Source organism: Streptomyces sp. TLI_185 (assembly GCF_003814765.1).
Taxonomy (GTDB): domain Bacteria; phylum Actinomycetota; class Actinomycetes; order Streptomycetales; family Streptomycetaceae; genus Streptomyces.
In genome coordinates this window covers 7,015,548-7,130,122 of sequence record NZ_RKRB01000001.1, presented here as the reverse complement: position 1 = coordinate 7,130,122, position 114,575 = coordinate 7,015,548, and the positions used below count along the sequence as shown (strand labels likewise).

Genomic DNA, 114,575 nt, shown 5'->3' with positions numbered 1-114,575 from the left:
TGGCCGAGGCCGGGCTCGTCGCCATCCACCAGCCTGGTGGCGACGAGACGACCGGTGCGCCGGACGTGACCCTGCTCGAAAGGGTGCTCAGTGGACTTCGCAAGCTCTGAACCGAGTCGTGCCACCACCTCCGCCAAGATCGTGGTGGCGGGCGGCTTCGGCGTGGGCAAGACCACGTTCGTCGGCGCCGTCTCGGAGATCAACCCGCTGCGCACCGAGGCCGTCATGACGTCCGCGTCCGCGGGCATCGACGACCTCACGCACACCGGGGACAAGACCACCACCACGGTGGCCATGGACTTCGGCCGTATCACCCTGGACCAGGACCTGATCCTGTACCTGTTCGGTACACCGGGCCAGGACCGGTTCTGGTTCATGTGGGACGATCTGGTACGCGGTGCGATCGGCGCGGTGGTGCTCGTGGACACCCGGCGCCTGGCGGACTGCTTCCCCGCGGTCGACTACTTCGAGAACAGCGGCCTGCCCTTCGTCGTCGCGCTGAACGGCTTCGACGGGCACCAGCCGTACGCTCCCGAGGAGGTGCGCGAGGCGCTGCAGATCGGGCCGGACACCCCGATCATCACGACGGACGCCCGGCACCGAGGTGATGCGAAGAGCGCGCTGATCACGCTGGTCGAGCACGCTCTCATGGCACGGCTGAGGTAACAACCAAATCATCCATGTCGTACGGCAGTTGTCGTAGACGCATCGGAGCCGGCTGTGTGCTTTGACACGGTCGGCCCCGGTGTTCATAACGTTTCGGCAGAGGAATCGGGTGTCACGGCCACGCGTCGTTGCCAATCGGTCTCGCTGCGCTCACATCAGCCCCGTCTTTTGACGGGGCTCGCTCTTTATGACCGATTTATCTAGGGCTTACATCACACGGAATCCTCGCTTTCCACTGTTTGGAAGAGCGCAGGTCGTCGTGCTGGAATGCCTGAACTGCCCAATAGTCAAAGACGTACTCAGTAGTACTGCGTACTCAGTGGCGTACTGGGCTCTGAGACACTGCGGCACAACGTTGGTGCCCGCCGCCGAGAGGTTGTTGGTCGAGTGAGGCGAAGCAAGAACGGTCCCGAGCCGTCGGCCCGGGGCAACTTCACCCCGCCGCCGCGCGGAGCGGCGCCCGCCCCTGTGCCCGGTTCGGAACCGACGGCCGTACCCGCTCCGAGCGGCGGCCGTTTCTCCCCCCGCAACTGGCGGGTGCCGACCCGGCTGAACGCGATCCTGCTCATACCCGTGACGGTCGGGCTCGTCATGGGCGGCTTCCAGGTGAAGAGCTCGATCGACACCTGGCAGGAGGCGCAGGACGCGGAGAACACCGCACGGCTGGTGCGGGCCTCCCTGACCTATGCCAACGCGGTGAACAACGAGCGCGACATCACCGCGGCACCGCTGCTCAAGGGCAAGAGCGCGACCGCCAAGGACAAGGCGACCATCGCCGCGGCCCGCAAGGCCACGGACGAGGCGGCAGACGGCTTCGACGCGGCGGCGCAGAACATGCCGCAGAAGAGCGGCCTGCTGCGCCGCCTCAAGCTGTTCCGCCAGGCCGAGCCGCAGCTGGCCACCCTGCGCGCGATCGCGTACTCCTCCAAGGTCCACGGAGTACAGACCGAGGAGGGCTACGTCGCCGTCGCCCACCCCCTGATGGAGTTCGCCAACGAGCTGGGCCTGGGCACGGGCAACATCACCAGCTACGGCCGGACCGTCTACGCCATCTCGCTCACCCAGGCCGCCCTGTCCCTGGAGCGGTCGATCGGCATGCACCTGCTGATCGCCCCCGGCCCCAAGAAGGACGACCTCGCCAAGCAGCGCGTCGCCCTCTCCTCCTACGCCTACCTCGAAGGCATCGCCATCGAGGAGTACAAGGCGGGCGGCACCGAGGCGGACGCGCAGAAGCTCGTCGACCTCGAGGCGAAGGCCAAGGCCGAGGGCGTGGCCCAGGCCAAGCAGGCCGCCGCGCAGGCAGCGGCCAACAACCAGACCTACGTGCCGCCGCCGTCCAACCCGACGGCCATGGTCACGGCCCTCTCGGCACTGCAGTCCACCGACACCAGCGCCCGCGCCGCGCTCGCCACGCAGGGCATCACCGCGGAGAACTGGTGGGGGGTCACCACCCTCCGGGCCGACGTCTACCGGCAGATCCAGTCGGACATGGCCGACAAGGCCGTGAACGAGGCCTCGGACATCGCCGACAACGCCAAGCGTGACGCCCTCATCACCGGTGCCGCCGTCGTCGTCGCCCTGCTCCTGGCGTTCATCCTGGCCGGTGCCGTGGCCCGCCAGATGTCCCGCTCGATGCGCCAGCTGCGCAACGCCGCCTTCGGCATCGCCGAGCAGCGTCTGCCGATGCTGGTCGACCAGCTCTCGCGCACCGACCCGGGCCGCGTGGACACCCGCGTCCAGCCCATCCCGATCAACACCCGCGACGAGATCGGCGAAGTCGCCCGCGCCTTCGACCAGGTCCACCGCGAGGCGGTCCGGCTCGCCGCCGAGCAGGCCCTGCTCCGTGGCAACATCAACGCGATCTTCACCAACCTCTCGCGCCGCAACCAGTCGCTGATCGAGGGCCAGCTGACCCTGATCACCGACCTGGAGAACAACGAGGCCGACCCGGACCAGCTGGAGAACCTCTTCCGCCTGGACCACCTGGCGACCCGTATGCGCCGCAACGGCGAGAACCTCCTCGTCCTCGCCGGCGAGGAGCCCGGCCGCCGCTGGGACCAGCCGGTCCCGCTGGTCGACGTGCTGCGCGCCGCCTCCTCCGAGGTGGAGCAGTACGAGCGCATCGAGCTCTCCGGCGTCCCGGAGGCCGAGATCCACGGCCGCGCGGTCACCGACCTCGTGCACCTGCTGGCCGAGCTGCTGGAGAACGCGACCACGTTCTCCTCCCCGCAGACCAAGGTCCGCGTCACCGCGACCCGGCTGCCCGACGGCCGCATCATGATCGAGATCCACGACAAGGGCATCGGCCTGACCGCCGAGGACTTCGCGGACATCAACCACAAGCTCGCGAACCCGCCCACCGTCGACGCCGCGATATCCCAGCGCATGGGCCTGTTCGTGGTCGGCCGGCTGTCCGACCGGCACGGCATCCGCGTCCAGCTGCGCCCCTCCGGCGAGCAGGCCGGTACGACCTCCCTGGTCATGCTGCCCGACGCGATCACGCACGGCGGTGGCGGCGAGCAGCAGCCGCGCGACGAGTTCACGGTCTCGCAGATCATCCCGGAGCAGGCGTACCAGGGTGAGGACTTCAACAACGGCCTGCCGATGCGCACGGCCGCGGAGCTCGGCTTCGACGACAGCCGCTACTCCGAGATCCCGGACGACATACGCGAGCTGGACCCCGTCGGCCGCTCACTGATGCGCGAGGAGCGCCGTGCGGCCCTGGAGGCCCAGGCGCAGGACCAGCCGGGTCAGGAGTCGTCCGAGACCCGGTACGCCGACGCGTTCGACCAGCCGTCCTACGACAACGGCCGCGGCGGCTTCCCCGAGCAGCAGCCCGGCGGCTACGACCCGCGCCCGGCCTACGACGAGCCGCAGCAGACTCCGTACGAGGAGCAGCAGCGCCCCGCGTATGAGGAGCCGGCTCCGCGCCCGTCGTACGACGAGCCGTACTACGCGCCGAACGGCGGGCTGCCGCAGAACGACACGTTCTCGTCGAACGGCGGCTACCCCGAGCCCACGTATGCGGAACCGGTCCGCGAGGAGCCCCCGGCCGCCCGTCCCTCCGCCCCGGAGTCCTTCCCGGCCTTCCAGGAGCGGCGCCAGCAGGACGACTGGCCGCAGCAGGACGGCTACCAGAACGGGTACTCGTCCGAGTACGCTCCGGAAACGGAATCTGCGCAGGCCGCTGACGTGAGCGAGAGTGACCGCGTAGGCTTCGACCGTCCGGGACCGGCCTCTTCCGCCGCCCACGCGCTGACCGACGCCGGACTGCCCCGCCGCGGATCCTTCGCGGGAGGTGCGAACGGCACGAGCGGTTCGAACGGCACGAGCGGTTCGAACGGCGCGCGGCACGTGAGCCAGGAGGCGCCGGCCCCCAAGCCGGAGAGCAACGGCAATGGCACCGGCGACTGGCGTTCGGCGAACGACGACCGCTGGCAGCAGGCCGCACAGCTCCGGAAGCCCAAGGCGGGCGGGGTCACCTCCTCCGGCCTGCCGCGGCGGGTGCCCAAGGCCAACCTGGTCGAGGGAGCCGCCGAGACCACCCCCCAGGGCGGCCCACAGGTCTCCCGCGCCCCGGAGGACGTCCGGGGCAGGCTGAGCAACCTGCGCCGAGGCGTCCAGCGCGGACGCAGTGCCACCGGCACAGGCAGTGAAACGAACGGTCAGGGCTTCGGTTCTGACAGCACCTACAACCAGGAGCGTTAGTGTGAGCCCGATGAGCCAGGCGGCACAGAACCTGAACTGGTTGATCACCAACTTCGTGGACAACACCCCGGGGGTGTCCCACACCGTGGTGGTCTCCGCCGACGGACTCCTTCTGGCGATGTCCGAAGGTTTTCCCCGCGACCGCGCCGATCAGCTTGCGGCCGTCGCCTCCGGTCTGACCTCGCTGACCGCCGGTGCCTCGCGCATCTTCGAGGGCGGCAGCGTGAACCAGACGGTTGTGGAGATGGAGCGGGGATTCCTGTTCATCATGTCCATCTCCGACGGTTCCTCCCTCGCGGTGCTGGCCCACCCCGAGGCGGACATCGGTCTCATTGGGTACGAGATGGCTCTTCTGGTCGACCGTGCCGGTACGGTCCTGACACCGGATCTCCGTGCGGAGCTCCAGGGCAGCCTGCTCAACTGACAGACAGACGGTGCGTTTTGGCGTCCCGGGGCCGTAAGGTTTCGGGACGCGGCTCCACAGGGATTGGGTGCCCGGCACGGTCGGAGGAGGAGAAGAGAGTGGCAACACCCCCAGGCGGTTCGAATTCGGGCAACTGGTCGTACGGCCCTGCCCAGGGCCAGGGCGGCGGTTCCCAGAACCCGAACCGCTACAACTTCCCCTCCACCCCGAGCCAGCGGCGTCAGCACCCGTATGCGCCCCAGGGTCCGCAGGGCCCCGGTCCGTCGCCGTACGACCAGCCGCCGGCGCCGCGCATCCAGCCCGTGCAGCCGCAGCGACGTGCTCCCGAGCCGGCGCCCGCAGGGTCGTCGAACAACCCCCTGGTGCGTCCGTACGCCATGACCGGCGGCCGGACCCGCCCGCGCTACCAGCTCGCCATCGAGGCGCTGGTGCACACCACCGCGCAGCCGCACCAGATGCAGGGCCAGCTGCCCGAGCATCAGCGGATCTGCAACCTCTGCCGCGAGATCAAGTCGGTGGCGGAAATCTCCGCCCTCCTGACGATCCCTCTCGGCGTGGCCAGGATCCTCGTCGCCGACTTGGCGGAGGCGGGACTGGTCGCCATCCATCAGCCCGGCGGCGACGAGAACGCCGGCGGCCAGCCAGACGTGACACTGCTCGAAAGGGTGCTCAGTGGACTTCGCAAGCTCTAGCGGCGGTCCTTCCCGCTCCACCACCTCGGCGAAGATCGTGGTGGCGGGTGGCTTCGGCGTGGGCAAGACCACGTTCGTCGGGGCCGTCTCGGAGATCAACCCGCTGCGTACCGAGGCCGTCATGACGTCTGCTTCGGCAGGCATCGACGACCTCACCCACACCGGGGACAAGACCACCACCACGGTGGCCATGGACTTCGGCCGTATCACCCTGGACCAGGACCTGATCCTGTACCTGTTCGGCACCCCCGGTCAGGACCGCTTCTGGTTCATGTGGGACGACCTGGTGCGCGGTGCGATCGGGGCGATCGTCCTGGTTGACACCAGGCGCCTCGCCGACTGCTTCCCGGCGGTCGACTACTTCGAGAACTCGGGGCTGCCGTTCGTCATCGCCCTGAACGGGTTCGACGGCAACCAGCCGTACAACCCGGACGAGGTCCGGGAAGCTCTGCAGATTGGGCCTGACACCCCGATCATCACGACGGATGCGCGGCATCGGGCCGATGCGAAGTCTGCTCTGATCACGCTCGTGGAGCATGCTCTGATGGCTCGCCTGCGGTAAGTGGTTTCTGCGGCTACTGGGCTGCCTCGGACGGTTTGATGCCGTCTGCGGCAGCCCAGTGGCTTGTCGCGCCCACGCGGCGGAGCCGCAAATCGATACAGCCCCGCGCCCCTGAAGACCGAAAGCCGAAGGGCCCCCTCTCTCGCGAGAGGGGGCCCTTCGGCTTCGTACGCGCTCAGTGCCAGCTGTGCGGGGCCCTGAAGCCGGGCTCGCGCTCCAGGCGGCGCCAGCCGGCCTTGGGGCGGCCTCGGTGGGTCTGGACGTCCTCCGACGGGGCGGCTGCCGCGCGGGCCAGGAGGACGGCCGTGATGGCGGCGACTTCCTCGGGCTCGGCGTGGCCCTTCTCGACACGAATGTCAGGGGTGTTCATAGGTCTCAGTCTCCGTGAGAGAGGTTTCCGCGAGGGTGTCGCGGAGGGTCCGCTGGGTTACTGCGGGGGGTTGCCGTGCTTGCGGGACGGCAGATCGGCGTGCTTGGTCTGCAGCATCGCCAGGGAGCGGATGAGGATCTCGCGGGTTTCGGTCGGGTCGATGACGTCGTCGACCAAGCCGCGCTCGGCCGCGTAGTACGGGTGCATCAGCTCGGACTTGTACTCCTTGACCATGCGGGCCCGCATGGCCTCGGGGTCCTCGGCCTCTGCGATCTGTCGCCGGAAGATGACGTTGGCGGCCCCTTCGGCGCCCATCACGGCGATCTCGTTCGTCGGCCAGGCATAGGTGAGGTCGGCACCGATGGACTGGCTGTCCATGACGATGTAGGCACCTCCGTACGCCTTGCGCAGGATCAGCGAAATCCTCGGCACGGTCGCGTTGCAGTAGGCGTAGAGGAGCTTCGCGCCGTGACGGATGATTCCGCCGTGCTCCTGGTCGACACCGGGGAGGAACCCCGGGACGTCCAGGAAGGTGACGATCGGGATGTTAAAAGCGTCACACATCTGGACAAAGCGCGCAGCTTTTTCCGATGCCTCGATGTCCAGGACCCCGGCGAGGGTCTGCGGCTGGTTGGCGACGATGCCCACCACCTGGCCGTCCAGGCGGCCCAGCGCGCAGATGATGTTGCGGGCCCAGCGCTCGTGGACCTCCAGGTACTCGCCGTCGTCGACGATCTCCTCGATCACCTTGGCCATGTCGTACGGCCGGTTGCCGTCCGCCGGGACCAGGTCGAGCAGCACGTCGCTGCGGCGGTCCGCCGCGTCCGTGGACTCCACCCGCGGCGGGTTCTCCCGGTTGTTCTGCGGGAGCAGCGAGAGGAGGTAGCGGACCTCGGCGATGCAGGTCTCCTCGTCGTCGTAGGCGAAGTGGCAGACGCCGCTGGTCTCCGCGTGGACGTCCGCTCCGCCCAGGCCGTTCTGGGTGATCTCCTCGCCCGTCACCGCCTTGACCACGTCCGGGCCGGTGATGAACATCTGCGAGGTCTCGCGGACCATGAAGACGAAGTCCGTCAGGGCGGGACTGTAGGCCGCGCCGCCCGCGCACGGGCCGAGCATCACCGAGATCTGCGGGATGACGCCGGACGCCTTGGTGTTGCGCTGGAAGATGCCGCCGTAGCCCGCCAGGGCCGAGACGCCTTCCTGGATGCGGGCGCCCGCGCCGTCGTTGAGGGACACCAGGGGCGCACCGGCCGCGATGGCCATGTCCATGATCTTGTGGATCTTGGTGGCGTGGGCCTCGCCCAGCGCGCCGCCGAAGATGCGGAAGTCATGGGCGTACACGAAGACCGTACGGCCTTCCACCGTGCCCCAGCCGGTGATCACACCGTCCGTGTACGGCTTCTTCGCCTCCAGGCCGAAGCCGACCGCGCGGTGCCGGCGCAGCTGTTCGACCTCCTGGAAGGAGCCCGGGTCAAGGAGCAGCTCGATGCGCTCCCGGCCGGTCAGCTTGCCCTTGGCGTGCTGCGCCTCGGTCGCCTTCTCGCTCGGGCCGGCCAGCGCCTGCGCACGGATCTCGTGCAGCTCGGCCACTCGCCCGCGCGCGTCCGTCGGCTCACCCGGCGCCTCATCCAAAACGGTCATGTAGTGACCTTACGAAGCCCACCCAAGAAAGCGAGCCGTCGACTCCGTACAGTCTCCGGCCCGTTTTCCTGGTGCCACTGAACAGAACCCCGGCGGCATGCAGGCTTTCCGACTGCTCAGAGGGCGTCCGGCTTGTAGGGGTCGCACAAAGCCGTCAGGTGAGAGTCAGCTCACAACGATGAGTCGCGCATGACACGCCTGGGGTAATCCGGAGCGTCGTACGGCGGCCGGTGCAGAGGACTTCGACGGTGTCGTCGGCCCGCACCACCCCGCGTACCGGGTGGTTCCAGGTGATCTCGAACGGCTCGCCCGTTCGGGGTGGCTCGCTCACGCAGAGGGTAGCGGTGCGGGCGTGGTGGCGTACGAGGACGCTCGCGGCCGCGGAGGCGGTCAGCGGGCCCGCCGTGCCGGGGCCCCAGAAGTTGGCTGCCGTCAGGCCGAGGGAGGGGACGCGGACTCCCTGGCAGGTGCTGTCGTTGGCGAGGAGCGACAGCCAGTGGCGGTCGGCGGCGCGGGAGGTGACGGCACGGCGGGAGGCGCCGGGCATGAGGACGTAGACGTAGGTGGCGTCGGCCGGGTCCGTGCCGTGGTCGAGCCAGAGGGTCTGCCAGCGGCGAGTGGCCCGCTGGGTGGTGCTGGTGGTGTTGATGTCGGACCAGGCGCCGGTGCGGTCCTCGCGGAGGGTGTGCAGCTCGCCACGGGGGACGACCCAGCCGCCGTGGCCCTCCAGATGGGCCCAGCCCCTCCCCCGTACGAACTGCTGCGTCCCGCTCTCCCCCAGGTTGCGGTTGTCCACGACGGTCTCGACCGGGACGCCGTCGGTGCAGGTGATGCCCGCGCCCAGGCAGATCACCGCGTCCGCGACGCAGAACCACGACTTGCGGGCCTGGAGCGTGGAGCCGAGGCCCTTGAGGTGCTGGCCGACGGCCGCGTACTCGCCGTCCGTCGTGCCGCCGACCCAGCGCACGTCCGGCTTGGGTGCGCCCCACTCGCCGCCCGCCCTGTCGGCCAGCGGAAGGGTGGAGACGGTGGTGCCCGGGAGGCGGTACCAGTCGACGGTCGGCCAGAACCAGTCCGTGTACTGGTCACTCCGCCCCTTCGGCCACCAGTAGAGCATTCCGGCGCCCGTGTGCCAGCCGCGCGGGTTCTCACCGTTGCCGCACTCGTAGTACGTGATGCGGTCGCTGCACATGGCGATGCTCGCCGTGAAGTCCGGGCCGCGATGGACGGCGCGGTCCATGGCCGGGAGGAGACGGTGGCCGAGGGGTTCGGGGGCGGCCGGGACCGGCGCGTCGGCGACCGCGTGCAGCCGGGCCAGGTCTGCGACGTCGAACTGACGCGCCGTCAGGATCGGTGTCACGGTGTCCCGTTCGATCCAGCCCTTGATGTACGAGTGCCAGCGCTCGCGTTCCGCCGCGCTCGCCCCGCCGGCCAGCAGGGCGACGGCCGCGATGATCCCCTGCCCGTGGAAGTGGTCGCTGCGCATGACCTGGCGGTCATCGCTCTTGAGATAACCCCGGCTGATCGCACGGCCGTTGACGGCGTCCATCACCAACCCGTCGTGAATCAGGGGTGCGTAGGCGTGCTCGACGCTGTCGAGGATGATCCGGCGGTTCGGGTCGGTGATGTCCCAGTCGGATCCTGCGAGGAGTGTGAAGAGGCGGCCGAGGCCGTCGAGCATGACCTGTCCGTACGTCCCCGAGTACGCCACCCAGGTGTGCTGGACGAACGAGCCGTCCGCGTACAGCCCGTCCCCCTTCGTGACGTACGGGAAGACCGGGGAGAGGGCGTCGCGGGCGAGGGCGAGCTTGGCGTCCGCGCGGCCCAGGATGCCGCGCAGGGCGACCGAGCGGCACAGGTCGACGCGGTTGGCGCCGGTGGAGGTGCCGGAGTAGTCGGTGAGCATCGCGTCGGGGATGAAGTGGTCCACGGCGGCGCAGGCCGCTGCCCGCCGGGCGTCGGTGAGGTCGTCGTACAGGGCGGCGGTGATGTCCATCAGCAGACGGGGGCTGCCGATCTGCCATTCCCACCAGTTGCCGTAGCGGGTGGTGGAGGGGTTGTAGACCGTCGCGGAGAGGTGGTCGAGGCCGCGCAGGACGTCCGCGAGGAGGGCGGGGTCGCCGGTCGAGCCGGTGCCCTGCTGGACGTAGGCCTGGGTCATCGTCCACAGGCGGCCGTAGCTCTGGGTGATGCCGGAGGGCGGGTCGTAGGGGTAGCCGGGCCAGAGGGAGGTGGCGGTGGGGGCCATGGTGGCCTGGGCGGCGCGGGCAAGTTCGCCGGTTTCGGCGAGCCGGGAGGCGTACGGCTCCGCGGTGGGGTCGTAGCCGGTGCCGAGGGCGAGGTCGAGCCAGCGGCGGCGGAGGGCGTCGTAGGGGTCGGGGGCGGCGGCGCGGGCGGGGGGTGCGGCCGTGGCCAGGAGGGCCGCTGCGAGTAAGACGGCTCTGCGGGTGGGTCTCATGGAACCCCTGCGGTGTGTGGTCATGCCATGGGCGTCTACCACCTCAGCGTAACCACGCCAACACTTTGCGGATGATGTTGAAACCCGAAGGGAATAGGTCTACGGTCGTTCCCGTTGAGTAGTTCAACGTTCAACATTCTCACCCAGGGAGCACTGTCATGGCGAACCCCGACCTGACCGCACTGACCGGCGACTACACGATCGACACGGCCCACTCCACCATCGGCTTCACCGTCCGCCACGCCATGGTCACCAACGTCAAGGGCAAGTTCCTCGACTTCAGCGGGTCGCTGCACCTGGACGGCGGCGACCCGTCCGCGTCGACGGCCTCCATCGACGTCAAGATGGACAGCATCGACACGGGGTCCGCCGACCGCGACGGTCACCTGAAGAGCGCGGACTTCTTCAAGATCGACGAGTTCCCGACCATGACCTTCCGCTCGACCTCGGCGGAGGCGCTCGGCGGTGAGGACTACCGCATCACCGGTGATCTGACGATCCTCGGCACCACCAAGCCGCTCACCATCGACCTCGAGTTCAACGGCGCCGCGAAGGACCCCTTCGGCAACGAGCGCGTCGGCTTCGAGGGCAAGGCGGAGATCAAGCGCTCCGAGTGGGGCCTGACCTGGAACGCGGCGCTGGAGACGGGCGGCGTGCTGATCTCCGACAAGATCAAGCTGAACTTCGACATCTCGGCGATCAAGAACGCCTGATCCAGCGCCTGAAGCCGCACGACTGAGCCTTCACGGCATCTGCACCCGAGAGCGCCCGTCCCGCTGTATCAGAGGGGCGGGCGCTCGGTCATGCCCATGGAAACATCAGCCCCAGGGGGACACATGACCAAGAAGTCAGGACCACAGCACTATCCGCGAGCCGACCGCACCCATTGGTACCAGCACCGCTGGCCCGGCGACGCCATGGAGGTCAACGTCGTCGTCCTGCACACCACCGAGGGCCGCACCTTGCCCGACTACGAGGGCGGCCGCATGGCACCGAACCTCACGGCGGTACCGGACCTCAAGGCCCAGAAGCTGACCTGGTACCAGCACTTCGACATCGACGTCTCCTCGCGTGCCCTCGTGAACCTGCCGGGCGGCGTCGAGACGAACACACTCAACGTCTGCCAGGCCGAACTGGTCGGCACCTGCAACCCCGTCACCCACCAGAAGTGGAGGGACGCCGGCAAAGGGCACCTCTACTGGCCCGAGGCCCCGCAGTGGGCGCTGCGCGAGCTCGCCCGGTTCCTGGCCTGGATGCACGAGGAGCACGATGTGCCGCTCAGCGGGCCGAAGCTGTGGCCGCCGTACCCGAAGTCGTTCGGGAGCCGGGCCGGGCAGCGGATGAGCGGGCACGAGTGGAACGCGTTCAACGGGGTGTGTGGTCATACGCATGTGCCCGAGAACCAACACGGTGATCCGGGGGCGATCGACTTCGACGGGCTGATCAGGTTCGCGAAGGCGGCGTTGGACGACTGAGCCTTTCCAGGGCGGCCGCCAGTCTGACTGCTCGCCCTCTGGGCGTACGGGCCGTGAGCAGGGCGAAGATCACCTGGTAGCGATCCGTACGACCGAGGGCGTCGAAGGCCGCCCGGGCCTCGGAGTTCCGGCTCAGGGCCGCCGCCAGGTCCCCGGGGACGGCGGCCTCGCTCTGCGGCTCGTACGCGGCCGCCCACCGCCCGTCCGCCTGCGCGGCGGCGACCTCCGCGAGGCCCGCCGGATGCATCCGGCCGTCGGCTGTCAGCTCGGCGACGCGGCGCACGTTGACCATCGACCAGAGACTGCCCGGTCTGCGCGGGGTGATCTTCTGGAGGAAGTACGAGCCGTCGAGCGCCTTGCGCTGACCGGTGATCCAGCCATGGCAGAGGGCGATGTCATTGGCCTCGGCCCAGTCGACCGAGACCAGCCCCGAGCCCTTCTTGGCGATCTTGACCCAGAGGCCGACGTGGGGGACGGGGTGGGCGATGAGCCAGGCGTCCAGGTCGGCGGCGGAGGCGAAGGCCCGGGGTTCTTGCGGGGCGGGGACGGTCATGACGACACCGTAGGGAGCAAGTAGGCCGGAACCTGGCCTACTCGGGCGGGTACTCGATGCTGGGGTACCAGTCGCCGCGGCCCCGTGGGGTGAGGTCCAGGAGGTGCCAGACCGGGGCCAGCAGGTCGATGCCCCGCTCCTTGATGTCGGTGGCCATGCGGGGGTGGGTGGAGTAGAAGTGGCGGACCGTGCCGTCGTCGTCGCGGGTGAACACCGAGACGGTGGAGTCCTGTTCACCGTCCTCGTCCTCGCTGCCGGTGTCGTACTTGAACGTGCTGTCGCCGCAGCTGAGCAGGCGCAGCCCGTGCCAGCCGCGGTTGCGGGCGTGCCGCCGGAGGGTGGGCGGGTCTGCGGCGGCTGCGATGACGAAATCGGCGTTGCGGGTGACGTGGTGGGCGATGCCGTTGAAGCCGTCGATCCACAGGGTGCACATCGGGCAGGGGTCGGTCTGCTTCTTGCCGTACATGAACTGGTAGACGATCAGCGGGCGTTCGGGGGCGGCGAACAGCTCGCTCAGCCTGGTCCCGCGCACCGGAGTGTCGCCGGCGTCGAGGTCGGCGGGGCCCTCGAGGAACGTGTAGTCGTCGACGGTCGGACCCGGCGGGAGCGCGCGGCGCTGAGCCGCGACCTTCTCCCGGTGGCGCATGAGCTCGATCTCGGCCAGGCGCAGCTGTTCGCGGGCGGCGAGGTACTCCGCGGTTTCCCCGGCCAGTCGTGTGTGCCGCAACATCGCGTCCTCCTGGGGTGGCGCCCCCCGTGCCGGTTCTTCCACTGTAGGGCCGTCGCCATCGATTCCTCATGCGTCCCGTTTCCGGAGGAGCGCTCCCCCGGCCGCCAGCAACATCGCCGCGTAGGCCGCCAGCACTCCCAGCCCCGGCCACGGCCCGATCGGCAGGCGGTCGAGGTTGCGGGTCGCCTGGATCGAGAGGGCCGCCGGCATGGGGGTCCAGCGCTGGAGGCGGTGTTGCCAGGTGGGTGAGTGGAGCAGGTCTGACAGCAGGGGGGCGATGTAGAGGAGGCCCAGGCCCAGGGTGATGCCTCCCGCCGTGTCCCTGAGGAGAGTGGTCAGGGCCAGGCCCAGCAGTGCTACGAGGGTGAGGATGAGTACCGAGCCCGTCGTCGCCCGCAGGGTGGGGCCCTCGACCGGGAGGATCAGGTTCGCCGTCCACAGGGACAGCAGGGCCGCCACCGCTCCGGTCGCCGCCGTCAGCAGTGACAGTGCCGCCGCCTTCGCCGCCAGCAGGCGCAGGCGCAGCGGCATCGCCGTGAGTGTCGTACGGATCGTGCCCGTGCCGTACTCCGCGCCCATCGACAGGGCGCCGAGGACCAGGCAGGTCGACTGGCCCAGCCAGATCCCCGTCAGGCTCAGCTTCACCGTGTCCTCGTGACAGGCTCCGGGGGTCCGGCAGACCTGGGTGGTGAGGGAGGAGGCCGCCGCCGCGCCGACGGCCACCGTGAGGACGACCGTCGCGGCCAGGAGCCACCAAGTGCTGGGCAGGGTACGGAGTTTCGTCCATTCCGCGTGCAGCCACCTCATGCGTCCCTCCGGCGCAGGCTCCAGGCAGCAAGAACGAGGGCGGCGGCCGTGTAGGCGGCCAGGACGCCGAGGCCGTTCCAGGGGGACAGCGGGTAACAGCCGGTCTCCGGAAGGCAGTTGTACTTCACCTGGGGGTAGTGCGTGACCCCCTGCTGGATCGCGAACGCCGCCGCAGGCGTCACCCGCAGCAGCCACTGCGCGGCCGGGAGCGGGAAGGCGAAGGACAGGATCTGCGGGAGGATCACGAGGACGACGACCGTCGCGATCGTGCCGGCGCTGTTGCGGAGGATCACGCCCACGGCCAGGGCCAGGACCGCCACCAGGGAGAGCAGGGCCGCGCTGCCGGCCACCGCCCGCAGTGCCGGGTTCTGGAAGAGGGAGACGTCGGGGAACTCCGGGGGCTTGAAGCCGTTGGTGCGCAGGGCGTGCTGGGCGAGGTCGAAGCCGACGGCGACGGCCACCAGGCCGGTGGTGAAGGTGACGGCGGTGATCACCGTCGTCTTCGCCGCCAGGACCTTCAGCCGGGCCGGGGTCGCCGTGAACGTCGTACGGATCAGGCCCCGTTTGTATTCGGCGGTCACGAAGAGGGTGCCGAGGGCGACCATGAACAGGACGGCGAAGAAGACGCCCTGGAAGCTCATCTGGACCGTGTCGGGGCCGCCCTGGGCGGGTGCTATGTCGCCGTGGCCGGTGAGGGTGTAGGTGCCGGACGCGGAGACGGCGGTGGTGCCGGGGGGCGGGGCGTTCTGGGCCAACGGGCCGTCGGGGGCGGCCGGGCCCATGTCCGTGCTGGTCCAGGACCCGGAGGCGGAGGTGCCCCGGAGGGCGGGGTGGTCGAAGGTGCCGGTGGCCTGGCCGCCGTCGTACGTCTCGCTCGTGCCGCCGAAGGCGCGCCGCACGTCCTCATGGGCGGGGGTGCCCACGAACAGGCCGGCCTGGACGGTGTGCGGGAGACCGGGCAGCCGGACGTCCCTGATCTTCGTCCAGGTGTGTCCGTCGGCCGACTCGTGGCCGGTGAGGTGGTCGCCGGTCCTGGTCAGGCGGAGCCAGCGGGGCGTGGTGGTGACGTTCGTGCTCGAACCCGCCGTGTCGTGGGTGTAGTTCCACTGCATACGGACGCCGTGGGCGGGGGTGGCCAGGATGGCCGCGTACGCGGAGCCGGGGGTGAGGTTCTCCTTCACCAGCAGCCCGGCCTTCGCCCACGGCTCGACGGTCTTGCCGTCGGCGCTCTTCAGGCCGGTGACGCGGACCGTGACGGTGCCGTCGCCGGTCAGCGGGCGGTGGGTGTAGTGGAAGACGTCGACGACCTCCCTGCCGTCGGGGCCGAGGGTGTCGTGGCCGCCGCCGCTGATGCTGGAGCCGTTCGCGCCGAGCAGGCAGACCAGGACGGTGACCACGGCGCCGATGCCCAGGACGAGCGTCCAGGCACGGACCGTACGGAACTTGGTCCACTCGGCGAGAAGCAGGCGGCCGAACCCGGCGTGGGCAGGATGGAGCCGGGAGCGGTAGGGGGTGCTGCGGGTCGGCGTCGTCGTCACCGGGTCACCTCGCCGCTGTCCGCGTCGGACGTGAACTCGACGGCGTCCCTGGTGAGTTCCATGTACGCCTCCTCCAGGGTCGCCCGGTGTGCGCCCACTTCGGTGAAGGGCACGTCGGCCGCGGTCAGCAGCTCCACGATCCGGCGGGCGGGCAGGCCGTTGACGGTGAGGGTGTCGCGGTCCAGGACGGCGACGGTGGCGCCCTCACGGGCGAGGAGTTCCATCGCCTCCGTACGGGCGTCGGTGCGCAGCCGGACGCGGTCGCCGGAGGCGGCGGCGAGGAGGTCGGCGACGGCCGTGTCGGCGATGAGGCGGCCCCTGCCGATGACCACCAGGTGGTCGGCGGTGTCCTCGAGTTCGCTCATCAGGTGGCTGGATACGAGGATGGCGCGGCCCTCGGCGGCGAGCTGGCGCAGCAGGCCGCGGATCCACTGGATGCCTTCGGGGTCGAGGCCGTTGACGGGCTCGTCGAGGAGCAGGACCGGGGGGTCGCCGAGGAGGGCGGCCGCTATTCCGAGGCGCTGGCGCATACCGAGGGAGTAGCCGCCGGCCCTGCGGCGCGCGGCGGTTTCCATGCCGACCTGTTCGAGGACCTCGTCCACGCGGTGGGTGGGCAGGCCGTGGGAGTGGGCCAGCCAGCGGAGGTGGTCGCGGCCGCGGCGGGCGGGGTGCAGGGCGGCGGCGTCCAGGAGGGCGCCGACTTCCAGCAGCGGGGTACGCAGGGCGTGGTAGGGGCGGCCGCCGACCAGTGCCTGACCCTCGTCGGGGGCGTCCAGGCCGAGGAGGGCCCGCATGGTGGTGGACTTGCCCGCGCCGTTGGGACCGACGAAGCCGGTGACCGTGCCGGACTCGACCCTGAACGAGAGGCCGTCGACCGCGAGGGTCCGGCCGAACCGCTTGCGCAGGCCGAGGACTTCGATGGTTGCGTCGCTCATGGAGAGGGAGGCTAGGGGCGGGGGGTGCGAGGTGTCGTCACACCGGGGAGGTCCCTCACGCGGGGGATGCGCCGGGGAGGCGGGCCGGGACAATGGCGGACGTGGGGGAAAAGGACGTACGGCAAGAGACGTCGGCCTGGACAGGGCGGCGCGGTGCCGTGGGGGCACAGGCTGCCGGCGCGGAGCCAGGGCCTGCTGTGGAGGGCCCGTCGGCTGATGTCGCTGTCGGGGCGTGCTCTCGGCGTGCCGGGTGCACGCCCTCGTACTGGAAGCACCTCGGCTTGTGCCGGGTGCGGCGAGTGGGGGCACAGCCGGCGCTGGGTCTGCCCGCCGTGCTGGCGGCGCTCTCGGTGGGCGAGGGCCTCGTCCGAAGCGGCGATCCGCACAGCAGCCTTGCCGTCGTGCTGCTGCTCGCGCTCGCCACGACCGCGCCCCTCGTCTTCGTCCTGGCGGCCGGGCGGGGCAGCCGGGTCGGGGCTGCGCTCGCCGTGAGCGCCGCCTGTGTGCTGGCGCTGGTGCCGTTCCAGGCGCTCACCGTGGGGGCCGCGGTCGCCCAGTTGATCTGTGTGTACGTCCTGGCGCGGGCGGGGTGGCCGCTGATGGGCGGGCTGCTCGTGGTCCCGTACGTCGTCGTCGCCGTGTTCGGTCACGAGGACGCCACCCGGATCGTGGCCGTTCTGCTCGCCACGCTCGGGTCCGCCGCGGCGGCGACCGGTGTCACGCATCATGTGCGCAGCACCGCCCTGGCGCACAGCGCGACCGAGCAGGCGTTCGCGGACACGCTGCTGGAGCATGCCGCCCGCGGTGAACGGGCCCGGATCGCACGGGAGTTGCACGACGTGGTCGCCCACCACATCTCGATGATCGCCGTGCAGGCGGAGAACGCGCGGCTGACCACACCCGGTCTGCCGCCCGAGGGCGCCACCCGGTTCCTGGCCATCGGGGACACCGCCCGCACTGCCCTCACGGAGATGCGCCGGCTGCTGGGAGTCCTGCGGGAGGACGCGCAGGACCCGACCCCGGGTGTGCAGCGCAGGCCGCAGCCGGGGCTCGGCCAGCTGCTGGAGCTGCTCGACGAGTCGCGGGACGCGGCCGGGTCGAAGACACGTCTGATCGTCAGCGGGCCGGTCGCCGCGCTCGACTCCGGCATCGAGGTCACCGCGTACCGGATCGTGCAGGAGGCACTGACCAATGCCCGTCGGCATGCGCCGGGTGCGGCCGTGGACGTGGAACTCCGGTACGGGGAGGACGACTTGACCGTCCGTGTCCGCGACAACGGGCCCGGCCCTGCGGCCTCCGGTCCGCCCGGTCACGGTCTCCTCGGCATGCGGGAGCGTGCGTCGGCCGTCGGCGGCACGCTGAGCACCGGTCCGGCGCCCGGCGGCGGCTTCCTGGTCGAGGCCCGGCTGCCGGTCCGGGCGGAGGCCCTCGCATGAGCACGAGCAGCACAGGCGCAGGCATCCGTGTCGTCGTCGCCGACGACCACGAGGTGGTCCGCGCCGGTTATGCCGGACTCCTCGCCACCCAGCCGGACTTCACGGTCGTCGGCACCGCCCGCGACGGCGCGGAGGCAGTGCGCGTGTGCCGGGAGCAGCTGCCCGACGTCGTCCTCATGGACGTACGCATGCCGGTCATGGACGGTATCCAGGCGACCGCGCGGCTGCAGGGGCCGGACGCGCCCCGGGTGCTCGTGCTCACCACCTTCGACCTCGACGAGCATGTGTACGACGCCCTGGCCGCCGGGGCCAGCGGGTTCCTGCTCAAGGACGTGACGGCGGAGCGGCTCTTCGAGGCGGTGCGGGTGGTCGCCGCCGGTGAGGCGCTGCTCGCGCCCGCGATCACCCGGCGGCTGATCGCCGAGTTCGCCCGGATCCGCCCCAAGGCCCCCACGCAGGCCACCCTTGCAGCCCTCACCCCGCGCGAGACCGACGTCCTGCGGCTGCTCGCGGAGGGACTGTCCAACCCGGAGCTCGCCGCGCGGCTGCATGTCGGCGAGGAGACCGTGAAGACGCATGTCAGCCGGATCCTGTCCAAGCTGGGCCTGCGCGACCGTACCCAGGCGGTCGTGATGGCGTACGAGAGCGGGCTGGTGGTGCCGCGGACGGGCTGACGCCGGTCAACTCACGCAGGACCGGGGGAGGATACGGTCACCGCCGGCAGATCTGCTGCACGGCACGGTCGATGCCGGCGAGTTGCGCCGCGGTGGGCACGACCGGTGCCCGGCCCTCGCGGCGGGCGTTGCGCACGGTCACGAACAGCAGGGGCGTTCCCTGCCGCGGCAGCGGCAACTGGCAGTAGACGTTCAGGCGGGTGTGCAGGATGCGGACCTGACCGGGCAGGAGCGCTGCGCCGGGTACGGGCAGGGTCTGCAGGAAGCTGTCGTAGCCCTGCCTCGTTCCCGTGAGGGTGATGGGAGAGGCGGAGGTGACGCGGAGGGTGATGCCGAGGTCCAGGGTGTAGCGCTGCGGTATCTCCACAGCGGTGATCCGGACGGTGGTGGCGGCGACCGGGTCGGGCGGCGGGCGCGTGGCGAGGAGGTATCCGAGAAGCACGCCCAGCAGGACCGCGCAGACCGACCCGACGACCGTCCCTCGGACCCGGCGCGACAACGCCCGCCACCGCTCACCGAGCAGCGGCCGATCGTCGCCGAAGCCCTCGACGACGTCCCGTTCGTCCCCATCGGGCGGGGTCACCATTCCCCAAGGGTAGGAGCGCGTGCGGCCGATGGACATCGGTCGGAGCAATCTGTGCCGCCGTCGCCCGCCTGCGCGGCACCGGCAGCAGCCACCACGCCGACGCCACCGAGAGCACCGCGCCGACGGCGATGCCCTCCAGCCGCGTCGGCAGCAGATGCTGGGCGTCCTGGCCGAAGTAGCCGAGGAGGAGGGAGAGGGCGCAGGTCATGCCCGCCGCCCAGTAGGCGTAGTTGAGCGGGCGCAGCCACAGCGCGACCGCCAGGACGGCGAACATCAGCGCCACCGCGGCGTGGCCGGTGACACCGGCCGTTGCCACGCCCGCCGCCAGCAGCGTGCCGACGCAGGCCCCGGCGAGGCGCTGGACTCCCTTGCGCAGCACGTCGTTCCGGCCGCGGTTGCCGCTCGCGGCGACGTACGCGGTGAGGACCACCCAGGGCCAGTGGTCGTCGAAGAGCAGGCGGCCGAGGGTGAAGGCGATGGCGATGCCGGCCGCCATCTGCAGGGCCATGCGGGTGCTCGGGCGGGGGTGGAGACGGGAGCGGCGCGGCGGCTGCTCGGGGACCGGCTCCGCGCGCCAGGGCCCGTACCGGTCCCCCAGCCCCTGCACCAGCCAGACCGAGCAGCACGCCAGCACCCCGACCAGCGCCGACCAGAACCAGGTCACGAGCCCGCTCTGCGCCTCCGGCGGCAGCGCGGGGCCCGGGACGACGAGGAGGGCGACGAGCGGGATCGTCAGCAGGGTGCCGGTCTTCGCGGCGGCCGGGCCGTAGCGGCGGATCCAGATGGCCAGCGAGATGCCCGCGGTGAAGACGGCGGCACCGATCGCGTAGTGGGCGGCGATCAGCCGGCCGAGGAAGATCGACGCACCGGCCGTCATGGGCAGCACCACGAGCGCGGTGAGCCGACGGCGGGTGTCCGCGGTGCGCTGGGTCGAGGCCAGGGTGAGCGTCAGGGCGACTGCGAGGACGAGCACGTCGGTGTGCAGCCCGGCGGCGCCCTCCAGCACGAGGGCAGCGGCCCAGCAGAGCAGCATGGCGGTCATCGTCAGAACCGCTTCGTACGCGTTGCGTATCAGTTTGACGGTCACTCGCGTGATGATACGGGCATTGTAGGTACCTAGATAGTAAGTAGTCGCGTATCATTGTGGTTCATGGAACTTCTCCCCGAAGCCGCCCGCATCCGTCGTGGCGTCGTCCGGCTCAACCGTCGGCTGCGGCAGGAGCGCGGCGACGGGAGTCTCAGTGCCAATCAGCTGTACGTGCTCGGCCATCTGCACCGGCACGGTTCGGCCACGCCCGGCGAGGTCGCGGCGGCCGAGCGGCAGCGGCCGCAGTCGTTGACCCGGGTCTTCGCGGAGCTGGAGGCGGAAGGACTGATCGCGCGGGAGCCGGGCACGGTCGACCGGCGGCAGTCCGTGCTGTCGCTGACGGAGGCGGGTCGGCGGGCGCTGGAGCGGGACATGGCCGAGCGGGACGCCTGGCTGTCCGGGGCGCTGACGTCGCTGAGCCCGACGGAGCGGGGCGTGCTGGAGCTGGCGGCGGCGCTGATGGAACGGCTGGCGGACGCCGAGGTGTGACGCCTCAGAACCCTCCGCCGAAGTCCCCGCCGCCCCCGAAGTCCCCTCCCCCGCCGTCGCCGAACCCACCCCCGAAGTCACCCGGGTCGAAGTCCGCACCCGAGGTGTCTCCGCCCTCGTATCCGCCGCCGAAGTCCCCGTATCCGCTGCCGTAGTTCGCCGCGTACGACGGGGTCGCCATCATGCTGCCCAGCATCGTGCCGACCAGGAGGCCGGGCAGCAGGCCGCCGCCGAAGTAGCCGCCCGCCCAGGGGCCGTAGGCCGGGCCCGCGTCCCAGTACGGGCGGCGGCCCTGGTCGGTGTCGACCTCGCGGACGACGGGGTCGCGGCCGTCGGCGAGGCGGGTGGCGTCGGCCGCGCAGACGGGGACCTCGCGCGGGGCGCCGCCCGGTGGCGTCCAGCCGGCGTCGGCGACGGACGGGCCGTGGCGCGGGTCGAAGAAGCAGGGCGGCCGGCGTTCGGGCAGGGGGCGGCCCTCGCGGCGGGCGGCGAGCAGCGCCAGCGAGAAGCGGCCGTCCTCCAGGGCCTCGGTGACGGCGCGCACGTCCTCGGGCTTACGGGCCTCGGCCATGGCCGACTTCGCCCGCTCGTAGGCGTCCAGCGCACGTTCGTAGTCGGCACGCATGGCGTCGTCGGCGCCCGCCTCCGCCGGGTGGAAGTCGAGGCGGTCCAGCTCCTCACCGAAGGCCGTGATGTCCTCGTCGACCACGACCCGCAGCCGGTCCAGCGCCGCCTGCTGCTCCGCGGCCCTGCGGCGCCGACCCCTGCGTACCAGCATGAAGGCGCCCGCGCCGCCCGCCACCAGCACCGCGCCCGCGGTGATCAGCGCGGTGTACGACACCCCGCCGCCACCGGAGGAGGAGCCCCAGCTCGACGGGGCGGAGCCGCCCATGTGGGTGAGGGCGCTGTTGGTGAAATCGGTCAGCTGGGTCTTGGCGTCCTTCTCTCCCTGCACGCTGGTGACGAGGTTCTGTACGGCGGTGCGAGGCAGGACGGAGGAATCGGCCCTCGCGTCGAAGCGGTCGCCGAGGCGGATCGCGTACAGGCCCGTGATGCCGGTGGCGGTGCGGAGGTTCCGGAAGAGGTCCGTCGTGGGGTAGTCGGCCGGGAGGACCGCGACGAAGAGCGGCTTGTCGGCGTCCTTGATCCGTTCGGCGAGGGCGTGCGCGTCGGCGGACGACAGCTGGGCCCTCGCCGCCGGGTCGACATAGACCGGGCTCTTGCGCAGGGCCTCGGCGATCGTCGAGACGCTCGTGGCCGCGGAGGCCGGCGGGGAGCCCGCCGACAGTACGGTCAGGGCGGCGAGCAGCAGGGCCAGGAGCAGCCCCGGGAGGCTTCGGGTCCGTACGACGGCCTTCATGCTTCGAAGCTACCCGAAGCCGCCCAAAACTGGTCATCCGTGCTTGTCATGCTTGCAGGTGCTGTCCTCCTCAGGCGGCCCGGTAGGCCGTGATCAACTTCTCCACGGCCGCCCCGTACCGCCCGGTGAGCGAGAGGTGGTCGGCGTCGGCGAAGGGCTTGGCGACCGCCTCCGCGATGGCCGTGCCCGCTTTCTGCTGGACGATCATCCGGGCCCTGGTGACGAGCGCGCGGCCGGCCTCGTCCGCGCCCGCCTTCTCGGCGACGGCGGCGGCCACCGCGAGCGCCTTCAGGGTCACGCCACCGCCCTCCGGCACCTTGGTCAGGGTCGTCAGGCCCCAGCCGTACGGGAACTGCGGGTCGTACGCCGTGTCGCCGACGTTGATCGGCAGCTGCGCCTCGGACTTGGGCCAGGTGACCGGAAGTTGACCGGTGAAGGGGCGTTTGCCGTACAGCACGTCGGCCACCCCGTCGCCCTCCGTGCCCGGCAGCCAGGAGGCGACCAGGCCGTCGATCTCGCCGAGCCGGTCGCCGATCAGCTGGGGGCGCCCGGAGACGATCAGCACCGCGCACCTCATGGCCGCGCACACCTTGTCCACGGCGGCCCTGTCGGCGGCGGACAGTTGCAGATCGTGTCCGTTGCCGACGTCGCCGACACCTTCGGCGTACGGGGTCTCGCCGACGACGACCACACCGACGTCGTAGCCGGCCGTGGGCGCGGAGGCGTCCTTGGAGTAGGTGACGTCTCCGTCCTTGCGCATCCCCGCCAGGATCGTCGTGCCCTGGGTGTGGGTGCCGGACGCCCCCTGCCAGGTGACGGTCCAGCCCCCGGTCTGGTTGCCGAGGTCGTCGGCGTCGGACCCGGCGACGTAGACCTTCTGGTTCTTCTTCAGGGGCAGCACGCCGTTCGCGTTCTTCAGCAGGACCTGCGACTCGGCGGCCGCCTGCCTTGCGACGGCCCGGTGGGCGGCGGAACCGATCGCCGAGGCCCCGCTCGTGTCGGCGTAAGGCTTCTCGAAGAGCCCCAGCCGGAACTTCTGCGTGAGGATGCGCGAGACGGCGTCGTCGACCCGTCGCTCGCTGACGCGACCGGCCTGCACCTCGGCGATGAGCTGCGCGGTGAAGTCCTTGTACGAGTACGGCACCATCATCATGTCGACGCCCGCGTCGACGGACGTGCGGACGTGGGAGGAATAGTCGCCGGGGAGCTGGTCGATGGCGTTCCAGTCGCTGATCACGAAGCCGTCGAAGCCCATACGGCCCTTGAGCACACCGTTGATCATGTCGGCGCGGGCGTGCATCTTCACCGGGCCCCGGCCGTCGCCGAGGATGTCGAGGGAGGAGTACGAGGGCATGACCGTACCGATGCCCCGGTCGACGGCGGTCCGGTACGGCGCCAGGTGGACGGCCTCCAGCTGCTGCCGGGTGACCTTGGTGACGCCCTGGTCGATGGTGTACGTGCCGGTGGTGGACGAGCCGTACTCGGTACCGCCGTCGCCGACGAAGTGCTTGGCGGTGGCGAGGACCTTGTCGTTCCTCTTCAAGTCCCGCCCGTCAGCGCGGCCTTGGAGCCCCTGAATGATCGTCTCCATGGACTCGACGAGAGCCGGGTCCTCGCCGAAGGACTCGTAGGAGCGGCCCCAGCGTTCGTCGCGGGAGACGCAGAGGCAGGGGGCGAAGTCCCAGGGGACGCCGGTGGCGCGAACCTCGGACGCGGTCACCGCGCCTGTTCTCTGGGCGAGTTGGGGGTCCCGGGTGGCGCCGATGCCGATGTTGTGCGGCATGATCGTGGCGCCGACCAGGTTGTTGTGGCCGTGCACCGCGTCGACGCCGTAGATCAGCGGGATCTGGAACCGCGTTGCCTGCGCCCGCAGCTGGAAGCCGTCGATCATCTTCGCCCAGGCCTCGGGGGTGTTGGGCGTGGGCGTGGAACCGCCGCCGGACAGGAGTGAGCCGAGGTCGTAGGCGGCGACGTCCGAGCCGTTCCCCACGGCTCCGCGCTCGGCCTGGGTCATCTGGCCGGCCTTCTCCGCCAAGGACATACGGGAGACGAGGTCGGCAACGCGCTTCCCGACCGGCAACTTGGTGTCCAGATACGGCAGTCCGTGGGCGTCGATCACCACCTGCGGGGTCTCGGCCGGGGGCTTGGCGCCGGTGACCGTGAGCCTCAGCGGGATCATCTCGGCGGACTCGGCGGACCGGTCGCGCAGGGTCGGCACATGGATGGTCCGCGTCGCGCCGGAGGCCGTACCGGCGGGGAAGGTGAGGGTTCCGGTGACCGGTGTGTAGTCCTTGCCGGGGTCGGCGGTGCCGGCCGTGGTCTCGTACGTGACGGTCACCGGGTCGTCGACGGGGGCGGAGCCGGTGGTGCCGAGGGTGACCTCGACGGTGGCCGTACCGCCCTCCTTCACCGGGTACACGGCGGCGTCCGTGGTGACGGAGGCGCGCAGGGACTGGTCGGCCCTGCCGTACAACTCCACGTCGTCCATGGCGAATCGGCCCTTGACGCCGACCGGGAGGGTGACGGCATAGCCCCACATCTGGGTGAGCCCGAGGACGTGGTCGATGCCGCCGACCGGCTGGTAGTCGGTCCGGTAGACGAAGTCGGTGAAGGGGATCTCGACCTGTTTCCAGCCGGTGAAGTCGTCGGTGAAGGAGGTCGTCCAGAGCTCGGAGGCCTCGCCGTTCGCGCCGCCGTCCTTGATCTCGAAGGCGATCTTCTCGTTGTTGTCCTGGCCGTCCCACCAGAAGCGGATGCCCTTGTGGGCGGACCAGTCGTGGGCGGGTTCGTTCGCGGCGAAGTCGTGGGTGAAGCCGCCGTAGCCGCTGATGTCGTAGGCGCCGGTGAGTACCTTTTCGCCCTCGGGGGCGTCGGGTCTTGCCGTCAGCTGCAGCGCGGGCGGGTCGTCGTTGTCGCCGCCCCAGGTGAAGATGCCCTCCGCGGGCTGGGAGGCGAAGGGAACCTCGCCCTCGAAGCGGTCGACGGGTGCCGGGGCCGGATCGCCGGCCGCGTGGGCCGACGACAGCGGCAGCGCGGCGGCGAGGAGGGCCGCGGAGACGAGCAGAGCGGTTCTTCGCGAGACGAGCAGAGCCGTTCTTGGCATGGACCATCCCTCGACTCTCGTGGTTCACTCATGACTTAGATCACGACGTGAGTTAACTAACGACCCACAGGACCGTCAAGACGTCACGTCAGACATTTCAGGAAGGGCGAGGCAACATGAGGAGAACCCCCCGCACGGTCCGGCTGCTGCTGGCCGGACTCCTCTCCACGGCCGGCATCACCGCGGCCACGACCCCCGCACACGCCGCCGGTGAGCAGGTCACGGCCTGGCTCACCACCACCGACGACTCCGCCGGACGCCATGTGACGCGCGGCCTCCAGCCGCAGACACCGTTCGCCTTCCAGTCCGGCACCGGGGGCGGCGGCGAGAACATCACCGTCGACGAGAACACCCGGTACCAGACCTTCACCGGCGGCGGTGCCTCCTTCACGGACACCGCGGCCTGGCTGATGAACTCCAGCGGAGCCCTCTCGCAGGCCACGCGGGACGCGACCATGCGGAAGCTGTTCTCGCCGACGGACGGGATCGGGCTGTCATTCCTGCGCAATCCGATGGGCGCCTCCGACCTGGCGCGATACGGCTACACGTACGACGACGTGCCGGCCGGTCAGACCGACCCGAACCTGAACAGCTTCTCCATCGCGCACGACCTCGCGGACGTCGTGCCGCTGACGAAGCAGGCCCTCCAGCTGAACCCCTCTCTGACTGTCATGACCTCGCCATGGACGGCTCCGGCCTGGATGAAGGACAGCGGCTCGCTCAACGGCGGCTGGCTGAAGGCGGAGGACTACGGGGCGTACGCCTCCTACTTCGTGAAGTACCTCCAGGCGTACAGGGACCAGGGCGTCAACGTCTCGTACGTGACCCCGCAGAACGAGCCCACCTGCTGCTCCGGCTACCCGTCGATGAGCTGGAACGCGAGCGGGCTCGCCTACTTCCTGAAGAACGAGCTGCTGCCGAGGCTCCAGTCGGCCGGTCTGCCGACGAAGGTGCTGGCGCACGACTGGAACTGGGACGTGTACGACTCCTACGCGGCCGCGAGCGTCGACGACTCCGCGATCCGCGACCACCCCAACTTCGGCGGGATCGCCTGGCACGGTTACGGCGGTGACGTCGGCAAACAGACCTCGGTGCACAACCAGTACCCCTCGCTGGACGCCTTCGGCACCGAGCACTCGGGCGGCACCTGGATCGCCGACCAGCAGCGCGAGGACATGCTCAACATCGTGGACTACACGCGGAACTGGGCGAAGTCCGTGACCAAGTGGTCGCTGGCGGTGGACCAGAACATGGGCCCGCACAACGGCGGGTGCGGGACCTGTACCGGACTGATCACCGTGCACAACGGGGACGGGGCGAGCGGGAGCGTCGACTACACGGTCGAGTACTACACGATGGGTCACCTGACGAAGTTCGTCCGCCCGGGCGCCCAGCGGATCGCCTCGACGGCGTCCACGGCCGTGCCGAACGTGGCCTGGCGCAATCCGGACGGTTCGAAGGCGCTGATCGCCTACAACGACGCGTCGGCGGCCAGGACGGTGACCATCGACTGGGGCTCACAGCACGCGACTTACTCGCTGCCGGGCAGGACGTCGGTGACGTTCACGTGGTCCGGGAACCAGGCCGGGGGCGACAGCCGGGCCGGGGCATTCGTCGGCCTCGCGGGCAAGTGCCTTGATGTGGCGGGCGGTTCGAGTGCGAACGGTACGGCGGTGCAGCTCTACGACTGCAACGGGTCGGCCGCGCAGCAGTGGACGGTCCAAGCGGACGGTTCGGTCCGGGCGCTCGGCAAGTGCCTTGATGTGACCTCGGGTTCGACTGCCGATGGGGCGAAGGTGCAGTTGTACGACTGCAATGGGAGTGGGGCTCAGCGGTGGGCGTACAACGCCTCGACGGGGGATGTCGTGAATGTCGCGGCGAACAAGTGCCTCGATGTCACGGACAACTCGTCGGCGAACGGGGCGCGGGTGCAGATCTGGTCGTGTACGGGGGCCGCCAATCAGAAGTGGCACTTGCAGTAGGAGCGGCTGGGGGATTTCGCCCCCGCCGCCCCTACCCGTCCCGTACCGGGGGCCAGCCCCCGGACCCCCGCTCCTCAAACTCCCCCACTGCCTTAAAGCCGTGGGGGGACCCCCAAGGGGCTGGATTCGCGTTCGACTACTCCGCCGGCTCCACACCCGCCCGCAGCAGGCCGTACGTGTACGCGTCCTCCAGGGCCTGCCACGACGCCGCGATGACGTTCTCCGCCACGCCCACCGTGGACCATTCGCCGCCGCCGTCGGAGGTGGAGATCAGGACGCGGGTGGTGGACTGTGTGCCGTGGACGCCCTCCAGGATGCGGACCTTGTAGTCGACGAGGTCGAGCTTGGCGAGCTGGGGGTAGATCTTCTCCAGGGCCACGCGCAGGGCGCGGTCCAGGGCGTTGACCGGGCCGTTGCCCTCCGCGGTGGCGACGATGCGCTCGCCCTTGGCGTAGAGCTTGACCGTGGCCTCGTTGGCGTGGATGCCGTCGGGGCGGTCCTCGACGATGGCACGCCACGACTCGACCTCGAAGTAGCGCAGGGGCTTGCCCTGGACCTCGGCGCGCAGGAGCAGTTCGAAGCTCGCGTCCGCCGCCTCGTAGGTGTAGCCCTTGAGCTCGCGCTCCTTGACCCGCTCGACGACCCGGCCGACCAGTTCGCGGTCGCCGCCCAGGTCGACGCCGAGCTCCTTGCCCTTGAGCTCGATGGAGGCGCGGCCCGCCATGTCGGACACGAGCATCCGCATGGTGTTGCCGACCAGCTCCGGGTCGATGTGCTGGTAGAGGTCGGGGTCGACCTTGATGGCGGAGGCGTGCAGGCCGGCCTTGTGGGCGAAGGCCGAGACGCCCACGTAGGGCTGGTGGGTGGAGGGCGTGAGGTTCACGACCTCGGCGATGGCGTGCGAGATCCGGGTCATCTCGCGCAGCGCACCCTCGGGCAGGACCTTCTTGCCGTACTTGAGCTCCAGGGCCGCGACGACCGGGAAGAGGTTGGCGTTGCCGACGCGCTCGCCGTAGCCGTTCGCCGTGCACTGGACATGGGTCGCGCCCGCGTCCACGGCGGCGAGGGTGTTGGCGACCGCGCAGCCGGTGTCGTCCTGGGCGTGGATGCCGAGCCGGGCGCCGGTGTCGGCGAGGACGGTCGAGACGACGGCCTGGACCTGGGCGGGGAGCATGCCGCCGTTGGTGTCGCAGAGGATCACCACGGACGCCCCGGCCTCGGCGGCGGCCCGTACGACGGCCTTGGCGTACTCCGGGTTGGCGCGGTAGCCGTCGAAGAAGTGCTCGCAGTCGACGAACACCCGGCGGCCCTGCTCACGGAGGTACGAGACCGTGTCGCGGACCATCTCCAGGTTCTCGTCCAGCGTCGTCCGCAGCGCCAGCTCCACATGGCGGTCGTGGGACTTCGCGACCAGGGTGATGACCTCGGCGCCCGAGTCCAGGAGCGCCTTGACCTGCGGGTCCTCGCTCGCCTTGGCACCGGCCCGGCGGGTGGCGCCGAAGGCGACGAGCTCAGCGTGCTTGAAGTCGATCTCCTGCCGGGCGCGGGCGAAGAACTCGGTGTCGCGTGGATTGGCGCCGGGCCAGCCGCCCTCGATGAAGCCCACGCCGAAGTCGTCCAGGTGCCGTGCGATGGCCAGCTTGTCCGCCACGGTGAGGTTGATGCCCTCACGCTGCGCGCCGTCGCGCAGCGTCGTGTCGAAGACGTGGAACGAATCGTCGAGCTCGCTGGTTGCGGTCATGGTGTCAAGGCTCCTGCTGTTGGATCCCGCTGGATCTCGGTCAGTACCGGAATGACCGGCTCCACCGTCCCCAATGATCCCTCGCGCTTTGCTCCCGGCTGAAGGTGGGCCAGAAAAGCGAAAAACCCCTCGCGGGTGCGAGAGGTCTGCGCGCGGGTCGAGGACGACGGTGTCCACCCGTACCTGGTCGTACGTGGCGGTCACTGCGGACCGGCGCGCCTGCTGCCAATAATCATGGCGAACGAGAGCACGGAGGAAGTCTGGCACAACCCGCCCCCGCGCTCACCCTCCGTCTCAGAATGCGAGCACTGTGCTGATCACCGCAGGTGGCGTACGAAGACGTCGGCGACCGAGTTGGTATCGCCGGGGACCAGGTTCGTCGCCGCCGAGGAGAAGGCGGCCCGGCCGGTGGTGCTCAGGGAGACCGCGTCGGAGGGGCCGTCGGCCTGGCCTCCGTCCGCGGTCAGGCTCACGCGCTCCACGGCGCCGGTCCTCAGGTCCTTGAGGAAGATGTCGGCGACGCCGTTGGTGTCGCCGGGGACGAGGTTGTCGGCGGCCGACGTGAACGCCGCGTAGCGGCCGTTCGCGCTCAGGCTCACGCTGTCGCTGGGGCCGTCGGCCTGGGTGCCGTCGGCGGCGGTGCTGACGCGGACGGTGGTCCGGGCAGCCCGGTCGTACACGAAGACGTCGGCAGCCTTGTTGGTGTCGTCGGGCACCAGCGAGTACAGGCCGGACTCGAAGGCCACCAGCCGCCCGCTCCCGCTGATCGACGACGCGTCCGCGTAGTTCTTGTAGGCGTAGCCGGTCGGCCGGCTGATCAGCTCCGTGGTCTGGGTGCGCAGGTCACGCAGGTAGACGAGCCTCGTCTTGGAGACGTCCGCGTGGTCGGGGTCGAGCAGGGCCGGCGTGTCGAAGGTGACGTAGCGGCCGTCCGCGCTGAGGGAGGGGAACAGGGCGTCGGCGTCGGCCAGGACACCGGCGGTCGTGTACTGGACGAGCTGGTTCTTCCCCGTCCTGCGGTCGTGGACGATCACGTCGGCCCGCTCGTTGGTGTCGCCCGGGGCGGCGTCGGGGGCCGAGGTGACGTAGGCGACGGTCCGGCCGTCCGCGCTGATCGCGGGCATCGAGTTGGGCATCCAGCTGGTCGGACGGCCGGTGCTGATGCGTTCGGTGCGGTGGGTGCGACGGTCGAGGAGGTAGACGTCGTCGACACCGTTGTCGTCGTCCTTCACGAGCGCGGCCGCCGTGGCGAAGACGACGTAGCGGCCGTCCCCGCTGAGCGCGGGGTCGCTCGCCGGACCGTCGGCGACCCGCTGGGTACGGCCGGTGCGCACGTCCTTGACGAAGACGTCGGCCGTGCCGTTCCGGTCGCCCGGGACCAGGTCGTCGGCGGCCGAGACGAACGCGACGTACCGTCCGTCGGCGCTGATCGCCGGCGCGGAGGAGGCACCGTCGGCCTGGTGTCCGTCGGTGGCGGTGCTCACCCGGGAGGTCCGGGGTGAGGAGGCGGCCGAGGCCGGGAAAGTGGTCACGGCGAGCGAGGCGACCAGGGCGGCGGTGCCCAGGACCGTGCTGCGTCGTACGAAGTGCATGGAAGTCCCCCTGAGTTCCTTGCGGTCGGGTTCAGCGCATACGGCGGACGAAGCCGTCGTAGAAGCCGTTGGTGTCGCCCGCGACGAGCTGGCTGGAGTGGCTGCCGAGGCCGATGCGGCGGGCGCCCGCGCTCACTGCGTAGACGGCAACGGCCTCGTCCGTGACGGGGCCGCCGGTGACGGACTCGCTGACCAGGCGGGTGGAGCCGGTGCGCAGGTCGCGGAGGTAGACGTTGTCGGGCCCGAGGTGCCCGTCCGCCAACCTCGGCTGTGCCTCGTAGGTCACGTACCGGCCGTCGGGGCTGAGCACGGGCCCGCTGATCCCGTCCTCGCCCGCGGGGCCGGCCTTGACTCGCCGGGTGACGTCTCCCCGCAGGTCGCGCACGTAGACGGTGGACCCGGTGCCGGGGTTCTCGCCCGGGACCAGTTCCTCGTCGCCCCAGTAGTCGAAGGCGATGGTGCGGCCGTCCGCGGAGAGCGAGGCGGGCAGCGCGTACCGCTGGGCCGGGGTGCCGTCCGGCTTGACGTTGACCTGTTCCTCGGTGCCGGTGCGGCGGTCGTGCACCCAGGTGCGGCCGTAGGAGCTGCGCGGCACCAGCTGGGTGTACGCCACATAGCGGCCGTTGTCGCTGAGTCCCTGCAGCAGGGAAGGGTTGTCCGGGCGGTCCCGGTTGCTGATCCGCTCCACTGTGCCGGTGCGGCGGTCGAGGAGGTACACGATCCCGAAGAGGTCGCGGGGGTTCGTCTCCATCCGGTCGGCCTTGGCGTTGAAGGCGATGTAGCGGGCGTTCGGCGACATGGCGGCGGCGGCCGTGAAGGCGGAGCCCCCGTCGAGGGCGACGCTGATCCGCTCCGTGCGGCCGGTGCGCCGGTCGTGCAGGTAGATGTCCTGTGCTGCCTCGTTCGTGGGCGGGTTGTCCCACTGGACCAGGTTCCTGGCGTTGGAGCTGAACAGCACGTACCGGCCGTCGGCGCTGATGGCCCGCGCCTGCGACTCGCCGCCGACCGCCTGGGCGCCGTCCGAGGCGACATCGACCCGCTCGACCGTCCCCTTGCGCAGGTCGCGCACGAAGACATCCGAGCTGCGGTTGGTGTCGCCAGGCACCAGATTGGACGCGTACGCCGTGAAGAGAGCGAACCGGCCGTCCGCGCTGAACTGCGGCCCGTACGCGTTCTCGTCGGCCTGCTCCCCCGTCGCCGTCAGCGTGACCCGCTCGGTCCGCGGCCCGGGCGCCGCCGCGGACGACGGCGTCGCCGTCAACGCGACCATGGCTCCCGCGACCACCGCGACGGACATCCCACGCATGGCTCTGAGCACGATTCCCCCTGTGTTCCCCGTGTGACGCTTGTCCCCCGGCCCTGCGCCAAGGGCTCCTTTCGAGGCAAACGCACCACGCAGGACGGCGTCAATCCGCCGAATTGAGTACAACCGGGGCAGGGGCTCAGGCGTCCGCGAGCAGGCTCTCGTCCAGGAACTCCCGTACATGGCCGAGAACTTGCGCCCGGTCCGTCCCGCGCAGCCCGATCGCCACATGGATGGAGAAGCCGTCCAGCAGGGCCCGCAGCCGGGTCGCGAAGCGGTCGGGGTCGACCCGGCGGAACTCCCCCCGCGACACCCCCTCCGCGAGCAGTGCCACCAGGTCGCGGTGCCAGACGCCCTCGATTGCGGCCTGCCGGTCGCGGGCGTCCTCGTCGGCGTTCTGCGAGCGGTTCCAGACCTCCAGCCAGAGGGTCCAGTGCGGGTCGCGGTGACCGTCGGGGACATACAGGTCGACGTAGGCGTCGAGCCGCTCGCGGGCCGTGCGGTCGCGCGCCAGCAGCCGTCCGCGCTCGGCGCCCAGCCGGCCCTCGCTCCACTCCAGGGCCTGCAGCAGCAGCTCGTCCTTGGAGCGGAAGTAGTAGAGGAGATGCCCGCTGCTCATGCCGACCTCGCGGCCGAGGGCGGCCATGGTGAGCTTCTCCAGACCGCGCTCGGCGATCATGTCCATGGCTGCGGCGAGGAGTTGTTCGCGAGGCGGGGCGGGAGTGCGGCGCCGGGCGGTCACGTGGCCGCCTCCACGCGCACGGCATCCGGGACGAGCCGCGTCTCGTAGCCGCTGCAGCAGTCTGCGGCCACGATGGCGACCTCGGCCCCGCACCCGCAGACGTGGTTGACCCCGTCGTCCCCGGTCGGACCGCAGCAGCCGATGAGGCGCCGGTGGTCGGAGTGGGGGGTGATGCCCACGACGTCGTCCGGGTGCAGCACGTATGTGCCGCGCGGCCCGGCGGAGACCAGCGCGCCCCGCTCGTCGAACTTCCACTTGCCGCCGGGCACGACCCCGTCGTACTCCTCGCCGGGATCGACCGGCTCGAACGGCGCCCCGAAGGGCAGCGGGTCGACGACGTATGCCCCGCGGGGGACGCTCGGCGGGCCGTGCCGCCTGCCGTCCGGACCCGGGAGCCCGTCCCAGCCCGGGTACTCGGGCATCTCGTCCAGTTGCCGGACGGGCTCGGTCAGCCGGCCTCCGCAGGCGGCGCAGATCAGCACGTTCACCCGTATGTTCTACCTGACGCTGCTGCCCGCCGCGGTCCGTCAGCGCACCTTCGGCTGCTGCTGCGTGATGCAGTGGATGCCGCCGCCGCCCGCGAAGATCGTCCGGGCGTCCACGAGGGTCACCGTCCGCTCCGGGAAGAGCCGGCGGAAGATCCCGGCGGCGTTCTCGTCGCGCGGGTCGTCGAAGCCGCAGAGCACGACACCGCCGTTGCAGAGGTAGTGGTTGATGTAGGAGTAGTCGGCCCAGTGGCCGTCGGCCTCCAGCACGGTGGGCGCCGGGACCTCGACGACCTCCAGGCTGCGGCCCCGCGCGTCCGTCTGCGCCTTCAGGAGCCCGATGACCTCCTTCGTCACCTCGTGGTCCGGGTGCGCCGGATCTGGCTGCGAGTGGGCGACCACGACTCCCGGGCGCGCGAACGCGGCGACGATGTCGACATGGCCGAGGGTGCCGAAGCCGTGCGGAGGGTAGTCGCCGGTGAGGCCGCGGGGCAGCCAGATCGCCTTGCGGGTGCCGAGGTGGGCGTGGATCTCCGCCTCGACCTGTTCCTTCGTCCAGCCCGGGTTGCGCTCGGGGCCGAGTTGCACGGTCTCCGTGAGCAGGACCGTCCCCTCTCCGTCGACGTGGATCGCACCGCCCTCGTTGACGAGCTTCGAGGCGTACGTCTTCGCGCCCGCGAGGTCCGAGACATACGCGGCGACCTTCGCGTCGTGCTCCCAGCGGGCCCAGCCCTGGGCGCCCCAGCCGTTGAACGTCCAGTCGACGGCGGCGAGTTCACGCCCGTTCGTGAGGAACGTGGGGCCGATGTCACGCATCCACGCGTCGTCCAGCTCGCGCTCGACGGTGTCGACACCCGGCCCGAGGAGCGCCCGTGCGTCCGCCGACCGGCCGGGGCCGCACACCACCGTCACCGGCTCGAAGCGGCGGATCGTGCGGGCGACCGCGGCCCAGGCGGCACGCGAGGCGGCGAGGTCGTCCGGGTCGTCGAAGGTCGTGTTGGGGCCGGGCCACGCCATCCAGGTGCGCTCGTGCGGGGTCCATTCGGCGGGCATCCGGAAGCCGTCGGCGGCAGCAGACATGGAAGGTCCTTGTCAGAGGAAGTAGAGGCGGTTGAGGGAGACGGAGTCGGCCGGCTGCGAGCGGACCGGCTCTCCGTCGAGGGTGACCAGACCGGTCCGCTGGTCGACATCCACCGCTCCGGTACGGGAGTTGAGCCGCAGGTCGGCCGGTCCGATGCCGCGGGTGCCGCGCACGGCGACCCTTCTGCGCCGGGTCGGCATGGTGTCGTTGCCCTGGTCGAGGGCCGCCTGGGCGACGAAGGCGACGGAGATCTCGGCGGGCGTCGCGCCGTGCGCCCCGAACTGCGGCCCGAGGACCAGCGGTTCGCAGGTGTCCGTCGCCGCATTGGGGTCGCCGACCACGCCGTACGCCGGGAAGCCCGACTTGAGGACGAGCTGCGGCTTCGCTCCGAAGTACTCCGGCCGCCACAGCACGATGTCGGCGAGCTTGCCGACCTCGATCGACCCGACCTCGTGCGAGAGCCCGTGCGCGATGGCCGGGTTGATGGTCAGCTTGGCCATGTAGCGCAGGACGCGCTCGTTGTCGTGCTCGTCCGGGGCGCCGAACTCGGCCTTCATCTTCCCGGCCATGGCGAAGGTACGGCGGACGGTCTCGCCGGCCCGCCCCATGCCCTGCGCGTCGGACGAGGTGATGCCGATCGCGCCCAGGTCGTGCAGCACGTCCTCGGCGCCCATGGTGCCGGCCCGGATACGGTCGCGGGCCATGGCGGCGTCGCCCGGCAGGTCCGTCTTCAGGTCGTGGACGGAGACGATCATGCCGTAGTGCTCGGCGACGGCGTCCCGCCCGAAGGGCAGGGTGGGATTGGTGGAGGAGCCGATGACGTTCGGGACACCCGCCATCTTCAGGACGTTGGGGACGTGCCCGCCGCCGCACCCCTCGATGTGGAAGGCGTGGATGGTCCGCCCCTCCAGCACCCGCAGGGTGTCCTCCACCGACAGGCACTCGTTCAACCCGTCGCTGTGCAGGGCGACTTGGACGTCGTGCTCCTCGGCGACGCGCAATGCCGTGTCCAGGGCACGCGTGTGGGCGCCCATGTCCTCGTGCACCTTGAAGCCGCTCGCGCCACCCTCGGCCAACGCCTCCACCAGAGGCGCGGAGTGCGAGGACGAACCGCGCCCCAGGAAGCCGATGTTGACCGGCCAGGCGTCGAAGGCGTTGAAGGCGTGCCGCAGCGCCCACGGCGAGTTGACGCCGACCCCCCACACGGGCCCGAACTCCTGCCCGATGATCGTGGTCACGCCGGACGCCAGCGAAGCCTCCATGATCCGCGGCGAGAGCAGATGGACGTGCGTGTCGACGGCACCGGCGGTGGCGATGAGCCCCTCGCCGGACACGATCGAGGTCCCCGTACCGACGACGACGTCGACCCCGTCGAGGGTGTCGGGGTTCCCGGCGCGCCCGATCGAGCAGATCCGCCCCTCCCGGATGCCGATCGACACCTTCCGGATCCCCTGCACGGCATCGATCACCACCACATTGCTGATGACGACGTCACAGGTCTCCCGGACGGCCGCCGCCTTGAGGTGCAGCCCGTCGCGGGCGGTCTTGCCGAAGCCGGCGAGGAACTCGTCGCCGTACTGCTGGGAGTCGGACTCGACGCGGACGGTCAGCCCGGAGTCACCGAGCCGGACCCGGTCGCCGGCGCGGGGCCCGTGGGTGGCGGCATAGGCACGAGGATCGATGCTCGCGTTGAAATCGTTGCTCATCGGTCTGCTCCCAGATATCCGCAGGCGGCGGCCCTGCGCAGGGCCTCTTCCTTCGCCCCCGGCGCGTCCAGCGCCCCGTCGACGAGCCCCGCGAACCCGATCGCGACCCGCTCGCCCCCGATCGGCACCAAGCCGACCTCGACGCTCTCCCCCGGCCCGAACCGCACCGACGACCCGGCGGGCACGGCGAGCCGCATCCCGTAGGCCTGTTCTCGTACGAAGTCGAGGCGCGGGTTGGCCTCGAAGAAGTGGAAGTGGGAGGTGACGGAGACGGGCACGGTGGCGGTGTTGGTCACCGTCAGCCGCACGGCCGCCTCGGGCTCGGCATGCTCCGGCCCGGGCAGCAACGCGCCGGGCGCCTGCTCCCCCAGCCCGCCCCCGCCGATCGGATCGCTCACCACCGCGAGCCGCGAGCCGTCGTCGAAGACGGCCTCGACATGCACCTCGGTGACGACGTCCGCGACGCCGGGCAGCACATCGTCCGGGCCGAGGACGGACCGGGCGCGCCCGATGGCCTCGGCGAGCCGGGCGCCGTCGCGGGCGGCCTCGCAGACGGTGTCCGCTATCAGCGCGGTGGCCTCGGGCACGTTGAGCCGAAGACCCCGGGCCCGTCGCGCCCGGGCCAGCTCGGCGGCCCCGAAGAGCAGCAGCCGGTCGCGTTCGGTCGGTGTCAGCCGCATGTCCATCCCTCCATTTAGAGCAACACTCTAAACAGGGAATCGCTTAGGAGGAAGGCCTTGACGACCAGAGCGTCAGGAGTCACATTGAGTGCCGCTCTAACGAACCGAAAGGGGCCGCCATGCCGATCTCGATAGAACAGCGCGGAGTCGACACCATCCCCGACGAGGAACGCACCAGCGGGCCCAGCGATCTCGTCTCGATCCTCCTGGGCTCCAACCTCTGTCTGGGCGTGATCATCTTCGGCTGGCTGCCACCGTCGTTCGGCCTGGACTGGTGGTCGTCGCTGAGCTCGATCGTGGTCGGCACGCTGGCGGGCACGGCCCTGACGGCGCCCCTGGCCCTGATCTCCCTGCGCACCGCGACGAACCTCTCCACCTCCTCCGGCGCCCAGTTCGGCGTGCGCGGCCGGCTGGTCGGCTCGGTGGTCGGTCTGCTCCTCGCCCTCGGCTACACGGCGCTGACCGTCTGGATCGGCGGGGACGTGATGGTGAGCGTGCTGCGGCGGCTGTTCGGTCTGCCGGTGGACGGAGTGGCGTACGCCCTGGTCTACGCGCTCCTCGCCGCGGCCACGGTCGCCGGCGCGGTGTACGGGTACCGGGTGCTGCTGGCCATGTCCCGGGTCCTGGCGATCGGCATGACGGCCCTGCTGGCGCTGGGCGTCATCGCCTACGCCCCGCACTTCACCACCTCGGCGATCCCGGAGACCGGCGGCTATCTGCTGGGCGGCTACTGGCCGACCTGGTTCCTCGCGACGGTGGCCGCGGGCCTGTCCGGCCCGATCGCCTTCATCACCCTCCTCGGCGACTACACCCGCTACATCTCCCCGGCCCGCCACTCCTCCCGCCGGGTTCTGCACGCGACCTGGCTCGGCCTGATCCTGGGCCTGCTGGTCCCCCAGCTCTTCGGCACCTTCACGGCGTACGCGGCCCGCGCGGCGACGGACTACGCGGGCCCGCTGGTGACGGCGTCCCCCGCCTGGTACCTGATCCCCCTCCTGCTCTCCGCCACCGCGGGCTCGGTCGGCAACGCCGGTCTGATGCTGTACTCCATGGGCCTCGACCTGGACGCGATCCTGCCGCGCGCGTCCCGGGCCCGAGCCACGTACACGGTCGCCGCGGTCGCGACGGCCTGCGTCTTCGTCGGCCACTACTACTCGAGCGCGCAGGACGCCATGACGTCCTTCGTCCTCCTGCTCACCGCGATCGGTACGCCGTGGGCAGTGATCACTCTGATCGGCTTCGTCCGCTGCCGGGGGGTGTACGACGCGGACGCACTGCAGGTGTTCAACAGGCGGTCGCGAGGCGGGATCTACTGGTACCGGGGTGGCTGGAACGTGGCGGCGACGGTGTCCTGGGCGGTGGGGGCGGCGGTCGGACTGCTGGCGGTGTCGCTGCCTTCGTACGAGGGGCCGCTGCTGTCGCTGACGGGCGGGGTGGACTGCAGTTTCGTGGCGTCGGGGCTGGTGGGCGGCGTGGCGTACGCGCTGCTGCAGTGCCGGTCTCGTACCGGGCAGGCCTCAGCAATCTCAGCCCGTCCGGCGTTTGAGGACGAGGCCGTTCAGGCCGAAGCAGGGGGCCTGGGGGGCGCAGCCCCCCAATAGGGCCACCCCCGACGCCGGGCGCAGCTCACCCGGCCTGCAGCCCCGGCAGAAACTCGGCGGAGCCGAACGCGGGCTTCAGGTCCGTGAACCACGTCGCCCCCTCGTCGTATGCCGCAAAGAACGGGCGGTCCACGAGTTCGGGATCGCGGGCCTGGATCAGATGCAGGACGAAGACCTTCTCGCCGGCCACCTCCGCAACCCCGTCCACGCAGACCTTGCCGGGCATCGCCGACATGACCGGGCCGCGGACTGTGCGGGCGAGGCCGGAGACCCGGGCGTAGGCGTCTCGGAAGATCTCGTGCCCGCGGACCAGTGGGACACCGAAGTAGCCCTGGGGACCGGTGTCCCGCTCCACGAACTGGTAGTACGGCACCGCCCCCAGCGTCGTCGTCACATCCCACAGCTCGGCCCAGGCCTCGGCGCTGTCGTTGATGCCGGCCACCAGCGGGCCCTGGCAGCGGATCACCGCGCCGGTGTCGCGGACGCGGCGCATCGCTTCCCGTACGACCGGCGGCCGCAGCTCCTGCGGGTGGGTGAAGTGGGCCATCAGGGCGAGGTGGCGGCCGGACGCCACGACCTGCTCGAAGAGACGGAGGAGGTCGTCCGCGTCGCGGTCGGTGGTGAAACGGTACGGCCAGAAGGCGAGCGACTTGGTGCCGATCCGGATCGACCGCACGGTGTCGATCTGCAGCAGCGGCTCCACATAACGCCGTAGCACCTCCGTGCTCATCACCAGCGGGTCACCGCCGGTGATGAGGGCGCTGGTGACCTCGGGGTGGGCGCGCAGATAGGCGGACGTGGCCGCGATGTCGTCCGTCGCGATACGCAGATCGGCCTCGCCGACGAACTGCGGCCAGCGGAAGCAGTACGTGCAGTAGGCGTGGCAGGTCTGGCCCTGGCGTGGGAAGATCAGCACCGTCTCCGGGTACTTGTGCTGCAGTCCGGCCAGCCGCTGCCCCTCGTGCACCGGGACGTTGGCGTCGAGCTGGCCCGAGGGGTGCGGGTTGAGTCTCATCCGGATCTCGTGCGCCGCGCGCTGGATCTCGGCCCGGGACGCGTCCTTGGACAGCAGGTCGGCCATCCTGCGGACGTCGGGCGCGGGCAGCATGCCGGTCTGCGGGAAGGTCAGCCGGAAGATCGGGTCGTCGGGCACCGCCGACCAGTCGATCAGCTCGTCGACGACATACGTGTTCGTACGGAACGGCAGGACCGAGGAGACGGCCCGCAGGGCGAGCCGCTGATCGTCCGTCAGGGACACACGCTGCAGCAGACCGTCCAGGTCACGGGGCGTGAAGGCGCGGAATCGGGAGCTGCTCGGGTGTGGAGCAAGGTGGAGCGCTGAACTCATGTGTGCCAGGGCCTCTATTCCGTGACCAGGACCGACGGCCGAAGTTCCACGAAGGCGGCCGTCGACGCATCGTACTTCTCCGCGAAGTGCTGTTTCAGGACCTGGTGCAGGTCGCTTTCGTCGTCGACGACGATCAGCTCGTGGGCGCCCGGTACGTTCAAGGCCTCGCTGTACGCGGAGAGTTGGTCGAGGCGGTGGCGTGCCATGTACGAGACAAGGTCGTGGCCGGCGACGTACAGACCGTCGTCGACATACACGAAGCGGCAGCTGAACTCCCGGCGGCCGTCGGTCGCGTCGACCAGGGTGACCGGCAGATGGGTGAACCGTTCCATCGGCTTGCTCTGCTGCCACAGCTCGTCGAAGCGCTGCTCGACGAAGGCGCCGAGCGGGGAGCGTACGGCGACCTCCAACTGGACGCCCTCGCCGGACAGCCGTCCGACAGTGAGGAAGGAGACGAGGGAGCGCTCGTCCCAGCGGTAGAGCGTCACGCCGGGGGACGTGGAACACAGGCGTACTTCGAGGAACTGCCGGGGGCCGTCGTCGAGGCGGCGCACGAACTGGCTCAGCGTGCGCAGGTTGCGCAGGATGTCGCGGCGGATGTCGTCACTCTGCTCGCCGAGTTCACGGCCACGCAGGATGACGGCGAGGGAGTCGGGGTCGAGGAGCAGGATCTGCACCCGGGCGCCGTGCGCGGTGGCGGACTTGACGCCGCGGAAGAGGCGTTCGGAGTACTGCGGGCCGAACAGGTTGGAGAAGGTGTCCAGCACCTTCACGTTCGAGGTCGAGCCGTAGACCTGGGCGCTGAACCATTCGTAGTCGAGCCGGGTGTGTTCGCGGACCCGTCCCTCCTGGGCGCGGGAGATGAGCGGGCCGATCACGAAGACGGTGATGACGACGCCGACGAGGTCGGTGCCGAGGTTGAGGGCGAGGTTCTCGCTGTATTGGGCCATGTGCCTGGCGAACCACAGCAGCACGCCCGCGCAGCCGGCGAGCAGGGCCAGCACCGTGAGGCTCTGGGGGCGGCGCGGCGTGCGTAACGCGCGCAGCAGCCAGCGCGGCCTCGACATCGGCGTCCGCCCGCTCACCCGTGTTCCCTCTCCCCCGGCCGAATCCGCGCACGGGAGAGCACGCTCCCCCCGCGGAATCAGTGGATACCCGCGCGGGGGAGGCGCTACGCGTCGAACGAACTACCGGCCGCAGTACGCAGATTGGACTCAGCCGAGGAGGTGCATCCAGCCGTGCTTGTCCTCCGCCGTGCCGCGCTGGATGTTCAGCAGGGCCTCGCGGAGCCTGAGCGTGACCTCGCCCGGCTCGCCGCCCGCCTGCTGCCACTCGGTGCTCTCGCGCTTGACGGTGCCGACCGGGGTGATCACGGCGGCGGTACCGCACGCGAAGACCTCCGTCAGCGTGCCGTTCTCGGCGTCGCGCTGCCACTGGTCGATGGAGACGCGGCCCTCCTCGGACTCGTAGCCGAGATCGCGGGCGACGGTCAGGAGCGAGTCACGGGTGACGCCCTCGAGGATGGAGCCCGTCAGCGACGGCGTGATGATCTTGTCCCCGTACACGAAGTACAGGTTCATGCCGCCGAGCTCCTCGACCCACTTGTGCTCGACCGCGTCGAGGTAGCAGACCTGGTCGCAGCCCTTGGCGGCGGCCTCGGCCTGGGCGAGCAGGGAGGCCGCGTAGTTGCCGCCGGTCTTGGCGTCGCCGGTGCCGCCGGGGACGGCGCGGACACGGTTCTCGGAGAGCCAGATGGTGACCGGCTTCACGCCGCCGGGGAAGTAGGCGCCGGCCGGGGACGCGATGACCAGGAAGAGGTACTCGTTGGCGGGCTTCACGCCCAGACCGACCTCGGTCGCGATCATGAACGGGCGCAGGTAGAGGGACTCCTCGCCGCCGTGCGCGGGGACCCATGCCTTGTCCTGCTGGACCAGGGCGTCGCAGGCCTCGATGAACGTCTCGACCGGCAGCTCGGGCATCCCGAGGCGGTGTGCGGAGCGCTGGAAGCGCTCGGCGTTCTTCCCGGGGCGGAAGGTGGCGACGGAGCCGTCGGGCTGACGGTAGGCCTTGAGGCCCTCGAAGATCTCCTGCGCATAGTGCAGGACCATCGTGGCCGGGTCGAGGGAGAGCGGGGCGTACGGGACGAGCTGACCGTCGTGCCAGCCGCGGCCCTCGGTCCACTTGATCGTCACCATGTGGTCGGTGAAGTGGCGGCCGAACCCGGGGTTCGCCAGGATCGCCTCGCGCTCCGCGTCGGAGAGCGGCGAGGCCGAGGGCTTGAGCTCGATCGTGGGCGTCGTCATGAGTGGTTGTCCTTCACCGGTTGTGTGTGACGGGCCGCGCTCACGTCCGTACGGCCGGTGGCCAGTGCTAGGACGTCCGAGCATTCCCTCAATCCGCGGCTCCGCGTTCGATTATCGCAAGGCGGGGACCGTGGCAGAAAACGGCGTGAAATGCAGCCCAGGGGATGATGGTGGCACCCGGCGGGGACATAGCGAAAGCCGCCGGGTGCGGATGCGACCCGGCGGCTTCGAAGTGTTTCGAGTGGCCTGGGGGTCCCCCCAGGCCCTTAAGGCTCTGGGGGAGGGTCAGCCGGCTACTCGTACGGCCAGCGCGTCGCCGATCTCCGACGTGGAGCGGGCGGGCTTGCCGGTGCGCTCGGCGAGGTCGGCGGAGACCGCCTCGTCGATGCGGGCGGCCTCGGCCTCGTAGCCGAGGTGACGCAGGAGCAGCGCGACGGACAGGACCGTGGCGGAGGGGTCGGCCTTGCCCTGGCCTGCGATGTCGGGCGCCGAGCCGTGCACGGGCTCGAACATCGAGGGGAACTCGCCGGACGGGTTGATGTTCCCGCTCGCGGCGACGCCGATGCCGCCGGAGACGGCCGCGGCGAGGTCGGTGATGATGTCGCCGAAGAGGTTGTCGGTGACGATCACGTCGAAGCGCTCGGGCTGGGTGACCAGGTAGATGGTCGCCGCGTCGACGTGCATGTACTCGGTGGTGACCTCGGGGAACTCCGCGGCCACCTTGTTGAAGATGTTGGTCCACAGGTGACCCGCGAAGGTCAGCACGTTGTTCTTGTGGATCAGTGCGAGCTTCTTGCGCGGGCGGGCCTGCGCACGGGCGAAGGCGTCGCGGACGACGCGCTCCACACCGAAGGCCGTGTTGACGGAGACCTCGGTGGCGACCTCGTGCTCGGTGCCCTTGCGGATGGTGCCACCGTTGCCCGTGTACGGGCCCTCGGTGCCCTCACGGACCACGACGAAGTCGATGCTCGGCTCGCCGGCCAGCGGGGTCGCCACACCGGGGAGCAGCTTGCTCGGCCGCAGGTTGACGTGGTGGTCGAAGGCGAAACGGAGCTTGAGCAGGAAGCCGCGCTCCAGGACGCCGGAGGGGACGCTCGGGTCACCGATCGCGCCCAGCAGAATGGCGTCGTGCTTCTTCAGCGCGTCGAGGTCGGCGTCGGTGAGGGTCTCACCGGTGTCGTGGTAGCGCTTGGCGCCGAAGTCGTACTCCTTGGTCTCCAGCTTCACATCCTGCGGAAGGACGGCGGAGAGGACCTTCAGACCTTCGGCCACGACCTCCTGGCCGATGCCGTCACCGGGAATCACTGCGAGATTGATGCTGCGAGACATGCGGGAACCCTACTCCTCGTCCCATGGGATGACATGCCGCGTCCGCCATACGGACACACCGATGACGCAGGGCGTCAACTGGTCGCCACCCGTTCACCCGCATGTCTGGCGGGCGTTGGCCATCGCTGGGAAGTTCCCTTCCATGACTGTGCCCTCCAGGGGACGGCCCCCATCAGCGGCTCCGCCGCGGGCCCCCGGACCCCCCGTGCCCGACGTCGGCATCCCGCCGCAGCTCGCAAGCCGGATGAGCATGGCCGAGCAGCACGAGTACCTGCGCACCAAGCTGATCCGGCGCCGCACGCTGGTGACGGCCGGCGCGGTGGCGGCGGGCGCGGCGCTGACCGGCTGCGGCGGCGGATCGGGAGCACAGGGCACGAGGACCTCGGCGCCCGCGACCCCGACGGTGCACGGCTCGGTCGTCTCCCCCTTCGGCCGCCATCTCGCCTTCGGAGCCGACCCGAAGTCGCAGATGCGGATCTCCTGGCAGGTCCCGCTGGCCGTGCGGAAGCCGTATGTCCGCATCGGCCCGACCCCCGACGACCTGAGCCGGAAGATCGAGGCCGAGGTCCGCGATCTGCACACGCCGGGCGTGACGGGCGTGCGTCCGGCGCTGGAGCAGTACTACCTCCACGTGGCCCTGGACGGCCTGCGCCCCGGCACGACGTACTACTACGGCGTGGGCCACGAGGGCTTCGATCCGGCCTCCCCGAAGCACCGCTCGACGATCGGCACCTTCCGCACGGCGCCGGCGTCCCCGGAGAAGTTCGTGTTCACGGCCTTCGGCGACCAGGGCGTCAGCCGGGCCGCGGCCGCCAACGACCACGTCATCCTGCGCCAGAAGCCCGCCTTCCATCTGCACGCCGGTGACATCTGCTACGCCGACACCAATGGCCGGGGCGAGAAGTCGGACGGCTACGACCCCGCGTTCTGGGACCTGTTCCTCAAGCAGAACGAGCCGGTGGCGAGGTCGGTGCCCTGGATGGTGACGACCGGCAACCACGACATGGAGGCCTGGTACTCGCCGGAGGGCTACGGCGGCCAGCTGGCCCGCTTCTCCCTCCCGGACAGCGGCTTCGACGCCCGCACGGCGCCCGGGGTGTACGCGTTCACCTACGGCAACGTCGGCTTCGTGGCGCTGGACGCGAACGACGTCTCGTACGAGATCCCCGCCAACTTCGGCTACACGGACGGCAGGCAGACGAAGTGGCTGGACCGGAAGCTGGCCGAGCTGCGGGCGGCGACGGACGTCGACTTCGTCGTCGTCTTCTTCCACCACTGCGCCTACTCGACCTCCGCGCACGCCTCCGACGGCGGCGTGCGCGCGGAGTGGCTGCCGCTGTTCGCCAAGCACCAGGTGGACCTGGTGATCAACGGCCACAACCACGTGTACGAGCGGACGGACGCCATCAGGAACGGCGAGGTCGGCAGGCCGGTCCCCATCGGTGCGTCGACCGACCCGGCACGGGACGGGATCGTGTACGTCACGGCGGGCGGCGGCGGCCGTGATCTGTACGGCTTCCCGGCGGGTGTGAAGGAGAGCTACGAGGGACACCTCACGCACCACGACTCCGTCGACACCTTCCGGTGGACGAGGTCGAAGGCCTCCGCGGCGGAGACCGTGGAGTGGTCGCGGGTGCGCTACCGGGGCTTCTCCCTCCTCACGGTGGAGGCGGCAAGCGGCGCGAAGCCCACCCTGAAGGTGTCGGCGCTCACGGACAGCGGCGAGCGCATCGATCACTTCGAGGTGCGGCGCGGAGTGTGAGTCCGCGCCGCACCTCATGCGGGTGCGGCTCCCGGCTCAGTGGTGATGCCCGGCTCAGTGGCCGGTCGAACCGCCGTTGTCCCTGCGGTCGAGGGCGCGCTGGAGGGCGGCTGCGGCGTTCTTGCGGTCGGACTCGCTCGTGCGGGAGGTGTGACGGACTCGGCGGCGTGCGGTCGTCTCGGCCATGGGAAATCGACTCCTTCGAAATCCGGGAGTGCGGAAAGGGGTTACGAGACGCCGGATGGGGCGGGGAGCGGTGCCGCAGGGATTGCCTGCACGGGGCGCGCTCACGACCGCCATTCGCTTGGTCGAGCGAGACGTTCGGCTCCTACAAAAGTAAGCGAGCGGGCCCGGTCTGTCTCCACAATTACTCGGACTTCCTACTATCTGAGACGGTGGATTGGGTCACACCGCTCTGAGCTGGGCAGATCCAGCCACTCCGGCGTTTGAGGAGCGGGGGTCCGGGGGCTGGCCGCCGGCGACGGGACGGGTAGGGGCGGCGGGGGCGAGACCTCTGGCGGATCACACCCAGACGGCTGATCCTCCGCCGCGGCATGCGACAACGGCCACCGGTGAAGGGAACGGTGAGGTCATGAACGACAAGGCCAAGGCACTTCTCGAGGGCGGCCCGCAGGATCTGCCGGAGCGGATCGTGCCGATCGCGACGCCCGGAGCAGACCTGAAGATCGAGCTGCGCAACGGCTACGAGCACTTCAGGCAGACCGCACGCCACGCGGACACACCGGAGGGCACACTCCCGGTGTACGAGTGGTGGGAGCGCACGGAACTGCCCGGCTAGCCCCGGGGCCGCAGCGCCGCCGCCACCGCCTCCCGGAACCCCTTCGGGTCCTCCACCCACGGCGCATGCCCGGCCTCCGGCAGCGTCGCGCGGCGTACGCGCGGCAGGGCCCGCTCCAGGGAGTCGACCGCCGAGCGCGGCCGCGGATCCCGCTCGCCGTCGACGATCAGTACGGGCACGTCGAGGGACGTGCAGGCGTCGTAGAGCCCGGGAGTGCCCCAGTTCCGCCTGCGCTCGTCGTTGAGGGCCCTGCTGCACTCGGTGTTGATCCCGAGCCAGGGGTCGGCGAGCCGCCCGGCATGCTCCAGCGCCCGTTCCCGGTCCGGGTAGTCGGCGGACCACTGGAGCACCGCCCGCTCCCGCTCCTCGCCCTCGCTCAGATGCGGCCGGCCCGTCAACTCCCGCCAGCGTGCCAGCCGTTCGGGCCGCTCACCGAGCCGCGCGAGGAGGTTCTCCCGGAAGGTGCCGAACCAGTCGGAGTCCGGTCCGATGCCCGTGCCGCTCACGTACACCAGTGAACTCACCCGCTCGGGATGCGCGAGCGCATGGCTCAACGCCAGCTGCGCACCCCACGAGTGACCGAGCAGCGCCATCCGATCCAGCCCGAAGTGCCGCCGTACGGCGTCGAGATCGGCGACGAACCGCTCGCTGGTCCACGGCCCGGCGCACCGCTCCGAACGGCCGCACCCGCGCTGGTCCCAGCGGACGACCGTGGCCAGGTCGCCCAGCATTCCGGCCACGTCCTCGAAGTAGTCCCAGAGCCCGGGGCCACCGTGGCAGAGCACCAGCGGGTCGCCGCTGCCCGACCGTGCGGCCCACAGACGTACGCCGTCGTCGGCCACCACGGTCGGGCTCTCGTGCTGCGTCACCGTCATGAGGGGCAGTCTGCCCCTGCGACGGGTCAGCCCATGTGCGGGTACGTGTAGTCCGTCGGCGGGACCAGCGTCTCCTTGATCGCTCGGGTCAGGGTCCAGCGCATCAGGTTCTGCGGGGCGCCGGCCTTGTCGTTGGTGCCGGAGGCGCGGCCGCCGCCGAAGGGCTGCTGGCCGACGACGGCGCCGGTCGACTTGTCGTTGATGTAGAAGTTGCCGGCCGCGTAGCGGAGCTTGTCCATCGTGTACGCGGCCGCCGCGCGGTCGTTGGAGATGACCGAGCCCGTCAGTGCGTAGTCGGACACCGACTCCATCTGGGTCAGCATCTCCTCGTACTTGTCGTCCTCGTAGACGTGCACGGCGAGGAACGGGCCGAAGTACTCGGTGCGGAAGACCTCGTTCTCCGGGTCGCTGCACTCGACGACGGTCGGGCGGACGAAGTAGCCGACCGAGTCGTCGTAGGTGCCGCCCGCAACGATCGTGCAGGCCGGGTCGGACTTCGCGCGGTCGATGGCGGCCTTGTTCTTGGCGAAGGAGCGCTCGTCGATGACGGCGCCGATGAAGTTGGAGAGGTCGGTGACGTCGCCCATGGTCAGGTAGTCGACCTCGGCGGCGAACTCCTCCTTGAAGCCGGAGTTCCAGATGGACGCCGGGATGTAGGCGCGGGAGGTCGCGCTGCACTTCTGGCCCTGGTACTCGAAGGCACCGCGGGTGAGCGCCGTCTTCAGGACCGCGGGGTCGGCGCTCGGGTGGGCGACCAGGAAGTCCTTGCCGCCGGTCTCGCCGACCAGGCGCGGGTAGGAGCGGTACTTCTCGATGTTGTTGCCGACCGTCTTCCACAGGTACTGGAAGGTCTTGGTCGAGCCGGTGAAGTGGATGCCCGCGAGGTCTCGGTGCTCGAGGGCCACCTTGGAGACCTCGATGCCGTCGCCGGTGACGAGGTTGATGACGCCCTTGGGCAGACCCGCCTCCTCCAGCAGCTGCATCAGCAGGACGGCCGCGTGGGTCTGGGTCGGCGACGGCTTCCAGACGACGACGTTGCCCATCAGCGCGGGGGCGGTGGGCAGGTTGCCCGCGATCGCGCTGAAGTTGAACGGCGTGATCGCGTAGACGAAGCCCTCCAGCGGGCGGTGGTCGAGGCGGTTCCAGACGCCCGTGGAGTTGGCCGGGGGCTGCTCGGCCAGGATCTGGCGGGCGTAGGCGACGTTGAAGCGCCAGAAGTCGATCAGCTCGCAGGGACAGTCGATCTCGGCCTGCTGGGCGGTCTTCGACTGGCCGAGCATGGTGGAGGCCGCAAGGGTCTCGCGCCACGGGCCGGACAGCAGCTCGGCCGCGCGCAGGATGATCGCGGCGCGGTCGTCGAAGGACATCGCACGCCAGGCGGGCGCGGCGGCGAGGGCCGCGTCGATGGCGTCCTGCGCGTCCTGCTGGGTGGCGTTGGCGTACGTGCCCAGGCGGGCCTTGTGGTTGTGCGGCTGCACGACGTCGAACCGCTCGCCGCCGCCCATCCGCTTCTCGCCGCCGATCGTCATCGGCAGGTCGACCGGGTTCTCGGCCAGCTCCTTGAGCTTGGCCTCCAGCCGGGCGCGCTCGGGCGAGCCGGGGGCGTAGCCGTGCACCGGCTCGTTGACGGGGGTGGGGACCTGGGTCACAGCGTCCATGGGATCCGTAACTCCTTGATGTTGAGCGGGTGTTGCGAGCGGGGTGCGGGCTCAGCCCTTGCTGACCATCGACCGGAGGCTGTGCTTGCCCGGGGGCCAACCCCCGGACCCCAGGCCGACGCCGCGGCAGGGCCTCGTTGTCTCAGCCACGTGTGATCATGCTCCTCAGGAAGAAGCGCAGGTTCGCCGGCTTTTCAGCCAGGCGTCGCATGCTGCGCCTTCCCGGGGGCCAACCCCCGGACCCCCGGCCGACGCCGCGGCACAGCCTCGTTGTCTCAGCCACGTGTGATCATGCTCCTCAGGAAGAAGCGCAGGTTCGCCGGTTTTTCAGCCAGGCGTCGCATGAAGTAGCCGTACCAGTCGGTGCCGTAGGCGGTGTAGACGCGCATGCGGTGGCCCTCGGCGGCCAGCCGCAGGTGCTCGTCGCTGCGGATGCCGTACAGCATCTGGAACTCGTACTCGTCGAGCTTGCGCCCGGCCCTGCGGGCGAGTTCCTGCGCGATGGAGATCAGGCGCGGGTCGTGGGACCCGATCATCGGATACCCCTCGCCCTCCATCAGAGTCCTCAGGACCCGGACGTACGCCTTGTCGATCTCCTGCTTCTGCTGGTACGCGACCTCGGCGGGCTCCTTGTACGCGCCCTTGACCAGCCGCACCCGGCTGCCGGCCGCGGCGAGGCGGCGGGCGTCGGCCTCGGTGCGGAACAGGTAGGCCTGGATGACGCAGCCGGTCTGCGGGAAGTCCTTCCGCAGCTCCTCGTGGATGGCGAACATCGAGTCGAGGGTGGTGTGGTCCTCGGCGTCGAGCGTGACCGTCGTACCGATGGCGGCGGCGGCCTCGACGACGGGCCGGACGTTGGCGAGGGCCAGCTCATGGCCGCCGTCCAGCGCCTGGCCGAACATCGACAGCTTCACGGACATCTCGACCCGCTCGCCCAGCTGCAGCTTCTCCAGCCGGCCGACCAGCGCCAGATAGGCGTCCCGGGCCGCGGCGGCCTGCTCGGGGGTGGTGATGTCCTCGCCGACGACGTCCATCGTCAGCTCCAGGCCGCGACCGGTGAGGTCCTTGATGATCGGCACGATGTCGTCGACGGTCTCACCGGGGATGAAGCGGTCGACGACCTGCTTGGTCACCGGGGCCGCCGAGATCAGGCGTCGCATCCGGTCGCTGCGCGACGCGGCAAGAATCACGGGACCCAGCACGGGGCACCTCCACAAACCAGCAGATAGAACCACCGTGAAACCTAAGGATCCCTCCGATCCTCAGCCATCGACAGCTGTCACGCATCCGTGCCGCAGATCTCAGACAGATGTATGAAGCGGGCCCGGAAATGCGGGAGAATGCCCGAGTGACGTCCGAAGCCTTCAGCCACGCGGGTGACTACCAGGAACTGGTCGACGAGATCTCCGAGCTCCTCGGCGTCCCCGCGACCCTGGAGAACCGGGACTTCGAGCTGATCGCCTTCGGTGCGTACGACAGTGAGGGCGACCTCGACACCTCAGCCCTGGACCCCGTGCGCACCCGCTCGATCCTGACGCGGCGCTCCACGTCCGCCGTCCGTTCGTGGTTCGAGGGCTTCGGCATCACCCGGGCGACGGGCCCGGTCCGTATCCCGCCGACGCCCGAGGCCGGCGTGTACCGGGGACGTATCTGCCTGCCGGTACGCCATCGGGGCGTCGTCCTGGGGTATGTGTGGCTGCTGGACTCCGACCCGGGCCCGACCGAGCGGCAGCTGACCGCGGCCATGGACGTGGCGGCCCGCATCGGCGCACTGCTGGCGGACGAGGCGCAGCACGGCGCCGACCTCACCCGGGAGCTGCGGGCCGTGCTCACCGCCGAGCGCGGCTGGCCGCAGGACATGGCGGTGGCCGAACTGCGCACCGCGCTGGGCTCGCGCGCGGACGGCCTGCACACGGTGGTCTGCGTGACGCCCTGGCCGTCCGCCGACCCGGACGACGCCCCTTCGGTCCGTACGGTGCCGGGGGCGACGGCGCTCTGCACGGTCCCGTGGGGCGCGGCGTCGCAGTCCCTCGCCCTGCTGGTACGGCTGCGTTCGGCGGACGTCCTGACGCCGGCCACCTCGGCGGCGGGGCGGCTGCTGGAGCGGGCGCGGCAGCTGGAGGGGGGCGGCACGGCGGCGTGCGGGGTCGCGGCCGCGCGCACCGGGCTCGCGGAGGTGGCGACGGCCTGGCGCGAGGCCTTGGCGGCGGCGCGGGCCGCGCTGGCGGAGCCCCGGCTGGGCCCCGTCGCGGAGTGGGCGCACATCGGCCCGTTCCGCCTGCTGACCTCGCTGCCGCCGGAGGTAGCCCACGACCCTGCCGTACAGACCCTGTTGTCCCCCACCTACCGCGAACTCGCCCGCACCGCCGAGATCTACCTCGACTGCGCGGGCCAGGCCGCCCGCACGGCTGCCGAGCTGGGCGTCCACCGCCAGACCCTGTACTACCGCCTGTCTCGCGTGGAGAAGCTGACGGGCCTCGACCTGGACGACGGCGAGGACCGGCTGCTGCTGCACATGGCGCTGAAGGGGGCAAGGCTGTAGCCGCGCCGCCGCCGCGTCACCAAGCAGGAGACGAAGATCCGCAGCACCGGCCTCGGCGCCCTGAACGTCGCCGCAGACAGCGTGCGGGTAGCGGCAGGCCGCCCCTGGACGCGACCAGCTGCCGCCGCCGATCGGCCTGCCGCTATGGCTGCGGGCTGCTGTGTGATCGCCGCCACAATGATTACTGAAAATGATTGTCATCATGCTAACGTCGCCGCACTCACCCTTGACCACCCCTTTACCCGGAGGGTTCCGTGCGCCTGCCCGCTCGCCGTCTGCTCCCCGCCACCGCTCTCACCGCGGCCTCGGCCCTGCTCACCGGCTGCTTCTCGGGGACCCCCGCCGAGGGGGACGGTGACGGCAGGCGCATCCGCGTCGCGATGATGCAGCCGCCGCGCTCGGGGCTCTCCCCGCTCTCCGACGACGCGTTCAAGCTGTCGCGCTGGTCGACCGCCGAGACTCTGGTGAAACTGGACGCGGACGGTGACGCCGAACCCGCCCTTGCCACCAAGTGGACGCAGTCCGGCCGGAGCTGGACCTTCGAGATACGCGACGGCGTCACCTTCCACGACGGCACGAAGCTCGACGCCAAGGCGGTCGTCCGCTCCCTCACCAGGGCCGCGACCGCCTCTCCCAAGCCCCGCATCCTCGACGGCGTCGACCTCACGGCCGAGGCACACGGGGACGCCGTCACCGTCACCACCGCCGACGAGGACCCACTCGTCCCCCAGCGGCTCAGCTCACCGCAGCTGTCGGTCCTCGCGGCGAAGGCGTACCGCGGGAAGACGGTGAACCCGGTCGGCGCGGGCACCGGCCCCTTCGAGCTCGTGTCCGTCGACGGCACCTCCGCCGCCACCCTCGACCGCTACGACGCCTACTGGGGCGGCAGGGCCAAGTCCCCCGGAATCGACGTGAAGTTCGTGCCCGACGGCACCGCCCGCGCGGCTGCGCTCCGCAGCGGTGAGGCCGACATCGTCGAGGCGGTGCCCGTCTCGCAGGCCGCGCTGCTCGACGAGGACCTGATCACCGAAGTCCCGATGCCGCGCACCAACACGCTGTACCTCAACACGTCCGACGGCCCCTTCAAGGACGCCTCCCTGCGAGCCGCCGCCCGCGAGGCCGTGGACGCCGAGTCGATCGTGAAGGGCGTGTACGAGGGCCGCGCCGACGTCGCCGAGGGACTGCTCGGGCCTGCACTGCCGTGGGCGGCCGAACTGCGGGGGCCGGTGTCCCACGCCAAGGCGGTCCGGCCCGCGGGCCGGACCGTCACCATCGGCACCTTCACCGACCGAGCCGAACTCCCCGAGGTCGCCGCCGCACTGCAACAGCAGCTCCAGAAGGCCGGGTTCAAGGTGAAGCTGGTGGTCCGCGAGTACGCGAACATCGAGTCGGACGCGCTGGCCGGCAGGTTCGACGCGTTCATCCTCTCCCGTGCCACCGTCCTCGACTCCGGCGACCCGGCCGCCTACCTGTACAGCGACTTCGCCTCCGACGGCTCCTTCAACATCTCCCAGCTGGCGGACCCGGCCGTGGACAAGGCGCTGAAGAAGGCCGGCGAGACGGAGAGCGGCGAGGCCAGGCGGAAGGCGGTCGTCGCCGCGGAGGCCGCCGTGCTCGCCACCGACGCCGCCGTGCCCATGCTCCACGAGCGCGTGATCCAGGGCGACGCGGCAGCGGTCAGGGGTGCCGCCCACGACCCCCGCGAGCGGGAACTGGTCACGGCGGACACGTACGTCAAGTGAGGCACCGCACAAGGGGGTTGCCGACCGCTGCCGGGGTGACCCGCACCCTCGGTCTCGTCTCCGTCCTGGCCGCGGTGGGGCTCCTCCCCTGGCTCTCCGGCAAGGACCCCGCCCTCACGGTCCTGCGCGCCCGCTCCGCCGAGCAGGAACCCACCAAGGAGGCCCTGGACGCGGTACGCCGTGACCTCGGTCTGGACGCGGGTGCGATGTCCCTGCTGGGGAGTTGGGCCGACAACCTGCTCCACGGCGACCTCGGCACCTCCTGGGTGTCCGGCACCGACGTGCTGCCGTCCGTCGTCGCCGGACTCCAGGTGTCGCTGGCACTGATGGGCGCGGCGTTCGGGGTGGCGGTGCTGCTGGCGTGCGCCCTGGTGGCGCCGGTGCTGGTGCGGCAGCGGGCCTCGGCCGGGGCATGGCCCGCCATGCTGGCCGCCGTACCTGAATTCCTCCTGGCCACCGTGGCGCTGCTGGTGTGCGGGGTGTGGCTCGGATGGCTGCCGACGTCCGGCTGGCAGGGGCCCGCGTACCTGGTGCTGCCCGCCCTCGCCCTCGGTGTCCCGGCGGGCGGGCTGCTCGGCCGGCTGGTCGCGGACGCGCTGCCGGCGGTGCTCGACGAGCGGTGGGTGGAGCTGTGGCGGGGTTCCGGGGTGAGCAGGGCCCGGGTGTCGGCCGCCGCCCTTCGGCGCGTGCTGCCGCCGCTGGTCCCGCAGTTCGGGATGGTCGCCGTCGGGCTGACCGGGGGCGCAGTCGCGGTGGAGACCGTGTTCGCCGTGCCCGGCCTCGGGCGTACGGCACTGGGCGCGGCGAAGTCGCAGGACCTGCCGCTGCTGCAGGGTGCGGTGCTCGCGCTGCTGCTGCTCGGCCTGGTCACGGGCGCGGCGGTGGCGTTCACACGGCGCCGGCTGCTGGGGCCGGCGCTGTGTGACGCCTCGCTCAACCTGCCGTCGGCCCGTCCGGTCCGAACACACCCGGCGATCCCGTTGACCCTGTTCACAGCGCTTTCCGCGGCCATCGGCTGGGGCCTGTTGCGCGACCCGTACGCCGTACACACCACGGACCGACTGGCCGCCCCCTCCTGGTCGCACCCCCTCGGCACGGACGCCCTCGGCCGGGACGTCCTCGCCCGGCTCGGTCACGGTGCCGGCCCGACCGTCGGCACGGCCGCCGCCGTCTGCCTGCTGAGCCTGCTGCTCGCCCTGGCGCTCGGCTTCCTGCCCGGCGTCGCGGCAGGCGCGGCCGACATCGCCAACGCACTGCCCCCGGTGATCGTCGGCATCCTGGTGGCAGCAGCTGCCGGGCCCGGCACGGGCGGCGCGGCCCTCGCGGTCGCCCTGATCTCCTGGCCCCCGCTGGCCGCGCACGCGGCGGCACTGGTGCAGGAGGTCCGCGCCTCCACCTTCCTGACCGCTCAACGGGCCATCGGCGCCGCCCCGTTGTGGATCCTCACCCGTCACGTCCTGCCGTCCGTGGCCGGCCCCGTCGCCCGCCACGCCCTGCTCCGGCTGCCCGGCATCGCCCTCGCGCTCGCCTCCCTCGGCTTCCTCGGCCTGGGCTCCCAGCCGCCCACCCCCGAGTGGGGCCTGCTGCTCGACGAGTCCCGCGCCTATGTGGAACGGGCCCCGTGGGCCGCCCTCGCCCCAGCCGTGGCACTGGCCCTGCTGGCGGGCATGGCGGTGTCGGGAGCGGCGTACGCGCAGGGCCGGAAAGCCGTCAAGGAGACCCCAGTTGGAAGCTGAAGCACTGCTCTCGGTACGTGACCTGCGCATCGCATTCGGCTGTGTCGAAGCCGTCCGCGGCCTGTCCTTCGACGTCCGCCCGCGCGAAGTCCTCGCGATCGTCGGGGAGTCGGGCGCGGGCAAGTCGCTCACCGCGCGGGCCCTGCTGGGGATGCTCCCGCGGGGCGCGACCAGGAGCGGGAGCATCGAGCTGCTCGGCGCGACCGACCTCGCCGCCGCCCGTGGCCGCCGTATCGCCCTCGTCCCGCAGGACGCGCTGTCGGCCCTCTCCCCCGTCCACCCCGTGGGCGACCAACTCGCCGCCGCCGTACGCTCGGTGGCACGCGTCTCCCGCAGGCAGGCCCGTGCCCGCGCCGTCGCCGCGCTGGAACGCGTCGGCATCCCCGACGCCGCACGCCGGGCGCGCTCCTACCCGCACGAGTACTCCGGCGGTATGCGCCAGCGGGCGGTCGTCGCGATGGCCACCATCAACGAACCGGACGTCCTGGTCGCCGACGAGCCCACCACCGCACTGGACGAGGAGCGCCGGGACCGGGTCCTGCGGGTCCTGGCCGAGCAGCGGGAGGCGGTGGGCGCGGCGCTCGTCCTGGTCACGCACGATCTGGACGCCGTACGTGAGCACGCGGACCGTGCGCTGGTCATGTACGCCGGCCGCCTGACCGAACTCGGCCCGGCACAACGGGTGTTGACCCGTCCCCTCGCCCCCTACACCGCGGGCCTGCTGGCCTCCCTCCCCCAGAACGCCCCGGCCCGCCGCCGTCTCCCCACCCTCCCCGGCACGCCACCCGCCCCGGGCGCGCTCCCGCCGGGCTGCGCCTTCGCCCCGCGCTGCGGACGCGCGACGGACAGCTGCCGACGCGAGGAGCCCGAACCACAGCAGGCCGATGGACGACTGGTTGCCTGCCACCACTGGGAGGCAGCGTGAACGTGCCCCTGCTGGACGTCCGCGACCTCGTGGTCCGCTACGGCGCCGTCACCGCCGTGGACCATGTGTCCTTCGCCCTGGCCCCCGGCGAGACCCTCGCCCTGAACGGCCCGAGCGGCTGCGGCAAGTCGTCCACCGCGCTGGCGGTGCTCCAGCTGCGCCGCCCGGATGGAGGCGAAGTCCACTTCGAGGGACGGGAGTTGACACGTCTCCCCGAACGCGAACTCCGCCCCCTCCGACCGCGTATGCAGCCCGTCTTCCAGGACCCGTACGGCTCGCTCAGCCCCCGTCACCGCATCCGCGACGCGGTGGCGGAACCGCTGAAGGTCCAGGGCCGCTGGACCTCCACGGGCGGCCCGGCCCGCGTCGCCGAACTCCTCGACCGGGTCGGCCTGGACCCCTCGTACGGCGACCGCCGGCCGCACGAACTCTCCGGCGGCCAGTGCCAACGCGCAGGCATCGCCCGGGCGTTGGCCTCCGACCCGCGCCTGCTGGTGCTCGACGAACCCGTCTCCGCCCTGGACCCGTCCATCCGCGCAGGCGTGCTGAACCTGCTCGCCGACCTCCAGGACGAACTCGGCCTCGGCTACCTGTTCATCTGCCACGACCGCGCGGTGGTACGGCACTTCGCGGACCGGGTGGTGGAGATGCGGGACGGGCGGGTCAGCTCCTCGTGGCCCCGGCGATCACCTGGCGCAGCCCCTCGGTGAGCTGCTCCGCGGTGGGTGCGGTCTTCGGGTCGAAGGTCCACTGGGCGATGAGGCCCGTCATGAGGGTCACGTAGAACATGCCGAGGGTGTCGGTGGTCTCGTCCGAGACGTCCTCCTCGCGCCCGCCCATGAGCATCGGCACGAACCCGCGTCCGGCCTCGCGCTGGGCCCGCGCCAAGTGGTCGCGCACCTCGGGCAGTTGGTCACCCATGACCACGATCTCCATGCTGAGATGCCAGATCGAGCCCGGGGCGCGCATGGTGCCGATGACGTTCGACCACACCTCCTGGAACCGTTCGAGGGAACCGGGCTCGGCGCTCGTCGCGGCCCCGTCCCCCTCGAAGGCATCCCCCATCCCCTCGACCAGCGACACATACGCCTGCGCCAACAGCGCGTCCTTCGAACCGTAGTGGTAGCCGATTGAGGCCAGATTGGTCCCCGATGCCTTGACGATGTCACGCGCCGTCGTGCGCGCGAACCCCTTCTCCAGCAGGCAGCGCTTGGCGCCTTCGAGCAGATCCTCACGGTGTCCCATGCCCCCACCCTACTCCGATCCATACAACCGTCCTATACGCATGACTTATACATTCGTTCTAGACAAGCGTTTAAGACGCCCGTACAGTCCCTGTCATGACGAACCCGACGGGCACCACCACAACCCCGGCCGGCCACCTGGCCGGCCGCCGCGAATGGACCGCACTGGGCGTGCTGATGCTCCCGCTGCTGCTGGTCTCGATGGATGTCTCGGTCCTGTACTTCGCGATCCCGGCGATCAGCGCCGACCTGGAGCCGAGCGGCACCCAGCAGCTGTGGATCTTCGACATCTACGCCTTCGTCCTGGCCGGCCTGCTGATGACGATGGGCTCCCTGGGCGACCGCATCGGCCGCCGCAAGCTCCTCCTGATCGGCGCGGCGGCCTTCGGCATCGCGTCGCTCACCGCGGCCTACGCGAACAGTGCCGAGACCCTGATCGCGGCCCGCGCGGTCCTCGGCATCGGCGGCGCGACCCTGATGCCGTCGACGATGGCGCTGATCCGCACGATGTTCACCGACCCCGGACAACGCGCGAAGGCGATCGGCATGTGGTCCGGCGTGATGACGGCCGGGATCGCGCTCGGCTCGGTGATGAGCGGTGTCCTCGTCCAGTACTTCTGGTGGGGCTCGGTCTTCCTGGTCAACCTGCCCGCGATGGCCCTGCTGCTCATCATCGGCCCGTTCCTGCTGCCCGAGTCGCGCGACCCGGCCCCCGGCCGCTTCGACTGGCTGAGCGTGCCCCTGTCGATGGCCGCGGTGCTCCCCGTCATCTACGGCCTGAAGGAGATCCCGTCGGAGGGCTGGCACACCCAGTACGTCGTCTCGATCACCATCGGCCTGCTCTTCGCGACCGCCTTCGTCCACCGCCAGCGCACCGCGGCCTCCCCGATGATCTCCCCGGCCCTGTTCCGCGGCCGCGGCTTCGCCCCCTCGGTCGTCCTCAACCTGATCGGCTCGTTCGCGATGATGGGCTCGGCGTACTTCACCACGCAGTACCTGCAGTCGGTGCTCGACAAGAGCGCGATGGAAGCGGCCCTGTGGGCGCTGCTCCCCTCGGTGCCGATCGGCATGGCGGCACCGCTGGCGACCTCCCTGGTCCAGAAGGGTGTCGACCGGGCCTACGTGGTCACCGCGGGCTTCGCGATCGGCGCAGTCGGCTATGCACTCCTGGCCTTCGCCGACACGGACTCCCTCTGGCTGGTCCTGATCGCGTGCGGCGTCCTCGCCTCGGGAATCGTCATGGTCATCTCCCAGATCACGGACCTGGCACTGAGCAGCGCCCCGATGGAACGGGCGGGCTCTGCGTCCTCTCTGATGGAGACCGGCGGCGAGTTCGGCGGCGCGCTCGGCATGGCGATCCTCGGCTCCATCGGTACGGCGGTCTACCGCCACGACATTCCGGCCTCGGCGCCGGCTGCGGCTCACGAAACACTGGGCGGCGCGCTTGCGGTCGCCGCTCAGCTCCCGGGGCGCGCGGGAGACGCCCTGGCGGCGACGGCCCGCGAGGCGTTCACCAGCGGAATGCAGGGCGCGGCGATCGCCGGGACGGTCGTCCTGGTGGGGGCGGCGGCGCTGGCGGCAAGGGCGCTGCGGGGAATTCACGTCGCCGACGATTAAGGGCACATGCAAAACGCCGGACGGGCATTCTCAGCCCGTCCGGCGTTTTGAGGACGAGGCCCCTCAAGGGCCGAAAGCACCCGTCCCAAAGACAGCAGCCCCCAGAAACGGGGGCAACGTCAGACCAGGTTCACCGAGCGGGCGAACGTCGCCCCGATCTCCGCCTCGACCTCGACCAGCACCGCGGGGGGCACCGTGTCGTCGACGGTCAGCACGGCCAGCGCCTCGCCACCGGCAACGGCCCGCGAGACCTGCATACCGGCGATGTTGATCCCCGCCTCGCCGAAGATACGACCGACCGTGCCCACGACACCGGGACGGTCCTCGTACCGCAGCACGACCATGTGCTCGGCGAGGGCGAGGTCGACGTCGTACTCGCCGACGGCCACGATCTTCTGCAGGTGCTTCGGGCCGGCCAGCGTGCCGGAGACCGACACCTCTTCGCCGGTCCCGAGCGTGCCGCGCACGGTGACGACGTTGCGGTGGTCGGCCGACTCCGAGCTGGTGGTCAGCCGCACCTCGACGCCGCGCTCCTGCGCGAACAGCGGGGCGTTGACGTAGGAGACCGTCTCGGCGACGACGTCCTCGAAGACACCCTTGAGGGCGGACAGTTCCAGCACCTTCACGTCGTGCTGGGTGATCTCGCCGTACACCTCGACGTCGAGGCGGACCGCGACCTCGCCCGCGAGCGCGGTGAAGATACGGCCCAGGCGCTCGGCGAGCGGCAGGCCCGGCTTGACGTCCTCGGCGATGACACCGCCCTGGACGTTCACCGCGTCCGGCACGAGCTCACCGGCGAGGGCGAGGCGCACCGAGCGGGCGACGGCGATACCGGCCTTCTCCTGCGCCTCGTCGGTGGAGGCACCGAGGTGCGGGGTGGCGACGACCTGGTCGAACTCGAACAGCGGAGAGTCCGTGCAGGGCTCCTTGGCGTACACGTCGAGACCGGCACCGGCGACCCGGCCCTCCTTGAGGGCGGAGTACAGCGCCTCCTCGTCGACGATCCCGCCGCGCGCGGCGTTGACGATCCGCACGCTCGGCTTGACCTTGCGCAGCGCCTCGTCTCCGATCAGGCCCACGGTCTCGGGGGTCTTGGGCAGGTGGACGGTGATGAAGTCGGAGACCTCGAGCAGCTCGTCCAGCGAGAGCACCTTGACGCCCATCTGCGCGGCGCGCGCGGGCTGGATGTACGGGTCGTAGGCGACGACCTTCATGCCGAACCCGGACATGCGCTGGGCGACCAGCGCACCGATCCGGCCGAGACCGACGACACCGAGGGTCTTCTCGGCGAGCTCGACGCCCGTGTACTTGCTGCGCTTCCACTCGCCGTTCTTCAGCGCGGCGTTGGCCTGCGGAATGTGGCGGGCGGTGGCGACGATGAGACCGCAGGCCAGCTCGGCCGCGGTCACGATGTTCGAGGTGGGGGCGTTGACGACCATCACGCCGGCCTTGGTGGCGGCGGAGACGTCCACGTTGTCCAGGCCGACGCCGGCTCGTGCGACGACCTTCAGCTTGTTCGCGGCGGCGATGGCCTCGGCGTCCACCTTGGTGGCGGAGCGGATCAGGATCGCGTCGACGTCGGCGATGGCGGGGAGCAGTTCGGCTCGGTCCGCTCCGTTGCAGTGCCGGATCTCGAAGTCCGGGCCAAGCGCGTCCACAGTCGCGGGCGACAGCTCTTCAGCGATGAGTACGACGGGTTTCGAGCTCACGTGAGTCCTCACAAGTCCAATGCGGACGGCCGTCCCGACGGCCGCAGGCGGTGGAGGTTTGCTAGCCGCGTGGAAGACGCACGACGCTGTGGGCCTGACGCGTATGTAGTACGGCAGTGTAGTGGCGCCGCGACGATCGTCCTGCGCCTGTGCGGAAGGATCACCCGTCCGTGATTCGACGGGTTGGACAACGGGGCCGAAGCGGACTGCTCCGGCCCCGCCGCCTGAGGCTTACGCCTCCTCGTCGACCCAGCTCATCAGCTTGCGCAGCTGCTTGCCGGTGGTCTCCAGCAGGTGCTCGGAGTCGGCCGTCTTGTACTCGTTGTACTTCTTCAGACCGCCGTGGTACTCGGCCATCCACTCACGGGCGAAGGTGCCGTCCTGGATCTCGGCGAGGACCTTCTTCATCTCGGCCTTGGTGGCGTCGGTGATGATCCGCGGGCCGGTGACGTAGTCGCCCCACTCGGCGGTCTCGGAGATCGACCAGCGCATCTTCTCCAGGCCGCCCTCGTACATGAGGTCCACGATCAGCTTCAGCTCGTGCAGGCACTCGAAGTACGCGATCTCCGGCTGGTAGCCGGCCTCGGTCAGCGTCTCGAAACCGGCCTTGACCAGCGCGGCCGTGCCACCGCAGAGGACGGCCTGCTCGCCGAAGAGGTCGGTCTCGGTCTCCTCGGTGAAGGTCGTCTTGATGACGCCGGCGCGGGTGCCGCCGATGCCCTTGGCGTACGACAGCGCGAGCGCGAAGGCATTGCCGGTCGCGTCCTGCTCGACGGCCGCGATACACGGAACGCCGCGGCCCTCCTCGTACTGGCGGCGCACGAGGTGGCCCGGGCCCTTGGGGGCGACCATGCAGACGTCGACGTTCGCCGGGGGCTTGATGAAGTCGAAGCGGATGTTCAGGCCGTGGCCGAAGAACAGCGCGTCGCCGTCCTTGAGGTTGTCCTTGATGGACTCCTCGTAGACCTGGGCCTGGATCGGGTCCGGCACCAGGATCATGATGACGTCGGCCTCGGCGGCGGCCTCCGACGGCGTCACCACGCGCAGGCCCTGCTCCTCGGCCTTGGCCTTGGACTTGGAGCCCTCGTGCAGACCGACACGGACGTCGACACCCGAGTCACGGAGCGACAGCGCGTGGGCGTGGCCCTGGCTGCCGTAACCGATGACCGCGACCTTGCGGCCCTGGATGATGGACAGGTCGGCGTCGGCGTCGTAGAACAGCTCGGCCACTTTGGGTTCTCTCCTTGAGTGCAGGTGTTGCGTCCCACCGTATGACGGCGGGCGGAAACGAAGTCTCGGGGTCTCGGAATACGGGCGGCCGGTGTCACCCGGCCGCCTCAATGCGTCGTTACGCCGACCGGTCGAGGGCGCGCAGCGACCGGTCCGTGATGGAACGGGCACCCCGGCCGATGGCGATCGTGCCGGACTGCACTAGTTCCTTGATGCCGTACGGCTCGAGCATCTTCAGCATGGCGGACAGCTTCTCGCTGCTGCCGGTGGCCTCGATCGTGACGGCCTCCGGGGAGACGTCGACGGTCTTGGCGCGGAACAGCTGGACGATCTCGACGATCTGGGAGCGCGTCTCGTTGTCGGCGCGCACCTTCACGAGGACGAGTTCGCGCTGAACGGCCTGCGACGGCTCCAGCTCGACGATCTTCAGCACGTTGACGAGCTTGTTGAGCTGCTTGGTCACCTGCTCGAGCGGCAGGTCCTCGACGCCCACGACGATGGTGATGCGGGAGATGTCGGGGTGCTCGGTGACACCGACCGCGAGCGAGTCGATGTTGAAGCCGCGGCGGGAGAACAGGGCGGCGATCCGGGCCAGGATGCCCGGGGTGTTCTCCACCAGGACGGAGAGCGTGTGCTTGGACATGGTCTGGTTGTGTCTCTCTCGCTCAGTCGTCTTCGTTGTCGCCGAAGTCGGGGCGGACGTCCCGGGCGGCCATGATCGTGTCGTTCGAGGTGCCTGCGGCGACCATCGGCCACACCATCGCGTCCTCGTGGACGATGAAGTCGATGACGACGGGGCGGTCGTTGATGGAGTTCGCCTCTTCGATGACCTTGTCGAGGTCGGCGGGGTCCTCGCAGCGGATCGCGTAGCAGCCCATGGCCTCCGACAGCTTCACGAAGTCGGGGACGCGGGTGCCGGCGCTCGGCTGCTTGCCGTCGGCCTCGGGGCCGGAGTGCAGCACGGTGTTGGAGTAGCGCTGGTTGTAGAAGAGGGTCTGCCACTGGCGGACCATCCCGAGGGCGCCGTTGTTGATGATGGCGACCTTGATCGGGATGTTGTTCAGGGCGCAGGTGGTGAGTTCCTGGTTGGTCATCTGGAAGCAGCCGTCGCCGTCGATCGCCCAGACCGTCTGGTCCGGCGCTCCGGCCTTGGCGCCCATCGCAGCCGGGACCGCGTAGCCCATCGTTCCGGCGCCGCCCGAGTTCAGCCAGGTCGCGGGCTTCTCGTACTCGATGTAGTGCGCGGCCCACATCTGGTGCTGGCCCACGCCCGCGGCGAAGATCGTGCCCTGAGGTGCGAGCTGTCCGATGCGCTGGATGACCTGCTGCGGCGACAGCTGGCCGTTCTCCGGGTGCTCGTAGCCCAGCGGGTAGGTCTCACGCCAGCGGTTCAGGTCCTTCCACCAGGCGGTGTAGTCGCCCTGGTGGCCCTCGCTGTGCTCCTTCTGGACGGCCTGGATCAGGTCGGCGAGGACCTCGCGCGCGTCCCCGACGATCGGCACGTCCGCGGCGCGGTTCTTGCCGATCTCGGCCGGGTCGATGTCGGCGTGGACGATCTTGGCATACGGGGCGAAGCTGTCCAGCTTGCCGGTGACGCGGTCGTCGAAGCGGGCTCCGAGGGCGACGATCAGGTCGGCCTTCTGCAGCGCGGTGACGGCGGTGACCGCACCGTGCATGCCCGGCATTCCCACGTGCAGCGGGTGGCTGTCGGGGAATGCGCCGAGCGCCATCAGGGTGGTGGTGACGGGCGCTCCGGTGAGCTCGGCGAGAACCTTGAGCTCGGCGGTGGCGTGTGCCTTGATGACACCGCCGCCGACGTAGAGGACGGGCCGCTTCGCGGAGGTGATCAGCTTGGCGGCCTCGCGGATCTGCTTGGCGTGCGGCTTGGTCACCGGGCGGTAGCCGGGCAGGTCCATGACCGGCGGCCAGGAGAAGGTCGTCTGCGCCTGCAGCGCGTCCTTCGCGATGTCGACCAGGACCGGGCCCGGGCGGCCGGTGGAGGCGATGTGGAAGGCCTGCGCGATGACCCGCGGGATGTCCTCGGCCTTGGTGACCAGGAAGTTGTGCTTGGTGATCGGCATGGTGATGCCGACGATGTCCGCCTCCTGGAAGGCGTCCGTGCCGATCGCCTTGGACGCGACCTGGCCGGTGATCGCCACGAGCGGCACCGAGTCCATGTGCGCGTCGGCGATCGGGGTCACCAGGTTGGTGGCGCCGGGGCCGGAGGTGGCCATGCAGACACCGACCTTGCCGGTGGCCTGCGCGTAACCCGTCGCCGCGTGACCGGCCCCCTGCTCGTGGCGGACCAGGACGTGGCGCACCCGGGTGGAGTCCATCATCGGGTCGTACGCGGGAAGGATCGCACCGCCGGGAATGCCGAATACCGTGTCGGCCCCGACCTCCTCGAGAGAGCGGATGAGGGACTTCGCACCCGTGACGTGCTCGGGTGCGGACTGCTGTCCTCCGGATCGGGGCCGCGGCTGCGGATGGGCCCCGGTGGCCTGCTCGGTCATCGTCAGTCTCTTCTCGATGCTGAGGGTTTTTGCGAGGTTTGTGCGGTGTTCAAGCGCTGCACGCCAGGTGCCTGTGCAACAAAAAACCCCTCGTGCCGTAAGGCAAGCGAGGGGAGCGCGCCGGGTGTGGTCGCTGGGAGTTCCGGGTCGGTCCGGACATCACCAGCTCAGCCGACGCGCTTTCCAAGTACGAGAATTCGGGTGCGCATGGCACAGACCCTCCCCCCGGCACGCACCACGTGTCAAGTGGGTGGGACGGGAGTCTCATTATGTGAGCGGAGGGCACTTCCGCCTCCCAGAACAGCGGGCACACCACTTGTGTACACCCCTGAACCACCTCCCGCGAACGCAGGCTCGATCGGCCCGTGCGGCACCGGATAGTGGCCGGAAGCCAGCGCCCTGCGCACCCGGTACTCGTCCAGCGGACCGGAGAACGCCATGCCCTGCCCGTGCGTGCACCCCATCGCGCGCAGCGCCACGACCTGTTCGGGCAGGTCCACGCCGTCGGCCACGGACTGCAGCCCGAGGTCGTTCGCGATCCGCAGCAGCCCACTGGTGATCTTGTGCAGCCGTGCGGACTCGACGACGCCCTCGACCAGGCTGCGGTCGAGCTTCAGCACGTCGACGGGGAGTCTGCGCAGCGCCGTGATCGCCGCGTAGCCGCTGCCGAAGCCGTCCAGGGCGATCCGGACGCCGAGTCTGCGCAGGGCGCCCAGGCGACGCTCCAGTTCGTCCAGGGAGACCCGGGGGTCCGTGTCGGACAGCTCGATCACCAGGGATCCGGACGGCAGTCCGTGCCGGGTCAGCAGGGCCTCGATCGAGCCGAGCGGCATCGAACGGTCGAGCAGTCGCCGGGCGCTCATCGGGACCGCCACGGGCACGGACAGCCCCGTGCCGGTGCGCTCGGCGGCCTGCTCCACGGCCTCCTCCAGCATCCAGCGGCCGAGCTCGGCGGTCTTGTCACTGTCCTCGGCGACCCGCAGGAACTCGGCAGGGGTGAACAGCACCCCCTGCGAGGACCGCCAGCGCGCCTGCGCCTCCACCGATGCGATCCGGCCGTCCTCCAGACAGACCACGGGCTGGTGCAGCAGCGCGAACTCGCCGTCGTGCAGTGCGGCACGCAGCCGCGTGGCCAGTTCCGCCTTGCGTACGACGTCCTGCTGCATCTGCGGGGCGTACAGCTCGACGCGGCCCTTGCCGGCCGCCTTGGCGCGGTACATGGCGAGGTCGGCGTTGCGCAGCAGCTCGCCCGCGCCGAGGCCGGGCTCGGCGAAGGCGACGCCGATGGAGGCCGCCACCCGGACATCGTTGCCGTCGATGAGGTACGGCTGCGAGAGCGTGATCCTGAGGCGGTCGGCGAGCTCCAGGATGTGCCGTTCGCGCGCGGAGCGGTCCCGGGTGCCGTCCCCCGCGATCAGGGCCGCGAACTCGTCGCCGCCGAGCCGGGAGGCGGTGTCCCCGTGCCGTACCGCGTCCTGGAGTCTGCGGGCGGCCTGGACGAGCAGTTCGTCCCCGGCCTGGTGCCCGATCGTGTCGTTGACGGCCTTGAAGCCGTCGAGGTCGATGAAGAGGACGGCCGTCCCGCGCAGGGACACCCGGTCGGCTGCCCGGCGGCCGGACAGGGCCTGCTGGACGCGCTTGGTGAACAGGGCGCGGTTGGGCAGGTCGGTGAGCGGGTCGTGCTCGGCGTTGTGCTGCAGCTGGGCCTGCAGGCGCACCCTTTCGGTCACGTCCCGGCTGTTGAAGATGAGGCCGCCGTGGTGGCGGTTGACGGTGGACTCGACGTTGAGCCAGCCTCCCCCACCGCCGGACCTGAAGCGGCATTCGATGCGCGTAGTGGGTTCCTCGAGCGGGCTGGCGGCGAGGAAGCGGCGCACCTCGTGCACCACGCAGCCCAGGTCCTCCGGGTGGATGAGACTGGCCAGTTCCGTGCCCACCAGGTCCTCGGCGGGCCGGCCGTAGACCCCGGCGGCGGCCGGGGAGACGTAGCGGAGGATGCCGTTGGGTGCGGCGATCATGATGACGTCGCTGGAGCCCTGCACCAGGGAGCGGAAGTGGTTCTCCTTCTGTGCCAGTTCCTGGGTGAGGGTGATGTTGTCGAGCAGCATGATGCCCTGGCGCACCACGAGGGCGAGCACGACCGTGCCGCCGGTGAGGAGCACCACGCGGTCGACCCGGTGGCCGTTCAGGACGGTGTAGAGGATCCCGAGGGTGCACACGGCTGCGGCGAGATAGGGCGTGAGGGCGGCCAGGGAGCCGGCGATGGGCCGGGCGGCCGGATACCGGCTGTGATCACCTCCCTGTGGTGCCGGGTGATGCTGGTGCGCGCCGCCCCGCTGGCCCGGCACGTGTTCGTGCACCACGCGCGTGTGCCCGTCGAGGTCGCACCGGTCGGCCTCGGGCTGCTGCCCCTGCCGGGGCGCGACCCAGGGGGCGTACGCGAGGAGCAGGGAGCCGGCGAACCAGCCCGCGTCGAGCAACTGGCCCGAGTGGTAGCTGTTGTGCAGCAGCGGCGAGGTGAACAGGGCGTCGCACATCACCGTCAGCGCCAGCGCGCCGATGGCGGTGTTGACCGCGGTGCGGTTCACCGCGGAGCGCCTGAAGTGCAGTGCGAGCACCATGCTGACCAGGGCGATGTCCAGCAGGGGGTAGGCGAGGGACAGCGCGGTGTGCGCGACGCTCGGCCCGTCGAACTTGGCCGCCTGGGCGAGCGCGAGGCTCCACGACAGCGTGAGCAGCGAGCCGCCGATCAGCCAGGCGTCGAGCGCGAGGCACACCCAGCCGGCCTTTGTCACCGGCCGCTTGGCGAGCACCAGGAGCCCCACGATCGCGGGCGGCGCGAAGCACAGGAAGAACAGGTCGGCATAGCTGGGAGTGGGCACCTGCTCCCCCAGGACGACCTCGTACCACCCCCAGACCGCGTTGCCCAGGGCGGCCATGGCCGAGGAGAGGGCGAACAGCAGCCAGGCGGGTCGAAAGCGGACACGGCGGCTACGGGCGTACAGGAACAGCGACACGGCGGCGGTGCCGGCCGCGGCGCTCAGCCCGAAGTCACCCATGATCAACGAGAGTTCGTCCGAGCCCCAGCCGAACGCGGAACCGACGGCGTATCCCGCGCAGACCAGGGCCAGAACGAGTTGGCGGACCAGGCCGGGTCCGCGGCCGGCGGCCGGCGGACGGGGCAGCAGCGTCCCAGGCGAAGGCTGTACCCGCAGCGCTCCGTCGAGGGTGGTCGCGGGAGGCATGGGCGAGCTCACCGGGCCCACCCGGTCCGCGTCGCTCCCGGATTCCGCGACTCCTGGTTCGCTGGGTGCGCATGCCCCCGGCGGCTGTGCCTGCGGTGGTGATGGCTGTGACGGCAGCCGTGACTGCCGTGGTGACCGCGTCTGCGCGCGGCCGTACGCCAGGGTCGCCTCCGGCGGCCCCGTCGCGTCGGATCGCTCGCCCATAGGCCGTGCATCGCCCGTCGCCCCCCTCACAGTCTGAATTTCCATCCCCGGCGCCGAACGGTGCGGCGCAGCCCCTGCTCGGGACGATACACCAGTCTCGTCACTCAGGGACATAGTTCCTCTACGCTCCGTGACGACCAGCGGGAATGTGAGCACGGACCGCGTCCACAAGGTTGCGGAGGGTACCGGAATCGGACTACACGCCCGTTACGCCCGTCGCGCGGGGCGCGCACGGGACGCTCAAGTCGTCGGGGTCACGCGCCGGTTGCGCCTGTCGTAAGGATCACGTTGCGCAGCGGCTCCCGGTTCACGAACCGGGTCAACTGGTCCACCAGCAGTCGCTTGGCGCGGGGCAGGAACGCGGACGTGGGGCCGCCGACATGGGGGCTGATGAGGACGCCGGGCGCACGCCACAGGGGGTGTTCGCGGGGCAGCGGCTCCGGGTCCGTGACGTCGAGGGCTGCGGTGATGCGGCCGGTCTCCACCTCGGCGAGCAGGGCCTTCGAGTCGACGACGGGGCCGCGGGAGACGTTCACGAGGAGTGCGCCGTCCTTCATGCGCGCGAGGAATTCGGCGCCGGCCAGGCCGCGGGTGGCCTCGGTGAGGGGCGTGACGAGGACGACGACGTCCGCTTCGGGGAGCAGGGCGGGCAGATCGGTGAGCGGATGCACCGGACCGCGCGCCGTGGTGCGCTCAGAGCGCGCGACGCGCGCCACCCGCGCCACCTCGAACGGCACGAGCCGGTCCTCGATGGCGGATCCGATCGACCCGTAACCGATGATGAGGACGTTCTTGTCGGCCAGCGCGGGCCGGAAACCGCCGAGCCACTCCCCTCGGCCCTGGGCGCGCACGAAGTCGGGGACGCCGCGCAGCGAAGCGAGGATCAGCGTGAGCGCGAGCTCGGCGGTGCTCGCCTCGTGCACCCCGCGCGCGTTGCACACCTGCACGCCGGGACGCAGGTGCTTCAGCCCCGGCTCCAGGCTGTCGATGCCGGCCGACAGGGTCTGTACGACCTGCACGCCGCTCAACACGGGCAGGGGACGTACGCCCACCTCACCGGGCTTCATATAGGGAACGACGTAGTAGACGCAGTCGGCAGGGTCCGCGGGGAAGTCGTCGGCGCCGTCCCAGAAACGGTAGTTGGGGCCTTCGGGAAGCCCCTCGATGGTGTCTGGCGGGATGGAAAGCCACACGTCAGCAGTCATGTCAGGAGGCTATGTCAGGGACATGGGAGTGCAGAGGTTAGGTTGGGGGGCCAGGAGAGGGAGGGTCACGAGCAGGTGGAGCGCAGGACGATCGGCGCGGGGGCACTCGCGGTGGGGGCCGTCGGACTCGGGTGCATGCCGATGAGCTGGGCGTACAGCGGGTCGCGGCAGCGGGGCGACGCGTCGCTCAGGGCGGTGCACCGGGCGCTGGACGCGGGCTCGAACCTCCTCGACACGGCCGACATGTATGGCCCGTTCACCAACGAGCTGCTGGTGGGGCGGGCGTTGAAGGAGCGCCGGCAGGACGCCTTCGTGTCGACGAAGGTCGGCCTGCTGGTGGGCGAGCAGCACATCGTGGCCAACGGCCGCCCCGGCTATGTGAAGCGTGCCTGCGACGCGTCGCTGAGGCGCCTGCAGACGGACGTCATCGATCTCTACCAGCTGCACCGCGAGGATCCCGAGGTCCCGGTCGAGGAGACCTGGGGCGCGATGGCTGAGCTCGTCCAGGCCGGAAAGGTACGGGCGTTGGGGCTGTGCGCGATGGGCGCCCGCGGCGGTCGGCGCTCCGGCGGCCGACTGCACGACGCGACGATCAAGCAACTCCAGCGGGTGCAGCAGGTGTTCCCGGTGAGCGCGGTGGAGGCCGAGCTGTCGGTGTGGTCGCCGGAGGCACTGGAGTCGCTGCTGCCATGGTGCGAGGCGCGTGACGTCGGCTTCCTGGCCGCGATGCCGCTCGGGAACGGCTACCTGACCGGAACGCTCACCCCGGGCCAGGGCTTCGAACCGGACGACGTGCGCGCCCGCCACCCCCGTTTCACCGCGGAGATGATGGCCGCGAACCAGCCGATCGTGGCCGGCCTGCGCCGGATCGCGGCCCGGCACGGCGACGAGGTCACGCCCGCCCAGATCGCCCTGGCCTGGGTGCTGGCACAGGGACGGCACGTGATCCCGGTCCCGGGCACCAAGCAGGAGCGCTGGGCAAGGGAGAACGCCGCCTCCGCAGCACTCCGGCTGACCCCGGAGGACCTCGCCGAAGTGGCGGGACTGCCGGGTGCGCGGGGATCCTGGGACTGAAGCCGGCGGTTCCCGCGGAGACGACAGCCGGAACCAGACGACAACTGGACCCAGCCCGTCGCACGGGATCCAGCAAGACATCACGCCCCACCACGACAACCAAGTCACCCCCGCCCAGGCCACACTGGCCTGGGGGCCGGCGCAAGCGCAGCACACTGCCGGCCGCGCGGGGATCCTGGGACTGAGGCTGGCGGTCATGGGACCGAAAGCGGGCGGCTGGTCGCGGCGGCGGAGATTCGGGATCCGTCGACCGGGAACCTGCGAGACGCGAGCGGTGTAAGACAAGTAGAACCTGCTGCTGGACCGCCGCCGAAGGGACCAAGATCGTGCTACGACGAGCTGTGCCGGCCATGCTGGCCTCGACCGCGCTCCTGCTGACGGCCGGCTGTTCCTCCAGCGGTGGGGGCGGAGGGGGCGGTGACAGTACGGGGCCGGGGAGCACTGCCTCGCATGCGTCCCCGTCCCAGCAGGCGGCAGAAAAGGCCCCGCCCGCCAAGGGTTCCGTCAAGGTGCTGCGCACGGTCACCACGGGCCTGAACACTCCGTGGGGCCTCGCCCGGCTGCCCGGCGGAGGCCTGCTCGTCTCCTCCCGGGACGAGGGGACGATCACGAAGGTCGACGAGAAGACGGGCAGGAAGACCGAGCTGGGCAAGGTGTCCGGGGTCTCCCCCGCCGGAGAGGGCGGCCTCCTCGGCATCGCGCTCTCCCCGGACTATGCCGCGGACCACATGATCTACGCGTACTTCACCTCGGCCTCGGACAACCGCATCGTCCGTCTGCTGTACGACGCGAAGAAGCCGGCCGGCGAACAGCTGGGCGCGCCGGACACGATCTTCAAGGGCATCCCCAAGGGCTATATCCACAACGGCGGCCGGATCGCCTTCGGCCCGGACAGGATGCTGTACGCGGGCACGGGCGAGAGCGGAAACCGGGGCCTGGCCCAGGACGAGAAGTCCCTGGGCGGCAAGATCCTCCGTCTCACCCCGGAGGGCGACCCGGCTCCCGGCAACCCCTTTCCGGACTCCCCCGTCTACACCTACGGTCACCGCAACGTTCAGGGCCTGGCCTGGGACCCCGAACAGCGCCTGTTCGCCTCGGAGTTCGGCCAGGACACCTGGGACGAACTGAACGCGATCAAGCCGGGCGACAGCTACGGCTGGCCGGACGCCGAGGGCAGGTCGTCCGACCCCAAGTACCACAACCCGATAGCCCAGTGGCACACGGACGACGCCTCCCCCAGCGGCATCGCCTACGCCGAGGGTTCGATCTGGATGGCGGGCCTGAAGGGCCGGCGCCTGTGGCGCATACCCCTGAACGGCACGGCGACCTCGGCAGATCCACAGCCCTTCCTGCAGGGCGAGTACGGCCGCCTGCGCACCGTTGTCTCGGCCGGCGGCGACAAGCTGTGGCTGACGACGAGCAACACGGACGGGCGAGGAGACCCGAAGTCCGGCGATGACCGAATACTCGAGCTGCAGGTCGGCTGAGGAATCACTCCTCGGCAGCGTCTGTTTCGTCCTCGTGCCGAGGCGGCCGTACGACGACCTTCCCGGACTCGAGGTCTATCGGCCCGCGTCCGGGGTCGTTGTCGCCGACGTCCTCGCGGGTCAGCTCCAGCCTCTTCTTCTCGTCGCGGGTGTGTTTGCGGCCGGGTGCGAAGAGTTCCTCGAAGACGTTGAACATCGCTTTCCCTTCAGCTGCTCCGTCATCCGGCGATCAGCCGGTCGCCGTCCCCCGGCGGGAAGAGTCCCCGTCGATGCGCCACCGCCGCCGCCTCTCCTCTTCCTGAGACGCCGAGCTTGCCCAGAATGTTCGACACATGGACGCTGGCGGTCTTCGGGGAGATGAAGAGTTCCTCGGCGATCTGGCGGTTGGTGCGACCGGCGGCGACCAGGCGCAGGACGTCGCGTTCCCGCCCGGTGAGCCCGAGCGCCTCCGCAGGGTCGGCGGGCCGCCGGTCCGGGACGCGCTTCAGGGCGAGACGGGCCCGCTGGGCGAGCAGGGCGACGGCGTCGGCGAGGGGTCGCGCGCCGAGGTGGTCGGCCACGGCGTGGGCCAGGCGCAGCAGTTCGGTGGCGCGGTCGCGCTCGTCGTCGCCGCCCGAGGCGAGCAGAGCCGCGGCCAGCCGGTGGCGGACACGGGCCAGGTCGTAGGGGCGGTCAAGGGCTTCGAAGGCGGTGACCACGTCCGACCAGGTGTCGGTGGTGTCGCAGCCCTCGGCGCGGGCGAGTTCGGCGCGGACCCACTGCTCGTGGGCGAGCCAGATGGGGGTGTCGGTGGTGGTCTTCTTGACGGCCGCGCGGAGCCGTTCGAGGGCGTCGGCGCGGCCCGGTGCCGCCGCGGGCAGGGTCTGCGCGTCGGCCTCGGCGGTGGCGGCGGCGAGCAGCAGGGGCCAGCCGTAGCGCTGGGTGCCGGGCGGTATGTCGGAGACCAGGGCGCGGGCGAGTTCGGCCCGGGCGTCGAGGAGGCGGCCCTCGCCGGCGGCCACGCCGATCTCGATGCGGGAGAGGAGCAGGGTGTGCTGAGGCATGGGATCGTGCGTGCCCAAGTAGCCGCGGGCGGCTGCGAGTTGACGCGCGGCCTCGGGCAGGTCGCCGCGGCCGAGGGCGACGTGCGCGAGGCAGCTGGCGCCGCCGCCCCGGGGCTTGGCGCCGTGTCCCACGCGCAGGGCGCCGGTCGCCGCGTCGGCGGCCTCGTCCCAGCGGCCCAGGGAGTAGAGCGCCTCGGAGAGGTTGGCCCACACCCAGGCCTCGGAGTCCAGCTGGCCGAACTTCCTGGTGTGGACGAGGCCTTCCTGGAGGAGGGGAACGGCTTCCCGGGTGCGGCCGACCGCGTCCAGTTCGGAGGCGAGATTGATGTAGGCGCGACCGGCGACGTACGCGACGCCCTCCTCCAGGGCCCGGTCCTTGACCTCGTGCATCTCGGCGAGGCCCGCCTCGACGGAGCCCGCGTCGACCATGAGGCCGCCGTAGGTGAGGCGGGCGTTGAGCTCGATCTCGCGGGCGCCGACCATGCGCGCGTACTCGACGGCGCGCTCGGCGGACGAGAGGGCGTCGGGGCCGGGTTCGTGGAGCATCGACCAGTTGGCGGCGGTGGAGAGCACCTCGGCGTGGACCTCGGAGGGCGGCAGGCCGCGGACAAGCTCCTGGGCGGTGCCGAGTTCCTGCCAGCCGTCGCCCCGGGCCAGGGCCTGCACGAGACGGGAGCGCTGGACCCAGAACCAGGCGGCGCGCAGCGGGTCGCCCTCGTCCTCCAGCAGATGCAGGGCGCGCTTGGTGATCTTCAGGGCGCGTTCGCGTTCACCGGACAGCCGGCCGGCGACCGCGGCCTCGGCCATCAGGTCCATATAGCGCAGGGGTGTGGTGGCCGGGTCGCAGCCGCAGGGCGGGTAGACCTCGGTGTAGTCGATGGGGCGCAGCCGGCCCCGTACGTCCTCGGGGGCGGTGTCCCACAGCTCCATCGCCCGTTCCAGGAGCCGCAGTTGCTCGCTGTAGGCGTGGCGGCAGCGGGCCTCGACGGAGGCGTCCAGGACGGCGGGGAGGGCCTTGGCCGCACTGTGGGCGTGGTACCAGTAGCTGGCCAGGCGCATGACGCGCTGGTCGGCGGGGACGAGCGCCGGGTCGGCCTCCAGGGCCTCGGCATAGCGGCGGTTGAGGCGGGAGCGCTCGCCGGGCAGCAGGTCGTCGCTGACGGCCTCGCGGACCAGGGAGTGGCGGAAGCGGTAGCCGTCACCGTCAGGCGTGGCCAGCAGGATGTTGGCGTTCACGGCGGCCCGCAGCGCCTCGATGAGATCGTCCTCGGAGAGCCCGGCGACGGCGGCGAGCAGCCGGTACTCGACGGTGGAGCCGCCCTCGGCGACGATCCGGGCGACCCGCTGGGCCATCTCGGGCAGGCCCTCGACACGGACCAGAAGCAGGTCGCGGAGGGAGTCGGTGAGGCCGGTACCGCAGCCCTCGCTGGCGCAGACGGCGAGTTCCTCGACGAAGAAGGCGTTGCCGTCGGAGCGTTCGAAGATGTCGTCGACCTGGGTGGAGTCCGGTTCGGCGGCGAGGATGCCGGCGATCTGGCGGCCGACCTCCTCCCGGTTGAAGCGGCCGAGTTCGACACGGCGGACGGTGCGCAGCCGGTCGAGTTCCGCGAGCAGGGGGCGCAGCGGGTGACGGCGGTGGATGTCGTCGGCGCGGTAGGTGGCGAGGACGACCAGGCGGCCGGTGCGCAGGGTGCGGAAGAGATAGGCGAGGAGGTGGCGGGTGGAGGCGTCGGCCCAGTGGAGGTCTTCAAGGGCGACGACGACGGTCCGGTCGGCGGCGACGCGCTCCAGGACGCGGGCGGTGAGTTCGAAGAGGCGGGCCATGCCCTCCTCGTCGTGCCGTCCTCCGGAGGCTTCGCCCAGTTCGGGCAGGAGCCGGGTGAGCTCCTCCTCCTGGCCGGCGGCCGCGGCGGCGAGCTGCTCGGGCAGTTCGCGGCGCAGGGCGCGCAGCGCGGTGGAGAAGGGGGCGAAGGGCAGCCCGTCGGCGCCGATCTCGACACAGCCGCCGAGCGCGACGACGGCGCCCTCACGACAGGCCGCGGTGGCGAACTCCTCGACCAGCCGGGTCTTGCCGACCCCGGCCTCCCCGCCGATCAGCAGGGCCTGCGGCTCGCCCGCGGCGGCACGGGCGAGCGCATCCTTCAATATCTCCAGCTCTTCGGCGCGACCTACGAACACGGGACTGACGGACCTGGTCTCCACGAGCCCGAGCATCGCACGGGTGTCCGGCGACGCGGCACCGGTTTTCACCGAGCCGGTGTGGTGCACGTTGTCCGGCTTCGGTGTTGCCGTCTGCTGGGGGCTGCCGCCCCCAGACTCCCGCTTCGGCCCCGAAGGGGTCTCGTCCTCGAACGCCGGCCGGGCTGAGATTTCGCGGCCGCCCTCCCGGACGAGTCCCGCGCTCACGCCGCGCGGGCGGAGCGGAGCCGGCGAAGACGCGGACTATGGCTTTCGTCCTCGGCGGCATGGCGGGCGGCCTCGTGGCGGGCGGCGCGGCGGCTGCGGACGACCTCGCGGGCCAGCCGCTCCTGCTCGGCCTGGCGGATCCGTTCGGCGGAGCGGAGCTGGGAGATCTCGTACTCGTACATGGTGTGTCCCTTGTGAGAGGCGGTTTTCGGCTTCGCTTGCTGCGATGCCTCAACCTTCGTCTCCAAGGGGGGTACGCCACATCGGGAGAGTTCCGCATCTTCGGGCCCGCCGGGGGCCTTAGATGTGCGTGAGGGGCCTCAGGAGCTCCGTAAGGTGCTTACGGATGCCCTAAGACCCCTCAGGACCTGCGGTGACTCAGCTCGCGGAGGGCAGCCCGAGCAGTACGTCGGTGTACTTGAGGACGGCCAGGAGCAGGCCGATGACGCCGAGCGTCACACCGCCCCAGGCGACCGACTTGATCCAGACCGCCTGCGGCCTGCCGGGGGCGCCGAACGCGGGCCGGGCGAGCACCACGACGCCGACGACCAGCGCGAGCAGCGCGAAGATGCCGCCCCACAGCGCGGTGGCCTGCCAGGCGTCGCCGTAGCCCTCCTTGAGGAGCTTGGCGACGCCGGAGGCCGACGAGGTCTGTGCGTGCATCTGGCCGATGAGCGACTGGCGCGCGGACGCCACGGTCCCGACCCAGCTACCGGACAGCGAGACGAAGCCGAGCGCGGCGGAGACGACGGCACCCGCGCCCTGCCCGACGCCGGAGGGCTCCTCGCCCTCGGCCTCGACAAGGTCGGCCTCGGCGGTCGCCTCCTCAGGGGTCTCCTCGGCTGCGGTGGCGTCCACCGTCTCCTCGTCGGGCTTCACTTCGGTGGCCTCGGTCGTGCCGGCCTGGTCATCAGTCTTGGTGGTTCCCATACCTCGCACCGTACGGACGCTGTCTGAGAGGTCTCTTAATGATCGCCAGGCGATCGTGGAGGCCTCTTCTTACGGATCGTTACTGATCGTTGTGTGCGGCACCCGCGCGTGCTGCGCGCCACTCCGGGGCGAGGATCGACCACACCTCGAGGTCGTGCCGCACCCCACCATAGGGGTGCGCCTGGCGTCGTACCCCATCGCGGGTCATTCCGAGGCGCCGGGCGACGTTCAGGCTGGGGACGTTCCCCGAGGCGGCGACCCATTCGATGCGGTGGATGCCGCGCTCCTCGACCACCCAGTCGATGAGCACCCGCATCGCCCGGGTGATCAGTCCGCGGCCCGTCGCCGCGGGCTCCAGCCAGCAGCCGACCTCGGCGTTGCCGGTCTCCGCGTCGAAGTTCAGCGTGAGCACGCCGCCCACGAGTTTTCCGTCCAGCCAGATGCCGTGGTACGAGCCGGTGTCGGCGGCGCGCATGTCGGCGTACCGCTGGAGCGTCTCGCGCGCGGAGGGCACGTCGACGGCCCTGGAGCCGAAGGCGATGAACTGTCCGATGAAGTCCCGTCCGCGCTCCAGATGCGCCAGGAACTCCTCGGCGTGCCAGGGCTCCAGGGGACGAAGTTCGGCGTCGTCACCCAGAGGTATCGCGTACATCCTCGTCCTGCCCCTTCGCCAGTACGTCCGCCACCTCGGCGTCCGTCGCCGCGGCCAGCCTCTCATGGGCCGCGCGGGCCTCCGGCGGTTCGATGCTGATGCGGGGCAGGCGCTGGTCGAGCCAGCGGGGCAGCCACCAGTTGGCGCCGCCCAGCATGTGCATGAGAGCCGGTACCAGCAGGGTGCGGAGCACGAAGGCGTCGAGGGCAACGGCGGAGGCGAGCGCGATGCCGAACATGGCGATCACACGGTCGCCGCTGAGGACGAAGGCGAGGAAGACCGAGATCATGATGACCGCGGCGGAGTTGATCACCCGGCTGGTCTCGGCGAGCCCCACGCGGACGGCACGCCGGTTGTCGCCGGTCTCCAGCCACTCCTCGTACATCCGGCTGACCAGGAAGACCTGGTAGTCCATGGAGAGCCCGAAGAGGACGGACACCATGATCACGGGGAGGAAGGGCTCGATGGGACCCGCGCGGCCGAGGCCCAGCAGCTCGCTCCCCCAGCCCCACTGGAAGATCGCGACGACGACGCCGAAGGCGGCGGCGACGGCCGCGACGTTCATCGCGGCGGCCTTCACCGGGATGCCGATGGACCGGAACGCGAGCAGCAGGAGCAGACAGCCGAGGCCGATGACGACGCCCACGAACAGGGGCAGCTTGCCGACGATGACGTCGGCGAAGTCGTCGTAACTCGCCGTCACGCCGCCGACGTGCAGGTCGAGCGAGGTGCCGGTCTCGGCGCGCGGCAGCACCTCGGTGCGCAGCCGGTCGACCAGGTCGCTGGTCTTCTGCGACTGGGGCGCCGACTCGGGGACGATCGTGAAGTACGCGGTGTCGCCGCCGGTGTTGTAGGTCACCGGAGTCACCGACGCGACACCCTCGGTGGTGCGGATGGTGGCGTCGAGGTTGTCGAGGGCAAGCTTGTCCTCGGCTCCGTCGACGCGCGTCACCACGGTCAGCGGGCCGTTCACGCCGGGCCCGAAACCGTCGGCGAGCAGGTCGTAGGCCTGCCTGGTGGTGGACGTCCTGGGGTCGTTGCCCTGGTCGGAGGTGCCCAGGTGGAGAGAGAGGGTGGGCAGCGCCAGGACGGTCATGACGACCAGTGCGACGATGCCCAGCACCTTGGGATGGCGTTCCACGAACGCCGACCAGCGGTGGGCGAACCCGGTCGGCAGTTCCGGTTGCGGACCGTGCTCCTCCAGATGGCGCCGCTCGCGCCGGCTCAGGGCACGCGGGCCGATGAAGGACAGCAGGGCGGGCAGCAGGGTGATGGAGGCCGCGACCGTCAGGACGACGGTCAAGGAGGCGGCGATCGCGACGCCGTTGAGGAAGCTCAGTCTGAGGATCAGCATCCCCAGCAGGGCGATGCAAACCGTGGCACCCGCGAAGACCACGGCGCGTCCCGTGGTCGCCACGGCGCCCGTGACCGCCTCGGTGACGGACAGCCCGCGTTTGAGTCCGCGCCGGTGTCTGGTGACGATGAACAGCGCGTAGTCGATGCCGACGCCGAGTCCGATCAGCATGCCGAGCATGGGCGCGAAGTCGGCGACGGTCATGGCGTGCCCGAGCAGCACGATCGCGCCGTACGCGGTGCCGACGCTGACCAGTGCGGTCGCGATGGGCAGCATCGAGGCGGCGAGCGAGCCGAAGGCGAGGAACAGGACGGCGGCGGCGACGACCACGCCGACCACCTCGGCCAGATGCCCGCCCGCGGACTCGGTGAGCCCGATGGCGCTGCCGCCGAGCTCCACCTGGAGACCGTCGGCCCGGGCCGCCTCGGCCGTGCGTACGACGGCTTCGGCCTCGGGCTTCTTGATGTCCTCGGCCCGGTCGTCGAAGGTGACCGTGGCGTACGCGGTGTGCCCGTCGGCGCTGATCCGGCCCGTGCCCTGGCCGTCGTAGGGACCGGCGACGGACGCGATGCCGGGCAGGTCCGCGATCTTGTCCAGGGTCTCGGTCATCGTCTGTTCGACGTCGGCGGCGCGGACGGTGCCTGAGGTGGTGTGCCAGACAACGGTGTCGCTGTCGCCGCCGAACCCCGGGAAGCCGTCCTGCAGCAGCTGCATGGCCCGGCCGGACTGGGTGCCGGGAGCCTCGTAGTCGTTCGAGTACGCCGAGCCGGTGACGGCGGCGGCCGCGCTCACCCCGCCGAAGGCGAGGAGCCACAGCAGTACCGCGACGAGGCGGTGCCGAACACACCAGCGTGCAAGGGCTGCCACGAACGTGCTCCCAGGTGGATTTGTGGATCTTTGACCGGGAACAGTCGTTCACAAGATGAACAGCCCGCAAAGAACGCATGAGCAATGCGAAGACCACTCTTACAGGCAGAAATGATCGTTTATGCCATTCGTGGACTTATTCACACGAGTGGGAGCCAGATCACAGGACAGTAACGACAACTCTGTCACCTCAGTCGAACTGGTCCCCCAGCGCCATCACCATCGCCCCGATGATCAGCAGCCACAGCGCCCGCCGGGTGCGCCCCCGGGAGCCCAGCACCGCGGCCAGCCCGCACACGAAGGCGCCGAGGGCGTACGCGGCCGGCACCAGCGCCGGAGCGGAACCGATGACCCGGAGCACCGACGCGGCCAGCCCCGCGAGGGCCAGCAGCGCCCCGGTCCCGGCCGCCGTCCAACGGGCCCGCCGCGCGACCTCGGCGGGGTCCACGACGTCCGGTATCTCGGAATCACCGCGTCCACTCATGGCGGGCGAGCCTAGCGCGTCCCGCCGAGAAACCAGGTGCGGGGCGTCCACGACAGCTGCTAGCTTCCGCCCGTCGACAGTCCCCGGCTCCTCGCCGACGACCGAAGCGGGTGCATTGTTTGAAGGTCCGACCGAGCTCCTACGCATCGACTTCCACTACGAAGATCACAAGGAGCCCGTTCACCGATGTCCGACACCAGGACCACGAACGACGACCTGACTGACCGCCTCACCCACCCCCGCTGGTCCCGCAGCAGCCGCTACGACGCCCGCTGGACCGTCGAGAACCAGATGGGCCCGCACGCCCTGTGGCTGCTGGAGTGGCTGGCCCCCGCACTCGGCCTCGAGGAGCTGCGCCCCGGCGCCCGCGTCCTCGACCTGGGCTGCGGCCGCGCGATGACGTCCGTCTTCCTCGCCAGGGAGTACGACGTCCAGGTCACCGCGGCCGACCTGTGGGTGAAGCCCGACGAGAACGCCGTACGCATCGCCGAGGCGGGCGTCGCCGACCGCGTGCTGCCCGTGTACGCCGAGGCACACGACCTGCCGTTCGGCCAGGGCACGTTCGACGCGATCGTGTCCGTCGACGCGTACCAGTACTTCGGCACCAACGATCTCTATCTGCCCACGCTGACCCGGCTGTTGAAGCCGGGCGGACGGATCGGGATCGTCGTACCGGCACTCCGGCAGGAACCGGAGGGCGACGAGCCGCCGGAGCACCTGAAGGAGTACTGGGAGAAGGACCCCGGTTTCTGGGCGTTCCACACCCCCGAGTGGTGGCGCCGCCTGTGGACCCGCAGCAGGGCCGTGGAGGTCGAGACGGCCGACTGGCTCGAGGACGGCTGGCGCGACTGGCTGCTGTGGAGCGAGGTGTGCGCCGAGGAGAGCTCCAGCGAGTTCATGGCGGACATGGCGCGCTGGTCCGTGGACCTCATGCACGCCGACGTCGGGCATCTGCTCGGTTTCGCACGGATCGTGGGACGCCGGCTGTGAGTTGACATGACTCGGGGGCTGCGCCGATACGTCGACGCAGCCCCCGAGTCGCGTGCTCAGCCCTCGCTGACGCCCAGCCTCTGCAGGATCAGCTCCTTGACGCGGGCCGCGTCGGCCTGACCGCGGGTCGCCTTCATGACGGCGCCGACCAGGGCGCCGGCCGCGGCCACCTTGCCGCCGCGGATCTTGTCGGCGATGCCCGGGTTGCCGGCGATGGCCTCGTCGACCGCCGTGCCCAGCGCCGAGTCGTCGGAGACGACCTTCAGCCCGCGCTTCTCGACGACCTCGTCCGGGGTGCCCTCGCCCGCGAGAACGCCCTCGATGACCTGGCGGGCCAGCTTGTCGTTCAGATCACCGGAGTTGACCAGCGCGGTGACCCGGGCGACCTGCTCCGGCGTGATCGCCAGCTCGTCGAGCGAGGTGCCCGACTCGTTGGCGCTGCGCGCCAGTTCACCCATCCACCACTTGCGGGCCGAGGCCGCGTCGGCACCGGCGTCGATCGTCGCGACGATCGGGTCCAGCGCACCGGCGTTGAGGATCGCCTGCATGTCGGTGGCGGAGATGCCCCACTCGGCGAGCAGCCGGGTACGGCGGGCCAGCGGCATCTCGGGGAGCGCCGCCCGGATCTCCTCGACCCACTCGCGCGAGGGGGCCACCGGCACCAGGTCCGGCTCGGGGAAGTACCGGTAGTCCTCGGCCTCTTCCTTCACCCGGCCCGAGGTCGTCGACCCGGTGTCCTCGTGGAAGTGGCGGGTCTCCTGGATGATCGTGCCGCCGCTGTTCAGCACGGCCGCGTGCCGCTGGATCTCGAAACGGGCCGCACGCTCCACGGACCGCAGCGAGTTGACGTTCTTCGTCTCGGAGCGCGTGCCGAACTTCTCGCTGCCCTTGGGCATCAGCGAGAGGTTCACGTCGCAGCGCATCTGCCCCATTTCCATGCGGGCTTCCGACACACCGAGCGCCTTGATGACCTCGCGCAGCTCACGGACGTACGCCTTCGCCACCTCGGGGGCGCGGTCGCCCGCGCCGACGATCGGCTTGGTGACGATCTCGATGAGCGGGATGCCGGCCCGGTTGTAGTCGAGCAGCGAGTGCGAGGCACCGTGGATACGGCCCGTCGCGCCGCCGACGTGCGTCGACTTGCCGGTGTCCTCCTCCATGTGGGCGCGCTCGATCTCCACGCGGAAGGTCTCGCCGTCCTCGAGCTGTACATCGAGGTAGCCGTTGAAGGCGATCGGCTCGTCGTACTGGGAGGTCTGGAAGTTCTTCGGCATGTCCGGATAGAAGTAGTTCTTCCGGGCGAAGCGGCACCACTCGGCGATCTCGCAGTTCAGCGCGAGACCGATCTTGATCGCCGACTCGATACCGATCGCGTTGACGACCGGGAGCGCGCCGGGCAGGCCGAGGCAGGTGGGGCAGGTCTGCGTGTTGGCGTCCTGACCGAGTTCGGTCGAACAGCCGCAGAACATCTTGGTCTTGGTGCCGAGTTCGACATGGACCTCAAGGCCCATGACGGGGTCGTACGACGCCAGCGCGTCCTCGTACGACTCCAGGTCGGTCGTGGTGGTCACGGTGAAACTTCCCTCTCAGCCCAGCAGGACGTCGTCGTCGCCCAGCCGCTTCAGCTCGCGGTACAGGATGGCGAGGCCGGTGACGATGCCGACGGCGGCCACCGTCGCGTCGATCAGCCGCAGCGTGTCCTGTTCGGCCTTGGCCTTCTTGATCCGCTTGGCGACACCGAACGCGCCGAAGGCGGTGGTGGCGATGGACACGTACGTACCGGACTTGGACTTCTTGAAGTCCTTGGCCTTGGTCAGTGCCTTGGTCACAGCGACGGAGCCTCCTCGAGGAGCGGGTGCCCCCACCTTTCCACGAAGGCGGCCTCGACGGCTGCGCCGACCTTGTAAAGACGGTCGTCCTTCAGCGCCGGAGCGATGATCTGCAGGCCGACCGGGAGGTTGTCCTCCGGGGCCAGACCGCAGGGCAGCGACATGGCCGCGTTGCCCGCGAGGTTCGTGGGGATGGTGCAGAGGTCGGCCAGGTACATCGCCATCGGGTCGTCGGCGCGCTCGCCGATCGGGAAGGCGGTGGTGGGCGTGGTCGGCGAGACGATGACGTCGACCTGCTCGAAGGCCTTCTCGAAGTCGCGCGTGATGAGCGTGCGGACCTTCTGGGCGGAGCCGTAGTACGCGTCGTAGTAGCCGCTCGACAGGGCGTACGTGCCGAGCATGATGCGGCGCTTCACCTCGGGGCCGAAGCCCGCCTCACGGGTGAGGGAGGTGACCTCCTCGGCGGAGTGCGAGCCGTCGTCGCCGGTACGCAGGCCGTAGCGGAGCCCGTCGAAACGGGCGAGGTTCGAGGAACACTCGCTCGGCGCGATCAGGTAGTACGCCGACAGCGCGAGGTCGAAGGACGGGCAGTCCAGCTCGACGATCTCGGCGCCCAGCTCCTTCAGCAGCGCGACGGACTCGTCGAACCGCTGGATGACGCCGGCCTGGTAGCCCTCGCCGCGGAACTGCTTCACGACACCGACGCGCATGCCCTCGACGCTGCCGTTGCGCGCGGCCTCGACGACCGGCGGGACGGGCGCGTCGATGGACGTCGAGTCGAGCGGGTCGTGCCCGGCGATGACCTCGTGCAGGAGCGCCGCGTCCAGGACCGTGCGGGCGCAGGGCCCGCCCTGGTCCAGGGAGGAGGAGAAGGCGACCATGCCGTAGCGGGAGACCGCGCCGTACGTCGGCTTCACGCCCACCGTGCCGGTGACGGCGGCCGGCTGGCGGATGGAGCCGCCGGTGTCGGTGCCGATGGCGAGGGGGGCCTGGAAGGAGGCGAGCGCGGCGGACGAACCGCCGCCGGAGCCGCCGGGGATGCGGGTCAGGTCCCACGGGTTGCCGGTGGGCCCGAAGGCGCTGTTCTCGGTCGACGACCCCATGGCGAACTCGTCCATGTTGGTCTTGCCGAGGATGACGACGTCAGCGGCCTTGAGCCTCTTGGTGAGGGTGGCGTCGTACGGCGGAATCCACCCTTCCAGGATCTTCGAGCCGACGGTCGTCGGGATGCCCTCGGTGGTGAAGATGTCCTTGAGCGCCAGGGGCACACCGGCGAGGGGGCCGAGCTTCTCGCCCCGCTCCCGCTTCTCGTCGACGGCACGGGCCTGGGCCAGGGCACCCTCGCGGTCGATGTGCAGGAAGGCGTGCACCTTCTCGTCGACGGCCTCGATACGGGCCAGGTGGGCCTCGGTGACCTGGACGGCCGTGAGCTCACCGGAGGCGATCTTCGCGGCGGTCTCGGCGGCCGTCAGCTTGATGATGTTGACGTTGTCCGTCATGGCGGTTAGTCCTCCCCCAGGATCTGCGGCACCTTGAAACGCTGCTGCTCCTGGGCCGGGGCGCCGGAGAGCGCCTGCTCGGGGGTGAGCGACGGACGGACCTCGTCCGCGCGCATGACGTTCGTCAGCGGGAGCGGGTGCGAGGTCGGCGGTACGTCTTGGTCGGCGACCTCGCTGACGCGAGCCACCGCGCCGATGATGTCGTCCAGCTGGCCTGCGAAGTGTTCGAGCTCTTCGGGCTTCAGCTCCAGACGCGCCAGCCGGGCGAGGTGGGCGACCTCCTCGCGCGTGATGCCAGGCATGCAGCGTTCCTCTGGGGTGAGAGTGTGTGGTTTGGGCCCAATCCTATGGGGCGGGGCCCGGTGACCGTGAAACGGTTTCCCGGACACTACGCCCACCGGGCCGGCGGCGCGTCAGCGGCGCCCGCCCGGGCTTCGATCCGCGCCCACCCCTCGACCGGCCCGCGGCGGGCCGGTGGGCGGACTACTCGTCTGTCGCCGCGGCCGGCAGGGCCGCGCGAGGCCGCTGCCATCCCCGCGAGCCCCGTGCCCGCAGCCACGCCGTCGTCTCCTCCGCCGGCATCGCGGCTGCGACCAGCCATCCCTGTACGGCGTCGCAGCCGAGGTCGCGCAGCCGCTCCCAGGTCTCGTCGTCCTCGACGCCCTCGGCGACGACCAGCAGACCGAGGGAATGGGCGAGGTCGACCGTGCAGCGGACGATCTCCGCGTCCTCCGCGTCGACGGCGAGGCGGGCCACGAAGGAGCGGTCGATCTTCAGCTCGCTCACCGGCAGCCGCCGCAGATGCACCAGGGACGAATAGCCCGTGCCGAAGTCGTCCAGCGACATCTTCACGCCGTGCCCGGTGAGGCCGGCCAGTGTGTCGGCGGCCCGCTGCGGGTCCTCGAGCAGGACGTGTTCCGTTATCTCCAGCTGGAGCGCTCCCGCCGGGACCCCGTGCCGGGCCAGCCGGGCGGCGACGGAGCCCGCGAAACCGGGGGTGTGGACGTCACGCGGGGAGACGTTGACCGCGACCGGCACATGCAGGCCCTGGGCCCGCCACCTGGCCACCTGGGCCAGCGCCGTCTCCAGGACGTACTCCGTGAGATGGGGCATCAGCCCCGACGACTCGGCGATCGCTATGAACTCGTCCGGCGGCACCTTCCCGCGCTCGGGATGCACCCACCGGACCAGGGCCTCCAGGCCGGCGACCTGTCCGTCGAAGCGGACCTTGGGCTGGTAGTGCAGCTCCACCTCCTGCGCGTCCAGCGCCCGGCGCAGATCGCCCAGCAGGCCGAGCCGGTCCGGCGTGTTCGAGTCCCGCTTGGACTCGTACACCTCGACGCCCGTACGGTCCCGCTTCGCCTGGTACATCGCCACGTCCGCCCGCCGCAGCAGCCCCTCGGCATCCAGTGCGTGGTCCGGGAAGACGGCGACACCCGCGCTGGCCTCCAGGACGAGGGTGAGCCCGTCGAGGTCGAGCGGGGAGCTGAGAGCGGCGACGAGGCCCCGGGCGACCCGGGTCGCGGAGGTCGTGGAGTCGGCGACCGGCAGTAAAACGGCGAACTCGTCGCCGCCGAGCCGAGCGGCCTCCGCTCCGCGGGGCAGGGCGAGGCGCAGCCGGTCGGCTATCTGCAGGAGCAGCCGGTCGCCGGCGAGATGCCCCAGGGTGTCGTTGACCGAGCGGAAGCGGTCCAGGTCGATCACCATCAGCGCGGCGCGGGCGCCGATGCGTTCGGCGTCGTCCAGAGCGGTCCAGATGCGCTCCAGCAGCCACTGCCGGTTGGGCAGCCCGGTCAGCGGGTCGCGCAGCTGCTCCTCGGCCCGGGCGCGGGCTATCCACAGGGTGGAGTCGAGGGCGATCAGCGGGATGGCGAACAGCGGCAGCAGCACCGGCTGGGCAACGGCCACCACGCAGACCAGCGGGGCGATGCCGAGCAGCGCGACCGCGACCAGGCCCTGTCTGACCAGGGCGGTGCGGGCGACTGTGGGCAGACCGCCGTGGCGCGGAGCGTGCAGATACCAGAGGAGGGTGCGGGTGACCAGGAGGTATGCGACGGCGACCAGCATCACCTCGGGCGCGGTGTAGAGGGTCCAGGTGTCGGGGTTCCAGGGCTTCTCCACGGACGGCACACGTCCGAAGGCGCCCAGCACCAGGGCACCGGCTCCGATGCCGAGGATGTCCACCGAGCCGTGCAGCACGCCCTGGCGCCAGCGGTTGCGCCGGGCTATGCCGACCAGCACGACCACGGTGAGGCTGACCATTCCGGCGGGCACCCAGCCGTACAGCAGCAGGACGGCGAGGGTGAGCGCGGCGCCGGAGCCGGTGCCACCCCACCAGCGGGAGCGGCCGAGCATGACCAGGTGGCCGACGATGATGCCGGTCAGCACGGCGAAGGACCAGCCGACGGTGCCGGCCGGGAAGAGCGCGTGGGTCCCCGTGAACCCCCGGTAGAAGCCGCCGCCGAGGACGAAGGCCGCCGCCGCGACGACCGCCGCGGGCAGCGCGGGCCAGGACATGTGCCGTTCGTGTTCGGGATCCGGCAGTCCGGGAGGGTGGTCGGCGGTGAGGTGCGGGGCGCGCCCGTCCGACACGGTGTACTGTCCGGTGGCGCGCCCCTCCGCACCCGGACGCTCCGAAGGCCGCCCGGCCCGTCGGCTCGCACGCCATACGCCGGTGATCCGGCGCAGGCGCAGCCGTGAGTCAGGGGCGGCGCTCTCGGTCGGTTCCATTCCCGTCCCTCTCACAGCCGGCGGTGCCCACGCCACGCGGCCCGTTGCCCGACATCCGTCAACGGCACCGCGTTGGAAAACCCTTCCCCTTGCTCGTCAAGAGCAAGGGGTTGCCCCAACCGCAGCTGGGCACGGCAGGTGCACACCTCAACAGTAGGCCGCAGAAGGCTTCCACGGGCAGCGGTCGTAGACGGTTGCCCGAATGCACCCCGGCCACCCGTATGCATCTGGTATGCGCCGATCGGGTGGCCTTCAATCGCTATTCCTCTGTGGGAAGCGCAACTTCGGCCGCCGCGTCCGGTCCCTGTTCGAGCAGGACGTTGAAGCCGTCCTCGTTCAGAACAGGCACTTTGACCTGCATTGCCTTGTCATATTTCGACCCAGGATTGTCACCTACGACAACGAAGGATGTCTTCTTCGAAACGGAACCGGTTACTTTCGCTCCACGGCTCTGGAGCGCCTCCTTTGCTCCGTCGCGGGTGAAGTGTTCGAGGGTGCCGGTGACCACGACGGTCAGCCCTTCCAGCGGGCGCGGGCCTTCGTCCTCCCCCGAGCTCTCCTCCTCCATGCGGACGCCCGCGGCCCGCCACTTGCGGAGGATCTCCTGGTGCCACTCCTCGGCGAACCATTCCTTGAGGGAGGCGGCGATGATTCCGCCGACGCCGTCCGTGTTCGCCAGCTCCTCCTCGGTGGCCTGCTCGATGCGCTCGATCGACCGGAACTCGCGGGCCAGCGCCTCGGCGGCGACCGGGCCGACGTGACGGATCGACAGGCCCGTGAGGATGCGCGCGAGCGGACGCTCCTTGGCCGCGGCGATGTTCTCCAGCATGGCAACCGCGTTCTTCTTCGGCTCCCCCTGCTGGTTGGCGAAGACCGTGGCGACCTTCTCCTCGCCGGTCTTCGGGTCGCGCTTGGGCAGACCGCTGTCCTGGTCGAGGACGTACGCCTTGATGGGCAGCAGCCGCTCGATCGTGAGGTCGAAGAGGTCGCCCTCGTCCACGAGCGGCGGGTCCTGCGGCTCCAGCGGCTTGGTGAGGGCGGCCGCGGCGACGTAGCCGAAGTGCTCGATGTCCAACGCCTTGCGGCCCGCCAGGTAGAACAGCCGCTCGCGCAACTGGGCCGGGCAGGTGCGGGCGTTGGGGCAGCGCAGGTCGACGTCGCCCTCCTTCATCGGCCGAAGCGCCGTACCGCACTCAGGGCACTCGGCCGGCATCACGAACTCGCGCTCGCTGCCGTCACGCAGGTCGACGACCGGGCCGAGGATCTCCGGGATCACGTCACCGGCCTTGCGCAGCACCACGGTGTCGCCGATGAGGACGCCCTTCGCCTTGACGACGTCCTGGTTGTGCAGGGTGGCGAACTCGACCTCCGAGCCGGCCACCGTGACCGGTTCGACCTGGGCGTACGGAGTGACCCGGCCCGTGCGGCCCACGCCCACGCGGATGTTGATGAGCTTGGTGTTGACCTCCTCCGGCGCGTACTTGTACGCGATCGCCCAGCGCGGGGCGCGGGAGGTGGAGCCGAGCCGTCCCTGGAGCGGGATCTCGTCCAGCTTGACAACCACTCCGTCGATCTCGTGCTCCACGGAGTGGCGGTTCTCGCCGTAGTAGGCGATGAACTCCCGTACGCCGTCGAGGTCGTCGACCACCTTGTTGTGCCGGGAGGTGGGCAGGCCCCAGGTCTTGAGGAGGTCGTAGGCCTGGGAGAGGCGGGTGAGGCCTTCGAAGCCCTCCAGGGCCCCGATGCCGTGGACGACCATGTGCAGCGGGCGGGTGGCGGTGACGCGGGGGTCCTTCTGGCGCAGTGAACCGGCCGCCGCGTTGCGCGGGTTGGCGAAGGGCTTGTCGCCGGCCTCCACCAGGCGGGCGTTGAGCTCCTCGAACTTCTCCATCGGGAAGTAGACCTCGCCGCGGATCTCCACGAGGTCGGGGACGCGGTCACCGGACAGCCTGTCCGGAATCTCCGCGATCGTACGGACATTGGGGGTGATGTCCTCGCCCGTGCGGCCGTCGCCGCGGGTCGCCGCGCGCGTGAGGCGGCCGCGCTCGTAGGTGAGGTTGACGGCGAGGCCGTCGACCTTGAGCTCGCACAGGAGGTGGTAGCCGGGACCGCCGACGTCCCTGGCGACGCGCTCGGCCCAGGCGGCCAGCTCCTCGTCGCTGAAGGCGTTGTCCAGGGAGAGCATGCGTGAGCGGTGCTCGACAGAGGTGAACTCCGTCTCGTACGCCCCCGCGACCTTCTGGGTCGGCGAGTCCGGCGTGCGCAGCTCGGAATATTCCTCCTCCAGCGCCTCCAGGGAGCGCAGGAGCTTGTCGAACTCCGCGTCGCTGATGACCGGAGCGTCCTTCACGTAGTACCGGAAGCGGTGCTCCTCGATCTGCTCAGCGAGCTTCGCGTGCTTCTCCCGTGCCTCGGCGGGCACCGTCGTCTCCGCTTGCTTGTCGCCGGCCACCGTGTTGTCCTCCCGTTACTCTGGGTTGTCCGCGAGGGATCTCGCCGCCCGGACGCAGTGGGCGAGGGCCTTGCGTGCGTAGTCCGGGGAGGCCCCCGCGAGTCCGCACGACGGCGTGACCGTGACCGCCTCCGCGAGAAGTCCCGGTTGCAGCCCCAGCCTGCGCCACAGCGTCCTGACACCCATGACGCTACCGGCAGGGTCTGACAATGGGCCGTCCGTGCCCGGCACGACACCTGCGAAGAGCCGGGTACCCGCTTCCACCGCCTCTCCGATCGTGTCGTCGTCACGCTCGGTGAGGAGCGAGAAGTCGAAGGAGACCGCTGCCGCGCCCGCCCTTCGCAGGAGGGCGAACGGCACGTCCGGTGCGCAGGAGTGGACCACGGTGGGGCCGTCGCTGTGAACCCCGACGACATCGCGGAGGGTGGCCTCGACGAGCTGGCGGTCGACGGCGCGGTGGGTGCGGTAGCCGCTGGCGGACTTCACCCGGCCGCGGAGTACGGCGGTGAGGGAGGGCTCGTCGAGCTGGAGGACGAGGTGGGCGCCGGGGATGCGTCGCTGCACCTCCGCCAGGTGCACCCGGAGTCCCTCCGTGAGCGAGGCGGCCAGGTCGCGGCAGGCGCCGGGGTCGGAGAGGGCCACCTCGCCGTTCTTCAGCTCCAGGCCGGCGGCGAGGGTCCAGGGGCCGACCGCCTGCAGCTTCAGCGGGCCCTCGTAGCCCTGCGTGAACTCCTCCAGTGCGTCGAGGTCTTCGCCGAGCCATGAGCGTGCGCGCTTGGTGTCGCGGCCCGGGCGGTCGCCGATGCGCCAGCCGCTGGGCTCCACGCGCGCGTACAGCTCCACGAGCATGCCTGCGGTTCTGCCGATCATGTCGGCGCCGGGGCCGCGGGTCGGCAGCTCGGGCAGGAAGGGGAAGTCCTCAAAGGTCCCGGTGACGGTTTTGGACGCCTCGCGGGCGTCGCCGCCGGGCATGGATCCGATACCGGTGGCGGGGCCGAAGGAAAGGTGTGCGTTCACACGGGAAGCCTATGTTTCTCGCCCCCGCCGCCCCTACCCGTCCCGACCCGGGGGCCAGCCCCCGGACCCCCGCTCCTCAAACGCCGGAGGGGCTGGATTTTGCGGACCGGGGCTGATCTTCGCCGACCGGGGATTGATCTTTTCAGCCCGTCCGGCGTTTGAGGACGAGGCCGTTCAGGCCGAAAGCGGGGGTCTGGGGGCGGCAGCCCCCAGGTACGGGACGGGTAGGGCGGCGGGGGCGAAGGAATTCCGTCACCTGCCAGGGCGCACCGTCAGGTCATTGATCTCCGCGTCCCGCGGCAGGTCCACCGCCGTCAGGATCGTCGTCGCGACCGACTCCGGATCGATCCACTTCGACGCGTCGTACTCCTTGCCCTCCTGCTGGTGGACCTTGGCCTGCATGGGGCTGGCCGTGCGGCCCGGGTAGACCGAGGTGACGCGGACGCCGTTGCCGTGCTCCTCGTGCCGCAGCGAGTCCGCCAGTGCCTTCAGGCCGTGCTTCGAGGCCGCGTAGGCGGACCAGTCGGCGTGGGCGTTCAGGCCCGCTCCGGAGTTGACGAAGACCACATGGCCGCGGGCGGCGCGGAGTTGGGGCAGGAAGTGGCGGGTCAGCTCGGCCGGGGCGATCAGATTGACGTTCAGCTGGTGGCGCCAGGACTTGGGCGTCAGCTCGCCGACCGCCCCGAGGTCGACCACACCCGCGATGTGGAGCAGAGAGTCCACGCGGTCCGGCAGCGTCTGGTGCGAGAAGGCCCAGGACAGCTTGTCCGGGTCGGCCAGGTCGCCGACCAGCGTCCTCGCACCGGGAAACTCCGCGGCGAGTTCCTTCGCGCGGCCCGCGTCGCGCGCGTGCAGGACGAGTTCGTCCCCGCGCGCGTGGAGGCGGCGGGCGACGGCCGCGCCGATGCCGGAGCCCGCTCCGGTGATCACATGGGTAGCCATGCCCGCCATGCTCGCACCTGCCGGCGTCCGCACAACGCCCCGCCCCGCTCCCCCGCCCGCGTCACGCCCGCCTCACTCGACGCCCGCCCCGCTCCCCCGCCCGCACCCGTGAACCTCCGCACGAGTCCCGCCCCGTCCCCCCGCCCGCATCATGCGCGCCTCACTCGACGCCCGCCCCGCTCCCCCGCCCGCACCCGCGAACATCCGCACGAGGCCCCCCCGTCCCGCGTCCCCCCGCCCGCCGCTCGCCCACCTCCCCCGCCCACATCATGCGCGCCTCACTCGACGCCCTGGCTCTCCTCCAGGTATGCCAGCGCGCCCACCGGCTCCTCCGCGAAGAACACCAGGTCGGTGAGGGGCCGGGGCAGGAACCCCTCGTCCTCCATGCGCCGGAACTGCTCCTTGAGGCCGTCGTAGAAGCCCGCGGTGTTGAGCAGGACGACCGGCTTGTCGGTGTGGCCGTGCTTCTTCAGTTCCAGGATCTCGGTGGCTTCGTCCAGGGTTCCCGTACCGCCGACCATGATCACCACCGCGTCGGCCTTCTCCAGCAGCAGCCTCTTCCGCTCGGCGAGGTCACGGGCGATCACCATCTCGTCCGCGCCCTGCCGCGCCTTGGCGGCCAGGAAGCCCACGGAGACCCCGCACAGCCGTCCTCCGGCCTCCTGCACGCCGTCGGCGACCACCTTCATCAGGCCGACGTCCGAACCGCCCCAGACGAGCGTGTGCCCGCCCTTGCCCAGCAGTTTCGCGAACTCGCGCGCGGGGCGCGTGTAGCGGTCGTCGAGGTCGGCGGCGGAGAGGAAGACGCAGATTCGCATGCCCTCACCGTACGCGGGAAGAAAGGGGCCTCCGCGGATGCTTTTCCGGTATGGCCGAAGGACACACGATCACCATCGAGCAAGACAACCGGCACGTGCGCGTGGTGCACGGCGAGCAGGTCCTGGCGGAGAGCGAACGACCCCTCGTACTGCGGGAGACGGGTTGTCCGCCGCGGTACTACCTCCCCGCCGAGGACGTACGGCTCGATCTGCTGACCCCGTCCGACACCCACACCTACTGCCCCTTCAAGGGCACCGCGAGCTACTGGTCGCTGCCGGACGCGGCGGACCTGGTGTGGTCCTACCCCGAGCCCAAGCCCGAGGTCGCCGAGATCAAGGACCACTTCTGCTTCTACGAAGTCGAGGTGTCGTGAGCGAGGTCTTCAGCGCGTAAGGGCGATTATTTCCCTGCCTTGGGGCAGTCTCCACAGGCATGGACAAGAAGACCATTTCGCACGACGGCACCTCCCTCGCGTATCAACGCACCGGGCAGGGGCCCGCGGTCATCCTCGTCAGCGGAGCGATGTCGACGGGCGCCACCGTAGCGCCCCTCGCCGGGCCGCTCTCCGGCCGTTTCAGCGTCGTCTCCTACGACCGCCGGGGCCGCGGCGAGAGCGGCGACACGCAGCCGTACGCGGTGGCCCGCGAGGTCGAGGATCTCGCCGCGCTCATCGACGCGGTGGGCGGCGAGGCCTCGCTGTACGGCATCTCGTCGGGCGGCGCGCTGGTCCTGGAGGCTGCCGCGAGCGGGCTGCCGGTCCGTCGGGTCGCCGTGTACGAGGTGCCGTTCGCGGTGTACGAGGGCGGCGCGAAGGAGCGCGCCGAGTACACCGAGCGGCTCGACGAGGCGCTCGGGCAGGGCCGTCGCGGGGACGCGGTCGAGCTGTTCCTCAGGCTGACCGGGCTGGCCGAGGAGATGATCCAGGGCGCCCGCAACTCCCCCATGTGGTCCGGCATGGAGGCGATCGCGCCGAGCCTGGCGTACGACAACGCCGTGATGGGGGACGGTCTGGTGCCGCGGGACCGGCTGGCCGGGATCGATGTGCCCGTTCTGTCCCTTGCGGGCAGCGCGAGCCCCGCCTGGATGCGCGAGGCCGCCCGGGCCGTGGCCGAAACGGCACCCCAGGGGACGTATCGAATCCTGGAGGGACAGACCCACATGGTGGATCCGAACGTCCTTGCGCCGGCGCTGGCGGAGTTTTTCCAGATGGGCACGTAGATGGGCGCGCACGCCCCAGGAACAACCCGACGGACGAGAGCACGGCCGTCCGCGGCGCGACCGTCCACTCGACCGGCTACCGCCTCGCCTGGGGCAGCAGCCGGTTCGAGCTCTGGGTGCCTTCCTGCAGACAGTCAGGCGACCGAAGTCGTCGTCCTCGCGCGCGTGGTCGTCGCGATCGTCGCCGAGCCCACCACGCGCGTGCCGTCGTACAGCACGATCGCCTGGCCGGGGGCGACACCGCGGACGGGCTCCGCGAAGGAGACCTCCAGGGTGGCGTCGACCAGTTCGGCGGTGACCTCGGTCTCGCCGCCGTGGGCGCGCAGCTGGGCGGTGTAGCTGCCGGGGCCGGACGGCGCCGTGCCGCACCAGCGGGGCTTGATCGCGGTCAGGGCGGTCACGTCCAGGGCGTCGGCCGGGCCGACCGTCACCGTGTTGTTCACCGGCGAGATGTCCAGGACGTAGCGTGGCTTGCCGTCGGGCGCCGGGGTGCCGATGCGCAGGCCCTTGCGCTGGCCGATGGTGAAGCCGTACGCGCCCTCGTGGGTGCCCAGCTTGGCGCCGGACTCGTCGACGATGTCGCCCTCGGCCCTGCCCAGGCGGTTCGCCAGGAACCCCTGGGTGTCGCCGTCGGCGATGAAGCAGATGTCGTGCGAGTCGGGCTTCTTGGCGACCGCGAGACCGCGGCGCTCGGCCTCCGCGCGGATCTCGTCCTTGGTCGTCACCGTGTCGCCGAGCGGGAAGAGCGCGTGGGCCAGCTGCTTCTCGTCCAGGACGCCGAGGACGTACGACTGGTCCTTGGCCATGTCGGAGGCACGGTGCAGCTCGCGGGTGCCGTCCTCGTTCACGATCACCTGGGCGTAGTGGCCGGTGCAGACGGCGTCGAAGCCGAGCGCGAGGGCCTTGTCCAGCAGGGCCGCGAACTTGATCTTCTCGTTGCAGCGCAGGCACGGGTTCGGGGTGCGTCCGGCCTCGTACTCGGCGACGAAGTCCTCGACCACGTCCTCGCGGAAGCGGTCGGCGAGGTCCCAGACGTAGAACGGGATGCCGATGACGTCCGCGGCGCGGCGGGCGTCGCGCGAGTCCTCGATGGTGCAACAGCCACGCGCGCCCGTGCGGAAGGATTGCGGGTTCGCGGAGAGCGCGAGGTGGACGCCGGTCACGTCGTGGCCGGCTTCGGCGGCGCGGGCGGCGGCGACGGCGGAGTCCACTCCGCCGGACATGGCGGCGAGTACGCGAAGAGGGCGGGGGCGCTGCGAGGTGTCAGTCATAGCCCTTCAAGAGTACGGGGACGCGGGAACCGGAGCCCACGAGTATCCGTTGGTGATCACATGGGGGCGAGCAGGAGTGACTCGGACCGGCGGATCGGGCGCCGCGCGCTGCTGGTGGGCGGGGCGGCGGCCGCCGTGGGCACGGCCGTGCTGGCGCGTGAGGAGCTGTCGCACCTGTGGTGGCGGCTGCCGGGGGTGGAGAAGCCACGCACCCCGGGTGCGGTCGACTTCCGCGGTGCGCAGTGGCTGTCGGCCTCGTCGGCGAACTACCGGCGGGCCGACCGGCCGGACGACTACTCGATAGACCGGGTGATCATCCATGTCACCCAGGGCGGCTTCGCGAGCGCGGTCAAGGCCTTCCAGGATCCGGACCACAAGGCCGCGGCCCATTACATCGTCCGCCAGGACGGGCACATCACGCAGATGATCCGCGAGCTGGACGTGGCGTTCCATGCGGGCAACCGCGAGTACAACGAACGCAGTGTCGGCATCGAGCACGAGGGCTTCGTGGAGCGCAGATCGTCCTTCACGGACGCGATGTACGCCTCCTCGGCGCGGCTGACCGCGGGGATCTGCAAGCGGTACGGCATACCCGTCGACCGGGAGCACATCATCGGGCACGTGGAGGTGCCGGGGACGGACCACACCGACCCGGGGCGGTACTGGGACTGGGACCGGTACATGGGACTCGTGCGGTCGGCGAAGACAACGAAGTCGTAAAGCCTTCCGCCGGGACGACGTGTCCGTTGCGTCCCCCACGCCCTGCCCGATCTGCCCTTCCTCAACTTGGCTTTTCTTCAAGGCAGTTGGGCGGGGCGGACGCTCAGGGCGCCTTCACAGCCGGCGCGGCCTCTTCCTAACTTCAGCCCAGTCCTCACACAGTCCTTGGTTCAACGATCCCGCCCATGACTCACACCACAGAGCCCGGCTCGGGCACAGGCGGACACGGCGAGGACACCCGCAAGGGCAAAGGCATGCACCGGCGCAGGTTCCTCGGCGGCATGGCCGGAGTCGGCCTCGGGGCCGTCGCCGGGGCCGGGGCCGCCTTCTCCCTGCTGACCGAGGCGGGCAGGAGCAAGGCGAGCGCCGCGACCAACACCGCCACCCTGACCGTCCCGGACCTACTGGAGGGCACCACCTCCGGCAGCACCACCACCTTCACCCTGGAGGCCAAGACCGGCACCGCCGAGGTGCTCTCCGGGGTCACCAGCGACACGATGGGCTACAACCAGTCCTTCCTCGGCCCCACCATGAAGTGGACCAGCGGCGACACGGTCCTGCTCAACATCACCAACAGCCTGGGGGAGGACACCACCGTCCACTTCCACGGCGCCCATGTCCCGGCCAAGATGGACGGCGGCCCCCAGGTCGCCTTCGCCGACGGGGAGACCTGGTCCCCGACGTTCACGGTCAAGGACGACGCCAAGACGCTCTGGTACCACCCGCACGCCCTGGGCACCACGGCCAAGCAGGCCGTGCACGGCCTGGCCGGCATGATCATCGTCGAGGACGACTCGACCGCGTCCTCGCACCTCCCCAGCACCTACGGCACCGACGACATCCCGCTGATCTTCCAGAGCCTCGCCACCGACAGCGCGGGCGCCCTCAAGTACGACCTGACCGGCTATCTGAGCAACGGGCTGAGCTTCCCGCTGCTGCTGAACGGCACCAACGTCGACGACACCACGCTCACGTTCACCGCGACCAAGACCCGCACCCGGTTCCGGGTGCTCAACGCCTCGCCGTCCGACATCATCACCATCCAGCGCAGCGACGGCGGCAACCTCGACCAGATCGCCACCGACCAGGGCTATCTCACCGCGGCCACCGAGGTGGCCGGCATCCGGCTGGTGGCCGGCGCCCGCGCGGAGTTCGTTCTGGACCTGTCGGACGCCGTCACGCTCCAGGCCGTCGTCACCACCGGCTGGGTGCGCGGCGGCAGCGGCACCTACGACGTACTCGCGATCACGGCGTCCGGCACCGACACGCCGGACGACCTGCCGAGCTCGCTCAACACGATCGACCGGTACGACACCAGCGACTTCACCGCCCGGACCATCACGCTCGGCCAGAGCGGCACATCGATGACGATCGACGGTTCGGTCGGCACGAGCATGTCGTCCATGGCCATGATCAGCACCACGCTGGGCTCCAAGGAGATCTGGACGATCAAGAACAACACCCAGCTGGAGCACTCCTTCCATCTGCACGACGTGCCGTACCAGTTGATCTCCGTCAACGGTGAGGATCCGACCGGGGTCGACCTCGGCTGGTTCGACACATACAAGGTGGTCGGCGGCGGAACCATCAAGATCGCCATGGAGTTCACGGACTTCTCCGACGACACCTACATGTACATGCTCCACTGCCATCTGCTGCAGCACGAGGACGAGGGGATGATGGCGTCCCTCATGGTGACGGAGAGTTAGAGCTCCGCTGGAACTCCAGTGCATGACCTGCGGGTCCGTTGTGGCTGGTCGCGCCCGCGCGGCGGAAGCCGCATATTCAATGCAGCCCCGCGCCCCTTCGGGGCGCGGGCCGAACCCTGTCGTCAGGTCAGCCCCGCGGCGCGCGCACGCTCGACCGCCGGGCCGATCGCCTTCGCCAGTGCTTCGACGTCGGCCTCCGTGGAGGTGTGGCCGAGGGAGAAGCGGAGGGTGCCGCGGGCCAGGTCGGGGTCGGTGCCGGTGGCCAGCAGGACATGGCTGGGCTGGGCGACGCCCGCGGTGCAGGCGGAGCCGGTGGAGCACTCGATGCCCTGGGCGTCGAGGAGCAGCAGCAGGGAGTCGCCCTCGCAGCCGGGGAAGGTGAAGTGGGCGTTGGCCGGGAGGCGGTCCACGGGGTCCCCGCCCAGGATCGCGTCCGGAACCGTCGTACGGACGGCCTCGACCAGACTGTCGCGCAGGGCGCCGATCTCCCGCTCGAACCACTCGCGCTGTTCGGCGGCGAGGCGTCCGGCCACCGCGAAGGAGGCGACGGCGGGGACGTCGAGGGTGCCGGAGCGGACATGGCGCTCCTGGCCGCCGCCGTGCAGGACCGGAACGGGGGTGTACTCGCGGCCGAGGACCAGGGCACCGATGCCGTACGGGCCGCCGATCTTGTGGCCGGAGACCGTCATCGCGGCGAGGCCGGAGGCGGCGAAGTCGACCGGGATCTGGCCGAAGGCCTGGACCGCGTCGGCGTGCAGCGGGATGCCGAACTCCCGTGCCACGTCGGCGAGTTCACGGACCGGCATGACCGTGCCGATCTCGTTGTTCGCCCACATCACGGTGGCCAGGGCCACGTCGTCCGGGTTGCGCTCGATCGCCTCGCGCAGCGCTTCGGGGTGGACTCGTCCGTACGGGTCGACCGGGAGGTACTCGACGGTGGCGCCTTCGTGTTCGCCGAGCCAGTGCACGGCGTCGAGGACGGCGTGGTGCTCGACGGGGCTGGCGAGGACGCGGGTGCGGGCCGGGTCGGCGTCGCGGCGGGACCAGTACAGGCCCTTCACGGCGAGGTTGTCGGCCTCGGTGCCACCGGAGGTGAGAACGACCTCGCTGGGGCGGGCGCCGAGCGCTTCCGCGAGGGTCTCTCGGGCCTCCTCGACGGTACGGCGGGCCTGCCGGCCGGAGGCGTGGAGGGAGGAGGCGTTGCCCGTGACGCTCAGCTGGGCGGTCATCGCCTCGACTGCCTCGGGGAGCATCGGGGTGGTCGCGGCGTGGTCGAGGTAAGCCATGGTGGGGCCGATTCTACGGGGCCCCCGTCGTCGGCTGTACGTCCAGGCCGGGCGGTTCGGCGACCGGGCCCCGTCGTCCTCGGGGAGGTCGGCCGTTCGTCATGGTGTGCGCCTCGGGGTCACAGGCTCCACGAAACCGTGTTGGACAGCTGCATGGCGATCACCAGGACCGCCAGGTCGGCCACGCCCAGGGCCATACCCAGGTACGCGCGGCCGCGGCGGGCGGTACCGCGCCAGAGGGCGACGGCGGCCAGCACGATGGCGACCGGGCCGAGGAAGACGTTCAGCACGAGGAGGCCGAGAAGGCCGAGGATGAAGGACGCGACGGCCATGCCGTCGGCGTCGCGGGCGGGCTTGCGGGTGGTGGTGTCGGTGCGGCTCGTGGCCGGGGCGGTGAGTTGCATCGTGCTCAGCTCCAGTGGACGGAAGTCGGTCGGGTGGTCAGTTGGCCGAGGTGCGGCGGCTGTGGCGCTCGCGGACGGCGAAGATGCCGAGCCAGACGGCGATGCCGGCGGCCACGAGAGCGGTGACGGTCAGCGGCGCGTGGGCCACGGTGCCCAGGACGACGCCGAGCAGCATGAGTGCGGCGACGAGGAACAGCATGGGATTCGATCCCCCTCCGGCACCCCGGGAGGGCGCCTCTGGTTAAGTTTCGGTGAACGGTTGTAGTAACACTTGTTCACTGACTACAGAGTCTATCGCGCCTGACGGCTTTCCAAATCCAGAGAACAGTTGTTAACTGGATGACATGAGTCACACTCTCGGCATCCGGCAGGCCCAGAAGCAGAAGACCCGGCAGGCGCTCCTGGACGCGGCGCTCGGCCTGCTGGAGGAGCAGAGCCTGAGCAGTCTGGGCCTGCGCGAGGTCACGCGCGCCGTGGGCGTCGCCCCGACCGCCTTCTACCGCCACTTCCGCTCCACTGCGGATCTCGGCGTGGCTCTGGTCGAGGAGGCGCTGGGCAGCCTGCACCCGATGATCCGGACGACGGTGTCCGCGGCCGACTCCAGCGAGGAACGCATAGCGCGCGCCATCGAGTTGATCGCCGGCCATGTGGACGGGTACCCCGCCCATGTCCGCTTTATCGCCCGCGAGCGACACGGCGGGGTCCAGCCGGTGCGGGAGGCCATCCGGGACCAACTGGCCCGGTTCGCCGAGGAGGTGAAGGGCGAGCTCGCCAAGGACCCGGAGTCCGAGGGCTGGAGCGACGACGACCTTCTCATGCTGGCCCATCTGTACGTGGACCAGATGCTGATCACCGCCTCGCTGTTCCTGGAGGCCCTGGAGGGCGCCGAGGAGGACCGGGAGCGCGTGGCGCAGGTCGCGAGCCGTCAGATGCGGCTGATCAGCATCGGGCGGCACCACTGGCTGGACTGAGCCGGGCAGCGCGAAGGGGCGGCGCCCCCGTTCACCGGGGATACCGCCCCTTGTCGTACGGCGTTCGAGGTCAGTTCTTGGTGGCCTGCGCGGTGGGGGCGCCGCTGGGTGCGGCACCGCCACCACCGGGGCCGCCCTGACCGCCGCCGCAGCCGCCGCCCTGGCCGCCTCCGCCGGGGCCGCCCTGCCCTCCGCCGGCGGCCGCGCCGGCGCTGGGGGCGCCGCTCGGCTTGCCCGAGGGGGCGCCGGAGGGCTTGGCGGTGGTGTTGCCGGTGGGGGCGCCCGAAGGAGCACCGGAGGGGACACCGCTCGGGCGCCCGGAGGCGTTGCCGGTCGGTGCCCGACAGGCCTGCTGCTGCCCGGAGTTGCCACTGTTCGAGGACGACGACGAGTCGCCCGAGCCGCAGGCCGCCAGGACCAGAGGCGAGAGCGCCAGCAGAGCCACTGCGGGGACGAGACGCACACGCTTCATGAGAAACAACTCCAAGGAAGATGAAGGGAGATGAGGGAGCCTCGAGTGCGGGAACTCAATCAACGGCGCTTAGGGCTTCCTTGGGTGCGGTCTGTCCCCGGCCTGTGACTCAGGTAAAGGGGATCTCAAGAAACCACTCTGACCTGCGACTTCACAAACCACGCTCTCCTACTCGCTGGTACAGCTCCGTGACAGAAGCGGCCGCGGCGGCCAGCTCCGCGCGCACCTCGGGCGGCGAGACGACTTCCACGTGGTCGGCGAACTGCAGCAGCTGGCGTGCCTCGCGGACAACCCGGTACAGGAGCCGCGCGGTCACCCACTCGCCGTCGCCGTCCCCGTCGGGGAGTTCGGCGAGCTGCGAGGCGTTCAGGCGCAGGAACATGTCGAGGCGGTCGCGGCGGACGCGGACGGTGACGTCGAGTCCGCCGGGCCGCTCCTCGATCTGGCGGCGCAACACCTCCCAGGCATCGGCGAGTTCAACACCCGGCCGCCGCTGCATCTCGTCGTCCAGGACGGTGGCGGACTGCACCCGGTCGGCGCGGAAGAGCTGCGGTTTCCCGCGGCGGTCGGCGACGAGGTACCAGACGCCCGCCTTCGACACGAGCCCGTACGGGTCGACGGTGTACGTCCGTGCCTCCTGCGCCCCGCTGTGCCGGTAGCGCAGCCGCAGCCGGCGGTCGGCGAAGACGGCGTCCTGCAGGATGTCCAGGTCGACGGCGGGTTGCGGACCGCCCTTCCAGCGCGTGGCGTCGACGAGGATGCGGCGGGAGGTCACCTCCGCGGCCGGGCGGTACGGCGCCGGCAGCGCGGCCATCACCTTGCGCAGCGCCGAGCCGAGCGCCGCGTCCAGGCCGAGCGCGGCGTGTGCGCCCTGGGCGGCGAGGATGAACAGGGCGCGCGACTCGTCGGCGGTCAGCCCTGTGACGTCCGTACGGAACCCGGCGAGCAGCTCGATGCCGCCGTGCCGCCCGCGCTCGGCGTAGACCGGGACACCGGAGGCGGACAGGGCCTCGACGTCCCTGTAGATGGTCCGCACCGACACCTCGAGGCGGTCGGCGAGCTCGTGCGCGGGGACGCGGCCGCGGGTCTGCAGGAGCAGCAGGATCGAGAGCAGTCGGTCGGACTTCACGGCATCAGAATCGCTCCGCGCGAAGCTCCCGGCAAATGTTGACGGAAACTGTCAGGTTATGGGGCGACTCTCTGACCCAAGCCCTTCAGAGAGAGGTCCCCATGAACGCCATGAACGCCATCGACCCCCGCCCCGTGTACACCAGCGCCACCGAGCAGATGGCGGCACTTATCAAGACGGTGCGTCCCGAGCAGCTGACCGGCCCGACCCCGTGTACCGAGTTCGACGTACGCACCCTGCTCAGCCACATCGTCGGCGGCACCCTGCGCATCGCGGTCGTCGGCGAGGGCGGCGACGGCCTCGCCGTACGCCCTTTCGTGGACGACGTGGCGGACGACGACTGGACGGCCGTGTACGACGAGGTCCGCACCCGGGTGCTCAGGGCCTGGGCGAGCGACGACCGCATGGAGGCCCCGGTGCGCGTCCCCTGGGGCGAGGTACCGGGCCGCGCGGCCCTGTCGGGCTACGTGATGGAGCTGGTGACCCACACCTGGGACCTCTCCGAGTCCCTGGGCCACCCCCTCGAACTCGACCCGGAGCTGGCCGAGTTCGCCCTCACCACCGCCCGCCGCGTCCTGCCAGACCGGCAGCGCGACGAGCAGACCCCCTTCGCCGATGTCCTGCCGGCCCCCGAAGAAGCCGACACCTACCGGCAGTTGGCAGCCTGGCTCGGACGGGCACCGCTCAGCCGAGCCTGACCGCTCACCCGCCCCTCGGCAGCCGGCCAGACGCATACCGCGGGCCGAGCAACACTCTCGGCCACGCGGCGCCGCTGCACACGACAGTTGGCGGCCTGCCTGGGCGAAGGTCGTCAAACCCGACTCGCCTTCCGCTTTTTGATCTCGCCCCCGCCGCCCCTACCCGTCCCGTACCTGGGGGCTGCCGCCCCCAGACCCCCGCTTCGGCCTGAACGGCCTCGTCCTCAAACGCCGGACGGGCTGAAAAGACCAACCCCCGGACAGGATGAAAGATCAAGCCTCAGCCGGCGAAACCCAGCCCCTCCGGCGTTTGAGGAGCGGGGGTCCGGGGGCTGGCCCCCGGGTCGGGCCAGGAAGGGGCGGCGGGGCGAAGGCCGCTCGCCCGGCCCCGACCCGCCCCGCCCCGGCTCAACCCGCGGAGCGCCTCGCTCAGCCGAGCCTGACGCGGGCCAGCTGGCGGGACTGGGCCACCAGGCGGTCGTTGCTGTCCCAGACCTCCGCGTCCTCCTCCAGGAAGCCGCCGGCCAGGTTGCGGGTGGTGATCGAGACGCGCAGGGGGCCGGGGGCCGGGCGGGAGCGGACGTGGACCGTGAGTTCCACCGTGGGCACCCAGCCCTTCAGGCCGAGTTCGAAGGCGGTGGGCGGGAGTGCGTCCACCGCCAGAAGAAGGGAGAGCGGGTCGGCGTCCCGGCCGTCCGCCAGGCCGAACCAGGCGCGCATCTCGCCCTTGCCGGAAGGGGCGCCCACTGCCCAGCCCAGGGTCGACGGGTCGAGCTTGATCATCAGGCGGTCGGCGATCGCCGAGCTGCCGGAGACGGGGGCAGGACCGTCTTGGGGGCCGAAGCACTGGTCCATGGGCGGGAACGCCGGCGGGACGGCCGTCGTCCGCACGTCGTCCGGGAGTTCGTCCAGGTCGCCGTACGAGGCGAGGACGCGGATGCGTTCCACCTCGCGGCCCTGCTCGTCGTACTGGAAGAGCGAGGCCTGGCCGGTCGACAGGGTGCGTCCGGTCCGTACGACGTCGGTGCGGACGACCGCCGGGCCCGGCTGGGACGCCGTCAGGTAGTGCGCCGAGATCGTGAACGGGTCGGCGTGCGGCAGGGCGTCCGCGAGGGCGCGGCCCAGGACGGCCAGCAGATAGCCGCCGTTGACGGCGTTGATGATGGTCCAGCCGGCCGAGAGGTCGATGTCGTACACGCCGGGGGCGCGCGGGACGAGCGCGGTGTCCCGGTCGAACTCACTGTCGCCGATGGTGGCCCTGGTGGCCTGTGCGGAAGCTGCTTCTGGCATGCCTGAACCGTACAATGAGAAATTACTAAGCGGTAGCTTTTGAGGTTACGGGCGCATGACACGTTCCTTTGGCCGCCGTCCTCCTGGGTGAGGTTCCGGCAATTTCTTGGTAAGTGTCCCCACTCGTCCTCAACCCCAAGGCGCCTCTCCCCCTCTATGGGGACATGAGCCTCACCGGGACTCCGTTCCTCTACACGCTGATCGTGCTGTTCGCGATCGCACTGATACTGCCGCTCGCCCTGTGGTCGCGGATCCGCGGGCCGCAGGCCCTGCGCGCGGCGGGCCGGATGCTGATGCTGCTGTTCGCCCAGGGAACGGCGGTCGCGCTGGTCTTCGTACTGGTCAACAACTCCAACAACCTCTACGACAACTGGGACGACCTGCTCGGCACGGGCAATCACGTGCAGCAGGCAGCCAACCTGGGTGCGGACGGCACCGGCGGAATAGCGCTGAAACGGTTGCCCAAGGTCAGGCAGGACTTCACCGCGGCCACCGGACCGGGCATGCGCGGCGTGCGCGAGACCCAGCTCAAGGGCCGTGTCTCCGGCGTGAACGCCGAGGTCTACGTGTGGCTGCCGCCGCAGTACAACGAGCCCGCCTACCGCCACCACAAGTTCCCGGTGGTAGAGCTGCTGCCCGGTTACCCGGGCTCGGCGAAGGCCTGGTTCGGGTCGATGAAGGCGACCCAGCAGCTGGCCCCGCTGATGCGCAGCGGCCAGGTCGCGCCGTTCATCCTGGTCGCCCCGCGCACCAACCTGCTGGCCGGCGTCGACACCGGCTGCGCCAACATCCCGGGCCAGGTCAACGCCGACAGCTGGCTCAGCATCGACGTACCGAAGATGGTCATGGACAACTTCCGGGCCCAGCCCGGCCCCAAGGGCTGGGCGACCGCCGGCTACTCGGCCGGTGGGCACTGTGCGGCCAAGCTGGCCGTCGCGCACCCGGACCGCTACATGGCCGCGATCAGCATGTCCGGCTACAACGACCCGATCGGCGAACGCAATTCGCTCGCCGCGCAGAACCCGACGGTCAGGGCCCAGAACAACCCCTACCTGCTGCTGAAGAAGTCGCCCACCCCGCCCCGGATCGCGCTGTACGTCTCCGGCCAGCCGCACGACGGCTACGAGGCCGGCATCGGCCTCGAACAGGCCGCGAAGGCGCCGACGACCGTGCACGTCGTCTTCATCCCGAAGAGCGCGGGCGGCCACACCATGGCGCTGTGGCGGCCGCAGGTGGTCCCGTCGTTCCGCTGGCTCTCCGTGGAGATGGGCCAGCACCACGTCAAGGCCCGGGGCACTACTCCTCCCGTACCGTCGAGCGGCGGTTCCACGCACGCGGCGCTCGCCAGTGGTACTTCATCGCAAGCAGGCGCAGGACGAAGGCGGTGACGACCGCGAGCCCGCTGGTGAACGGGGTCAGGACGTCGTAGCGGAGGCACAGGACGGCCATGGTGGAGCCGACCATCGCTGGGACCGCGTACAGATCGCGGTCCCAGCGCAGCAGTGACGGCACCTCGTTGGCCAGGACGTCCCTGAGCACACCGCCGCCGACGGCGGTGGCGAGGCCGAGGGTCGCCGACTGGGTGAGACCGAGCCCGTACTCGTACGCCTTGATCGTCCCGGCGACGCAGAACAGGCCGAGGCCGGCCGCGTCGAAGACGTTGACGGCGACCTGGATGCGCTCGACGTGCGGGTGCAGGAAGACGACCATGAGGGCGGCGAGGAGCGGGGTGGTGAAGTAGCCCAGGTCCGTGAAGGCGGCCGGGGGCACCGCTCCGATGATCAGGTCCCGGAACAGCCCTCCGCCCAGCGCGGTGACCTCGGCGAGCACGGCGATGCCGAAGACGTCGAAGTTCTTGCGGACGGCCAGCAGCGCGCCGGAGATGGCGAACACGAAGATGCCGACGAGGTCGAGCGTGTGCTGGACGGAGGGGCTGAACAGTTGCTGGAGCACCCCACATTCTTACTCGGGGGTTCTCACGGTCCTCACAGGGCCGGTTTGCCGGTGGTGTAGATCCACTTCTGGAACAGGTCGTCGAGGTTCTGCCCGGAGATCTTCTCGGCGAGCCGGATGAACTGCCCGGTGTTCGCGTTGCCGTAGCGGTGGATCCTCGTCCAGATCGGCAGCAGCTTGAAGAACGCCTTGTCGCCGATGCGTTCACGCAGCGCCTGGAGGGTCATCGCGCCGCGCTGGTAGACCGCCGAGGCGAACATGGTGTCGCGCTGCGGGTCGGCGACGGTGATCTGCCAGAAGGGGTTGTCCGCAGCACGGGCGTTGTAGGCGGCCAGGAACGAGTCGTGGGCGCTGCGCGTGCCCTGGTGCTCGGCCCACAGCCACTGGGCGTAGGTGGCGAAGCCCTCGTTGAGCCAGATGTCCTTCCAGCGCTCGACCGAGACCGAGTCGCCGAACCACTGGTGGGCCAGCTCGTGCACGATCGTCGTCTCGTTGCGCACGGCCGAGTAGGCGGGCTTGCTCTGCACCTCCAGCGAGAACCCGGCCTGGGGCATGTCGTCGACGATCGCGCCGGTCTCCTCGAAGGGGTACGGCCCGAAGACCTGCGACCAGTAGTCGGTGGCCGCCGCGGTGACGGCGTACACGTCGACGTTGTTGCTGTTCGCGAGCACCGGGTCGATGGCGACGTAGATCGGGATCCCGGAAGGGGTGGTGCCGGTCTTGACGTCGAACTTCCCGATGGTGGCGGTCGCGAGGTAGGTCGCCATGGGCTTGGACTCGCGCCAGTGGGTGTACGTCGAGCCGCCCTTGTCGTACGTCGAGACGAGACGGCCGTTGGAGACGCCGGTCAGACCCTTGGGCGCCTTGATACGGATGTCGTAGGTGGCCTTGTCGTCGGGGTGGTCGCTGGACGGGAACCAGGTGGAGGCCGCGTTGGGTTCGCAGGCGACGAAGACGCCGTCGGCGGTCTTCATCCACCCGTAGTCGGAGCCGAAGACGATCGGGCCGCTGAGGGGTTCGGGGACACCGCCGTAGGTGACGGTGACCGTGAAGGTGTGCCCCTTGGGGAGCACTCCCTTCGGTGTGATGCGCAGTTCGTCGCCGTCCCGGGTGAACCCGGCGCGTCTGCCGTTCACTTCGACTTTGGTGACCTCCAGTTTCTGCAGGTCCAGGTCGAAGGAGGAGAGGGTCCGGGTGGCGCGGGCGGTGAGCGTCGTACGGCCGTCGAGGCGGTCGGTGTCCGGGTTGTACGCCACGTCGAGGGCGTAGTGGCGGGCGTCGAAGCCGCCGTTGCCGAGGTTCGGGAAGTAGGTGTCGCCGATCCCCGGGGCGCCCGGAGTGGGGGCGGAGGAAGCGGCGATGACAAGGAAGGAGGCCGCCGCGGTCGCGACGGCCCCTAAGCGTGCCGAACGGGAGAGTGCCATGAGTAGCCCCTCGGTGCGTAGTCCGGTCAGACGGATACGCCCGACTCTGCACTCCCCTACGCCGACATGTACATGACTTTACCAAGTCGTCATGCGCTACCGGGGAGTTGACTCCTGTCCGACCCCACTCTCCACAACGCTCCCCACCATACGAATGCCCCGGCAGTCCGAACGGACTGCCGGGGCATTTCGCCTGACGGATCTCGCTTTTACTTGTCGCCGCCGGTTTCCGGATTCCCGGACTCGGCGGCGGGCGCCGCCTCCCGGGGCTCCTCCGCTTCCGCGCCGGCCTCGCCCTCGGTGTCGGCGACCTCCGCCGCCACCGCCGCCGACGTCTCCGCCGACTCCGCGAGCACCTCGTCCGCGACCAGCTCGGCCGCCTCCTTGGCGACGGTCAGCAGGACGGTGTCCTGCGGGGCCTGGTCCTCGAAGTTCTCCGGGTGGTGGCAGGCGACCTGCTGGCCGGGCTTGAGCTCGACGAGCTTCGGCTCGGTCGTCTTGCAGATCTGCGTCGCCTTCCAGCACCGCGTGTGGAAACGGCAGCCGCTCGGCGGAGAGATCGGCGAGGGCACGTCGCCCTTGAGCAGGATGCGCTCGCTCTTGGCGTTCTTGCGCCGCGGGTCCGGGATCGGCACCGCCGACATCAGCGCCTTGGTGTACGGGTGCATCGGCGCCCGGTACAGCGACTCGCGGTCGGCCAGCTCCACGATCTTGCCGAGGTACATCACCGCGATCCGGTCCGAGACGTGCCGGACGACGGAGAGGTCGTGCGCGATGATCACGTACGTCAGGCCCAGCTCCTGCTGGAGGTCGTCGAGCAGGTTGACGACCTGTGCCTGGATCGACACGTCCAGCGCGGAGACCGGCTCGTCCGCCACGACCAGCTTCGGGTTCAGGGCGAGCGCGCGGGCGATGCCGATGCGCTGGCGCTGACCGCCGGAGAACTCGTGCGGATAGCGGTTGTAGTGCTCGGGGTTGAGACCGACCACCGACAGCAGCCGCTGCACTTCCCTCTTGATGCCGCCCTCGGGCTCGACGCCCTGCAGCCTGAAGGGGGCGCCGACGATCGTGCCGATGGTGTGGCGCGGGTTCAGCGAGGAGTAAGGGTCCTGGAAGATCATCTGCACATCGCGGCGCAGCGGACGCATACCGCTCACACCGAGGTGCGTGATGTCCTTGCCCTCGAACTCGACCTTGCCGCCGGTCGGTTCGAGCAGCCGGGTGATCAGCCGGCCCATCGTCGACTTGCCGCAGCCGGACTCGCCCACGACGCCGAGGGTCTCGCCGGCCTTGACCTCGAAGTCGATGCCGTCGACCGCGTGCACGGCCCCGACCTGCCGCTGGAGCAGGCCCTTCTTGATCGGGAAGTGCTTCTGGAGCCCGGTCACCTTCAGCAGGGTCTCGCCGGGGGCGGCGTCCTTGGTGAGGGTGGCACCGTCGCTCTTCGCGGGAGTGGTCACGTTGTCCTCGCTCACAGCTTCGGCGCAATCTCTTCGGTCCAGATACGCTCCCGCTGCTCCTGCGTCATGTGGCAGGCGGCCCAGTGCTGGCTGCCGACCTCGGTCAGCTCGGGGCGGACCGTGCGGGTGACGTTGTCCTTCGGGATGTCGGCGTACGGGCAGCGCGGGTTGAAGGCGCAGCCGGACGGGACGTTGATCAGGGAGGGCGGGGAGCCCTTGACCGGGATCAGGCGTTCCTGCTGTTCCCGGTCCAGGCGCGGCATCGAACCGAGCAGACCCCAGGTGTAGGGGTGGCGGGGCTCGTAGAACACCTTGTCGGCCGGACCGCGCTCGACGCAGCGGCCGCCGTACATCACCAGGATGTCGTCGGCGAGCTCGGCGACGACGCCCAGGTCGTGGGTGATGATGATGACCGCGGAGCCGAACTCCTTCTGCAGATCCCGGATCAGGTCGAGGATCTGCGCCTGGACGGTCACGTCCAGGGCGGTCGTCGGCTCGTCCGCGATGAGCAGCTCGGGGTTGTTGACCAGCGACATCGCGATCATCGCACGCTGGCGCATACCGCCGGAGAACTCGTGCGGGTAGCTGTCCACCCGCTTGTCCGGCTGCGGGATGCCCACCCGGTCGAGCATCTCGACCGCACGGCGCTTGGCGGTCTTCTTGTCGACGTCGTGGTGGATGCGGTACGCCTCCACGATCTGCTGGCCGATCGTGTAGTACGGGTGCAGCGCGGACAGCGGATCCTGGAAGATCATCGCCATCTGGCGGCCACGCAGCTTGCGCACCTCGTCCGCGTCGGCGGTCAGCAGCTCGGTGCCGTCCAGCCAGATCTCACCGGAGATCTGCGCCTTGCGCTTGCCGTACTGGCCGGCCGTGTGCAGACCCATGATGCCGAGCGAGGTCACCGACTTGCCGGAACCCGACTCGCCCACGATGCCGAGGGTCTTGCCCTTCTCCAGCTTGAAGGAGAGCCCGTCGACGGACTTGACCAGGCCGTCGTCGGTCGGGAAGTGCACCTTCAGGTCGCGCACTTCCAGGAAGGAGGTCGGGGCGGGCGAGGTGCCCGTGGGCTCACCCACGGCCGCTCCGCTCTTGCTCAGTTCCGTCATGCGAGCCTCACTCGGGGGTCGATCACGGCGTACAGGACGTCCACCACGAGGTTGGCGATCAGCACCGCGAGAGAAGTGATCAGGGTGACGCCCAGAATGATGGGCAGGTCCTGGTTCTTGATGGCGGTCAGCACCGCCTGGCCGAGGCCCGGCAGGCTGAACGTCGTCTCGGTCAGGATCGCGCCGCCGATGAGGGCGCCGAGGTCCATGCCGAGCATGGTCAGGATGGGCGTCATCGTGGAGCGCATGGCGTGCTTGCCGATGACGACCTGTTCCTTGAGGCCCTTCGCGCGGGCCGTGCGGATGTAGTCCTCGCCGAGGATCTCCAGCATGGTGGCGCGGGTGATCCGGGCGTACATCGCCGCATAGAGGAACGCGAGGGTGACCCAGGGCAGGATCATGCCGCCGAGGTAGCCGCCGACGCTCTGCTCGAGAGGCACGTACTTGCCGTCGATCCAGCCCAGTCCGTAGCTGAAGACCGCCAGCGAGAGCAGACCGGTGAAGTAGATCGGCAGGGACACACCGCCGAGGGCGACGACCATCGCGCCGCGGTCCCACATGCTGCCCCGCTTGAGCGCGGAGAGCACACCGGCCGCGACACCGAAGACCAGCCACAGCACGGCGGCACCGAGCGCGAGACCCAGGGTCACCGGGAAGCGGTCGGTCAGCACCGGCCAGACGGCCTGCTCGCTGCGGAAGGAGTAGCCGAAGCACGGCGCGGAGCAGTGGGTGATGTCGCCGCCGGCCGCGTAGGTGCGGCCCACGAAGATGCCCTTGAAGAAGTGCCATACCTGGATGAAGATCGGGTCGCTCAGACCCAGCTTCGTCCGCACCGCTTCCACCGCAGCGGGGTCGGCCTGCTTGCCCACGAAGCTCGTGGCGATGTCCACGCCCGCCCACTTGGGGACGAGGAAGAAGATGCTGAAGACCACCAGGATGATGACCAGCAGCATCACTGCGGCGGCGAAGAGCCGCCTGAGGAGGTAAGCGAGCACAGCTAACGGCCCGCCGCGGGGCCGCGGGCCACCGGAGGTCATCCGGGGCCCGCGGTCCCGCCGCGCCGGCCTTCACCTGCCTTTCGTGCCGTACGGCGGGTGTGCCGGGATTACTTCGAGGACTTCAGACCGATGTTGACGAAGTCGTAGTAGCCGCTGTACGCGTTCGTCGTGTACACGTTGCCGATCCGCGAGGAACGCCAGTTCAGGAGCCGCTCGAAGGTGAAGGGCAGGTAGTACGCGCCGTCGCTCACCTTGTGGTTGATCTCCGTGGCGATCTGCGTCTTCTTCGCCTCGTTCAGTTCGCCGTTGTACTGGTCGAACAGACCGTCGATCGTCTTGTCCTTGATCAGGGCGTAGTTGTTGTTGCCGCTCTGCAGGATGTAGTGGCTGCTCCACAGCGGGATGCCGTAGCCCTGGACGGTCGGGAAGTCCGGGCCCCAGCCCATGATGATGATGCCGAGCTTCTTCTTCGCCACGTTCGACGGGGAGCCGATGATGCCGGCGCTCTGCGAGCCGTCGTACTGGTAGATGTCGGCCTGGATGCCGACCTTCTTCAGCGCCGCCTGCAGGGACGTGGCCGTGGCCACCTCCTGCGACTTGTTGTTGCGGACGGCGATGGTGGTCTTGAAGCCGTTCGGCTGACCACAGGCCTTCAGCGCCTGCTTGGCCAGGCTGTCGTTGCCGTTCTTGTTCTCACCGGCGATCTTGTACGGGTCGTACTTCTGGCCCTCGCCACCCGGGATCGACGGCGGGAGCATGTTGGTGCCGATGTCACCACCGGCGATCGGGCCACCGCGGGCGGTCTGCAGCGACACGTGGTCGGCGGCGTAGATGACGGCCTTGCGGCAGTCGATGTTGTCGAACGGCTTGACGCTCTGCGGGAAGACCGCGTAGCGGATGAAGCCGGAAACCGGGTTGTCCAGGTTGTCCTTGTGCTGCTTCAGCGCGATGGTGCGGCCCTGCGGGCCGAGGCCCGTCTGGCTGGCGTCGATGTCGTAGTCGCCGTTGATCAGACGCTGGTCCATGTCGCTCTGGTTGGTGGAGATGTCCAGAGTGATCTTGTCCGGGTACGCCTTGCGGACCGGGTCCGAGGACGCCTTCCAGTTGGTGTTGCGCACCAGCACCAGCGACTTGCCCGGGCTGTACGACTGGAACTTGTACGGGCCGGAGGAGAACGGCTTCAGGCCGTACTTGGACTTGGTGTCCATGTCCTGGCGGACCGGCGAGGCCGTGACCATCGCCAGCACCTGCTTGAAGTCCGAGTTCGGCGTGGGCAGGTGGAAGACGATCGTCTTGGCGTCGGGCGTGTCGATCGCCTTCAGGCCGAGCTTGTCCTTGGAGGTGTCCTTGTACGGACCCTTGTAGGTGCCCTTGGGGTCGAGCATCTGCTGCAGGTAGATCGGACCGCCGGACAGCACGTCCTGCGCCCAGACGCGCTCGATGCCGTACTTGATGTCCTGGGAGGTGATGGCCTTGCCGTCCTCCCACGTGATCCCGTCACGCAGGTGGAAGGTGTACGTCTTGCCGTCGCCCGAGACCTGGCCCTCGTCCGTGGCGAGGTCGGGAGTGACCTCTGCGCCCTTGGCGCCCGGCTCGGTCTTGTACGTGAGCAGCTGACGGCTGTAGTAGCGCGAGAAGTCCCACATGAAGCCGTAGTAACCGCGTGTGGTGTCCCACGAGTCGGCGTCCTGGGCGGTGACGAACTTCAGCGTGCCGCCCTTCTTGACCTGATCGGCCTGGGCGACCTTGTTGTTCGCCGCGTCGAAGCCGGCAGCACCCGTCTTCGAACCGCCGCTGTCGCTGCTGCCGCCGCACGCTGCCATGGTCAGCATGCCGGCGACCGCGGCAGCAGCGGCCAACGCCTGCTTACGCCGCCCTGAGGTGCGTTGGGTAGTCACGATCTCGGATCCTCCGGTGTTGATGAGAGACCCCGTGGGAGTACTCACGGGACGCTTGGGGTACGGCAGTTCAGCGCGATCCCTTCGGGTCGAGCGCGTCCCGCACGCCGTCGCCGAAGAGGTTGAAGGCCAGAACGGTGATGAAGATCGCCACGCCGGGGACGACCATGTACATGGGGTCCGAGTCGTAGTAGTCGATCGCAGTGGAGAGCATCTGCCCCCAGGAGGACGTGGGGGGCTTGACGCCCACGCCCAGGAAGCTGAGTGCCGCCTCGGTGAGGATGTTGGTGGGGATCATCATCGTCGTGTAGACGATGATCGGGGCGACGAGGTTGGGCAGCAGTTCCTTGAACAGGATGTAGAACCGCCCGGCGCCCAGCGAGCGGGCAGCCTCGACGTACTCGCGCTCGCGCAGCGAGAGGGTCTGGCCGCGCACCACGCGTCCGATGTAGGGCCAGCCGAAGAAGCCGATGACCAGGATCATCACGAACACGCGCACGCTGGAACCGCTCAGGCCGAGCATCTCGTTCGGCATGACGGAGACCAGCGCGATGATGAAGAGCAGCTGCGGGAAGGCCAGCAGGCCGTCCATGACGCGGCTGATGATCGAGTCGACCCAGCCGCCGAAGAAGCCGGCCAGGATGCCGAGGATCGTGCCGAGCACGACGGCGACGATCGCGGACAGGAAGCCGACCAGGAGCGAGATCCGGGCCCCGTAGAGGATGCGGGCGAAGATGTCGCGGCCGTTGACCGGCTCGACGCCCAGCCAGTGGTCGCCGCTGATGCCGCCGAGCGACCCCTTGGGAGTGCTGAACAGCGGGTCGATCAGGCTCTCGTGGTAGACGTCGGGGTCCTGCCCGTAGAGGCTGGTGATCACCGGTGCGAGCAGCGCCACCACGACGAGTACGAGCACGACGATGCCGCCCGTGAGGGCGAGCTTGTCCCTCTTCAGGCGCTCCCATGCGATCCGGCCCAGGGAACGCCCCTGTACGGCCTTCTCGCCGGCGGTGGCGACCGCCGCTTCTTCGGCCGCGCTCGGGGCCGCTTCTGCGGTCGGCTCGTGCAATGGTGCCGTCATCTGGCAGGGACCCCTCTCAACCGGCGGTAGCCGGCCCGCACTTTGCCGCGGTGGCGGCGTGATCAGTCCGTCGTACACAGGGACGAAGTCCCCTGGACCGGGAGTCTTCAACGCTTTGGCGATCTGTTGCCAGACTTGGCGGTGAAAGGATGCGTAAACGTGATGCGGGCTGGAGGGTTCCGTTATCCGGACAGCGGGTAGCGGCGGCCGGACAGGGATGATTTTGGACATTCGCCACGGAATGGGATCTTCCGGCCCTATCTACGCGCGCAGACAGGCTCCCGGCCTGGTACGGACCAGGCCTTCGTCTCAGTATCCGCCACGCACCGGCGGGTAGCCGTACCCGGCCGCCGGGGCCTGGGCCGGGGCGGCCGCGTGGGCCTCGCGGTCGTAGAAGGGGCGGGCGCTCGCGCGCATCCACAGCGCGACGGGGTCGTACTCGTCCGACATCGCCACCGTCGACACCGGCAGTCCGTCCGGGACGGCGCCGATGGACTGCTGCATCATCGCCCGCACCGAGTCCACCGCGGGCGGGCTGGTGTCGTACACGTCCAGGCCGATGGCGAGGTACGGCGCCCCGAGCGCCGGCTGCACCCAGGCGCGGCGCAGCGAGCGGACGGCCGGGGTGCGGTGGGCGTTCTGCGCGAGCAGCGCGTAGAACTGCGGGATCTCGATCGCGGGCTCCGACATCCGCAGCGGACCGGCCGCCTGACGCTCCAGGCCGGTGGCGATACGGCGGAGGTCCAGCCAGGGGATGCCCACGCCGCCGCCCGGGGCGTGCGGGTTGAGCCAGAGGCCGAAGTGGTCGGGGTACAGGGTCCGGGCGACGTCCAGCCCGTCGACCACCTCGTACGACCTGTTCCAGCCGCTGGCCGAGAGTTCCTGGGCGGAGGTGACGCACGGGGCGTAGCCGTAGCCGTCGACCTCCATGTTTCCGTACTGGGCGTCCGGGGAGCCCGCCTGGCCGTGCCACAGGAGCATCCAGACCTGGCCGGAGCCGGGGGTCGCGAGTGCGCGGAGGAGTGCCTCGTAGGCGTCGTAGCGCCCCGGCGTCACCTGGCGCAGCATGTTCTCGACCGTCCCGGTCGTGGTGCTGGCGCTCACGTGTGTGCCCCTTCTTGTGGTTGCCCCGCGTATGCCAACAGCTTAAGCGCCCAGGAGCTCGGGACCTGTTGTTCGTTCGCGAGTGCGGGTGCGTTTGTGGCTGGTCGCGCAGTTCCCCGCGCCCCTGTCGGGGCGCTCCTCAGAACCCCTGCTGATAGAAGGGCCGGACGTTTTCCCTCATCCAGTTCGCCACCGGGTCGTCCGTCACGTCCAGGAGGACCAGGTTGACCGGCCACTGGGTCGGGATTCTGGTCACCGCTCGCTCCAGGGCCTGCAGGGGAAGCGCGCGCAGGTCCCCCTCCCACTGGGAGAGTTCGACGCCCACGAACATCACCGGGTCCGCCGTCTCGATGGCGGCGAGGCAGCGGCGGGCCGTGGCGACGACGCCCGTTTCCGCGAACTCGGCGGAGGCGGCGGCGAGGAAGTCGATCGGGTCGTCCTGCCAGTCCGGCTCGAAGAGCTTGACCCGGCCGCCGGTGGCGGGGCCGTCCAGCGGGGTGCGGCCCACCCGGCAGAGTTCGGCGACGGCGGGCGGCGGGAGCGGGATCCCGACCACGCCGTCCGGGTTCACTGCGAGGCCGACCTGCGGGGGCAGTCCGCGGGCGAACTCGACGGCCGGGGTGACCGTGTACGACATGTGGTTGCCGACGACCTGCCGGAACTGCTCCTCGGAGCTGAAGACCGGGACGTATGCCTGGCCGTCGAGCTCCAGTGTGGGCAGGTCGAGGGGGCCGCTGTCCGGGCCGCCGCCGTTCGGCAGCGGCACCCAGAGGAAGCTGCGGCCGAGCACCTCGAGGATCCGGCCGCCCGCCGAGGGTATGCCGAGGGAGGCCGACAGCACCTCCTCCAGCTCGTTGCCGGGCCATCCGCCGTGCGGATGGGGGTGCGCCTGCATGGGAAAGTCCGCGGGAAGATCCGTTGGGAAGTCCATCTGTGTCCGACCGCCTGCTGAGAACCACTGCTGAGGCTGGAAAGGCTAGCGGGTGGGACGGACAAAGGGGCTGGTCCGTCAGTCAGCCCGTGAAACCGATCCTGCGCAGGACGTCCGCCGCGTCCCGGTCCAGCAGCACCGCCGAGCCGACGCCCTCGGGCAGGTCCCCCTGCTCGACCGCGCGGATCAGCCGGGCCGCCGCCGTGCGGTGGCGCAGGAAGGCGTAGCGCGAGACGCCGCGGCCGCGCTCGCGCTGCCCCTCCAGGGCCGTGCCGGGCGTGACGTCGAGCAGCAGCAGATGCAGGGTGCCGCCGCGGCGACGGGCCTCGCGGGCCAGCCAGCCGCGCACCCAGGCCTGCGTACCGCAGTCGTGCACGACGACCCCTTCGCCGCTGCGCAGGGCGCGGCGCAGTCCGGCGTAGTGGGCGAGGCGGACGAGGGGCCGGTAGACCGCGTAGGGCAGGAAGCGCGGCGCGCGGGCGTCCCAGCGGTCGCGGGCGTCCTGGGAGTCGATGCGGATGCCGCGGACCGCGCGCTCCATCAGCGTGGACTTGCCGCTGCCGGGCAGGCCGGTGATCACCACGAGGTCACGGGGCCCGAAGAGCAGGGCGTGCGGGCTGTGCCCCGAGCGGTCGCGCAGGTCGCGGACCACGGGCGCCGGTCGGGCACCGCATGCCTCCCTGG

99 protein-coding genes (2 of these 99 cut by a window edge) are annotated in these 114,575 nt (G+C 70.4%); 31 read left to right on the top strand and 68 right to left on the bottom strand.

Annotated features, from left to right (window positions below; all coding sequences use genetic code 11):
- From EDD92_RS33025 to EDD92_RS33000, 6 genes are all read left to right on the top strand, one after another.
- Positions 1–110 carry the final stretch of a DUF742 domain-containing protein gene (locus EDD92_RS33025; RefSeq protein ID WP_030943001.1) on the top strand. It extends 286 nt beyond the left edge of the window, so 110 of the gene's 396 nt are visible here — the last part of the coding sequence; its start codon lies off the left edge, out of view; it ends in the stop codon at positions 108–110.
- The gene (locus EDD92_RS33020; protein ID WP_030942998.1) at positions 91–666 is read left to right on the top strand and encodes an ATP/GTP-binding protein; all 576 of its coding nucleotides are present in this window, start codon (positions 91–93) and stop codon (positions 664–666) included. Before EDD92_RS33025 ends, EDD92_RS33020 begins: the two co-directional genes overlap by 20 nt.
- Positions 667–1,053: 387 nt before the next feature.
- The gene (locus EDD92_RS33015) at positions 1,054–4,374 is read left to right on the top strand and encodes a nitrate- and nitrite sensing domain-containing protein (RefSeq protein WP_185124205.1); all 3,321 of its coding nucleotides are present in this window, start codon (positions 1,054–1,056) and stop codon (positions 4,372–4,374) included.
- Positions 4,375–4,384: 10 nt separating this feature from the next.
- On the top strand, positions 4,385–4,798 hold the full coding sequence (locus EDD92_RS33010; protein WP_004983065.1) for a roadblock/LC7 domain-containing protein: 414 nt from the start codon (positions 4,385–4,387) through the stop codon (positions 4,796–4,798).
- A 98-nt stretch (positions 4,799–4,896) separates the two neighbouring features.
- Positions 4,897–5,490, top strand: coding sequence for a DUF742 domain-containing protein (locus EDD92_RS33005; RefSeq protein WP_030942992.1), 594 nt, complete (start codon positions 4,897–4,899; stop codon positions 5,488–5,490).
- The gene (locus EDD92_RS33000) at positions 5,471–6,052 is read left to right on the top strand and encodes an ATP/GTP-binding protein (protein ID WP_026248371.1); all 582 of its coding nucleotides are present in this window, start codon (positions 5,471–5,473) and stop codon (positions 6,050–6,052) included. The genes EDD92_RS33005 and EDD92_RS33000 overlap by 20 nt, the downstream gene beginning before the upstream one ends.
- 175 nt (positions 6,053–6,227) lie before the next feature.
- Here the strand turns inward: EDD92_RS33000 and EDD92_RS32995 are convergent, their stop codons facing one another.
- The 3 genes from EDD92_RS32995 to EDD92_RS32985 form a co-directional block, all read right to left on the bottom strand.
- Positions 6,228–6,422 carry an acyl-CoA carboxylase subunit epsilon gene (locus EDD92_RS32995; protein WP_123967696.1) on the bottom strand — a complete coding sequence of 65 codons (195 nt, stop codon included), beginning with the start codon at positions 6,420–6,422 and terminating at the stop codon, positions 6,228–6,230.
- 57 nt (positions 6,423–6,479) lie between these two features.
- Complete coding sequence (locus EDD92_RS32990) at positions 6,480–8,063, bottom strand: acyl-CoA carboxylase subunit beta (RefSeq protein WP_115905692.1); 1,584 nt, start codon at positions 8,061–8,063, stop codon at positions 6,480–6,482.
- A gap of 154 nt (positions 8,064–8,217) precedes the next feature.
- Positions 8,218–10,521, bottom strand: a complete 2,304-nt coding sequence (locus tag EDD92_RS32985) for a polysaccharide lyase 8 family protein (protein ID WP_123967695.1) — start codon at positions 10,519–10,521, stop codon at positions 8,218–8,220.
- A gap of 158 nt (positions 10,522–10,679) precedes the next feature.
- Between EDD92_RS32985 and EDD92_RS32980 the strand changes: the two genes are divergently transcribed.
- Positions 10,680–11,234, top strand: a complete 555-nt coding sequence (locus tag EDD92_RS32980) for a YceI family protein (RefSeq protein ID WP_123967694.1) — start codon at positions 10,680–10,682, stop codon at positions 11,232–11,234.
- 123 nt (positions 11,235–11,357) lie between these two features.
- A complete protein-coding gene (locus EDD92_RS32975) occupies positions 11,358–11,996 on the top strand; it encodes a hypothetical protein (RefSeq protein WP_123967693.1) in 639 nt (212 codons plus the stop codon).
- Here EDD92_RS32975 and EDD92_RS32970 read toward each other — a convergent pair.
- From EDD92_RS32970 to EDD92_RS32950, 5 genes are all read right to left on the bottom strand, one after another.
- On the bottom strand, positions 11,965–12,549 hold the full coding sequence (locus tag EDD92_RS32970) for a YdeI family protein (RefSeq protein WP_123967692.1): 585 nt from the start codon (positions 12,547–12,549) through the stop codon (positions 11,965–11,967). The genes EDD92_RS32975 and EDD92_RS32970 overlap by 32 nt on opposite strands.
- A gap of 37 nt (positions 12,550–12,586) precedes the next feature.
- The gene (locus EDD92_RS32965) at positions 12,587–13,279 is read right to left on the bottom strand and encodes a DUF899 family protein (protein ID WP_185124204.1); all 693 of its coding nucleotides are present in this window, start codon (positions 13,277–13,279) and stop codon (positions 12,587–12,589) included.
- A 66-nt stretch (positions 13,280–13,345) separates the two neighbouring features.
- Positions 13,346–14,086 carry an ABC transporter permease gene (locus EDD92_RS32960; protein WP_123967691.1) on the bottom strand — a complete coding sequence of 247 codons (741 nt, stop codon included), beginning with the start codon at positions 14,084–14,086 and terminating at the stop codon, positions 13,346–13,348.
- Positions 14,083–15,624 carry an ABC transporter permease subunit gene (locus EDD92_RS50070; RefSeq protein WP_185124203.1) on the bottom strand — a complete coding sequence of 514 codons (1,542 nt, stop codon included), beginning with the start codon at positions 15,622–15,624 and terminating at the stop codon, positions 14,083–14,085. The genes EDD92_RS32960 and EDD92_RS50070 overlap by 4 nt, the downstream gene beginning before the upstream one ends.
- Entirely contained in the window at positions 15,621–16,559 is a 939-nt protein-coding gene (locus EDD92_RS32950; RefSeq protein WP_123967690.1) for an ABC transporter ATP-binding protein, read from the bottom strand. The genes EDD92_RS50070 and EDD92_RS32950 overlap by 4 nt, the downstream gene beginning before the upstream one ends.
- A gap of 299 nt (positions 16,560–16,858) precedes the next feature.
- Between EDD92_RS32950 and EDD92_RS32945 the strand changes: the two genes are divergently transcribed.
- Both EDD92_RS32945 and EDD92_RS32940 read left to right on the top strand, forming a co-directional pair.
- On the top strand, positions 16,859–17,995 hold the full coding sequence (locus EDD92_RS32945) for a sensor histidine kinase (RefSeq protein WP_185124202.1): 1,137 nt from the start codon (positions 16,859–16,861) through the stop codon (positions 17,993–17,995).
- Entirely contained in the window at positions 17,992–18,669 is a 678-nt protein-coding gene (locus EDD92_RS32940) for a response regulator transcription factor (protein ID WP_123967688.1), read from the top strand. Before EDD92_RS32945 ends, EDD92_RS32940 begins: the two co-directional genes overlap by 4 nt.
- Positions 18,670–18,706: 37 nt before the next feature.
- On the opposite strand, the gene EDD92_RS32935 is transcribed toward EDD92_RS32940, so the two are convergent.
- Both EDD92_RS32935 and EDD92_RS32930 read right to left on the bottom strand, forming a co-directional pair.
- Positions 18,707–19,255, bottom strand: coding sequence for a hypothetical protein (locus EDD92_RS32935; protein ID WP_123967687.1), 549 nt, complete (start codon positions 19,253–19,255; stop codon positions 18,707–18,709).
- Positions 19,182–20,342 carry an FUSC family protein gene (locus EDD92_RS32930; RefSeq protein ID WP_123967686.1) on the bottom strand — a complete coding sequence of 387 codons (1,161 nt, stop codon included), beginning with the start codon at positions 20,340–20,342 and terminating at the stop codon, positions 19,182–19,184. Before EDD92_RS32930 ends, EDD92_RS32935 begins: the two co-directional genes overlap by 74 nt.
- 63 nt (positions 20,343–20,405) lie before the next feature.
- On the opposite strand from EDD92_RS32930, the gene EDD92_RS32925 reads away from it, so the two are divergent.
- Positions 20,406–20,831: a MarR family winged helix-turn-helix transcriptional regulator gene (locus EDD92_RS32925; protein WP_123967685.1), complete on the top strand. Its 426-nt coding sequence runs from the start codon at positions 20,406–20,408 to the stop codon at positions 20,829–20,831.
- Between the two features lie 4 nt (positions 20,832–20,835).
- Here the strand turns inward: EDD92_RS32925 and EDD92_RS32920 are convergent, their stop codons facing one another.
- Together EDD92_RS32920 and EDD92_RS32915 are read right to left on the bottom strand one after the other, a co-directional pair.
- Positions 20,836–22,191: a hypothetical protein gene (locus EDD92_RS32920; protein WP_123967684.1), complete on the bottom strand. Its 1,356-nt coding sequence runs from the start codon at positions 22,189–22,191 to the stop codon at positions 20,836–20,838.
- Between the two features lie 70 nt (positions 22,192–22,261).
- A complete protein-coding gene (locus EDD92_RS32915; protein WP_123967683.1) occupies positions 22,262–25,294 on the bottom strand; it encodes a glycoside hydrolase family 3 N-terminal domain-containing protein in 3,033 nt (1,010 codons plus the stop codon).
- A 116-nt stretch (positions 25,295–25,410) separates the two neighbouring features.
- Between EDD92_RS32915 and EDD92_RS32910 the strand changes: the two genes are divergently transcribed.
- Entirely contained in the window at positions 25,411–27,276 is a 1,866-nt protein-coding gene (locus EDD92_RS32910; RefSeq protein WP_123967682.1) for a lectin, read from the top strand.
- 136 nt (positions 27,277–27,412) lie between these two features.
- Here EDD92_RS32910 and cimA read toward each other — a convergent pair whose 3' ends face one another.
- The 8 genes from cimA to ureA form a co-directional block, all read right to left on the bottom strand.
- On the bottom strand, positions 27,413–29,017 hold the full coding sequence (gene cimA / locus EDD92_RS32905; protein WP_123967681.1) for a citramalate synthase: 1,605 nt from the start codon (positions 29,015–29,017) through the stop codon (positions 27,413–27,415).
- Between the two features lie 317 nt (positions 29,018–29,334).
- Positions 29,335–30,609, bottom strand: coding sequence for a PD40 domain-containing protein (locus tag EDD92_RS32900; protein ID WP_123967680.1), 1,275 nt, complete (start codon positions 30,607–30,609; stop codon positions 29,335–29,337).
- 31 nt (positions 30,610–30,640) lie between these two features.
- Complete coding sequence (locus EDD92_RS32895; RefSeq protein ID WP_123967679.1) at positions 30,641–31,915, bottom strand: hypothetical protein; 1,275 nt, start codon at positions 31,913–31,915, stop codon at positions 30,641–30,643.
- Positions 31,916–32,051: 136 nt separating this feature from the next.
- A complete protein-coding gene (locus EDD92_RS32890; RefSeq protein WP_123967678.1) occupies positions 32,052–32,654 on the bottom strand; it encodes a TetR/AcrR family transcriptional regulator in 603 nt (200 codons plus the stop codon).
- Complete coding sequence (locus tag EDD92_RS32885) at positions 32,651–33,142, bottom strand: hypothetical protein (protein ID WP_123967677.1); 492 nt, start codon at positions 33,140–33,142, stop codon at positions 32,651–32,653. Before EDD92_RS32885 ends, EDD92_RS32890 begins: the two co-directional genes overlap by 4 nt.
- Positions 33,143–33,181: 39 nt before the next feature.
- Entirely contained in the window at positions 33,182–34,219 is a 1,038-nt protein-coding gene (locus tag EDD92_RS32880) for an agmatine/peptidylarginine deiminase (RefSeq protein WP_123967676.1), read from the bottom strand.
- A gap of 12 nt (positions 34,220–34,231) precedes the next feature.
- Positions 34,232–35,926 carry an urease subunit alpha gene (locus EDD92_RS32875; protein WP_123967675.1) on the bottom strand — a complete coding sequence of 565 codons (1,695 nt, stop codon included), beginning with the start codon at positions 35,924–35,926 and terminating at the stop codon, positions 34,232–34,234.
- Positions 35,923–36,606: an urease subunit gamma gene (gene ureA, locus EDD92_RS32870; RefSeq protein WP_123967674.1), complete on the bottom strand. Its 684-nt coding sequence runs from the start codon at positions 36,604–36,606 to the stop codon at positions 35,923–35,925. Before ureA ends, EDD92_RS32875 begins: the two co-directional genes overlap by 4 nt.
- A 125-nt stretch (positions 36,607–36,731) precedes the next feature.
- Here ureA and EDD92_RS32865 point away from each other — a divergent pair, with 125 nt between their 5' ends.
- Positions 36,732–38,207 carry a cytosine permease gene (locus EDD92_RS32865; RefSeq protein ID WP_123970658.1) on the top strand — a complete coding sequence of 492 codons (1,476 nt, stop codon included), beginning with the start codon at positions 36,732–36,734 and terminating at the stop codon, positions 38,205–38,207.
- Positions 38,208–38,232: 25 nt separating this feature from the next.
- Here EDD92_RS32865 and EDD92_RS32860 read toward each other — a convergent pair whose 3' ends face one another.
- The 4 genes from EDD92_RS32860 to EDD92_RS32845 form a co-directional block, all read right to left on the bottom strand.
- Entirely contained in the window at positions 38,233–39,555 is a 1,323-nt protein-coding gene (locus tag EDD92_RS32860; protein WP_123967673.1) for a KamA family radical SAM protein, read from the bottom strand.
- Between the two features lie 14 nt (positions 39,556–39,569).
- Entirely contained in the window at positions 39,570–40,640 is a 1,071-nt protein-coding gene (locus EDD92_RS32855) for a hypothetical protein (RefSeq protein WP_123967672.1), read from the bottom strand.
- Positions 40,641–40,769: 129 nt separating this feature from the next.
- On the bottom strand, positions 40,770–41,858 hold the full coding sequence (locus EDD92_RS32850; RefSeq protein ID WP_123967671.1) for a branched-chain amino acid aminotransferase: 1,089 nt from the start codon (positions 41,856–41,858) through the stop codon (positions 40,770–40,772).
- A gap of 285 nt (positions 41,859–42,143) precedes the next feature.
- A complete protein-coding gene (locus tag EDD92_RS32845; protein WP_123967670.1) occupies positions 42,144–43,187 on the bottom strand; it encodes a 3-isopropylmalate dehydrogenase in 1,044 nt (347 codons plus the stop codon).
- A 244-nt stretch (positions 43,188–43,431) separates the two neighbouring features.
- Here EDD92_RS32845 and EDD92_RS32840 point away from each other — a divergent pair, with 244 nt between their 5' ends.
- A complete protein-coding gene (locus tag EDD92_RS32840) occupies positions 43,432–44,949 on the top strand; it encodes a metallophosphoesterase family protein (RefSeq protein ID WP_260327354.1) in 1,518 nt (505 codons plus the stop codon).
- Positions 44,950–45,003: 54 nt separating this feature from the next.
- Here the strand turns inward: EDD92_RS32840 and EDD92_RS51455 are convergent, their stop codons facing one another.
- On the bottom strand, positions 45,004–45,135 hold the full coding sequence (locus EDD92_RS51455; protein WP_020121043.1) for a hypothetical protein: 132 nt from the start codon (positions 45,133–45,135) through the stop codon (positions 45,004–45,006).
- Positions 45,136–45,541: 406 nt separating this feature from the next.
- Here EDD92_RS51455 and EDD92_RS32830 point away from each other — a divergent pair, with 406 nt between their 5' ends.
- On the top strand, positions 45,542–45,748 hold the full coding sequence (locus tag EDD92_RS32830; protein ID WP_123967668.1) for a DUF5988 family protein: 207 nt from the start codon (positions 45,542–45,544) through the stop codon (positions 45,746–45,748).
- On the opposite strand, the gene EDD92_RS32825 is transcribed toward EDD92_RS32830, so the two are convergent.
- The 3 genes from EDD92_RS32825 to EDD92_RS32815 all read right to left on the bottom strand — a co-directional run bounded on the left by EDD92_RS32825 (position 45,745) and on the right by EDD92_RS32815 (position 49,483).
- Positions 45,745–46,623 carry an alpha/beta fold hydrolase gene (locus tag EDD92_RS32825; protein ID WP_123967667.1) on the bottom strand — a complete coding sequence of 293 codons (879 nt, stop codon included), beginning with the start codon at positions 46,621–46,623 and terminating at the stop codon, positions 45,745–45,747. The two genes, EDD92_RS32830 and EDD92_RS32825, sit on opposite strands and share 4 nt — an antisense overlap.
- 26 nt (positions 46,624–46,649) lie before the next feature.
- Positions 46,650–48,281 carry an L-glutamate gamma-semialdehyde dehydrogenase gene (pruA, locus tag EDD92_RS32820; protein ID WP_123967666.1) on the bottom strand — a complete coding sequence of 544 codons (1,632 nt, stop codon included), beginning with the start codon at positions 48,279–48,281 and terminating at the stop codon, positions 46,650–46,652.
- A gap of 275 nt (positions 48,282–48,556) precedes the next feature.
- Complete coding sequence (locus EDD92_RS32815) at positions 48,557–49,483, bottom strand: proline dehydrogenase family protein (RefSeq protein WP_123967665.1); 927 nt, start codon at positions 49,481–49,483, stop codon at positions 48,557–48,559.
- 128 nt (positions 49,484–49,611) lie between these two features.
- Here EDD92_RS32815 and EDD92_RS32810 point away from each other — a divergent pair, with 128 nt between their 5' ends.
- The 5 genes from EDD92_RS32810 (at position 49,612) to EDD92_RS32790 (ending at position 55,936) form a co-directional block, all read left to right on the top strand.
- Positions 49,612–50,823: a CdaR family transcriptional regulator gene (locus tag EDD92_RS32810; protein WP_123967664.1), complete on the top strand. Its 1,212-nt coding sequence runs from the start codon at positions 49,612–49,614 to the stop codon at positions 50,821–50,823.
- 254 nt (positions 50,824–51,077) lie between these two features.
- Entirely contained in the window at positions 51,078–52,565 is a 1,488-nt protein-coding gene (locus EDD92_RS32805; protein ID WP_123967663.1) for an ABC transporter substrate-binding protein, read from the top strand.
- Positions 52,566–52,600: 35 nt separating this feature from the next.
- Positions 52,601–54,301, top strand: a complete 1,701-nt coding sequence (locus tag EDD92_RS32800) for an ABC transporter permease subunit (RefSeq protein WP_260326892.1) — start codon at positions 52,601–52,603, stop codon at positions 54,299–54,301.
- Entirely contained in the window at positions 54,291–55,226 is a 936-nt protein-coding gene (locus EDD92_RS32795; protein WP_123967661.1) for an ABC transporter ATP-binding protein, read from the top strand. The genes EDD92_RS32800 and EDD92_RS32795 overlap by 11 nt, the downstream gene beginning before the upstream one ends.
- A complete protein-coding gene (locus EDD92_RS32790; protein WP_123967660.1) occupies positions 55,223–55,936 on the top strand; it encodes a dipeptide/oligopeptide/nickel ABC transporter ATP-binding protein in 714 nt (237 codons plus the stop codon). The genes EDD92_RS32795 and EDD92_RS32790 overlap by 4 nt, the downstream gene beginning before the upstream one ends.
- Here EDD92_RS32790 and EDD92_RS32785 read toward each other — a convergent pair.
- Complete coding sequence (locus EDD92_RS32785; protein WP_123967659.1) at positions 55,890–56,471, bottom strand: TetR/AcrR family transcriptional regulator; 582 nt, start codon at positions 56,469–56,471, stop codon at positions 55,890–55,892. The two genes, EDD92_RS32790 and EDD92_RS32785, sit on opposite strands and share 47 nt — an antisense overlap.
- A gap of 95 nt (positions 56,472–56,566) precedes the next feature.
- Between EDD92_RS32785 and EDD92_RS32780 the strand changes: the two genes are divergently transcribed.
- The gene (locus tag EDD92_RS32780) at positions 56,567–58,087 is read left to right on the top strand and encodes an MFS transporter (RefSeq protein ID WP_123967658.1); all 1,521 of its coding nucleotides are present in this window, start codon (positions 56,567–56,569) and stop codon (positions 58,085–58,087) included.
- 119 nt (positions 58,088–58,206) lie between these two features.
- Here EDD92_RS32780 and serA read toward each other — a convergent pair whose 3' ends face one another.
- The 6 genes from serA to EDD92_RS32750 all read right to left on the bottom strand — a co-directional run bounded on the left by serA (position 58,207) and on the right by EDD92_RS32750 (position 68,193).
- Complete coding sequence (gene serA / locus EDD92_RS32775; RefSeq protein ID WP_123967657.1) at positions 58,207–59,796, bottom strand: phosphoglycerate dehydrogenase; 1,590 nt, start codon at positions 59,794–59,796, stop codon at positions 58,207–58,209.
- A gap of 231 nt (positions 59,797–60,027) precedes the next feature.
- Positions 60,028–61,026: a ketol-acid reductoisomerase gene (gene ilvC / locus EDD92_RS32770; protein WP_030942878.1), complete on the bottom strand. Its 999-nt coding sequence runs from the start codon at positions 61,024–61,026 to the stop codon at positions 60,028–60,030.
- 118 nt (positions 61,027–61,144) lie between these two features.
- Complete coding sequence (gene ilvN, locus EDD92_RS32765) at positions 61,145–61,669, bottom strand: acetolactate synthase small subunit (protein WP_030942875.1); 525 nt, start codon at positions 61,667–61,669, stop codon at positions 61,145–61,147.
- A 22-nt stretch (positions 61,670–61,691) separates the two neighbouring features.
- Positions 61,692–63,545 (bottom strand): acetolactate synthase large subunit, encoded by a 1,854-nt coding sequence (locus tag EDD92_RS32760; RefSeq protein WP_185124464.1) that lies wholly within the window; start codon positions 63,543–63,545, stop codon positions 61,692–61,694.
- 236 nt (positions 63,546–63,781) lie between these two features.
- Positions 63,782–66,784, bottom strand: a complete 3,003-nt coding sequence (locus tag EDD92_RS32755; RefSeq protein WP_399184546.1) for a bifunctional diguanylate cyclase/phosphodiesterase — start codon at positions 66,782–66,784, stop codon at positions 63,782–63,784.
- Positions 66,785–67,242: 458 nt separating this feature from the next.
- Positions 67,243–68,193 (bottom strand): 2-hydroxyacid dehydrogenase, encoded by a 951-nt coding sequence (locus EDD92_RS32750; RefSeq protein ID WP_123967654.1) that lies wholly within the window; start codon positions 68,191–68,193, stop codon positions 67,243–67,245.
- Positions 68,194–68,268: 75 nt separating this feature from the next.
- Here EDD92_RS32750 and EDD92_RS32745 point away from each other — a divergent pair, with 75 nt between their 5' ends.
- Positions 68,269–69,267, top strand: a complete 999-nt coding sequence (locus EDD92_RS32745) for an aldo/keto reductase (RefSeq protein ID WP_123967653.1) — start codon at positions 68,269–68,271, stop codon at positions 69,265–69,267.
- Between the two features lie 341 nt (positions 69,268–69,608).
- Entirely contained in the window at positions 69,609–70,754 is a 1,146-nt protein-coding gene (locus EDD92_RS32740) for a sorbosone dehydrogenase family protein (RefSeq protein ID WP_260327353.1), read from the top strand.
- A gap of 4 nt (positions 70,755–70,758) precedes the next feature.
- On the opposite strand, the gene EDD92_RS32735 is transcribed toward EDD92_RS32740, so the two are convergent.
- The 7 genes from EDD92_RS32735 to EDD92_RS32705 all read right to left on the bottom strand — a co-directional run bounded on the left by EDD92_RS32735 (position 70,759) and on the right by EDD92_RS32705 (position 78,490).
- Positions 70,759–70,950 carry a DUF6191 domain-containing protein gene (locus EDD92_RS32735; RefSeq protein WP_030942858.1) on the bottom strand — a complete coding sequence of 64 codons (192 nt, stop codon included), beginning with the start codon at positions 70,948–70,950 and terminating at the stop codon, positions 70,759–70,761.
- A 22-nt stretch (positions 70,951–70,972) separates the two neighbouring features.
- On the bottom strand, positions 70,973–74,011 hold the full coding sequence (locus tag EDD92_RS32730) for a helix-turn-helix transcriptional regulator (protein WP_123970657.1): 3,039 nt from the start codon (positions 74,009–74,011) through the stop codon (positions 70,973–70,975).
- Positions 74,012–74,199: 188 nt separating this feature from the next.
- Positions 74,200–74,385 (bottom strand): hypothetical protein, encoded by a 186-nt coding sequence (locus EDD92_RS32725; protein WP_123967652.1) that lies wholly within the window; start codon positions 74,383–74,385, stop codon positions 74,200–74,202.
- A 196-nt stretch (positions 74,386–74,581) separates the two neighbouring features.
- Entirely contained in the window at positions 74,582–75,133 is a 552-nt protein-coding gene (locus EDD92_RS32720; protein ID WP_123967651.1) for a hypothetical protein, read from the bottom strand.
- A 79-nt stretch (positions 75,134–75,212) separates the two neighbouring features.
- Positions 75,213–75,785 (bottom strand): GNAT family N-acetyltransferase, encoded by a 573-nt coding sequence (locus EDD92_RS32715; protein ID WP_123967650.1) that lies wholly within the window; start codon positions 75,783–75,785, stop codon positions 75,213–75,215.
- A complete protein-coding gene (locus EDD92_RS32710; RefSeq protein ID WP_123967649.1) occupies positions 75,763–78,006 on the bottom strand; it encodes an MMPL family transporter in 2,244 nt (747 codons plus the stop codon). Before EDD92_RS32710 ends, EDD92_RS32715 begins: the two co-directional genes overlap by 23 nt.
- Positions 78,007–78,196: 190 nt before the next feature.
- Positions 78,197–78,490 carry a hypothetical protein gene (locus EDD92_RS32705; protein ID WP_123967648.1) on the bottom strand — a complete coding sequence of 98 codons (294 nt, stop codon included), beginning with the start codon at positions 78,488–78,490 and terminating at the stop codon, positions 78,197–78,199.
- 186 nt (positions 78,491–78,676) lie between these two features.
- On the opposite strand from EDD92_RS32705, the gene EDD92_RS32700 reads away from it, so the two are divergent.
- Positions 78,677–79,480: a cyclopropane-fatty-acyl-phospholipid synthase family protein gene (locus EDD92_RS32700; RefSeq protein ID WP_123967647.1), complete on the top strand. Its 804-nt coding sequence runs from the start codon at positions 78,677–78,679 to the stop codon at positions 79,478–79,480.
- A gap of 56 nt (positions 79,481–79,536) precedes the next feature.
- Here EDD92_RS32700 and gatB read toward each other — a convergent pair whose 3' ends face one another.
- The 9 genes from gatB to EDD92_RS32655 all read right to left on the bottom strand — a co-directional run bounded on the left by gatB (position 79,537) and on the right by EDD92_RS32655 (position 90,767).
- Complete coding sequence (gene gatB, locus EDD92_RS32695) at positions 79,537–81,051, bottom strand: Asp-tRNA(Asn)/Glu-tRNA(Gln) amidotransferase subunit GatB (RefSeq protein ID WP_123967646.1); 1,515 nt, start codon at positions 81,049–81,051, stop codon at positions 79,537–79,539.
- Between the two features lie 15 nt (positions 81,052–81,066).
- Positions 81,067–81,309, bottom strand: coding sequence for a hypothetical protein (locus EDD92_RS32690; protein ID WP_030942833.1), 243 nt, complete (start codon positions 81,307–81,309; stop codon positions 81,067–81,069).
- The gene (gene gatA / locus EDD92_RS32685) at positions 81,306–82,808 is read right to left on the bottom strand and encodes an Asp-tRNA(Asn)/Glu-tRNA(Gln) amidotransferase subunit GatA (RefSeq protein WP_123967645.1); all 1,503 of its coding nucleotides are present in this window, start codon (positions 82,806–82,808) and stop codon (positions 81,306–81,308) included. The genes EDD92_RS32690 and gatA overlap by 4 nt, the downstream gene beginning before the upstream one ends.
- A gap of 5 nt (positions 82,809–82,813) precedes the next feature.
- Positions 82,814–83,110, bottom strand: coding sequence for an Asp-tRNA(Asn)/Glu-tRNA(Gln) amidotransferase subunit GatC (gene gatC, locus EDD92_RS32680; protein ID WP_007384860.1), 297 nt, complete (start codon positions 83,108–83,110; stop codon positions 82,814–82,816).
- A gap of 181 nt (positions 83,111–83,291) precedes the next feature.
- Positions 83,292–85,538, bottom strand: coding sequence for a bifunctional diguanylate cyclase/phosphodiesterase (locus EDD92_RS32675; RefSeq protein WP_123967644.1), 2,247 nt, complete (start codon positions 85,536–85,538; stop codon positions 83,292–83,294).
- A gap of 259 nt (positions 85,539–85,797) precedes the next feature.
- Positions 85,798–87,990 carry an NAD-dependent DNA ligase LigA gene (ligA, locus tag EDD92_RS32670; RefSeq protein ID WP_123967643.1) on the bottom strand — a complete coding sequence of 731 codons (2,193 nt, stop codon included), beginning with the start codon at positions 87,988–87,990 and terminating at the stop codon, positions 85,798–85,800.
- Between the two features lie 15 nt (positions 87,991–88,005).
- Positions 88,006–88,962 (bottom strand): methionine synthase, encoded by a 957-nt coding sequence (locus EDD92_RS32665; RefSeq protein WP_399185485.1) that lies wholly within the window; start codon positions 88,960–88,962, stop codon positions 88,006–88,008.
- Positions 88,963–89,259: 297 nt separating this feature from the next.
- The gene (locus EDD92_RS32660; RefSeq protein ID WP_123967641.1) at positions 89,260–89,958 is read right to left on the bottom strand and encodes an SDR family oxidoreductase; all 699 of its coding nucleotides are present in this window, start codon (positions 89,956–89,958) and stop codon (positions 89,260–89,262) included.
- Between the two features lie 269 nt (positions 89,959–90,227).
- The gene (locus EDD92_RS32655) at positions 90,228–90,767 is read right to left on the bottom strand and encodes a TIGR00730 family Rossman fold protein (protein ID WP_123967640.1); all 540 of its coding nucleotides are present in this window, start codon (positions 90,765–90,767) and stop codon (positions 90,228–90,230) included.
- 50 nt (positions 90,768–90,817) lie between these two features.
- Between EDD92_RS32655 and EDD92_RS32650 the strand changes: the two genes are divergently transcribed.
- Together EDD92_RS32650 and EDD92_RS32645 are read left to right on the top strand one after the other, a co-directional pair.
- Positions 90,818–91,141 carry a DUF427 domain-containing protein gene (locus EDD92_RS32650; RefSeq protein ID WP_123967639.1) on the top strand — a complete coding sequence of 108 codons (324 nt, stop codon included), beginning with the start codon at positions 90,818–90,820 and terminating at the stop codon, positions 91,139–91,141.
- A 59-nt stretch (positions 91,142–91,200) separates the two neighbouring features.
- Complete coding sequence (locus tag EDD92_RS32645) at positions 91,201–91,986, top strand: alpha/beta fold hydrolase (RefSeq protein WP_123967638.1); 786 nt, start codon at positions 91,201–91,203, stop codon at positions 91,984–91,986.
- 134 nt (positions 91,987–92,120) lie between these two features.
- Here the strand turns inward: EDD92_RS32645 and mnmA are convergent, their stop codons facing one another.
- On the bottom strand, positions 92,121–93,257 hold the full coding sequence (gene mnmA, locus EDD92_RS32640) for a tRNA 2-thiouridine(34) synthase MnmA (protein WP_123967637.1): 1,137 nt from the start codon (positions 93,255–93,257) through the stop codon (positions 92,121–92,123).
- A 60-nt stretch (positions 93,258–93,317) separates the two neighbouring features.
- Here mnmA and EDD92_RS32635 point away from each other — a divergent pair, with 60 nt between their 5' ends.
- Together EDD92_RS32635 and EDD92_RS32630 are read left to right on the top strand one after the other, a co-directional pair.
- The gene (locus tag EDD92_RS32635) at positions 93,318–93,977 is read left to right on the top strand and encodes an N-acetylmuramoyl-L-alanine amidase (protein ID WP_123967636.1); all 660 of its coding nucleotides are present in this window, start codon (positions 93,318–93,320) and stop codon (positions 93,975–93,977) included.
- A gap of 185 nt (positions 93,978–94,162) precedes the next feature.
- The gene (locus EDD92_RS32630) at positions 94,163–95,686 is read left to right on the top strand and encodes a multicopper oxidase family protein (RefSeq protein ID WP_123967635.1); all 1,524 of its coding nucleotides are present in this window, start codon (positions 94,163–94,165) and stop codon (positions 95,684–95,686) included.
- 122 nt (positions 95,687–95,808) lie between these two features.
- Here EDD92_RS32630 and EDD92_RS32625 read toward each other — a convergent pair whose 3' ends face one another.
- From EDD92_RS32625 to EDD92_RS50065, 3 genes are all read right to left on the bottom strand, one after another.
- Positions 95,809–96,972 carry a cysteine desulfurase family protein gene (locus EDD92_RS32625; protein WP_123967634.1) on the bottom strand — a complete coding sequence of 388 codons (1,164 nt, stop codon included), beginning with the start codon at positions 96,970–96,972 and terminating at the stop codon, positions 95,809–95,811.
- Between the two features lie 119 nt (positions 96,973–97,091).
- Positions 97,092–97,376, bottom strand: coding sequence for a DUF4190 domain-containing protein (locus EDD92_RS32620; RefSeq protein ID WP_123967633.1), 285 nt, complete (start codon positions 97,374–97,376; stop codon positions 97,092–97,094).
- 37 nt (positions 97,377–97,413) lie between these two features.
- Positions 97,414–97,575, bottom strand: a complete 162-nt coding sequence (locus EDD92_RS50065) for a hypothetical protein (RefSeq protein WP_185124199.1) — start codon at positions 97,573–97,575, stop codon at positions 97,414–97,416.
- Positions 97,576–97,720: 145 nt separating this feature from the next.
- Between EDD92_RS50065 and EDD92_RS32615 the strand changes: the two genes are divergently transcribed.
- The gene (locus tag EDD92_RS32615; protein ID WP_123967632.1) at positions 97,721–98,347 is read left to right on the top strand and encodes a TetR family transcriptional regulator; all 627 of its coding nucleotides are present in this window, start codon (positions 97,721–97,723) and stop codon (positions 98,345–98,347) included.
- A gap of 70 nt (positions 98,348–98,417) precedes the next feature.
- Here the strand turns inward: EDD92_RS32615 and EDD92_RS49655 are convergent, their stop codons facing one another.
- Both EDD92_RS49655 and EDD92_RS32605 read right to left on the bottom strand, forming a co-directional pair.
- Positions 98,418–98,819, bottom strand: coding sequence for a hypothetical protein (locus EDD92_RS49655; RefSeq protein WP_148096482.1), 402 nt, complete (start codon positions 98,817–98,819; stop codon positions 98,418–98,420).
- Between the two features lie 151 nt (positions 98,820–98,970).
- On the bottom strand, positions 98,971–99,948 hold the full coding sequence (locus tag EDD92_RS32605) for a YafY family protein (RefSeq protein WP_123967631.1): 978 nt from the start codon (positions 99,946–99,948) through the stop codon (positions 98,971–98,973).
- Between the two features lie 110 nt (positions 99,949–100,058).
- Here EDD92_RS32605 and EDD92_RS32600 point away from each other — a divergent pair, with 110 nt between their 5' ends.
- The gene (locus EDD92_RS32600) at positions 100,059–100,646 is read left to right on the top strand and encodes a TIGR03086 family metal-binding protein (RefSeq protein WP_123970654.1); all 588 of its coding nucleotides are present in this window, start codon (positions 100,059–100,061) and stop codon (positions 100,644–100,646) included.
- A gap of 429 nt (positions 100,647–101,075) precedes the next feature.
- Here EDD92_RS32600 and EDD92_RS32595 read toward each other — a convergent pair whose 3' ends face one another.
- Positions 101,076–101,936 (bottom strand): thioesterase family protein, encoded by an 861-nt coding sequence (locus tag EDD92_RS32595; RefSeq protein ID WP_123967630.1) that lies wholly within the window; start codon positions 101,934–101,936, stop codon positions 101,076–101,078.
- 164 nt (positions 101,937–102,100) lie between these two features.
- Between EDD92_RS32595 and EDD92_RS32590 the strand changes: the two genes are divergently transcribed.
- Positions 102,101–103,324 (top strand): esterase family protein, encoded by a 1,224-nt coding sequence (locus EDD92_RS32590; protein ID WP_123967629.1) that lies wholly within the window; start codon positions 102,101–102,103, stop codon positions 103,322–103,324.
- Here the strand turns inward: EDD92_RS32590 and EDD92_RS32585 are convergent.
- The 10 genes from EDD92_RS32585 to EDD92_RS32540 form a co-directional block, all read right to left on the bottom strand.
- Positions 103,233–103,889 (bottom strand): trimeric intracellular cation channel family protein, encoded by a 657-nt coding sequence (locus EDD92_RS32585; RefSeq protein ID WP_123967628.1) that lies wholly within the window; start codon positions 103,887–103,889, stop codon positions 103,233–103,235. The two genes, EDD92_RS32590 and EDD92_RS32585, sit on opposite strands and share 92 nt — an antisense overlap.
- A gap of 32 nt (positions 103,890–103,921) precedes the next feature.
- On the bottom strand, positions 103,922–105,313 hold the full coding sequence (locus EDD92_RS32580; protein ID WP_123967627.1) for a M1 family metallopeptidase: 1,392 nt from the start codon (positions 105,311–105,313) through the stop codon (positions 103,922–103,924).
- Between the two features lie 209 nt (positions 105,314–105,522).
- The gene (locus EDD92_RS32575) at positions 105,523–106,773 is read right to left on the bottom strand and encodes an ABC transporter ATP-binding protein (protein WP_260326889.1); all 1,251 of its coding nucleotides are present in this window, start codon (positions 106,771–106,773) and stop codon (positions 105,523–105,525) included.
- Positions 106,774–106,784: 11 nt separating this feature from the next.
- Positions 106,785–107,882: an ABC transporter ATP-binding protein gene (locus EDD92_RS32570; RefSeq protein WP_123967625.1), complete on the bottom strand. Its 1,098-nt coding sequence runs from the start codon at positions 107,880–107,882 to the stop codon at positions 106,785–106,787.
- A complete protein-coding gene (locus EDD92_RS32565) occupies positions 107,879–108,877 on the bottom strand; it encodes an ABC transporter permease (protein WP_123967624.1) in 999 nt (332 codons plus the stop codon). The genes EDD92_RS32570 and EDD92_RS32565 overlap by 4 nt, the downstream gene beginning before the upstream one ends.
- A 110-nt stretch (positions 108,878–108,987) precedes the next feature.
- Positions 108,988–110,778 (bottom strand): ABC transporter substrate-binding protein, encoded by a 1,791-nt coding sequence (locus EDD92_RS32560; protein ID WP_123967623.1) that lies wholly within the window; start codon positions 110,776–110,778, stop codon positions 108,988–108,990.
- 70 nt (positions 110,779–110,848) lie between these two features.
- Complete coding sequence (locus EDD92_RS32555) at positions 110,849–111,856, bottom strand: ABC transporter permease (RefSeq protein WP_123967622.1); 1,008 nt, start codon at positions 111,854–111,856, stop codon at positions 110,849–110,851.
- A 309-nt stretch (positions 111,857–112,165) separates the two neighbouring features.
- Positions 112,166–112,960 carry an enhanced serine sensitivity protein SseB C-terminal domain-containing protein gene (locus EDD92_RS32550; RefSeq protein WP_123967621.1) on the bottom strand — a complete coding sequence of 265 codons (795 nt, stop codon included), beginning with the start codon at positions 112,958–112,960 and terminating at the stop codon, positions 112,166–112,168.
- 139 nt (positions 112,961–113,099) lie between these two features.
- Positions 113,100–113,891, bottom strand: a complete 792-nt coding sequence (locus EDD92_RS32545) for an enhanced serine sensitivity protein SseB (protein ID WP_123967620.1) — start codon at positions 113,889–113,891, stop codon at positions 113,100–113,102.
- An 82-nt stretch (positions 113,892–113,973) separates the two neighbouring features.
- On the bottom strand, positions 113,974–114,575 hold the 3' portion of the coding sequence (locus tag EDD92_RS32540) for an AAA family ATPase (protein ID WP_123967619.1). Its footprint extends 67 nt past the window's final position; 602 of the gene's 669 nt are visible here — the last part of the coding sequence; its start codon lies off the right edge, out of view; the stop codon is at positions 113,974–113,976.

Excerpts from the sequence above, each read along its gene's own strand:
- EDD92_RS32985 (WP_123967695.1), bottom strand. The coding sequence starts at position 10,521 with ATGAGACCCACCCGCAGAGCCGTCTTACTCGCAGCGGCCCTCCTGGCC.
- EDD92_RS32555 (WP_123967622.1), bottom strand. The coding sequence starts at position 111,856 with ATGACGGCACCATTGCACGAGCCGACCGCAGAAGCGGCCCCGAGCGCG.
- EDD92_RS32650 (WP_123967639.1), top strand. The coding sequence starts at position 90,818 with ATGGCCGAAGGACACACGATCACCATCGAGCAAGACAACCGGCACGTG.
- EDD92_RS32970 (WP_123967692.1), bottom strand. The coding sequence starts at position 12,549 with ATGACCGTCCCCGCCCCGCAAGAACCCCGGGCCTTCGCCTCCGCCGCC.
- EDD92_RS32590 (WP_123967629.1), top strand. The coding sequence starts at position 102,101 with ATGAGCCTCACCGGGACTCCGTTCCTCTACACGCTGATCGTGCTGTTC.
- EDD92_RS32625 (WP_123967634.1), bottom strand. The coding sequence starts at position 96,972 with ATGGCTTACCTCGACCACGCCGCGACCACCCCGATGCTCCCCGAGGCA.
- EDD92_RS32980 (WP_123967694.1), top strand. The coding sequence starts at position 10,680 with ATGGCGAACCCCGACCTGACCGCACTGACCGGCGACTACACGATCGAC.
- EDD92_RS32645 (WP_123967638.1), top strand. The coding sequence starts at position 91,201 with ATGGACAAGAAGACCATTTCGCACGACGGCACCTCCCTCGCGTATCAA.
- EDD92_RS32715 (WP_123967650.1), bottom strand. The coding sequence starts at position 75,785 with ATGTACGCGATACCTCTGGGTGACGACGCCGAACTTCGTCCCCTGGAG.
- EDD92_RS32830 (WP_123967668.1), top strand. The coding sequence starts at position 45,542 with ATGAACGACAAGGCCAAGGCACTTCTCGAGGGCGGCCCGCAGGATCTG.
- EDD92_RS32995 (WP_123967696.1), bottom strand. The coding sequence starts at position 6,422 with ATGAACACCCCTGACATTCGTGTCGAGAAGGGCCACGCCGAGCCCGAG.
- EDD92_RS49655 (WP_148096482.1), bottom strand. The coding sequence starts at position 98,819 with ATGAAGCGTGTGCGTCTCGTCCCCGCAGTGGCTCTGCTGGCGCTCTCG.
- EDD92_RS32925 (WP_123967685.1), top strand. The coding sequence starts at position 20,406 with ATGGAACTTCTCCCCGAAGCCGCCCGCATCCGTCGTGGCGTCGTCCGG.
- EDD92_RS32875 (WP_123967675.1), bottom strand. The coding sequence starts at position 35,926 with ATGAGCAACGATTTCAACGCGAGCATCGATCCTCGTGCCTATGCCGCC.
- EDD92_RS32675 (WP_123967644.1), bottom strand. The coding sequence starts at position 85,538 with ATGGAACCGACCGAGAGCGCCGCCCCTGACTCACGGCTGCGCCTGCGC.
- EDD92_RS51455 (WP_020121043.1), bottom strand. The coding sequence starts at position 45,135 with ATGGCCGAGACGACCGCACGCCGCCGAGTCCGTCACACCTCCCGCACG.
- EDD92_RS32810 (WP_123967664.1), top strand. The coding sequence starts at position 49,612 with ATGCGGGAGAATGCCCGAGTGACGTCCGAAGCCTTCAGCCACGCGGGT.
- EDD92_RS32785 (WP_123967659.1), bottom strand. The coding sequence starts at position 56,471 with ATGGGACACCGTGAGGATCTGCTCGAAGGCGCCAAGCGCTGCCTGCTG.
- EDD92_RS32725 (WP_123967652.1), bottom strand. The coding sequence starts at position 74,385 with ATGTACGAGTACGAGATCTCCCAGCTCCGCTCCGCCGAACGGATCCGC.
- EDD92_RS32950 (WP_123967690.1), bottom strand. The coding sequence starts at position 16,559 with ATGAGCGACGCAACCATCGAAGTCCTCGGCCTGCGCAAGCGGTTCGGC.
- EDD92_RS32615 (WP_123967632.1), top strand. The coding sequence starts at position 97,721 with ATGAGTCACACTCTCGGCATCCGGCAGGCCCAGAAGCAGAAGACCCGG.
- EDD92_RS32965 (WP_185124204.1), bottom strand. The coding sequence starts at position 13,279 with ATGTTGCGGCACACACGACTGGCCGGGGAAACCGCGGAGTACCTCGCC.
- EDD92_RS32935 (WP_123967687.1), bottom strand. The coding sequence starts at position 19,255 with ATGGTGACCCCGCCCGATGGGGACGAACGGGACGTCGTCGAGGGCTTC.
- EDD92_RS32700 (WP_123967647.1), top strand. The coding sequence starts at position 78,677 with ATGTCCGACACCAGGACCACGAACGACGACCTGACTGACCGCCTCACC.
- EDD92_RS32665 (WP_399185485.1), bottom strand. The coding sequence starts at position 88,962 with ATGCCCGGCGGCGACGCCCGCGAGGCGTCCAAAACCGTCACCGGGACC.
- EDD92_RS32595 (WP_123967630.1), bottom strand. The coding sequence starts at position 101,936 with ATGCCAGAAGCAGCTTCCGCACAGGCCACCAGGGCCACCATCGGCGAC.
- EDD92_RS32600 (WP_123970654.1), top strand. The coding sequence starts at position 100,059 with ATGAACGCCATCGACCCCCGCCCCGTGTACACCAGCGCCACCGAGCAG.
- EDD92_RS32825 (WP_123967667.1), bottom strand. The coding sequence starts at position 46,623 with ATGACGGTGACGCAGCACGAGAGCCCGACCGTGGTGGCCGACGACGGC.
- EDD92_RS32755 (WP_399184546.1), bottom strand. The coding sequence starts at position 66,784 with ATGCCTCCCGCGACCACCCTCGACGGAGCGCTGCGGGTACAGCCTTCG.
- EDD92_RS32580 (WP_123967627.1), bottom strand. The coding sequence starts at position 105,313 with ATGGCACTCTCCCGTTCGGCACGCTTAGGGGCCGTCGCGACCGCGGCG.
- ilvN (WP_030942875.1), bottom strand. The coding sequence starts at position 61,669 with ATGTCCAAGCACACGCTCTCCGTCCTGGTGGAGAACACCCCGGGCATC.
- EDD92_RS32570 (WP_123967625.1), bottom strand. The coding sequence starts at position 107,882 with ATGACGGAACTGAGCAAGAGCGGAGCGGCCGTGGGTGAGCCCACGGGC.
- EDD92_RS32730 (WP_123970657.1), bottom strand. The coding sequence starts at position 74,011 with ATGCTCGGGCTCGTGGAGACCAGGTCCGTCAGTCCCGTGTTCGTAGGT.
- EDD92_RS32660 (WP_123967641.1), bottom strand. The coding sequence starts at position 89,958 with ATGGCGGGCATGGCTACCCATGTGATCACCGGAGCGGGCTCCGGCATC.
- EDD92_RS32655 (WP_123967640.1), bottom strand. The coding sequence starts at position 90,767 with ATGCGAATCTGCGTCTTCCTCTCCGCCGCCGACCTCGACGACCGCTAC.
- EDD92_RS32990 (WP_115905692.1), bottom strand. The coding sequence starts at position 8,063 with ATGACCGTTTTGGATGAGGCGCCGGGTGAGCCGACGGACGCGCGCGGG.
- EDD92_RS32720 (WP_123967651.1), bottom strand. The coding sequence starts at position 75,133 with ATGGGAACCACCAAGACTGATGACCAGGCCGGCACGACCGAGGCCACC.
- EDD92_RS32975 (WP_123967693.1), top strand. The coding sequence starts at position 11,358 with ATGACCAAGAAGTCAGGACCACAGCACTATCCGCGAGCCGACCGCACC.
- EDD92_RS32880 (WP_123967676.1), bottom strand. The coding sequence starts at position 34,219 with ATGTCTGCTGCCGCCGACGGCTTCCGGATGCCCGCCGAATGGACCCCG.
- EDD92_RS32940 (WP_123967688.1), top strand. The coding sequence starts at position 17,992 with ATGAGCACGAGCAGCACAGGCGCAGGCATCCGTGTCGTCGTCGCCGAC.
- EDD92_RS50065 (WP_185124199.1), bottom strand. The coding sequence starts at position 97,575 with ATGCTGTTCCTCGTCGCCGCACTCATGCTGCTCGGCGTCGTCCTGGGC.
- EDD92_RS32635 (WP_123967636.1), top strand. The coding sequence starts at position 93,318 with ATGGGGGCGAGCAGGAGTGACTCGGACCGGCGGATCGGGCGCCGCGCG.
- EDD92_RS32915 (WP_123967683.1), bottom strand. The coding sequence starts at position 25,294 with ATGCCAAGAACGGCTCTGCTCGTCTCGCGAAGAACCGCTCTGCTCGTC.
- EDD92_RS32735 (WP_030942858.1), bottom strand. The coding sequence starts at position 70,950 with ATGTTCAACGTCTTCGAGGAACTCTTCGCACCCGGCCGCAAACACACC.
- EDD92_RS32750 (WP_123967654.1), bottom strand. The coding sequence starts at position 68,193 with ATGACTGCTGACGTGTGGCTTTCCATCCCGCCAGACACCATCGAGGGG.
- gatC (WP_007384860.1), bottom strand. The coding sequence starts at position 83,110 with ATGCCTGGCATCACGCGCGAGGAGGTCGCCCACCTCGCCCGGCTGGCG.
- EDD92_RS32920 (WP_123967684.1), bottom strand. The coding sequence starts at position 22,191 with ATGAAGGCCGTCGTACGGACCCGAAGCCTCCCGGGGCTGCTCCTGGCC.
- EDD92_RS32910 (WP_123967682.1), top strand. The coding sequence starts at position 25,411 with ATGAGGAGAACCCCCCGCACGGTCCGGCTGCTGCTGGCCGGACTCCTC.
- EDD92_RS32850 (WP_123967671.1), bottom strand. The coding sequence starts at position 41,858 with ATGACGACGCCCACGATCGAGCTCAAGCCCTCGGCCTCGCCGCTCTCC.
- EDD92_RS32860 (WP_123967673.1), bottom strand. The coding sequence starts at position 39,555 with ATGAGTTCAGCGCTCCACCTTGCTCCACACCCGAGCAGCTCCCGATTC.
- EDD92_RS32900 (WP_123967680.1), bottom strand. The coding sequence starts at position 30,609 with ATGCACTTCGTACGACGCAGCACGGTCCTGGGCACCGCCGCCCTGGTC.
- cimA (WP_123967681.1), bottom strand. The coding sequence starts at position 29,017 with ATGACCGCAACCAGCGAGCTCGACGATTCGTTCCACGTCTTCGACACG.
- EDD92_RS32545 (WP_123967620.1), bottom strand. The coding sequence starts at position 113,891 with ATGGACTTCCCAACGGATCTTCCCGCGGACTTTCCCATGCAGGCGCAC.
- EDD92_RS32845 (WP_123967670.1), bottom strand. The coding sequence starts at position 43,187 with ATGTCTCGCAGCATCAATCTCGCAGTGATTCCCGGTGACGGCATCGGC.
- EDD92_RS32960 (WP_123967691.1), bottom strand. The coding sequence starts at position 14,086 with ATGAGGTGGCTGCACGCGGAATGGACGAAACTCCGTACCCTGCCCAGC.
- EDD92_RS32780 (WP_123967658.1), top strand. The coding sequence starts at position 56,567 with ATGACGAACCCGACGGGCACCACCACAACCCCGGCCGGCCACCTGGCC.
- pruA (WP_123967666.1), bottom strand. The coding sequence starts at position 48,281 with ATGGACGCTGTGACCCAGGTCCCCACCCCCGTCAACGAGCCGGTGCAC.
- gatA (WP_123967645.1), bottom strand. The coding sequence starts at position 82,808 with ATGACGGACAACGTCAACATCATCAAGCTGACGGCCGCCGAGACCGCC.
- EDD92_RS32620 (WP_123967633.1), bottom strand. The coding sequence starts at position 97,376 with ATGCAACTCACCGCCCCGGCCACGAGCCGCACCGACACCACCACCCGC.
- EDD92_RS32630 (WP_123967635.1), top strand. The coding sequence starts at position 94,163 with ATGACTCACACCACAGAGCCCGGCTCGGGCACAGGCGGACACGGCGAG.
- mnmA (WP_123967637.1), bottom strand. The coding sequence starts at position 93,257 with ATGACTGACACCTCGCAGCGCCCCCGCCCTCTTCGCGTACTCGCCGCC.
- EDD92_RS32840 (WP_260327354.1), top strand. The coding sequence starts at position 43,432 with ATGAGCATGGCCGAGCAGCACGAGTACCTGCGCACCAAGCTGATCCGG.
- ureA (WP_123967674.1), bottom strand. The coding sequence starts at position 36,606 with ATGCGGCTGACACCGACCGAACGCGACCGGCTGCTGCTCTTCGGGGCC.
- EDD92_RS32895 (WP_123967679.1), bottom strand. The coding sequence starts at position 31,915 with ATGCGTGGGATGTCCGTCGCGGTGGTCGCGGGAGCCATGGTCGCGTTG.
- EDD92_RS32705 (WP_123967648.1), bottom strand. The coding sequence starts at position 78,490 with ATGAGTGGACGCGGTGATTCCGAGATACCGGACGTCGTGGACCCCGCC.
- EDD92_RS33010 (WP_004983065.1), top strand. The coding sequence starts at position 4,385 with ATGAGCCAGGCGGCACAGAACCTGAACTGGTTGATCACCAACTTCGTG.